The sequence below is a fragment of the Pseudomonas sp. NFR02 genome (genome assembly GCF_900119375.1).
Classification (GTDB): Bacteria; Pseudomonadota; Gammaproteobacteria; order Pseudomonadales; family Pseudomonadaceae; genus Aquipseudomonas; species Aquipseudomonas paracarnis.
On record NZ_FPJJ01000004.1, the window covers coordinates 1 to 113,584 of the forward strand.

Annotated in this window: 106 protein-coding genes and 1 tRNA gene (1 of these 107 cut by a window edge); 59 read left to right on the forward strand and 48 right to left on the reverse strand. The window is 60.6% G+C overall.

Annotated elements, in window-relative coordinates; translation table 11 throughout:
* Window positions 1-341 precede the first annotated feature (341 nt).
* The 6 genes from BT199_RS13435 to BT199_RS13460 all read left to right on the forward strand — a co-directional run bounded on the left by BT199_RS13435 (window position 342) and on the right by BT199_RS13460 (window position 5,214).
* On the forward strand, window positions 342-1,022 hold the full coding sequence (locus BT199_RS13435; RefSeq protein WP_005783620.1) for a CsgG/HfaB family protein: 681 nt from the start codon (window positions 342-344) through the stop codon (window positions 1,020-1,022).
* 29 nt (window positions 1,023-1,051) lie between these two features.
* Window positions 1,052-1,414, forward strand: a complete 363-nt coding sequence (locus tag BT199_RS13440) for a DUF4810 domain-containing protein (RefSeq protein WP_005783622.1) — start codon at window positions 1,052-1,054, stop codon at window positions 1,412-1,414.
* Window positions 1,411-2,061: a DUF799 domain-containing protein gene (locus BT199_RS13445; RefSeq protein WP_005783625.1), complete on the forward strand. Its 651-nt coding sequence runs from the start codon at window positions 1,411-1,413 to the stop codon at window positions 2,059-2,061. The genes BT199_RS13440 and BT199_RS13445 overlap by 4 nt, the downstream gene beginning before the upstream one ends.
* Before the next feature lie 201 nt (window positions 2,062-2,262).
* A complete protein-coding gene (locus BT199_RS13450; RefSeq protein ID WP_072434679.1) occupies window positions 2,263-3,909 on the forward strand; it encodes a vWA domain-containing protein in 1,647 nt (548 codons plus the stop codon).
* A 148-nt stretch (window positions 3,910-4,057) separates the two neighbouring features.
* Window positions 4,058-4,630 (forward strand): RNA polymerase sigma factor, encoded by a 573-nt coding sequence (locus BT199_RS13455; RefSeq protein WP_072434680.1) that lies wholly within the window; start codon window positions 4,058-4,060, stop codon window positions 4,628-4,630.
* Complete coding sequence (locus BT199_RS13460; RefSeq protein WP_014716404.1) at window positions 4,627-5,214, forward strand: hypothetical protein; 588 nt, start codon at window positions 4,627-4,629, stop codon at window positions 5,212-5,214. Before BT199_RS13455 ends, BT199_RS13460 begins: the two co-directional genes overlap by 4 nt.
* A 49-nt stretch (window positions 5,215-5,263) precedes the next feature.
* On the opposite strand, the gene BT199_RS13465 is transcribed toward BT199_RS13460, so the two are convergent.
* Window positions 5,264-6,295, reverse strand: coding sequence for an SDR family oxidoreductase (locus tag BT199_RS13465; RefSeq protein WP_072434681.1), 1,032 nt, complete (start codon window positions 6,293-6,295; stop codon window positions 5,264-5,266).
* Window positions 6,296-6,411: 116 nt separating this feature from the next.
* Here BT199_RS13465 and BT199_RS13470 point away from each other — a divergent pair, with 116 nt between their 5' ends.
* Window positions 6,412-7,311, forward strand: a complete 900-nt coding sequence (locus BT199_RS13470; protein WP_072434682.1) for a LysR family transcriptional regulator — start codon at window positions 6,412-6,414, stop codon at window positions 7,309-7,311.
* A gap of 252 nt (window positions 7,312-7,563) precedes the next feature.
* Here the strand turns inward: BT199_RS13470 and BT199_RS13475 are convergent, their stop codons facing one another.
* Both BT199_RS13475 and BT199_RS13480 read right to left on the reverse strand, forming a co-directional pair.
* Window positions 7,564-8,784, reverse strand: a complete 1,221-nt coding sequence (locus tag BT199_RS13475) for an alginate lyase family protein (protein ID WP_072434683.1) — start codon at window positions 8,782-8,784, stop codon at window positions 7,564-7,566.
* Window positions 8,785-8,897: 113 nt separating this feature from the next.
* Window positions 8,898-9,710, reverse strand: a complete 813-nt coding sequence (locus BT199_RS13480; protein ID WP_072434684.1) for a MipA/OmpV family protein — start codon at window positions 9,708-9,710, stop codon at window positions 8,898-8,900.
* 218 nt (window positions 9,711-9,928) lie between these two features.
* Between BT199_RS13480 and BT199_RS13485 the strand changes: the two genes are divergently transcribed.
* Both BT199_RS13485 and BT199_RS13490 read left to right on the forward strand, forming a co-directional pair.
* Window positions 9,929-10,618: a response regulator gene (locus BT199_RS13485; RefSeq protein ID WP_003187519.1), complete on the forward strand. Its 690-nt coding sequence runs from the start codon at window positions 9,929-9,931 to the stop codon at window positions 10,616-10,618.
* A 5-nt stretch (window positions 10,619-10,623) separates the two neighbouring features.
* Window positions 10,624-11,799, forward strand: a complete 1,176-nt coding sequence (locus BT199_RS13490) for a sensor histidine kinase (RefSeq protein ID WP_072434685.1) — start codon at window positions 10,624-10,626, stop codon at window positions 11,797-11,799.
* Window positions 11,800-12,008: 209 nt separating this feature from the next.
* Here the strand turns inward: BT199_RS13490 and BT199_RS13495 are convergent.
* A tRNA-Arg gene (locus BT199_RS13495) sits at window positions 12,009-12,085 on the reverse strand.
* A gap of 216 nt (window positions 12,086-12,301) precedes the next feature.
* Here BT199_RS13495 and BT199_RS13500 point away from each other — a divergent pair.
* From BT199_RS13500 to BT199_RS13550, 11 genes are all read left to right on the forward strand, one after another.
* Window positions 12,302-12,997, forward strand: coding sequence for a Crp/Fnr family transcriptional regulator (locus BT199_RS13500; protein WP_020302202.1), 696 nt, complete (start codon window positions 12,302-12,304; stop codon window positions 12,995-12,997).
* Window positions 12,998-13,084: 87 nt separating this feature from the next.
* Entirely contained in the window at window positions 13,085-13,627 is a 543-nt protein-coding gene (locus tag BT199_RS13505; RefSeq protein ID WP_175556212.1) for an RNA polymerase sigma factor, read from the forward strand.
* A gap of 103 nt (window positions 13,628-13,730) precedes the next feature.
* Window positions 13,731-13,958 carry a RebB family R body protein gene (locus BT199_RS13510; RefSeq protein ID WP_003187543.1) on the forward strand — a complete coding sequence of 76 codons (228 nt, stop codon included), beginning with the start codon at window positions 13,731-13,733 and terminating at the stop codon, window positions 13,956-13,958.
* An 18-nt stretch (window positions 13,959-13,976) separates the two neighbouring features.
* On the forward strand, window positions 13,977-14,549 hold the full coding sequence (locus BT199_RS13515) for a hypothetical protein (protein ID WP_072434687.1): 573 nt from the start codon (window positions 13,977-13,979) through the stop codon (window positions 14,547-14,549).
* Window positions 14,550-14,631: 82 nt separating this feature from the next.
* Window positions 14,632-15,258, forward strand: coding sequence for a hypothetical protein (locus tag BT199_RS13520; protein ID WP_072434688.1), 627 nt, complete (start codon window positions 14,632-14,634; stop codon window positions 15,256-15,258).
* 40 nt (window positions 15,259-15,298) lie between these two features.
* Complete coding sequence (locus BT199_RS13525; protein ID WP_072434689.1) at window positions 15,299-15,610, forward strand: hypothetical protein; 312 nt, start codon at window positions 15,299-15,301, stop codon at window positions 15,608-15,610.
* Window positions 15,611-15,690: 80 nt separating this feature from the next.
* Entirely contained in the window at window positions 15,691-16,005 is a 315-nt protein-coding gene (locus BT199_RS13530; RefSeq protein WP_003187550.1) for a RebB family R body protein, read from the forward strand.
* A 50-nt stretch (window positions 16,006-16,055) separates the two neighbouring features.
* The gene (locus tag BT199_RS13535) at window positions 16,056-16,370 is read left to right on the forward strand and encodes a RebB family R body protein (RefSeq protein WP_003187551.1); all 315 of its coding nucleotides are present in this window, start codon (window positions 16,056-16,058) and stop codon (window positions 16,368-16,370) included.
* Between the two features lie 296 nt (window positions 16,371-16,666).
* Complete coding sequence (gene gabD, locus BT199_RS13540; protein WP_003187552.1) at window positions 16,667-18,109, forward strand: NADP-dependent succinate-semialdehyde dehydrogenase; 1,443 nt, start codon at window positions 16,667-16,669, stop codon at window positions 18,107-18,109.
* 177 nt (window positions 18,110-18,286) lie between these two features.
* Complete coding sequence (gene gabT / locus BT199_RS13545; RefSeq protein WP_014716416.1) at window positions 18,287-19,564, forward strand: 4-aminobutyrate--2-oxoglutarate transaminase; 1,278 nt, start codon at window positions 18,287-18,289, stop codon at window positions 19,562-19,564.
* A gap of 117 nt (window positions 19,565-19,681) precedes the next feature.
* Complete coding sequence (locus BT199_RS13550; protein WP_072434690.1) at window positions 19,682-20,884, forward strand: HDOD domain-containing protein; 1,203 nt, start codon at window positions 19,682-19,684, stop codon at window positions 20,882-20,884.
* A gap of 99 nt (window positions 20,885-20,983) precedes the next feature.
* On the opposite strand, the gene BT199_RS13555 is transcribed toward BT199_RS13550, so the two are convergent.
* A complete protein-coding gene (locus tag BT199_RS13555) occupies window positions 20,984-21,985 on the reverse strand; it encodes a GGDEF domain-containing protein (RefSeq protein ID WP_032894198.1) in 1,002 nt (333 codons plus the stop codon).
* A 187-nt stretch (window positions 21,986-22,172) separates the two neighbouring features.
* A complete protein-coding gene (gene desA, locus BT199_RS13560) occupies window positions 22,173-23,357 on the reverse strand; it encodes a delta-9 fatty acid desaturase DesA (protein WP_003187559.1) in 1,185 nt (394 codons plus the stop codon).
* Between the two features lie 166 nt (window positions 23,358-23,523).
* Between desA and dibA the strand changes: the two genes are divergently transcribed.
* The 6 genes from dibA to BT199_RS13595 all read left to right on the forward strand — a co-directional run bounded on the left by dibA (window position 23,524) and on the right by BT199_RS13595 (window position 29,870).
* On the forward strand, window positions 23,524-25,440 hold the full coding sequence (dibA, locus tag BT199_RS13565) for a phosphodiesterase DibA (RefSeq protein WP_072434691.1): 1,917 nt from the start codon (window positions 23,524-23,526) through the stop codon (window positions 25,438-25,440).
* A 296-nt stretch (window positions 25,441-25,736) separates the two neighbouring features.
* Complete coding sequence (oscA, locus tag BT199_RS13570) at window positions 25,737-25,919, forward strand: sulfur starvation response protein OscA (protein ID WP_003170956.1); 183 nt, start codon at window positions 25,737-25,739, stop codon at window positions 25,917-25,919.
* A gap of 64 nt (window positions 25,920-25,983) precedes the next feature.
* Window positions 25,984-26,994 carry a sulfate ABC transporter substrate-binding protein gene (locus BT199_RS13575; RefSeq protein WP_014716420.1) on the forward strand — a complete coding sequence of 337 codons (1,011 nt, stop codon included), beginning with the start codon at window positions 25,984-25,986 and terminating at the stop codon, window positions 26,992-26,994.
* Window positions 26,995-27,193: 199 nt separating this feature from the next.
* Window positions 27,194-28,012: a sulfate ABC transporter permease subunit CysT gene (gene cysT / locus BT199_RS13585; RefSeq protein ID WP_003187564.1), complete on the forward strand. Its 819-nt coding sequence runs from the start codon at window positions 27,194-27,196 to the stop codon at window positions 28,010-28,012.
* Window positions 28,013-28,025: 13 nt separating this feature from the next.
* Complete coding sequence (gene cysW, locus BT199_RS13590; protein WP_014716421.1) at window positions 28,026-28,898, forward strand: sulfate ABC transporter permease subunit CysW; 873 nt, start codon at window positions 28,026-28,028, stop codon at window positions 28,896-28,898.
* 3 nt (window positions 28,899-28,901) lie between these two features.
* Window positions 28,902-29,870, forward strand: a complete 969-nt coding sequence (locus BT199_RS13595; RefSeq protein ID WP_072434693.1) for a sulfate/molybdate ABC transporter ATP-binding protein — start codon at window positions 28,902-28,904, stop codon at window positions 29,868-29,870.
* A gap of 107 nt (window positions 29,871-29,977) precedes the next feature.
* On the opposite strand, the gene BT199_RS13600 is transcribed toward BT199_RS13595, so the two are convergent.
* Window positions 29,978-30,505 carry an Mpo1 family 2-hydroxy fatty acid dioxygenase gene (locus tag BT199_RS13600; RefSeq protein ID WP_072434694.1) on the reverse strand — a complete coding sequence of 176 codons (528 nt, stop codon included), beginning with the start codon at window positions 30,503-30,505 and terminating at the stop codon, window positions 29,978-29,980.
* Window positions 30,506-30,588: 83 nt separating this feature from the next.
* Here BT199_RS13600 and BT199_RS13605 point away from each other — a divergent pair, with 83 nt between their 5' ends.
* Window positions 30,589-31,275, forward strand: a complete 687-nt coding sequence (locus tag BT199_RS13605; RefSeq protein ID WP_072434695.1) for a Crp/Fnr family transcriptional regulator — start codon at window positions 30,589-30,591, stop codon at window positions 31,273-31,275.
* Here BT199_RS13605 and uraH read toward each other — a convergent pair.
* The 3 genes from uraH to BT199_RS13620 all read right to left on the reverse strand — a co-directional run bounded on the left by uraH (window position 31,270) and on the right by BT199_RS13620 (window position 33,411).
* Window positions 31,270-31,680 (reverse strand): hydroxyisourate hydrolase, encoded by a 411-nt coding sequence (gene uraH / locus BT199_RS13610; RefSeq protein WP_014716425.1) that lies wholly within the window; start codon window positions 31,678-31,680, stop codon window positions 31,270-31,272. The two genes, BT199_RS13605 and uraH, sit on opposite strands and share 6 nt — an antisense overlap.
* A 27-nt stretch (window positions 31,681-31,707) precedes the next feature.
* Window positions 31,708-32,181, reverse strand: a complete 474-nt coding sequence (locus BT199_RS13615) for a GlcG/HbpS family heme-binding protein (RefSeq protein ID WP_072434696.1) — start codon at window positions 32,179-32,181, stop codon at window positions 31,708-31,710.
* 225 nt (window positions 32,182-32,406) lie between these two features.
* On the reverse strand, window positions 32,407-33,411 hold the full coding sequence (locus BT199_RS13620; protein WP_072434697.1) for an AraC family transcriptional regulator: 1,005 nt from the start codon (window positions 33,409-33,411) through the stop codon (window positions 32,407-32,409).
* A gap of 101 nt (window positions 33,412-33,512) precedes the next feature.
* On the opposite strand from BT199_RS13620, the gene BT199_RS13625 reads away from it, so the two are divergent.
* Window positions 33,513-34,586: a fatty acid desaturase gene (locus BT199_RS13625; RefSeq protein ID WP_072434698.1), complete on the forward strand. Its 1,074-nt coding sequence runs from the start codon at window positions 33,513-33,515 to the stop codon at window positions 34,584-34,586.
* On the opposite strand, the gene BT199_RS13630 is transcribed toward BT199_RS13625, so the two are convergent.
* The gene (locus tag BT199_RS13630; protein ID WP_072434699.1) at window positions 34,573-35,388 is read right to left on the reverse strand and encodes an ABC transporter ATP-binding protein; all 816 of its coding nucleotides are present in this window, start codon (window positions 35,386-35,388) and stop codon (window positions 34,573-34,575) included. The two genes, BT199_RS13625 and BT199_RS13630, sit on opposite strands and share 14 nt — an antisense overlap.
* Window positions 35,385-36,983: an ABC transporter permease gene (locus BT199_RS13635; protein WP_072434700.1), complete on the reverse strand. Its 1,599-nt coding sequence runs from the start codon at window positions 36,981-36,983 to the stop codon at window positions 35,385-35,387. Before BT199_RS13635 ends, BT199_RS13630 begins: the two co-directional genes overlap by 4 nt.
* 279 nt (window positions 36,984-37,262) lie before the next feature.
* Here BT199_RS13635 and BT199_RS13640 point away from each other — a divergent pair, with 279 nt between their 5' ends.
* Entirely contained in the window at window positions 37,263-38,264 is a 1,002-nt protein-coding gene (locus tag BT199_RS13640; RefSeq protein ID WP_020302215.1) for an ABC transporter substrate-binding protein, read from the forward strand.
* A 100-nt stretch (window positions 38,265-38,364) separates the two neighbouring features.
* Here the strand turns inward: BT199_RS13640 and BT199_RS13645 are convergent, their stop codons facing one another.
* Window positions 38,365-39,285, reverse strand: coding sequence for a LysR family transcriptional regulator (locus BT199_RS13645; protein ID WP_054896683.1), 921 nt, complete (start codon window positions 39,283-39,285; stop codon window positions 38,365-38,367).
* A gap of 184 nt (window positions 39,286-39,469) precedes the next feature.
* Between BT199_RS13645 and BT199_RS13650 the strand changes: the two genes are divergently transcribed.
* Window positions 39,470-40,375 carry a TauD/TfdA dioxygenase family protein gene (locus tag BT199_RS13650; protein ID WP_072434701.1) on the forward strand — a complete coding sequence of 302 codons (906 nt, stop codon included), beginning with the start codon at window positions 39,470-39,472 and terminating at the stop codon, window positions 40,373-40,375.
* Between the two features lie 59 nt (window positions 40,376-40,434).
* Here BT199_RS13650 and BT199_RS13655 read toward each other — a convergent pair whose 3' ends face one another.
* From BT199_RS13655 to BT199_RS13665, 3 genes are all read right to left on the reverse strand, one after another.
* Entirely contained in the window at window positions 40,435-42,042 is a 1,608-nt protein-coding gene (locus BT199_RS13655; protein ID WP_072434702.1) for an alkaline phosphatase family protein, read from the reverse strand.
* 242 nt (window positions 42,043-42,284) lie between these two features.
* A complete protein-coding gene (locus tag BT199_RS13660; protein WP_019819891.1) occupies window positions 42,285-42,746 on the reverse strand; it encodes an HIT family protein in 462 nt (153 codons plus the stop codon).
* Between the two features lie 105 nt (window positions 42,747-42,851).
* Window positions 42,852-43,796, reverse strand: a complete 945-nt coding sequence (locus BT199_RS13665; RefSeq protein WP_032901761.1) for a LysR family transcriptional regulator — start codon at window positions 43,794-43,796, stop codon at window positions 42,852-42,854.
* A 155-nt stretch (window positions 43,797-43,951) separates the two neighbouring features.
* On the opposite strand from BT199_RS13665, the gene BT199_RS13670 reads away from it, so the two are divergent.
* Window positions 43,952-46,267 carry a TonB-dependent receptor gene (locus BT199_RS13670; RefSeq protein ID WP_020302219.1) on the forward strand — a complete coding sequence of 772 codons (2,316 nt, stop codon included), beginning with the start codon at window positions 43,952-43,954 and terminating at the stop codon, window positions 46,265-46,267.
* On the opposite strand, the gene BT199_RS13675 is transcribed toward BT199_RS13670, so the two are convergent.
* Together BT199_RS13675 and BT199_RS13680 are read right to left on the reverse strand one after the other, a co-directional pair.
* Window positions 46,238-47,425 carry a CynX/NimT family MFS transporter gene (locus BT199_RS13675; RefSeq protein ID WP_014716436.1) on the reverse strand — a complete coding sequence of 396 codons (1,188 nt, stop codon included), beginning with the start codon at window positions 47,423-47,425 and terminating at the stop codon, window positions 46,238-46,240. The genes BT199_RS13670 and BT199_RS13675 overlap by 30 nt on opposite strands.
* The gene (locus BT199_RS13680) at window positions 47,412-47,873 is read right to left on the reverse strand and encodes a nucleoside deaminase (RefSeq protein WP_072434703.1); all 462 of its coding nucleotides are present in this window, start codon (window positions 47,871-47,873) and stop codon (window positions 47,412-47,414) included. The genes BT199_RS13675 and BT199_RS13680 overlap by 14 nt, the downstream gene beginning before the upstream one ends.
* A gap of 107 nt (window positions 47,874-47,980) precedes the next feature.
* Between BT199_RS13680 and BT199_RS13685 the strand changes: the two genes are divergently transcribed.
* The 12 genes from BT199_RS13685 (at window position 47,981) to BT199_RS13740 (ending at window position 60,075) form a co-directional block, all read left to right on the forward strand.
* On the forward strand, window positions 47,981-48,832 hold the full coding sequence (locus BT199_RS13685) for a LysR family transcriptional regulator (RefSeq protein WP_005783745.1): 852 nt from the start codon (window positions 47,981-47,983) through the stop codon (window positions 48,830-48,832).
* Window positions 48,833-49,065: 233 nt separating this feature from the next.
* Complete coding sequence (locus tag BT199_RS13690) at window positions 49,066-49,878, forward strand: energy transducer TonB (protein ID WP_014716438.1); 813 nt, start codon at window positions 49,066-49,068, stop codon at window positions 49,876-49,878.
* 25 nt (window positions 49,879-49,903) lie between these two features.
* Complete coding sequence (locus BT199_RS13695; RefSeq protein ID WP_139271613.1) at window positions 49,904-50,626, forward strand: MotA/TolQ/ExbB proton channel family protein; 723 nt, start codon at window positions 49,904-49,906, stop codon at window positions 50,624-50,626.
* Window positions 50,627-51,028, forward strand: a complete 402-nt coding sequence (locus BT199_RS13700) for an ExbD/TolR family protein (protein ID WP_014716440.1) — start codon at window positions 50,627-50,629, stop codon at window positions 51,026-51,028.
* Between the two features lie 191 nt (window positions 51,029-51,219).
* Window positions 51,220-54,117 carry a glycosyltransferase family 32 protein gene (locus BT199_RS13705; protein ID WP_139271614.1) on the forward strand — a complete coding sequence of 966 codons (2,898 nt, stop codon included), beginning with the start codon at window positions 51,220-51,222 and terminating at the stop codon, window positions 54,115-54,117.
* A gap of 219 nt (window positions 54,118-54,336) precedes the next feature.
* Window positions 54,337-54,918 carry an alpha/beta hydrolase gene (locus tag BT199_RS13710; RefSeq protein WP_014716442.1) on the forward strand — a complete coding sequence of 194 codons (582 nt, stop codon included), beginning with the start codon at window positions 54,337-54,339 and terminating at the stop codon, window positions 54,916-54,918.
* 48 nt (window positions 54,919-54,966) lie between these two features.
* Window positions 54,967-55,893: a sigma 54-interacting transcriptional regulator gene (locus tag BT199_RS13715; RefSeq protein WP_014716443.1), complete on the forward strand. Its 927-nt coding sequence runs from the start codon at window positions 54,967-54,969 to the stop codon at window positions 55,891-55,893.
* Window positions 55,894-55,999: 106 nt separating this feature from the next.
* Entirely contained in the window at window positions 56,000-56,782 is a 783-nt protein-coding gene (locus BT199_RS13720) for a MetQ/NlpA family ABC transporter substrate-binding protein (protein WP_003187613.1), read from the forward strand.
* 369 nt (window positions 56,783-57,151) lie between these two features.
* A complete protein-coding gene (locus tag BT199_RS13725) occupies window positions 57,152-57,817 on the forward strand; it encodes an amino acid ABC transporter permease (protein WP_014716444.1) in 666 nt (221 codons plus the stop codon).
* Window positions 57,798-58,457: an amino acid ABC transporter permease gene (locus tag BT199_RS13730; protein ID WP_072434706.1), complete on the forward strand. Its 660-nt coding sequence runs from the start codon at window positions 57,798-57,800 to the stop codon at window positions 58,455-58,457. Before BT199_RS13725 ends, BT199_RS13730 begins: the two co-directional genes overlap by 20 nt.
* Window positions 58,454-59,230: an amino acid ABC transporter ATP-binding protein gene (locus BT199_RS13735; RefSeq protein WP_034125472.1), complete on the forward strand. Its 777-nt coding sequence runs from the start codon at window positions 58,454-58,456 to the stop codon at window positions 59,228-59,230. Before BT199_RS13730 ends, BT199_RS13735 begins: the two co-directional genes overlap by 4 nt.
* Window positions 59,227-60,075, forward strand: coding sequence for a transporter substrate-binding domain-containing protein (locus BT199_RS13740; protein ID WP_014716447.1), 849 nt, complete (start codon window positions 59,227-59,229; stop codon window positions 60,073-60,075). The genes BT199_RS13735 and BT199_RS13740 overlap by 4 nt, the downstream gene beginning before the upstream one ends.
* Before the next feature lie 99 nt (window positions 60,076-60,174).
* On the opposite strand, the gene BT199_RS13745 is transcribed toward BT199_RS13740, so the two are convergent.
* Complete coding sequence (locus BT199_RS13745; RefSeq protein ID WP_020302226.1) at window positions 60,175-61,335, reverse strand: AAA family ATPase; 1,161 nt, start codon at window positions 61,333-61,335, stop codon at window positions 60,175-60,177.
* 121 nt (window positions 61,336-61,456) lie between these two features.
* Between BT199_RS13745 and BT199_RS13750 the strand changes: the two genes are divergently transcribed.
* The 4 genes from BT199_RS13750 to BT199_RS13765 all read left to right on the forward strand — a co-directional run bounded on the left by BT199_RS13750 (window position 61,457) and on the right by BT199_RS13765 (window position 69,102).
* Complete coding sequence (locus BT199_RS13750; protein ID WP_020302227.1) at window positions 61,457-62,539, forward strand: efflux RND transporter periplasmic adaptor subunit; 1,083 nt, start codon at window positions 61,457-61,459, stop codon at window positions 62,537-62,539.
* Window positions 62,536-63,606, forward strand: coding sequence for an efflux RND transporter periplasmic adaptor subunit (locus tag BT199_RS13755; RefSeq protein ID WP_072434707.1), 1,071 nt, complete (start codon window positions 62,536-62,538; stop codon window positions 63,604-63,606). Before BT199_RS13750 ends, BT199_RS13755 begins: the two co-directional genes overlap by 4 nt.
* Window positions 63,603-66,668 carry an efflux RND transporter permease subunit gene (locus BT199_RS13760; protein ID WP_019819880.1) on the forward strand — a complete coding sequence of 1,022 codons (3,066 nt, stop codon included), beginning with the start codon at window positions 63,603-63,605 and terminating at the stop codon, window positions 66,666-66,668. The genes BT199_RS13755 and BT199_RS13760 overlap by 4 nt, the downstream gene beginning before the upstream one ends.
* Before the next feature lie 244 nt (window positions 66,669-66,912).
* Entirely contained in the window at window positions 66,913-69,102 is a 2,190-nt protein-coding gene (locus tag BT199_RS13765) for a glycoside hydrolase (protein ID WP_072434708.1), read from the forward strand.
* Between the two features lie 106 nt (window positions 69,103-69,208).
* Here the strand turns inward: BT199_RS13765 and BT199_RS13770 are convergent, their stop codons facing one another.
* The gene (locus BT199_RS13770) at window positions 69,209-69,835 is read right to left on the reverse strand and encodes a class I SAM-dependent methyltransferase (protein WP_072434709.1); all 627 of its coding nucleotides are present in this window, start codon (window positions 69,833-69,835) and stop codon (window positions 69,209-69,211) included.
* A 398-nt stretch (window positions 69,836-70,233) separates the two neighbouring features.
* The gene (locus BT199_RS13775; protein ID WP_072434710.1) at window positions 70,234-71,505 is read right to left on the reverse strand and encodes a hypothetical protein; all 1,272 of its coding nucleotides are present in this window, start codon (window positions 71,503-71,505) and stop codon (window positions 70,234-70,236) included.
* A gap of 263 nt (window positions 71,506-71,768) precedes the next feature.
* On the opposite strand from BT199_RS13775, the gene BT199_RS13780 reads away from it, so the two are divergent.
* Window positions 71,769-72,872 carry a hypothetical protein gene (locus tag BT199_RS13780; RefSeq protein ID WP_072434711.1) on the forward strand — a complete coding sequence of 368 codons (1,104 nt, stop codon included), beginning with the start codon at window positions 71,769-71,771 and terminating at the stop codon, window positions 72,870-72,872.
* A gap of 2 nt (window positions 72,873-72,874) precedes the next feature.
* Here BT199_RS13780 and BT199_RS13785 read toward each other — a convergent pair whose 3' ends face one another.
* The 11 genes from BT199_RS13785 to BT199_RS13835 all read right to left on the reverse strand — a co-directional run bounded on the left by BT199_RS13785 (window position 72,875) and on the right by BT199_RS13835 (window position 84,230).
* Window positions 72,875-73,519, reverse strand: coding sequence for a methionine ABC transporter permease (locus BT199_RS13785; protein WP_003187635.1), 645 nt, complete (start codon window positions 73,517-73,519; stop codon window positions 72,875-72,877).
* Window positions 73,509-74,624 (reverse strand): methionine ABC transporter ATP-binding protein, encoded by a 1,116-nt coding sequence (locus BT199_RS13790; RefSeq protein WP_072434712.1) that lies wholly within the window; start codon window positions 74,622-74,624, stop codon window positions 73,509-73,511. Before BT199_RS13790 ends, BT199_RS13785 begins: the two co-directional genes overlap by 11 nt.
* Window positions 74,621-75,436: a MetQ/NlpA family ABC transporter substrate-binding protein gene (locus BT199_RS13795; RefSeq protein WP_019819873.1), complete on the reverse strand. Its 816-nt coding sequence runs from the start codon at window positions 75,434-75,436 to the stop codon at window positions 74,621-74,623. Before BT199_RS13795 ends, BT199_RS13790 begins: the two co-directional genes overlap by 4 nt.
* 138 nt (window positions 75,437-75,574) lie before the next feature.
* On the reverse strand, window positions 75,575-76,933 hold the full coding sequence (locus BT199_RS13800) for an LLM class flavin-dependent oxidoreductase (RefSeq protein ID WP_072434713.1): 1,359 nt from the start codon (window positions 76,931-76,933) through the stop codon (window positions 75,575-75,577).
* Window positions 76,933-78,126, reverse strand: a complete 1,194-nt coding sequence (locus BT199_RS13805; protein WP_072434714.1) for an SfnB family sulfur acquisition oxidoreductase — start codon at window positions 78,124-78,126, stop codon at window positions 76,933-76,935. Before BT199_RS13805 ends, BT199_RS13800 begins: the two co-directional genes overlap by 1 nt.
* Window positions 78,127-78,166: 40 nt before the next feature.
* Window positions 78,167-79,408, reverse strand: coding sequence for an SfnB family sulfur acquisition oxidoreductase (locus tag BT199_RS13810; protein WP_019819871.1), 1,242 nt, complete (start codon window positions 79,406-79,408; stop codon window positions 78,167-78,169).
* A gap of 184 nt (window positions 79,409-79,592) precedes the next feature.
* Entirely contained in the window at window positions 79,593-80,381 is a 789-nt protein-coding gene (locus BT199_RS13815; protein WP_060767880.1) for a hypothetical protein, read from the reverse strand.
* Between the two features lie 371 nt (window positions 80,382-80,752).
* Window positions 80,753-81,499, reverse strand: coding sequence for an L-cystine ABC transporter ATP-binding protein TcyN (gene tcyN / locus BT199_RS13820; protein WP_072434715.1), 747 nt, complete (start codon window positions 81,497-81,499; stop codon window positions 80,753-80,755).
* A gap of 3 nt (window positions 81,500-81,502) precedes the next feature.
* On the reverse strand, window positions 81,503-82,168 hold the full coding sequence (tcyL, locus tag BT199_RS13825; protein WP_003187646.1) for a cystine ABC transporter permease: 666 nt from the start codon (window positions 82,166-82,168) through the stop codon (window positions 81,503-81,505).
* Window positions 82,168-82,962, reverse strand: coding sequence for a cystine ABC transporter substrate-binding protein (gene tcyJ / locus BT199_RS13830; RefSeq protein WP_014716462.1), 795 nt, complete (start codon window positions 82,960-82,962; stop codon window positions 82,168-82,170). Before tcyJ ends, tcyL begins: the two co-directional genes overlap by 1 nt.
* A 272-nt stretch (window positions 82,963-83,234) precedes the next feature.
* Window positions 83,235-84,230, reverse strand: a complete 996-nt coding sequence (locus BT199_RS13835; protein ID WP_014716463.1) for a D-cysteine desulfhydrase — start codon at window positions 84,228-84,230, stop codon at window positions 83,235-83,237.
* 166 nt (window positions 84,231-84,396) lie between these two features.
* On the opposite strand from BT199_RS13835, the gene epsC reads away from it, so the two are divergent.
* The 3 genes from epsC (at window position 84,397) to mgrA (ending at window position 88,849) form a co-directional block, all read left to right on the forward strand.
* Window positions 84,397-85,323: a serine O-acetyltransferase EpsC gene (epsC, locus tag BT199_RS13840; RefSeq protein ID WP_014716464.1), complete on the forward strand. Its 927-nt coding sequence runs from the start codon at window positions 84,397-84,399 to the stop codon at window positions 85,321-85,323.
* A gap of 399 nt (window positions 85,324-85,722) precedes the next feature.
* Entirely contained in the window at window positions 85,723-87,684 is a 1,962-nt protein-coding gene (gene betT, locus BT199_RS13845; RefSeq protein WP_169856569.1) for a choline transporter BetT, read from the forward strand.
* 127 nt (window positions 87,685-87,811) lie between these two features.
* Window positions 87,812-88,849 carry an L-glyceraldehyde 3-phosphate reductase gene (mgrA, locus tag BT199_RS13850; protein ID WP_072434716.1) on the forward strand — a complete coding sequence of 346 codons (1,038 nt, stop codon included), beginning with the start codon at window positions 87,812-87,814 and terminating at the stop codon, window positions 88,847-88,849.
* A gap of 140 nt (window positions 88,850-88,989) precedes the next feature.
* On the opposite strand, the gene tauD is transcribed toward mgrA, so the two are convergent.
* The 7 genes from tauD to BT199_RS13885 form a co-directional block, all read right to left on the reverse strand.
* Entirely contained in the window at window positions 88,990-89,826 is an 837-nt protein-coding gene (gene tauD / locus BT199_RS13855) for a taurine dioxygenase (protein ID WP_072434717.1), read from the reverse strand.
* 14 nt (window positions 89,827-89,840) lie between these two features.
* The gene (gene tauC / locus BT199_RS13860; protein ID WP_014716467.1) at window positions 89,841-90,677 is read right to left on the reverse strand and encodes a taurine ABC transporter permease TauC; all 837 of its coding nucleotides are present in this window, start codon (window positions 90,675-90,677) and stop codon (window positions 89,841-89,843) included.
* The gene (gene tauB, locus BT199_RS13865; protein ID WP_014716468.1) at window positions 90,674-91,453 is read right to left on the reverse strand and encodes a taurine ABC transporter ATP-binding subunit; all 780 of its coding nucleotides are present in this window, start codon (window positions 91,451-91,453) and stop codon (window positions 90,674-90,676) included. The genes tauC and tauB overlap by 4 nt, the downstream gene beginning before the upstream one ends.
* 17 nt (window positions 91,454-91,470) lie before the next feature.
* Entirely contained in the window at window positions 91,471-92,448 is a 978-nt protein-coding gene (gene tauA, locus BT199_RS13870; RefSeq protein ID WP_072434718.1) for a taurine ABC transporter substrate-binding protein, read from the reverse strand.
* A gap of 244 nt (window positions 92,449-92,692) precedes the next feature.
* Window positions 92,693-94,276: a glutamate--cysteine ligase gene (gene gshA, locus BT199_RS13875; protein ID WP_072434719.1), complete on the reverse strand. Its 1,584-nt coding sequence runs from the start codon at window positions 94,274-94,276 to the stop codon at window positions 92,693-92,695.
* Window positions 94,277-94,490: 214 nt separating this feature from the next.
* Window positions 94,491-94,874, reverse strand: a complete 384-nt coding sequence (locus tag BT199_RS13880) for a PaaI family thioesterase (RefSeq protein WP_014716471.1) — start codon at window positions 94,872-94,874, stop codon at window positions 94,491-94,493.
* Window positions 94,874-97,198, reverse strand: coding sequence for a Tex family protein (locus tag BT199_RS13885; protein WP_014716472.1), 2,325 nt, complete (start codon window positions 97,196-97,198; stop codon window positions 94,874-94,876). The genes BT199_RS13880 and BT199_RS13885 overlap by 1 nt, the downstream gene beginning before the upstream one ends.
* A 357-nt stretch (window positions 97,199-97,555) precedes the next feature.
* Here BT199_RS13885 and ompR point away from each other — a divergent pair, with 357 nt between their 5' ends.
* Complete coding sequence (gene ompR, locus BT199_RS13890; RefSeq protein ID WP_003187669.1) at window positions 97,556-98,296, forward strand: osmolarity response regulator transcription factor OmpR; 741 nt, start codon at window positions 97,556-97,558, stop codon at window positions 98,294-98,296.
* A gap of 117 nt (window positions 98,297-98,413) precedes the next feature.
* The gene (locus BT199_RS13895; RefSeq protein WP_014716473.1) at window positions 98,414-99,727 is read left to right on the forward strand and encodes an ATP-binding protein; all 1,314 of its coding nucleotides are present in this window, start codon (window positions 98,414-98,416) and stop codon (window positions 99,725-99,727) included.
* 140 nt (window positions 99,728-99,867) lie between these two features.
* On the opposite strand, the gene rimK is transcribed toward BT199_RS13895, so the two are convergent.
* The 3 genes from rimK to BT199_RS13910 are packed head-to-tail and all read right to left on the reverse strand — an operon-like array spanning window position 99,868 to window position 102,045.
* Window positions 99,868-100,773 carry a 30S ribosomal protein S6--L-glutamate ligase gene (gene rimK / locus BT199_RS13900; RefSeq protein ID WP_003187674.1) on the reverse strand — a complete coding sequence of 302 codons (906 nt, stop codon included), beginning with the start codon at window positions 100,771-100,773 and terminating at the stop codon, window positions 99,868-99,870.
* Window positions 100,770-101,219, reverse strand: a complete 450-nt coding sequence (locus tag BT199_RS13905; protein ID WP_169856571.1) for a retropepsin-like aspartic endopeptidase RimB — start codon at window positions 101,217-101,219, stop codon at window positions 100,770-100,772. Before BT199_RS13905 ends, rimK begins: the two co-directional genes overlap by 4 nt.
* Before the next feature lie 46 nt (window positions 101,220-101,265).
* Entirely contained in the window at window positions 101,266-102,045 is a 780-nt protein-coding gene (locus BT199_RS13910; protein ID WP_014716474.1) for a S6 modification regulatory phosphodiesterase RimA, read from the reverse strand.
* A 116-nt stretch (window positions 102,046-102,161) separates the two neighbouring features.
* Between BT199_RS13910 and BT199_RS13915 the strand changes: the two genes are divergently transcribed.
* On the forward strand, window positions 102,162-102,569 hold the full coding sequence (locus BT199_RS13915) for an RNA-binding S4 domain-containing protein (RefSeq protein WP_003236026.1): 408 nt from the start codon (window positions 102,162-102,164) through the stop codon (window positions 102,567-102,569).
* A 136-nt stretch (window positions 102,570-102,705) separates the two neighbouring features.
* Here BT199_RS13915 and BT199_RS13920 read toward each other — a convergent pair whose 3' ends face one another.
* On the reverse strand, window positions 102,706-103,509 hold the full coding sequence (locus BT199_RS13920; protein WP_020302422.1) for a phosphatase PAP2 family protein: 804 nt from the start codon (window positions 103,507-103,509) through the stop codon (window positions 102,706-102,708).
* A gap of 124 nt (window positions 103,510-103,633) precedes the next feature.
* Here BT199_RS13920 and hslO point away from each other — a divergent pair, with 124 nt between their 5' ends.
* Both hslO and BT199_RS13930 read left to right on the forward strand, forming a co-directional pair.
* Window positions 103,634-104,536: an Hsp33 family molecular chaperone HslO gene (gene hslO, locus BT199_RS13925; RefSeq protein WP_020302421.1), complete on the forward strand. Its 903-nt coding sequence runs from the start codon at window positions 103,634-103,636 to the stop codon at window positions 104,534-104,536.
* A 179-nt stretch (window positions 104,537-104,715) separates the two neighbouring features.
* Window positions 104,716-106,257, forward strand: a complete 1,542-nt coding sequence (locus BT199_RS13930) for a phosphoenolpyruvate carboxykinase (protein ID WP_005783824.1) — start codon at window positions 104,716-104,718, stop codon at window positions 106,255-106,257.
* A gap of 59 nt (window positions 106,258-106,316) precedes the next feature.
* Here BT199_RS13930 and BT199_RS13935 read toward each other — a convergent pair whose 3' ends face one another.
* From BT199_RS13935 to BT199_RS26560, 4 genes are all read right to left on the reverse strand, one after another.
* A complete protein-coding gene (locus BT199_RS13935; protein ID WP_014716477.1) occupies window positions 106,317-107,180 on the reverse strand; it encodes an EamA family transporter in 864 nt (287 codons plus the stop codon).
* 160 nt (window positions 107,181-107,340) lie between these two features.
* On the reverse strand, window positions 107,341-107,697 hold the full coding sequence (locus tag BT199_RS27690) for a DUF1493 family protein (RefSeq protein ID WP_014716478.1): 357 nt from the start codon (window positions 107,695-107,697) through the stop codon (window positions 107,341-107,343).
* 795 nt (window positions 107,698-108,492) lie between these two features.
* On the reverse strand, window positions 108,493-109,092 hold the full coding sequence (locus BT199_RS13945; protein ID WP_072434720.1) for a putative adenosine monophosphate-protein transferase Fic: 600 nt from the start codon (window positions 109,090-109,092) through the stop codon (window positions 108,493-108,495).
* A complete protein-coding gene (locus tag BT199_RS26560) occupies window positions 109,092-109,262 on the reverse strand; it encodes a YhfG family protein (RefSeq protein WP_003187692.1) in 171 nt (56 codons plus the stop codon). The genes BT199_RS13945 and BT199_RS26560 overlap by 1 nt, the downstream gene beginning before the upstream one ends.
* A 175-nt stretch (window positions 109,263-109,437) precedes the next feature.
* Between BT199_RS26560 and BT199_RS13950 the strand changes: the two genes are divergently transcribed.
* The 3 genes from BT199_RS13950 (at window position 109,438) to BT199_RS13960 (ending at window position 113,219) form a co-directional block, all read left to right on the forward strand.
* Window positions 109,438-110,613: a tetratricopeptide repeat protein gene (locus tag BT199_RS13950; RefSeq protein WP_020302416.1), complete on the forward strand. Its 1,176-nt coding sequence runs from the start codon at window positions 109,438-109,440 to the stop codon at window positions 110,611-110,613.
* Between the two features lie 224 nt (window positions 110,614-110,837).
* Window positions 110,838-112,775 (forward strand): RecQ family ATP-dependent DNA helicase, encoded by a 1,938-nt coding sequence (locus tag BT199_RS13955; protein ID WP_072434721.1) that lies wholly within the window; start codon window positions 110,838-110,840, stop codon window positions 112,773-112,775.
* 12 nt (window positions 112,776-112,787) lie between these two features.
* Entirely contained in the window at window positions 112,788-113,219 is a 432-nt protein-coding gene (locus BT199_RS13960) for an acyl-CoA thioesterase (protein WP_003187697.1), read from the forward strand.
* Window positions 113,220-113,366: 147 nt separating this feature from the next.
* Here BT199_RS13960 and BT199_RS13965 read toward each other — a convergent pair whose 3' ends face one another.
* A protein-coding gene (locus BT199_RS13965) for a glycine zipper domain-containing protein (RefSeq protein ID WP_014716482.1) crosses the window boundary here: on the reverse strand, window positions 113,367-113,584 show its 3' portion. Its footprint extends 265 nt past the window's final position; only the last 218 of its 483 coding nucleotides appear in the window; the start codon falls outside the window, past its right edge — the gene reads right to left on this strand; the stop codon is at window positions 113,367-113,369.

The following is a 113,584-nucleotide window of genomic DNA, read 5'->3' on the forward strand; positions in this document are numbered from 1 at the left end:
TTGGATCTTCGTTGCTTTGGGCATTGCGTTCGTTTAATTGATCGGCATTGGGCTTGCCCGCGAAGGCGGTGGGTCAGTCGCTGCATCTGTTGCTGCACTGCCGCTTTCGCAGGCAAGCCAGCTCCCACATTTGATCTTCGTTGCTTTGAGTATTGCGGTCGGCAGTAGGGTAAGCCACCCACCTATGGCCGAAACAACTTGAGAACCGCTCTCAACCCCGTAAAATGCCGCAGCCGTTGCATCACCGTCTTTCAGGGAAGAATTCAGGCCAGCACGTTTTCAGGCTGCCTTTCTCCTTGGAAAACCCAGCAACGCTGATTTCCTCACCCAAGGAGCACCCTGTGAAGACACTGTCCAAAATCCTGCTGTCGGGCCTCACCGCCGCGGCGCTGTTGACCGTGGCCGGTTGTGCCACCGAGAGCAACCGCGCGATGCCGGTGGAGCAAGTCGCCAGCGCCCACGTTGCCTATTCCGGCGTGCGTGTGCCGATTGCCGTGGGTAAGTTCGATAACCGCTCCAGCTACATGCGCGGCATCTTCTCCGATGGCGTTGACCGTCTCGGCGGCCAGGCCAAGACCATCCTCATCACCCACTTGCAGCAGACCAACCGCTTCAGCGTGCTGGACCGTGACAACATGGGTGAAATCTCCCAGGAAGCCAAAATCAAAGGCACCGTGCAGAAGCTCAAGGGCGCTGACTACGTAGTGACTGGCGATGTAACCGAGTTCGGCCGCAAAGAAACCGGCGACCGCCAGTTGTTCGGCATTCTCGGCCGTGGCAAGACCCAAGTGGCCTACGCCAAAGTCGCGTTGAATATCGTCAACATCAACACCTCCGAAGTGGTGTATTCCACCCAGGGCGCTGGTGAGTACGCGCTGTCCAACCGTGAAGTGATCGGCTTCGGCGGCACCGCCAGCTATGACTCCACCCTCAATGGCAAGGTGCTGGACCTGGCCATGCGCGAAGCGATCAACCGCCTGGTCGACGGCATCAACGCCGGCGCCTGGAACCCGCGTAACTGATCAGCCACACCACAAGGAGCAGTACACGGATGAGCAAGGCAGTGAAGTTAGCGCTGACGCTGGCAGCAATCGCGACGGTAGCCGGGTGCCAAACGGCGCCCCAGCCCCTGTATCAATGGGAAAGCTACCAGCCGCAGGTTTACGAGTACTTCAAGGGCGAGCCCAAGGAAGCGCAGGTGGAAGCACTGGAGCGCGATCTGCAGAAGATCAACGCCAGTGGCCGCAAGGCACCGCCGGGTTACCACGCGCACTTGGGCATGCTGTACATGAACATGGGCAAGGATGACCAGATGGTGCAGGAGTTTCGCACCGAGAAGGCGTTGTTCCCTGAGTCTGCTGCGTACATGGACTTTCTGTTGAAAAACGCCAAAGCCGGAGTCGCCACCAAATGAGCCTGTTAAAACTCACCGGCGCCTTGCTGGCCCTGGCGTTGCTCGGCGGTTGCGCCGCACCCAAGACGGTTGATTATTCGGCGTACAAACAGGCGCGGCCCAAGTCGATCCTGGTACTGCCGCCGATCAATGAATCGCCGGAAGTGCAGGCGTCCTACAGCCTGGTGTCGCAAGTCACCTACCCGCTGGCCGAAGCCGGCTACTACGTGTTGCCGATTGCCCTGGTGGACGAAACCTTCCGTCAGAACGGCCTGACCACCGCCAACGATATCCAGGCCGTACAACCGGCCAAGCTGCATGACATCTTTGGTGCGGACGCGGCGCTGTACATCACCATCAGCGAGTACGGCACTCAGTACATGCTGATCTCCAGCGACACCTCGGTGACGGCCTCGGCCAAACTGGTGGACCTGCGCACCGGCACCACCCTGTGGACCGGTTCGGCGCGGGCGTCGAGCGAGGAGGGCAACAACAACGGCGGCGGCCTGGTGGGCATGCTGATCACGGCGGCGGTCAAGCAAGTGATCAACAGCTCTACCGATGCGGCGCACCCGATTGCCGGTATCACCAGTGCGCGGTTGCTGTCGGCAGGGCAGCGCACCGGCATCTTGTATGGCCCGCGTAACCCGAAATACGGCACGGACTAAGAGAACACCGCCATTCAACTGTGGGAGCTGGCTTGCCTGCGATAGCGGTGGGCCAGTGCTGGAAAGGCTGCCTGACACACCGCTATCGCAGGCAAGCCAGCTCCCACATTGATCGGGGTGAATTTCAAGGGTTTAACCCGAACCCAACCTATGTCGCGTCTGACCTTGTGAACGGCTCATTCATTCACGAGGTTCAGCCCCATGTCCCGCCCTCTGCTTTACCTGCGTCCCGCTGCCCAAGGCTTCACCGTTACCCTGCTGGTGGCGCTGGTTGGGTGTGGGCTGTCATCGTCCCCCGAAGTCTCCAAACCGGTTGAACCGGCGCCTCTCGCCGAGCTGCACAGCGCGCCGATCCAGAATGCAGTGGTCAAGCGGATGGCCATGTCGGCACCCATGAGGGTGCGGGAAATGGCGACGATGGACTACCGCAGCGAACCCCGCGAGCAATACGCCAACCTGCCTGACAACCCCGTGCACCGCGTCACCGAAACCCCGGTCTCCACCTTCAGCGTGGATGTCGACACGGGCAGCTACGCCAACGTACGGCGCTTCCTCAACCAAGGCCGCCTGCCCCCCGAAGGCGCGGTGCGATTGGAGGAATTGGTCAACTACTTTCCCTACAATTACGCCCTGCCCACCGACGGCTCACCCTTTGGCGTCACCACCGAAGTGGCCGCCACACCGTGGAACCCGCGCACAAAACTGCTGCGCATCGGCATCAAGGCCTCCGATAAACCCGTGGCCGAACTGGCGCCCGCCAACCTGGTGTTCCTGGTGGACGTGTCCGGCTCCATGGACCGCCGCGAAGGCTTGCCGCTGGTCAAGAGCACGCTGAAGTTACTGGTCGATCAACTGCGTGATCAGGACCGCGTGTCACTGGTGGTCTACGCCGGTGAATCCCGCGTGGTGCTCAAGCCCACCTCGGGCAGTGAAAAAGCCAAGATCCGCAACGCCATCGACCAACTCACCGCCGGCGGCTCCACCGCAGGCGCGTCGGGCATTGAACTGGCCTACCAGATGGCCCGCGAAGGGTTTATCGACCATGGCATCAACCGCATCCTGCTGGCCACCGACGGCGACTTCAACGTGGGCATCAGCGACTTCGACAGCCTCAAGCAAATGGCCGTGGCCCAGCGCAAAAGCGGCGTATCGATGACCACCCTCGGCTTTGGTGTGGACAACTACAACGAACACCTGATGGAACAACTGGCCGACGCGGGCGACGGCAACTACGCCTACATCGACAACCTGCGCGAAGCGCGCAAAGTGCTGGTGGAGCAACTCAGTTCGACCCTGGCCGTGGTGGCGCGGGATGTGAAATTGCAGGTGGAATTCAACCCGGCCCAGGTCAGCGAATACCGCCTGCTGGGTTATGAAAACCGCGCCCTGAAACGTGAGGATTTCAACAACGACAAGGTCGATGCCGGCGAGATTGGCGCAGGGCACACGGTGACGGCGCTGTATGAAATCGTGCCCAAGGGCGAGAAGGGCTGGTTGGAACCTCTGCGTTACGCCGCCGCACCTGCGACCGAAGGCCAATCCGATGAGCTGGCGATGCTGCGGGTGCGCTACAAGCCCGCTGCGGGCGGTAGCAGCCAGTTGATCGAACGCCCCATCGCCAACCAGGCTGCCCCGGCCAGCGACGACCTGCGCTTCGCGTCTGCCGTGGCTGCCTTCGCCCAACAGCTCAAGGGCGATGGCCGCTACACTGGCACCATGAGTTTGCAAGACACCGCCAAATTGGCACGCTCGGCCCGCGGCGATGACCCCTTCGGGCTGCGCAACGAGTTCGTGCAACTGGTGGAGTTGGCCCAAAGCCTCAAACCCGAATCTCGAACACAACAATGAACCAATGTGGGAGCTGGCTTGCCTGCGATGCAGACAACTCGGTTCACCAGGCACACCGAGTGGATGCCATCGCAGCGTTGCGACGATTCGACAAGCCAGCTCCCACACTAACCCTGCTTCGGCTGACCAAAAGGAGTTCGCCCACTACATGGCCGTTCCAGACGACTCACCCAGCGACGAATCGCTGCTGGCCCGCTACCGAACCGGTGACGCGGGCGCCTTCGAAACCTTGTACACGCGCCATCGCCAGGGCCTGTACCGCTTCCTCGTGTCCCTGTGCAACAAAGCCGAACTGGCCGAAGAAATCTACCAGGACACCTGGCTCAGCCTCATCCGCAGCACCACCCAGCCACAAGGCCGGGCGAGTTTTCGCACCTGGTTGTTCCAGATCGCCCGCAACCGCCTGATCGACCATTGGCGCAAGCACGGCATCCACAACCCCCTGCATGACAGCTACGATGAACAGCTGCACGCCCAGGCCGACGACAGCGACGGCCCCGAGCAGCAACTGACCCTCAGCCGCGACCAGGCGCGCCTCGACGCGGCCCTGCAAGCGTTGCCCGAAGACCAGCGCGAAGTGTTTCTGCTGCGCCTGCACGGCGACCTCGAAGTACCGCAAATCGCCACCCTCACCGGCGCCCCGCTGGAAACCGTAAAAAGCCGCCTGCGCTACGCCCTGCAAAAATTGCGGCGCCTGCTGGCCGAGGAGGTACCCGTATGACTGACTCCCGACACACCCCAGACGACGCGCTGCTCCAGCACTACCGTCAACACAGCACGGGCGAACCGCCCGCGTCCCTCGACGCCTTCATCCTCAACGCCGCCCGCCGCGAAGCCCCGCAGCCGCAACCCAGCCTGTGGCAACGCTGGCTACAAGCCTGCCAACGCCCGCGCTGGCAAATGGCATTTGCCACCGTCGCCGGGTTGGCACTGATGATCGGCGTGGTCATGCGCTCCCCCGTGCCGCAACCTGAAATCTCCACCGCGACATTCTCCGCGCCGCGCCACGAAGAAGCGGCTCACCCGGCGCCGCAAGCGTTTTCCGCACCCGCGCCAATGGCCCGCATGGCCGTAGCGCCTAGGGTTGAAAGCGCTCCTGCTCAAGCCGAAAGCGCATTGGCGGATCAGCCAGCGGCAAAACTCAGCAAACGGACACTGCCTACGTTGGAAGAAGGCCTGCAGGAGATTGTGAACCTGCGTCGAGCGGGGGAAACCAAGGCGGCGGACGAGAAACTGCTGGCGCTGTACCAACGCTTCCCGCAGGAGGATTTGCCGGCACGGTTAGAAGCACTGCAAACGCGTTAAATCTGCCGCCACGAAAAAAGCCCCAGGCCTGTCGACCTGGGGCTTTTTATTACAACCCGCCGTAGGCTCGGTACCAGCCCACCGTGTCCGCTAGGGTCTGCTCCAACCCGCGAAAGCTCAGCCCCAGTTCCTCTTCACTTTTACGGTGGTCAAAGCGGGTACGGTGCTCCTCGCGTATCAACAGCCGCAACGTCGCCATGCTCAGCAAGATGGGCTTGCCGGTCAGGTACGCGTAGGCCTCTTGCACCGCTGCCAACAGGTACAGCGCGGGCAGCGGCAGCTGGCGGGAGGGCACCTTGACCTCGGCAATACGCCCCAGCACAGGCATCAGCTGGCGCATGGTAAAGTTGCGACCGGCCGCGAGATAACGCTCGCCCCGTCGCCCGTTTTGGGCGGCGGCAATGTGCGCCCAGGCCACATCGCGGGCATCGACCAGCGAAAAGGTGCCCGGAATCAGCCCCGGCAGCTTGCCGTTGATAACGTCCCTGACCAACTGCCCCGAAGACGTCGGCCCACGGTCGCCCGGCCCCCACATCCAACCGGGCAAGACCATGCAGGCGTACATCTGCGGGTGGCTTTCAAGAAACCTCAACACCTCCCGCTCAGCCAGGATCTTGCTGCGGTAGTAGTCGTCCGCATCGGCTTCGGCCCGCAGGCACGTCTCGTCGATCGGCGTACCGGGGGCACCGTCAAGCACGGCAATCGACGAGGTATGCACAAACCGTCGCACACCGGCGTCATACGCCCGTTGCAGCAGGGCACGCGTACCGACGACATTGATCTTCTCCAGTTCCTCCCAATGGCTGCCGCCCTTGTAGTTATCGCGAAAAAACGCCGCGCAGTGAAACACCGTATCGCAGCCTTGCAACGCCGCCGCGAAGGCATCCACATCCGCCATGTCCCCCACCACCATCTCCACGCCCGGCACATCGCCGAACTGCTGCGCGCCCTTGGCCGCCGAGCGCACCAGCGCCTTCACCGCATAACCCCGTGCGACCAGCTCCCGTACCAGGTTATTGCCCAGCAAGCCGGTGGCGCCGGTCACAAAGGTGCTGTGCAAGCGATTGGGGTTCGTGTTCATACAGGCCATTCCATTTGTTGAGAAGGCCAGTAGATATACCCGCGAGCCCGCGCCGTAAAAACAGCGCCTACGGCATAATGGCTTTGCACATCTGCACACCAGGGAAGCGCGGAGATATGGCATTGCAGGCAAATTGGGACGATCTTCGACTGCTGCTGGCAGTCTCACGGCGCGGCAGCTTTTTACAGGCAGGCCAATTACTGGGTATCGCGGCCTCTACCGTCTCCCGCCGCCTCACCCAACTGGAAACCGCCCTGGGCGAACCACTGGTAGAACGCGGCGTGGAAGGCTGCCGGCTCACCTCCCGAGGCCAAGCCCTGGTAGACGTCGCCCTGGCAGCCGAATCCGGCCTGCGACGCCAGGCCCCCGTCGACGGCGCGCCAGCAATTCTCAGCGGCACCGTACTGGTGAGCGCAGGCGAAGGCTTTTCTGCCAGCGTGCTCGAAGCCGCCAGCCGCTTCACAGCGCAGCACCCAGGCTGCTCCGTAGAACTCCAGGTCACCACCGACTTCCACAAAATCGTACGAGGCGTGGCCGATATAGCCATACGCACCGCACACCTGGGCGAACCTTCCCTGATCTACCGAGGGCTGGGCAAACTTGCCTACGGCGTGTTCGCAACCGCCGACTACCTGCAACGTTTTCCTGCGCTAACCCCAGCCACTGCCGCAAGTATCGCCTTGCTGCCACCGTTGGACCTGCTACCGCAAATGCGCGCTGCGAAGGCTGCGGGGTTGGACCATGCGCCGATTAGGGTGAGTTCGTTTGCGGTGCAGCTTGAGGCGGTGAGGCGGGGGATGGGGGTGGCGGTGTTGCCGCGTATTTTGGCGACGGGGTTGAGTGAGGTTTTTCAGGAGATAGAACTGCCGGCGATGGAGGTTTATTTGGTGACGCGGCCACAGGCGTTGAAGCAGGGGCATATTCAGAGGTTTTTTGGGGTGTTGGAGGGGGTGTTGCGCGGTGAAATTTCAAGCCTGGAAAAGCAGCATTCCGGGAATTCATCAAGGCCTTCGTAATATTCAACCCATCGGGATGTAGGCGCTTAGCCACTCGTAGCAACATCAAGTTGCGCGTGCAAGTGGCTCACAAAAAAGCCCCGGGTCTTAAGACCTCGGGTGTTTCATTCATATCTGGCTCCACACTTCTGCGGCGATGGTGCTGGCGTCCTTTGACATTTCCAACACACCAATGCGTTCTTGCCATTCCTCGAATTTGACAGGTAGAAAGGACGCATTTGTAATGCGCAGCGCAGCTTCGGTGATATACCTCTAAGGCATTAACTGCATCTGCGACAAACCGTATTCCCCCAACGAATACAGCAACGTCCCATACCCCAGCTGGACGTAGCCAACCCTGTCAGCACCATAATCCCCGCCACCACCTTCCACTTGGACGTTATTTGCCATGGCCTGCACATTCGGTGCGCTGAGGCCCTTTCGCACTGCGTAGTGGTTGTAGAGCAGTTCCCATATCGGACGGGTTTCGCCGCGATGATCGGCCGAGATGACGGTCTGTTTGAAGCTGCTGTTGGGGATGGGGGTAAACGGCACCTCCTGGCCAAGGTTGTACTTGGCCACATACTCGGCGCCCTGCAGCACGCGGTTGTTCTGGTAGCCGAACAGGTCGTTGCCCTGGCTCCAGGCCATTTGGCAGAAACTGCCGAGCAGGGCTATGTCGAGCATGGCGTGTGACTGATCACGTCCGCTTTCCTGGACTTGACCAAGGCCATCGCCGTAGAGCTTCCACACCGCGTGGGCGAGGGCGCCGTTACCGGTGCCGTGCTTGAAGTAGTCGACGGCCTCGTTGTAGAGATCGCGGCGGTCGGTCAGTACGCCGATGGCCAGCATCGAGTTCATGTTGGCTAGGTCCCAGTTGGCCCCATGATGATCAGGCCGGGCGCCGTCGTGGTTCACCAGGAAGTCATGATTGATGGGGTAGAACACAGTGAGCATCATGCCTTGAAAACGCTGGAAATCTTCCGCCCGCCACTTTGGGTAGCTGCGCAGCAGTTCGGCCGCGTTGGCCAGTTGGTAGCCGTACAAGCCTGCCACCAAAGCTCTGCCGGGCTTGTCTTTGATCGCGGTGAGGGTCGAGGCCCACTGGTTCAAAATACTCACGGCCTTGTCGGCATACGCCGGGTTGTTGGAGATCTGCCAGCGCAGGGCCAGTGCATACGCGGCGGCTGCGTCGTTGAACAGAACACTGTCGTTATTCGGGCCGCCTGAAGTGGGGTACACCACCGGCATCGGGTTGGGCTGCCAGGCTAATGAGGCATGGGGGTTGGCGATCAGCTTCTGCCAGCCGGCCAGCCACGGCTGGTTATAGTTGGCCAGCTTCTCGCGTATCCGCGTGAAGTCCTCCCGGGTCTGGAGCAGGCCAGGATGCACGAACGCTTCGGTATGCAGGGTGGGGGAGGCTTGACTGCCGATACTCATCAATAGCGCATAGAGCAGCACGGCTCTTTTGGACAGGTACTTCAAACGGATCATCGTGTGTACGCCCTGATGGGGAGAACCTTGCGCGGTCTGAAAAGCCATTCGCACAGGACTGGAATCTGCCCCAGGGATAGTTCAGATGAAGCCTGCATACCCGGGGCTTGTTGTCAAAACGTGTAGTTGATTGCAAACAGGCCCAAGCCTGCGGTTTCGCGCCTTACCAGCGGGCTGTCGCTGGCCTGGTCGGCGTATTGAGTCAGCGTCAGGCTGGCCAGCGTTGACCAGTGCGCGTCGAAGGTGTGCTGCCAGTTCAAGGCAGCGGAGTAGGCATAGATCCCGGCGTCGGCGGTGTACTTGCTGTAGATCGAGCGTTGGCTCTGAGCCTGGGTGACGCCGAAGAACGTCTGGTTGTAGCGGCTATCGCCGGCATGGGCGTCGATGGCCAGGCTCAGGGTGTCGCGGTCTGTGTGCAACAAGATGCCTTCCAGGCCAAAGCGGTAACGGTTGCCTCGGTGCTCGCCGGCCATGCGCAGTTCGGCTTCGCCGTTGACCGACAGCCAGTCAAGCAGTTGTTGGCTGAGGGTAAAGTCGGCGACGGTTGCGCCGTTGATATCGCCCATACCTCTGAGCTCGTCGCCGCCCGGGCTGGTGGTGCTGTCCTTCTCTTTGCGGCCCAGGTCGTAATTGATCGCTGCGCTGGCGCTAAAACCACTGTCGGATTGAAATTGCAGGCCCACGCCGCGAGTGGTGTCGGCGAACAACGCTCCGTGCTGGATGCTGAGCATCGGCAGTACGAGCGGACGGTAGCGGTCAGCACCCATGTAGCGAGGCGTGACACCCATGCCAAGGCCCAGGGTAACGGTGGTTTCTTCGGCTGTCGGGCTGGCGTCGGTCGCCTGAGCCTGGGGCGCGAGCGCGCAGCACAGCAGCGTGACGGCGCCCAACAGAACGTTGTGGGTAGGGGAGGTGGTGAAGTTCATGGTCAAGCCCTATGTGCAAAAGAAGACAGCAGTGCGCCCGCCGACGCGCGACACAACGCCTCCCTCTGATCGAGCTGTTCAGGCCCGTTGATAGGCTTGGACAGCGATGCAGTGGTCGGCATAGGATCGGCTCGCGAAAGCGGGCGTAGGGCAATACTGGCAGCGCACTTTCAATAAACCGTTCGTAAATTATCAAGGTTTCATCAAGAGGCTTCTTTGTGTCAGGAAAACGTATCCTCATCGTCGAAGACGACGCCGACAGCGCCAACATTCTCGAAGCCTACTTGCTCCGGGATGGCTATGAGGTGGCCCTGGCCGAAGACGGCCAGCGCGGTCTGGACCTGTACAAAAGCTGGCAGCCCGACCTGATCCTGCTCGACGTGATGCTGCCGCGCTTGAGCGGCACCGAAGTGTTATCCGCCGTTCGCCGTAGCAGTGACACGCCGGTCATCATGGTCACGGCCATGGGCGACGAACCGGAAAAGCTCGGTGCCTTGCGTTATGGCGCGGACGACTATGTGGTCAAGCCTTACAGCCCGCGCGAAGTGGTGGCGCGGGTGCACGCGGTGTTGCGGCGCACCACCGGCAACCAACCGGTGGAACACCTGCTGCGCCATGAAAACCTGCGGGTGGATCTTGTTGCGTTTACCGCAGCCATTGAGCAGGGCGAAGCACCACCGCAATGGCTGGACCTGACCCCAACGGAATTCAAGCTGCTGGTGACGTTGCTCAAGACGCCGTCCAAGGCCTTCACCCGTGATGAGTTGCTGGAAATCTGCCTGCCGGAAAGCGAAGCCCTGGCCCGCGTCGTCGACACCCACGTGCACAACCTGCGCCGCAAGCTGGAAAACCACGGTATCACCGGCGTTCTGGTCACGGTGCGCTCCATTGGCTATCGATTCAGGTAACGCACATGCTTGAGCAACCGCGGGTCAACGACAAACCCATGTGGCGCTGGATCGGCCTGCGCATGAGCTTGCTGGCGATCGGCGCGGTGGTGGTGATCTCGGTGTGCATGTGGATCAACGTCACACTGTCGGACTGGTATTTTGTGCAGCATCTGCCGCCGGGGCCGCGTGAGGAGCTGCTGGCGTTGCGCGCCGAGCCAGAGCTCAATGAGGCACGCTTGCGTCAAGTGGTTGCCCAGTACTATCCGCTGGACTATTTCCAGCCGGCTATCGCCAATCGCGACTGGCTGATACTGATCGGCCTGGTGCTGGCCGCGATCCCTATCATCATTGGCTTCGGCCTGTGGTTTTCGCGGCCCTTGTCCAGCCAGTTCTCGGCAATTGCCCAGGGCGCCCGGCGAGTCGCCGGCGGTGATTTCCTGACGCGCCTGCCGGTGCACCGCGACGCGCCCGACGAGCTGCAACGGCTGGTCAGCGACTTCAACAGCATGACCACGCAACTGGAGCGCTATGAGCGCGATGTGCGTGAATCCAGCGCGGTCATTGCCCACGAACTGCGCACACCCTTGAACGCCGCCATGGGGCGCGTGCAGGGGATGCTCGATGAGGTATTCCCCAGTGATGCCATGCAGTTGGGCATGGTCAAGCGTCAGCTCGATCAACTCAGAAAGCTGGTGGATGACTTGCACCTGTTGTCGATGGCTCGTGCTGGCCGGCTGGTGCTGGAGCGCAGCGAGTTTTCTCTGGCAGCTCTGGTGGCGGAGCGGTTGGCGTGGTTCCAGCCGCAGTTGGATGAGGCTTGCGTGCTGACGCAGGTCAGTATTGCTGATGGGCTTCGTATGCATGCCGATCGTGATCGCCTGGGCCAGGTGATCAACATTCTGGTCGATAACTTGCTGCGTTATGCGGCCGGGGGAGGCGAGTTGAATGTAACGGCGCGCCGGGTTCACGGTTCGGTGGTGATTGAAGTCGGTGACCGAGGGCCAGGTATCGAAGCCCAGCATCTGGACAGCGTGTTCGACCGCTTCTGGCGTGCAGAGCGCTCCAGGGCACGTTACTCGGGGGGGAGCGGGCTAGGCTTGTCCATCGCCCGTGCGATCTGCCACGCCCATGGCGGTACCATTACTGCCCGCAATCTGGCCGAAGGCGGTACGCTGATCAGGGCGGAGGTTCCTGTGTAGGCGTTTCTTCTTTGCCTTGAGACCGGCGCTCAAGGCGGTGAAATCGTAATGATCGTAGAGCTGGAAAACTGCTTGGGAAAAAGGGAGGGGAAAGGGGATTTATTTTCACCTCTACTATCCCGACGCGACTCAACACTCTCTCACCACCCACCAAACCAAAAACAAAAAAGCCCCAGATCTCCCGACCTGAGGCTTTTTCATTTCATATCTGGTGCACCCGGCGGGATTCGAACCCACGACCCCTGCCTTCGGAGGGCAGTACTCTATCCAGCTGAGCTACGGATGCTTGTGCGGGCGACATCATACCCATGTCGACCTGATGCGTCCATTCCGGCATTTGCCCCGCCCCCTGTCGTCCATTTCCGACAAAAAATGGCTAATCGCCACCCTCATTCACAACTCCCCGGGCCGCACGTCCCTTTGTTTGCTTTGCTCTTGTGGCTTTAACCCGCTTCCACGCCGCAATTCCTCAGGTGAACGCATGCATTCCAAAGGAACCGTGATGCTCGATCTCCCGCTCAGACAAACCCTGCTGGCTCGCTCCGATTTGTTTCGAGGTATGCCGGAGCATCTCTTGCGCTACGTCGCCACCCATATGGTGGAGCGCACGCTGGATGATCGTGAGCTGTTGTATTTCAAGGATGACACCCTCGAATTCATTGCGTTGGTGGTGGAGGGGCGGATTTATTCGGTGGTGCATGGGCCGGATGGGCGCGAGCAGATTATCGGCAGCACTGGGGTCGGGCAGGTGGTGGGGGAGACGGCGTTGATCAAGGATCATGGGCGCGAGTCTTCTACCTTTGCCAGCGGGCCCACGCGGTTGTTGCAGTTGGGTAGTCGGCATTTTGCTGTGTTGTTTGAGGAGCCGGTGTTTCTGCGGCGTTTGTTGATGCTGATGATGCTGCGCTTGCTGCACGCCATCGAGTTGTTGGAGTTGGTGTGCCTGCATCGGCTGGAGTCGCGGTTGGCGCGGTTTTTGTTGGCCAACCTGGGTGAGATCGACCTGGCGTTGGCTTTGCCCAGTGTGTCGTTGCCCGCAAGCCAGGGGGTGTTGGCGTCGATGCTGAACACCAGTCGGCCCAAGCTGAATGTGCAGCTGCAAGTGTGGCGGCGCAGTGGGGTGATCAGCGGCGGTCTGGAGCGCATGGTGATCAACGATGTCGAGCAGTTGCGGCGCAAGGCTTTTGCGCTGAATTAGTTGTGGCGGTGTTCCCCAGGTAACAGCGTACCCCCGTCGAGCCCTCGCAGACTGGCCCTTCATCAAGGATGCACAGGAGTGCTGGCGATGGGGATGACTGTTCAGTTCAAGGATCAATGGGCCGCCGATGACCGTTTGTTCGAAGCGAGTTGGCGTGCTGTGCACGGCGAGCTCAGGCGCCGGGCGTTGCGGCGGGCCAAGGGCAATCTGGATCAGGGCCAGGAGTGGTTGGCGGCGACGGCGATCAAGGCCCTGTTGTTTTTTCGGCGTTCGCCCGAGCGTATTCGTGACCCTCAGGGGTTTCTGTTTCTGGTGCTCGATCATGTGTTTCTCGACAGCGTGCGGCGCAGCAAGCGCGAGGGGCGGCTGTTCGATGATTCGGTGGACCTTGAACACGATCACCTGGCCGCGCTCGCCGCGCCCTGCGCTTCGGTGCTGGAGCGGGTGGAATGTTATGAGCGCCTGGAGCAGATCGAGGCGCACGTCGCACGGTTACCGCTGTTGCAGCAGCGCTTGTTCGAGATGCGTTTTGTCGACGACCTGCCTTACCCGCAAATTGCCGCGGAGCTGCACGTGAAGCTGCCGCTGGTGCGCAAGCGTGTGCAACTGCTGCGCGATGCGTTGCGCTGAAGGTAATTCACACATGCTGGCGTGGGGCGTTCTAGTGGTATGAGCGCAGCACGCCGCCGCTATCCACACCCAAACCTGGGTGAATGCCATCAAGGAGAGATGTATGACAGAGGTCAACAGCCAGATCACCGACGCGGTCACTCAAACCAACGTCAAGGTGGTAGCCGAGGCGCCGGCCCAGGCCATCGCGTCGCTGTACCAGGTGGCCAGCAGCGCGGCGGGCCTGTCGTTGCAGAACGCGGTCAACAGCCAGCAGGCGATGAACCAGATTTCCAATGCGGTGATCTCCAAGGCCGTGGCGCTGATCATGCAGATTGGCGAGAAGGGCTGAGCCCTCGGGAGTTGGATTATGTCGTGGTTCAGCAAAAAGAAACCCGCCGCCGCCCAAGCAACGCCCGCCGCCGATCCACCTCCGCCGGCGCCCGCTGCACCGGCCTCGCGCTCGATCATGGCGCGCATGAACGAGCACTTGCTCAATCAGGTGAGCGCGCCGTCATCCGACAGCACGGCAGCGCTCAATAGCCAGATCGTGCAGGCGGTGCAGTTCACCAATTCGCAGAACTTTGCCTACGCCCCGGCGCAGTTCGCGGTGCCGGCCGACATGATGATCAGCCAGGCAGCCGGGCTGGTGGCGCAAGCGGCGGCGGGGTACTTCGACGGGGTCAGCAAGATCGCCCTGGCGGCCCAGGCCGTGCTGCTCCAGCAAATGACCGAGAACATCGTCAAGGACAACCTGCCGGCCGCTGCCGAAGACGCCTTGGGCGCCCTGGCCACCGACCTGCTGGTGGGCGCCGCTGCCGCTGTGGCTGCTGCTGCCGGTGCGATGGAGGCCGAAGCCGCCAGCGTGGCCATCGACAAGATCGACCAGAGCATCGCCAAGTACGCCGACACCCTGGCCAACCGGGCCGCGCCAGCGGCCTGAACCGAGCACAGCGCTCCAGCGTTCTGCTGGGGCGGTGCAACAGCAACTTGAAAGCAACTTTTCTTGAGTGAGGAGCGACATCATGCAGCCTGGAGATATTATTTTTTCTGTCAAACAAGATGACGACAGCGCAACGCGGGCGTTTATCAAAGCCGGTCAATTGGTCAAGGCCAAGGTGTTCTCGCAGGACACGACCTACCTGAATGTGGTTCACCCGGCGATTGCGGTGAGCGACACCCTGGTGATCGAAAGTGTCGGCAGTGGCCTAGCCCTGACCGACCTGAGCCTGGAAAAACCGCCACGCTCGGCGATGGTGTTTTCCTGCGTGGATACCGAACTGGGCGAGGCAGCGACGGTGGCTGCCAAGCAGTTCTACTTCGACAAGATCGGTGGTGATATCCGGGGCCGCTACAGCGTGTGGAACGCGATGATTTCAGCCTTTCGGCGCTGGACTTCCGATACCAGCCTGGTGACGCGGATCAACGAGTCCATCGACATCGGCAGCGGGTCCTTTTGTTCGCAGTTCGCGGCCAACTGCTACGAGGTCGGCAACCTCTACAACGAGGCCAATCTGCTGCCGCCTCCGCCGGCCATTTTTCCCAACCAGCCCAGCGCCATAACGCCTGCGGAGTTGGCGACCTTCTGTGATTCGTCGCCGCATTTTTACTTTGGCGGTTTCTGGCAGGACAACGTTGAGGTGCGGCTTTAGCGGGCGTGTCGCCGCCAAGGCAGCCCCTAAGGAGCTCGATATGCAACCCTCGGTCCTGTCCACCGACGACCGCCAGCGGCTCGAAGCGATGCTGCGCAACCCGCAGATTTTCGCCGGAACGCCCCAGGCCATCGTCGACGAAACCCTCAAGCGCGCCACCCAGGTGCTTGAGCAATCGAAGGCCAACGAACAAGCGCTCAAGACGGCTGCCCAGCAGCGCGAGGCGGCGCTACGCCAAATGCTGAACGGCGCGGCCTCGGACCAGGACGCGCAACGCAAGGAAGTGCAGGCACTGATCCAGGGGTTGATCGCCCAGATTGAAGCGGCGCTGGGCCCCACTGCAAAACCTTGACCCTGCGTTTCACAGCGCCTGTTTCGCAACGTTCATTGATGAACACGGAATGCACCGTGTACTAAATAAGGAAATTGATCATGCCATTAGTCAACGAGCAAATTACCGACGCGGTCACCCAGACCAACGTCAAAGTGGTGGCCGAATCGCCTGCGATGGCGATGAGCACTATCTATCAATCCATGGCGCAGGCCACGGCGATTCTGTTCCAGAACGCGGTGTCGGCCCAGCAGCAGCAAAACACCCTGGCCCAGGCGGCCACCAACCAGGGCGTGATGCAGATCTACAGCGTCGATACCACCGCAGGTGCGGCGGCCACCGAGAAAGTCGCCCAGGGCGGCGTGTCGGATAACCTCACCAGCCTGTTGACCGTGCTCAAGTCGTTCCAGCCTTAAGCACCGAGCAATAACGGATGTTGTTCTTTCTCAACCCAGGAGTTTCAACCATGAGTACAGTCAGCCCGCAAATCACCGATGCCGTCACCCAGACCAACGTCAAGGTGGTTGCCGAATCACCCGCGATGGCCATGAGCACTATTTACCAATCCATGGGCCAGGCCACGGCGATTCTGTTCCAGAACTCGGTCTCGGCCCAACAGCAACAAAACACCCTGGCTCAGGCGGCTACCAACCAGGGCGTGATGCAGATCTACAGTGTCGACACCACCGCTGGCGCCGCCGCCACCGAAAAAGTCGCCCAGGGCGGCGTGGCCGACAACTTGACCAGCCTGCTGGCCGTGCTCAAGTCGTTCCAACCTTAAGCTGCAAGGCCCCCAACAGCCCCGGCGCCCACAAGGCTCCGGGGCTGTTGTCGTGTGGGCACTTGATCCGAAAGATGAGCCGGATGCGCCATATTCGTTCTTTTTTTCGAACATCCTATTGCCCTGTACCCCCATTGATCCTAGGATTCGTTTGAGATTTCAAACGCTCTGTCTCCCGTGCGCTCTTTCATTTCTTCTGCGCGCTGGGGCTGATTTCCCTGACGGCAGCCCACAAGGCGCCTTTCAACAACTCTAATTCGCTCCGCGTGCGCGCGGTGCTGTTAAGGAAAGCCGACATGCAGCTTAAAGACACCCAGTTGTTCCGCCAGCAAGCCTTTATCGATGGCGCTTGGGTCGATGCGGACAATGGTCAAACCATCAAGGTCAACAACCCGGCCACGGGCGAGATTCTCGGCACCGTGCCGAAGATGGGCGCCGCGGAAACCCGCCGCGCCATCGAAGCCGCCGACAAGGCCCTGCCAGCCTGGCGTGCACTCACCGCCAAGGAGCGCGCCAACAAGCTGCGCCGCTGGTTCGAACTGCTGATCGAAAACCAGGACGACCTCGGCCGCCTGATGACCCTCGAACAAGGCAAGCCGCTGGCCGAAGCCAAGGGCGAAATCGTCTACGCTGCCTCCTTTATCGAGTGGTTCGCCGAAGAAGCCAAGCGCATCTACGGTGACGTGATCCCCGGCCATCAGCCCGACAAGCGCCTGATCGTGATCAAGCAGCCCATCGGCGTGACCGCAGCCATCACCCCGTGGAACTTCCCAGCGGCGATGATCACCCGCAAAGCCGGCCCGGCCCTGGCCGCCGGTTGCACCATGGTGATCAAGCCCGCCTCGCAAACCCCGTTCTCGGCCCTGGCCCTGGTTGAGCTGGCGCACCGCGCCGGTATCCCCAAAGGCGTGCTCAGCGTAGTCACCGGCAGCGCCGGCGACATCGGCGGCGAGCTGACCAGCAACCCCATCGTGCGTAAATTGTCCTTCACCGGCTCGACCGAAATCGGTCGCCAGCTGATGGCCGAATGCGCCAAGGACATCAAGAAAGTTTCCCTGGAGCTGGGCGGTAACGCACCGTTCATCGTGTTCGACGACGCCGACCTGGATAAGGCCGTCGAAGGCGCGATCATCTCCAAGTACCGCAACAACGGCCAGACCTGCGTCTGCGCCAACCGCCTGTACATCCAGGATTCGGTGTACGACGCCTTCGCTGAAAAGCTCAAGGTGGCGGTGACCAAACTGAAGATCGGTAACGGCCTGGAAGACGGCACCACCACCGGCCCGCTGATCGACGAAAAAGCCGTGGCCAAGGTGCAGGAGCATATCGCTGATGCCCTGAGCAAAGGCGCCAAGCTGTTGGCCGGTGGCAAGGTGATGGAAGGCAACTTCTTCGAACCGACCATCCTGGTCGACGTGCCGAAAAACGCCGCCGTGGCCAAGGAAGAAACCTTCGGCCCGCTGGCGCCACTGTTCCGCTTCAAAGACGAAGCCGAAGTGATCGCCATGTCCAACGACACCGAGTTCGGCCTGGCCTCCTACTTCTACGCCCGCGACCTGGGCCGGGTGTTCCGTGTGGCCGAGGCCCTGGAATACGGTATGGTCGGCGTCAACACCGGGTTGATCTCCAACGAAGTGGCGCCGTTCGGCGGCATCAAGGCCTCGGGCCTGGGCCGTGAAGGCTCCAAGTACGGGATCGAGGACTACCTGGAAATCAAATACCTCTGCCTGGGCATCTAAGGCACGGGATTGCAGCAAACGCAGAGGGCACGAGAGCGCTGCCCCTTTGCGTGTTTCACATGGTTATTCGCAGTGGCCGGGAAAGCTGTGGCAGTCGATCATCGCATGCTGCCGTAGTTGCCTCCCCGCCACCTATCCTTGAGCCACGCCGCCCGATGAGCGGCGAATGAGGACTTTATGAGCAAGACCAACGCTTCCCTGATGAAACGCCGCGAAGCCGCTGTACCGCGCGGTGTTGGCCAGATTCACCCGATCTTCGCTGACTCCGCGAAGAACGCCACCGTGACCGACGTTGAAGGTCGCGAGTTCATCGACTTCGCCGGCGGTATCGCCGTGCTGAACACCGGCCACGTGCACCCGAAAATCATCGCGGCCGTGACCGAGCAGCTCAACAAGCTGACCCACACCTGCTTCCAGGTATTGGCCTACGAGCCCTACGTAGAAGTGTGCGAAAAAGTCGCCGCCAAGGTGCCAGGTGATTTCGCCAAGAAAACCCTGCTGGTCACCACCGGTTCCGAAGCGGTGGAGAACGCCGTGAAAATCGCCCGCGCCGCCACCGGCCGTGCCGGTGTGATCGCCTTCACCGGCGCTTACCACGGCCGCACCATGATGACCCTGGGCCTTACCGGTAAGGTCGTGCCTTACTCGGCCGGCATGGGCCTGATGCCGGGCGGCGTGTTCCGTGCGCTGTACCCCAACGAACTGCACGGTGTGAGCGTCGACGACTCCATCGCCAGCATCGAGCGCATCTTCAAGAACGATGCCGAGCCGCGTGATATCGCTGCAATCATCATCGAGCCGGTACAGGGCGAAGGCGGTTTCTACGTCGCGCCAAAAGCCTTCATGAAGCGCCTGCGCGAACTGTGCGACAAGCACGGCATCCTGCTGATCGCCGACGAAGTGCAAACCGGTGCCGGGCGTACCGGCACCTTCTTCGCCATGGAACAGATGGGCGTTGCCGCCGACCTGACCACCTTCGCCAAATCCATCGCGGGCGGCTTCCCGCTGGCTGGTGTGTGCGGCAAGGCTGAGTACATGGACGCCATCGCCCCAGGCGGCTTGGGCGGCACCTATGCCGGTAGCCCGATTGCCTGCGCCGCGGCCCTGGCCGTGATGGAAGTGTTCGAAGAAGAGCACCTGCTGGACCGCTGCAAGGCCGTGGGCGAGCGCCTGGTGACTGGCCTCAAGGCCATTCAGGCCAAGTACCCGGTGATCGGCGAAGTGCGTGCCTTGGGCGCGATGATCGCGGTCGAGCTGTTCGAAGACGGCGACACCCACAAGCCAAACGCTGCCGCCGTTGCCTCCGTGGTGGCCAAGGCACGTGACAAGGGCCTGATCCTGCTGTCCTGCGGTACCTACGGCAACGTATTGCGCGTACTGGTGCCCCTGACCTCGCCGGACGAGCAGTTGGACAAGGGCCTGGCGATCATCGAAGAGTGCTTCTCCGAACTCTGACACGCCCGTTCCTACGAAAAACAAAAAAACCGCTTCGGCGGTTTTTTTGTGCCTGCTTCATTGTACGCACGCGCCTGCATTGTCTAAGGTGCAAGCATTGCCGATGGAGCGTGCTGGATGACTGCTGTTGATTTACCCGCTGTACCCCGAGTGTTAATCGCCGAAGCAGACCCTTGGTCGCGGGACCTGCTCAAGCAAGTGCTGTTGAATGTGCGCTGTGACGCACGGCTGGATGTGTGCGCCGATGGGCAACACGCCGCCACGCTGTTGGGCGAAAAAACCTATGACCTGATCTTGGCCGATTGGGAGCTGCCGGGCGTGGATGGCCTGAGCCTGCTGCGCAGCGTGCGCCAGAAACGCCGTTCGCTGCCGTTTATCTTGCTGAGCAGTCGCAACGACAGTGCCAGCGTGCGCGAAGCCTTGCCCCTGGCGCCCACCGCCTACCTGACCCGCCCGCTGAACATGGAAAGCCTGACCCAGCGCCTGCAAGACCTGCTGCTCAATGAAGGCGAAAGCGTGTACTGCGAAATCCCACCGTTGGCGCCGGGCATGACCTTGCCAGCCTTCCTTGAGCGGCGCCGCGAGGTCTGCGATGGCGCGCCGCTGCGCGTGGATGTGAAAGCTGCCGTGCAACGCAGCCTCGGCCCCGAAGGCCTGGACCTCAAGCAGTTGGAAGGCCAGGTGCACAGCGACCCGCAAATCACCGCCGTACTGATCGCCGCCGCCAACAGCGCCGGCTACCACGGCACGCCGGTGCAGACCCTGTCAGAGGCCCTGCATAAGTTGGTGCCCGGCCAGAGCATGAATCTCATCCTGGGCCTGGCGCTCAAGCACAACGTGGTGTTGGGTGACCCTGGGCTGGTGGCCTACGCCGAGCGGTACTGGCAACTGTCCCAGGGCAGCGCCGACTACGCCCGGCGCCTGGCGCGCATGCTAGAGCTCGATCACGAGCGTTGCTACAGCGCCTGCATCCTGCATCGCTTGGGCGACTTGGCTTTGTTGCGCTGCCTGGAAGACTGGCGCCAGGGCGGTGGCGCCCTGGATGACCAAACCATCGGCGAATCCCTTGAGGCCTTTGGCGGCGCCTACGGTTCGGCATTGCGCACACGTTGGCGCTTGCCGCTGGAGTTGCGGCAGTTGATCGCGGGGATCTATTCACTTGAAGGCGGGGTGTATTCGCGCGAAGCCCTGGTGGTGAACCTGGCGGTGCAAATGGCGCGGCTGACCGAGCACGAAGGGCTCGAAGAACTGGCAGGCAGCAAGACCGCACGGCTGCTCAAGGTCGGCTTGCCAGAACTGTCCCGAGTGCGCAAAACCTGAAACACACACCGGTCAATTGTGGGAGCTGGCTTGCCTGCGATAGCGGTGGGTCAGTCAAGACGCCATCGCAGGCAAGCCAGCTCCCACAGTGGGTCGGTGTTAACCGGCGATAACGCGGTTCTTGCCCTGGCGCTTGGCCTCGTACATCGCCGCATCCGCTCGCGCAAACAGGCTGTCGAGGGTGGAGTCATCTTCGCGCAGGCCGGCTAGGCCTTGGCTGACGGTCACATTGAATTCATGCCCTTCGTAGCTGAACACCAATGCCTGGATTTCCTTGCCCAACCGCTCGGCAACCTGCAGGGCCATCTCCGGTGGGCAACCCGGCAGCACAGCAGCAAATTCTTCGCCACCAACGCGCCCGAACAGGTCGCCACGGCGCAATACCCCGCGACCACTCTCAGCGATGCGCCGCAGCACCTGGTCGCCCTCCAGGTGGCCGTAGGTGTCGTTGATGTCTTTGAAATCATCGATGTCCAGCAACAGGAACGCCAGCGGCGTGCCCTGCGCGCAGGCATTGTCGAACGCCTGGTTGGCGAGTTCGAAGAAGTGTCGCCGGTTGCTGCTTTGGGTCAGTACGTCGGTGGTGGCGAGGCGATGCAGTTCCAGCTCAAGTTGCTTCTTTTCGGTGATGTCTTCGGCGATGCCCACCACGATCAGCGCTTCACCGGGCACCACCTGCTGGTTGATGTAGCACTTGTCGCTCAACCAGCGGATCTGCCCGTCAGCGGTGATGATGCGGTACTCGCGGTCCTCCACGGCGCCCTGTTCCAGCACACGGGCCAGGCTGTGTTCGGCGTAGTCGAGGTCTTCGGGGTGGACGCTGTTGCGCCATTCGCGGTGGTCGGCCAGCAGCAGGCCGGCAGAGCGGCCAAACAGGCGCTCGTACGCCGGGCTCACATACAGCACGCGGCGTGTTTCCCAGTCGATGGCCCAGAGCACGGCGTTCACGCTGACCAGCAGGGAACTGAGCAGTTGCTCACGCTCACTCAGCCGCTCGACTTCACCTTGAGCATGCATGAGCGCCAACAGGGTCGCCGCCGCGGCCGGGCGCGGCGGCTCTGCGGTGGGCACATCGGGCAGGCTGGGCTTTTCGTGAACCATCGGTACAACTCTCTCTGGGCGCGCCGCAGGTGCAAAAGCGGTCACTACAAGGGGTCACCATGATGGCGAAGTGTTCTTTGAGAGAGGGGAATTGCGGTGAAGTTCCGTGAACGGCGTGGATTGACGGTGCCCGGAAAATGACGCCAAAAAGCCAGTGCGTGGGAGGGCGAACCCTCCCACGGCGCCCTCACGCTGCTGTAGGACGCAACGAGTAAGTCTTCAACTGGTGGGCAAAATCGCGCAGGGATTGGATGCCACTGGCCTCGGCTTCATGCACCCATTCCTTGATCGCGGCCAGCATGTCGTGGCCGTTGGAACTGGTCTTGAGCCAGATCTGCTGCAGCGCCAGGCGCTTTTCGTAGATCACCGTGAGGGCATGGCTGTGTTCCAGCATGCTCTGGATGCGCAGGTGATGGCGGTCTTCCAGCAAGCTGGTTTCCCGCGACAGCAGGCGCTTGGCGCGGTGGAACTGGTGGCGTACCGAATGATCGACCTTCTCCAGCTCCTGCTTGACCAGCGGGCCAATCACCAACTTGCGGTATTGGGCCATGATCTGGAAGCGGTTGTTGAGGATCGCCATGGCGGTGTCCATGTCCAGGCTGCCCTTGCCTTCGACGCGGTGGGCGATGGGCGCTACACGCTGCACCTTGGCCAGGCGCAGGAAGCTGAACACCTTGATCCAGGCCCAGCCCAGGTCGAACTCCCACTTCTTCACCGACAGCTTGGCCGAGTTAGGGTAGGTGTGGTGGTTGTTGTGCAGCTCTTCGCCGCCGACGATGATGCCCCACGGCACCAGGTTGGTGGCGGCGTCACGGCATTCGAAGTTGCGATAGCCCACGGCATGCCCCAGGCCGTTGATCACGCCGGCGGCCCAGAACGGGATCCACATCATCTGGATCGCCCAGATAGTGATACCGATGGTGCCGAACAGCAGCAGGTCGATCACGCCCATGAGCGCCACGCCCAACAGCGGGTAGCGCGTGTAGAGATTGCGTTCGATCCAGTCGTCCGGGCAGTTTTTGCCGTAGATACGCAGGGTCTCGGGGTTTTCCGCCTCGGCGCGGTACAGCTCGGCACCTTTGCGCAGCACGGTGGACAAGCCCTTGATCACCGGGCTGTGCGGGTCATCGACGGTTTCGCATTTGGCGTGGTGCTTGCGGTGGATGGCGGTCCACTCGCGAGTGTTCTGCGCCGTGGTCAGCCACAGCCAGAAGCGGAAGAAGTGTTTAAGGCCGGCATTGAGCTCGAGCGAGCGATGGGCCGAATAACGGTGCAGATAGACAGTGACCCCAATAATGGTCACGTGGGTCATCAACAGCGTGACTGCCACCAGTTGCCAGGCGGACAGATCAAGAAAACCGTTGTACCACATAGGCTGTATGGCCCTCAGATAAAGAAAAAAACAGCACCCGCATTATCACTTCCTTTGCAGATAAAACCAGTCACCGTTTCAGATAAGACTTACAAAGTGTTTCCTCCTCTATAATCCTGATCCTTTGTAGGGCGATTCTGGTTATTTAGTAAGGATTACTAAGCATATGCTGTTTTCATACCGAGGTGCCCTACGTGCGGGGTTGGTGTACCTGCTGGTTTCCATCCTTTGGCTCCAGCTCAGCCATTACCTATTAATCAACTTTATCGATGAACCCTTGGAGCTGGGACGCTGGCTGCAAGCGCGCGGTTATGTGTGGGTCAGCCTCAGCGCCTTGCTCATTTACTGGATAGGCTGGCGTTTTGCCCGTGCCCATGCGTTGCAACAACCCCTGAAAGAGAACCGCGAGCGCCTGCGTCAGGCCGCTGCGGTGTTCGATTGCACCCGCGAAGGGGTGCTGGTCACCGATACCCAGGGGCTGATCGTGCACGTCAACCGCGCGTTTATGGAGATCACCGGCTACCAGCGCGACGACGTGATGGGCCAACGGCCAAGCCTGTTCAAGTCCGGGCGCCACTCGGCGCATTTCTACCAGCAAATGTTCCATGCCCTGCAAAGCACCGGCGAGTGGAGCGGCGAAATCTGGAATCGACGTAAAAGCGGCGAGGTGTACCCCCAGTGGCAAACCATCCGCGTGATTCACGATGACCAGGGCCAGGTCAGCCACTACGTGGCGGTGTTTTCGGACATCAGCGCCATGAAGAACTCCGAGCACGAATTGGCGCATCTGGCACACCACGACCCGCTCACCGATCTGCCCAACCGCCTGCTGTTTACCGATCGCGCCGAGCAGGCCCTGGCCTCTGCGCAGGTGCATAAGCGTGGCTGCGCCCTGCTGTTGATGGACCTGGACCACTTCAAGATCATCAACGACAGCCTCGGCCATAACGTTGGCGATCAGTTGCTCAAGTTGGTGGCCGAACGCCTCAGCGGCCTGTTTGGGCCGGGGGTTACCCTGGCGCGCCTGGGAGGCGACGAGTTTGCCGTGCTGGCCGAAAGCTGCCCGCAGGTGGTGCAAGCGGCGGCCTTGGCGCAGCGCATGCTCAACGCCATGAAGGATCCGTTCATTTTTGACGGCAACCAGCTGTTTATCAGCGCCAGTATCGGCATCAGCCTGTTCCCCAGTGACGCCCTGAGCGCCGAGCAATTGCTGCGCAACGCCGATTCCGCGTTGTTCAAGGCCAAGAGCGCCGGGCGCGAAGGCTACGCGTTGTATACCGAAGAGCTGACCGCCCACGCCCAACACCGGGTGGAAATCGCCGGCGAGCTGCGTCGCGCCCTCGACCAACATGAGCTGCGCGTGTATTACCAGCCGGTGCACGACCTGCACGACAGCCGTTTGGTCGGCGTTGAAGCATTGGTGCGCTGGCAGCACCCGGAACGCGGCCTGGTACCGCCGGGCGAGTTCATTCCTATCGCCGAGCGCACCGGGCTGATTGCCGACATCGATGCGTGGGTGATGGACCAGGCGTGCCGCCAGATGTGCCAATGGCTGGCCGACGGCGCGCCGCTGAGCTTTATCGCAATCAATGTCTCCAGCCGCCTGTTTGCCCGGCGCGAGCTGTATGAGCAAGTGGCCCAAGTGCTGCACACCACTGGGCTGGATCCGGCCTTCCTGGAGCTGGAAGTCACCGAGAGCGCAGTGATGGACGACCCGGAAGTCGCGTTGGAGCAACTGCACCGCCTGCGCGAACTGGGCCTGCGCCTGGCGATCGACGACTTTGGCACCGGCTATTCCTCGTTGCTGCGCCTCAAGCGTCTGCCGGTGCAGAAGCTCAAGATCGACCAGGGCTTTGTGGCGGGCTTACCGTGGGACGAAGACGACGCGGCGATTGTGCGCGTGGTGATCGCCCTGGCTAAAAGCATGGGCATGCAGGTGCACGCCGAAGGAATTGAGCAGGTGGAACAGGCGCGGTTCCTACTGGATCAGGAATGCGACATGGGCCAGGGGTACTGGTTTGGACGGCCGATGCCGGCTGATGAAATCGACTGGACCCGAGCACCTCTGATCCGCCAGGACTGACGCGGTCAATGTGGGAGCCGGGCTTGCCCGCGAAGGCGGTGTGTCAGTCGCTGCATGTGTTACTGCACCACCGCTTTCGCAGGCAAGCCAGCTCCCACAGGGTTCTGCGGCGACTGTGCATGAGCGTTTTTTCTGTGGAAACCCTTGCAACCCCATGCCCTATCAGAAAATTCTTTCTGGTTATATAAACATTCTTAAATAGTATTTTTAAGAATATCCGCGCTTATCTACTATCGCCCTCACGCCGCAAGCAGTGCCGCCACTGCCAGGCACTACTCATTTTCAGGAGCGAGACCATGAGCGCATCTCTACGTAGCGTTGACGGCCAGGACGAAGCAGCCATTTTGCGTGAAATCCAGAGCGCCCTGCGCGACCTGCGGTTTGGCGCGGTGGAAATCACCGTACACAACGCCCAAGTGGTACAGATCGAACGCAAGGAAAAATTCCGTCTGCAGAACCCCGGTAACAAACCGAGCTGAGCAAGAACGGCGATAGACCCGCAATTACAAGAAAAGCCAACACTCAAGAATTTCAGGAGCTTCTATGTCGTCGATTCGCCGTTATGCCTTGGCCGCATTGGCCAGTGCCGTGTTTGCCGGTTCCGCCGTTGCCAAGGACTACGAGTTGCTCAACGTCTCGTACGACCCCACCCGTGAGCTGTACCAGGATTACAACGCTGAGTTCACCAGCTTCTGGAAACAGTCCCACCCCGGCGACAACGTCAAGATCCAGCAGTCCCACGGTGGCTCGGGCAAGCAAGCACGCGCAGTGATTGACGGCCTGCGCGCCGACGTAGTGACCCTGGCCCTGGCCGGTGACATTGATGAAGTCGCCAAGCTGGGCAAGACCCTGCCGGAGAACTGGCAGACCCGCCTGCCGGACGCCAGCACCCCATACACCTCCACCATCGTGTTCCTGGTGCGCAAGGGCAACCCCAAAGGCATCAAGGACTGGGGCGACCTGATCAAGAAAGACGTGTCGGTGATCACGCCCAACCCGAAAACCTCCGGCGGTGCACGCTGGAACTTCCTCGCCGCCTGGGCCTACGGCCTCAAGGCCGGCGGCAGCGAAGCCAAGGCCCAGGAATACGTCAAAGAGCTGTTCAAGCACGTGCCGATACTGGACACCGGCGCGCGCGGTTCTACCATTACCTTCGTCAACAACGGCCAGGGTGACGTGCTGCTGGCGTGGGAAAACGAGGCGTTCCTGGCCTTGAAGGAAGACGGCGGCGCCGACAAGTTCGACATCGTCGTGCCTTCCCTGTCGATCCTGGCGGAACCGCCTGTGGCCGTTGTGGACAAGAACGCCGAGAAAAAGGGCAACACCGAGATCGCCACCGCGTACCTCAACCACCTGTACAGCCCGGCGGGCCAGGAGATTGCGGCGAAGAACTTCTACCGTCCACGGGATGAAAAAGTCGCCGCCAAATACGCCCAGCAGTTCCCGAAACTGGACCTGGTGACTATCGACAAAGACTTCGGCGGCTGGAAAACTGCCCAACCGAAATTCTTCAATGACGGTGGCGTGTTCGACCAGATCTACACGGCGCAATAAGCCAAAGTACCTGTAGGGGCCTGACTTTCTGTAGGGACTGGGCGGGTGTGGGAGCTGGCTTGCCTGCGATAGCATCACCATGGTGTGGCTGATACACCGAGGTGCCTGCATCGCGGGCAAGCCCGGCTCCCACAGAAAAGCCAGCTGCCACAGAACGCACGCTCCTACAGTGGTTTCTACCCTTTAACCAAGGACTCTTATGTCGCGTCGTATCTCCCCCGTCATACCCGGCTTCGGGCTGACGCTGGGCTACACCGTGGTGTACCTCAGCCTGATCGTACTCATCCCCCTGGCGGCGATGTTTGTACACGCCGCTCAACTCACCTGGGATCAGTTCTGGAACATCATCTCCGCGCCTCGCGTGCTGGCGGCCTTGAAGCTGAGCTTCAGTACCGCGCTGTACGCCGCACTCATCAACGGTGTGATTGGCACTTTGTTGGCCTGGGTGCTGGTGCGCTACACCTTCCCCGGGCGCAAGGTCATCGACGCGATGATCGACCTGCCGTTCGCCCTGCCCACCGCCGTCGCCGGTATCGCGCTGACGGCGCTGTACGCGCCCAACGGCCTGGTCGGCCAGTTTGCCGCCGACCTGGGTTTCAAGATCGCCTACACCCCCCTGGGTATCACCCTGGCGCTGACCTTCGTCACGTTGCCCTTCGTGGTGCGCACGGTGCAGCCGGTGCTGGCCGATATCCCCCGGGAAATCGAAGAGGCCGCCGCCTGCCTCGGCGCCAAGCCGTTGCAGGTGTTCCGCTACATCCTCGTGCCGGCATTGTTGCCCGCCTGGCTGACCGGCTTCGCCCTGGCGTTTGCCCGAGGCGTGGGTGAGTACGGGTCGGTGATCTTCATCGCTGGCAACATGCCGATGAAAACCGAAATCCTGCCATTGCTGATCATGGTCAAGCTCGACCAATACGACTACCGCGGCGCCACCTCCATTGGTGTGCTGATGCTGGTGGTGTCCTTTGTCTTGCTGCTGCTGATCAACCTGTTGCAGCGGCGCATCGAACGTCCATAAGGAGGCGCGGAACATGTCCCAATCGTCTATTTCCGCCGCGTCCTCGGCCAACGCCGCCCGGCGTGGCAGTGCGACCTCGCGACGTATCCTGATCGGCCTTGGCTGGCTGGTATTCGTCCTGTTTCTGCTGCTGCCATTGCTGGTGGTGGTGTCCCAGGGCTTGAAGAACGGCCTCGGCACGTTCTTCACGGCAATCCTTGAACCCGACGCGCTGTCGGCGCTGAAACTCACGGTGATCGCCGTGCTGATTTCGGTGCCGCTCAACCTGGTGTTCGGCGTCAGCGCCGCCTGGTGCGTGAGCAAGTACTCGTTCCGTGGCAAGAGCATCCTGGTCACGCTGATCGACCTGCCGTTCTCGGTTTCGCCGGTGATCGCAGGCCTGGTATACGTGTTGATGTTCGGCGCCCAGGGCTTCTTCGGGCCGTGGCTGCAAGAGCATGACATCCAGATCGTGTTCGCCCTGCCGGGCATCGTGCTGGCGACCATCTTCGTCACCGTGCCGTTCGTGGCCCGTGAGTTGATCCCGCTGATGCAGGAGCAGGGCACCCAGGAAGAGGAAGCCGCACGCCTGCTGGGCGCCAATGGCTGGCAGATGTTCTGGCATGTCACCGTGCCGAACATCAAGTGGGGCCTGATCTACGGCGTGGTGCTGTGTACGGCGCGGGCCATGGGCGAGTTCGGCGCGGTGTCGGTGGTGTCCGGCCACATTCGCGGCGTCACCAACACGCTGCCGCTGCATGTCGAGATTCTCTACAACGAATACAACCACGTTGCCGCGTTTGCGGTGGCCAGCCTGTTGCTGATCCTGGCGCTCTTCATCCTGCTGCTCAAGCAGTGGAGCGAGAACCGAATCAACCGCCTGCGCAACAGCGCGGGTGAGGAATAAGTCATGTCGATCGAAGTCCGTAATGTCAGCAAGAACTTCAATGCCTTCAAGGCCCTGGACAGCATCAACCTGGATATCCAGAGTGGCGAGCTGGTGGCGTTGCTGGGCCCGTCCGGCTGTGGCAAGACTACGTTGCTGCGCATCATTGCCGGCCTGGAAACTCCGGATGCCGGCAGCATCGTGTTCCATGGCGAAGACGTTTCCGGCCACGATGTGCGTGATCGCAACGTGGGCTTTGTATTCCAGCACTACGCGTTGTTTCGCCACATGACCGTGTTCGATAACGTCGCTTTCGGCCTGCGCATGAAGCCGAAAAACCAACGCCCCACCGAAAGCCAGATCGCGAGCAAGGTTCACGAGCTGCTGAACATGGTGCAGCTCGATTGGTTGTCCGACCGCTACCCGGAACAACTTTCCGGTGGCCAGCGCCAGCGTATCGCCCTGGCCCGCGCCTTGGCGGTGGAGCCCAAGGTTCTGCTGCTCGACGAGCCGTTCGGCGCCCTTGATGCCAAGGTGCGTAAAGAACTGCGCCGCTGGCTGGCGCGGCTGCACGAGGACATCAACCTGACCTCGGTCTTCGTGACCCACGACCAGGAAGAGGCCATGGAAGTCGCCGACCGTATCGTGGTGATGAACAAGGGCGTGATCGAGCAGATCGGTTCACCGGGCGACGTCTACGAAAACCCGGCCAGCGACTTTGTCTATCACTTCCTGGGGGACTCCAACCGCCTGCATTTGGGCGAAGACAAGCACCTGCTGTTCCGTCCCCACGAAGTGTCGTTGTCACGCCATGAACTGGAAGATCACCATGCGGCGCAAGTGCGGGATATTCGGCCGTTGGGCGCGACTACTCGCGTGACCTTGAAGGTCGAAGGCCAAAGCGAGTTGATCGAGGCCGAAGTGGTGAAAGACCATGACAGCCTCACCGGGTTGGCGCGGGGCGAGACCCTGTTCTTCAAACCCAAAACCTGAGCCCAACACAAAACCCCTGTGGGAGCGGGCTTGCTCGCGAATGCGGAGTGTCAGTTGATACATGCATCACTGACCCACCGCATTCGCGAGCAAGCCCGCTCCCACATTTAGACCTCGCTTGGCTTAAGACCGCGGCGCGCCACCGGCCCCGAACGCTCTTCAATCTGGCGTTTGAGCTCATGCCGCAACCCCAGCAAAAACGCCAACTCCGCCACCACAAACAACGGCCCCACGATCAGCCCCGACACATCATCCACAAACGCAGGCTTCCTGCCTTCGTAGTAATGCCCGACGAACTGAATCACCCAGCCCACCACAAACATCCCCACGCCGCTGCTCAGCCACACCGCCGTGCTTTGCGTCGCCAGCACATGCCCGGCCCACACCGACAAGCCCATCAGCACCGTCATCAACACGCCCAAGGCCAGTTCCAGGCGCAGATAAAACCACGCCGAAAACAACGCCAGCAGTACCGCAGGTGATAGCCACAGCCCGCCCACTGACCATTCGGGGCGCGACAACAGCACGGCCACCGCCACCACAATCAACGGAATACCGATGAAGTGGCTGGCGATGTTGCGTGGGTCTCGGTGGTACGCGGCGTATTGACTGAGGTGGTCGACGAGGCTTTTCATTGTTGTTCCTCCTGTAGGATGTTTGATCATGCCCTGTCAGTCGGTGCCTAACTGTCAATTGGGCGACAATCTTCGGAGTTCGCATGGACACAGGGACATGGCACGCGCAATTGGCTCGCGGTCATTGGTTCAGCCATTTGCCGCCTGACTTGCAGCGTAGCCTGCTGGAGGCGGCGCGGTTGCGTGTGCTGACGGCGGGGCAGTACCTGTTCAAGCGCGGTGACCCGCCGTGCGGCGTGTATGCGGTGCTGGAAGGCACGGTGCGCATCAGTGCGGTCAGTGCCCAAGGCAAGGAAGCGGTGTTGAGCCTGGTGGAAACGCCCTACTGGTTCGGCGAGATTTGCCTGTTCGACAACCTGCCGCGCACCCACGATGCCTTGGCCACGGGTGCTTGCAGACTGCTGCAGGTGCCGCAGGCGGCGATGCTCGGCATTCTCGAACAGCATCCGCTGTTCTGGCGGGAGATGGCACTGTTGATGAGCCATAAACTGAGGCTGTCGTTGATCAATATCGAACACATGAGCCTGATGCCCGCTTCAAAGCGCCTGGCCCATCGGCTGCTGATGATCGCCCAAGGCTACGGCGAAGTTGAGCAGGCGCGCCGCGTGCTGCAACTGCCCCAGGAGGATCTGGCGGCAATGCTGGGCCTGTCGCGCCAGACCATCAACAGTCTGCTCAAGGCGCTGGAGCAACAGGGCATTATCGGCTTGAGTTACGGCGCCATCGAGATACGCGACCTCAATGGGCTGCGGCTGGCCGCGGGCCTATGAACCGCGATAGGTGGAGAAGCCGTAAGGGCTGAGCAGCAGCGGGATGTGGTAGTGCTGGTCGGCCTGCTTGACCTGGAAAATCACCGGCACCTCGGGGAAGAACGTCTCGCGGTTCGCCTTCTTGTAGTAATCGCCGGTCTTGAACACCACGCGGTACTCGCCCGGCTGCATGCTGCGGTTGGCCGGGAACAGCTCGGCGATGCGGCCTTGCTGGTTGGTCACACCTTCAGACAGCGACTGCCATTTATCGCCCACGTGCTGTTCCAGGGTCACGTTGACACCGGCGCTTGGCAGGCCGTTTTCCAGGTTGAGTACGTGCACGCTCAGGGGGTTGCCGTCGGCCAGGGCCAGGTTGCACAGGCCGCTCAGGCTCAGTGCGGCAAGGGTCATGCTCAAGGTTTTCATCGCGAAGTCCTTTTGAGGGAAGTGGAATCAAGGGGTGATTTTCAAGCCCAGTTGCTCGGCGGCTTGTACGGCGCAGGCTTCATCCTGCGCGGCGCCACCGGCACCGGCGATGCCCAGCGCACCGACCAGTTCGGCATCGGCAAACAGCGGCACGCCGCCGCCGAGCAACAGCAGCTCGGGCACGCTGTTGAGGTTGGCGGCCTCGGGGTTATTACGCGCCCGTTCGGCAAACGGCCGGGTCGGGGTTTTTGTCGACAGCGCCGTGTACGCCTTGCGTTGGCTGGCGAGGCTGTTGTGCGGGCCGACACCGTCAGCGCGCAGGCCCAGCAACAGGTTGCCACCGCGGTCGAGTACGGTCAGCGCCGCGGTGCAGTGGGCCAGGCTGGCGTCGGCCAGTTGGCGGGCAGTGTGCAAATCCAGCTCGGCGTGGCGGGGCAGTTGTGGCGTCGCCTGGGCGACGGTGGCCACGGCGAGGCTCAGGAACAAGGCAGTGCGGTACATAGTGAGGGCTCCAGAAAGCAGGCCAACACGGTAACCAGCGGACGCGGACAAAAGCCGCACAATTGGATGACAGGTTTGTAATCAAACTCAGGAGTTTGTGGTGGTTGTACCGGCCTCATCGCAGCGATGCGGCGACCCGACAAGCCAGCTCCCACAGGAGAATGGGTCACATCATGTGGGAGCTGGCTTGCCTGCGATGAGGCCCTTACAGCAAACACCGTACAACTACTGCAACCCCTCGCGAAACTGCCCCGGCGTCATCCCCGTCCAGCGCTTGAACGCACGATTGAAACTGCTGGTATCGGCAAACCCCAGCAAATGGCTGATCTCGGCCAGTGAGCACTGCGGGTCACGCAGGTGCAATAACGCCAGGTTTTGCCGGCACTCATTGAGCAAGGCGTCGAATCGACAGCCTTCATCGGCCAGATGCCGCTGCAAGCTGCGCAGGCTCAAGTGCAGCGCTTGGGCAATACGTTCGGCGCTTGGCTCGCCGTCTGGCAATTGCGTCTCGATGGCGGCGCGCACCTTGCGTTCCCAGGTCAACGGTTGCAGTTGGGCGAGGGTGCGCTTGAGCACGGTTTCGTTGTGTTCGGCCAGCTCCGGGTTGGCGTCGTCCAGATGGCTGTCGAAATCGCTGGCGGCGAATTCCAGGCGGTCTTCGTCGGCGGCAAACCATACCGGCGCGCGAAATACCCTGTGCCACGGCTCGGGGTCGGCGGGTTCCGGGCGCCGCAGGTAAACGGCCAACGGCGCATAGTCGCGACCCAGGCGGTTGCGACAGGTGCGTACGTAGATCGCCGCAAAGGCATCAATCGCTTCCGGCGCGGGCGCGGGGCTGCCTGGAGGTTGGAGCAGGCGAAAACGGTAGATGTCGCCGTGGCGGCTCAGCTCCAGGTCCAGGGCATCACTGACCACCTGGTGATAGCGCACGATGCGCTCGAACACCTCGCGCAAGCTGCCGCTGGCCACCAATGCGTAACCCAGCGCATGAAAGGTGGTGGGGCTGACAAACCGCGACACCCGCAGCCCAATCGCCGGGTCGCCACTGGCCTGTACCGCCAGCGCCCATAGGCGCGTGGTGGCCGACAACCGGTAGCGGGCGTTGGGGTCGTCCATCTGCTGCGGGTCCAGCCCGGCTTCGGCGCACAGGGCGGCGCTGTCGAGGCCCAGGGCGTCGAGCTGCTTGCGCAGGGCACGGGTCCAGCTGGCGAGGGAAGTGGGTTCGGTCATGGCAATTGGCGCTTGTGGTCAACAGATTGGCGTGCGCGGCTAGCGTCCTGCGCTAGGGTTAGGTGCAGGATTCAGGCATCACTTCACAAGAGAATGGAAGCATGGACGGTACTTCTGCAAGCCCCCAGCCGTTGAACGCGCAACAGCGTTCGGCGCATATCCGCGAGGTCGTGATGGCCGAAGGCGTGCGCTTGCGCCAGCGGCACCCCTGGTTGTTGCATCAGGACGCGCTGGGCGCGGGCATCCTGGCCTTTGCCCTGCTGGGCATGCTCGGCTCGGCAGCGCTTTATATCAGCGGTCATATGGCCTGGTGGGTGTGTCTGCTGCTCAATGCCTTTTTCGCCTCGCTCACTCATGAGTTGGAACACGACCTGATCCACAGCATGTACTTTCGCAAGCAACGCGTGCCCCACAACCTGATGATGGGCCTGGTATGGCTGGCGCGGCCAAGCACCATCAACCCATGGATACGCCGGCACCTGCACCTCAACCATCACAAGGTCTCGGGCACCGAGGCCGACATGGAAGAGCGCGCGATCACCAATGGCGAACCCTGGGGCATCGCACGGTTGCTGATGGTGGGGGACAACATGATGTCAGCCTTGATCCGTCTGTTGCGCGCCAAGACCTGGCCGCACAGGTTCAGCATCCTCAAGCGCGTGCTGCTGGTGTACGCACCGCTGGCCTTGCTGCATTGGGGCGCGTGGTACGTCTTCCTGGGCTTTCATGCCGCCAATGGCATTGCCAGTTTGATGGGCGCGCCCATTCAGTGGTCAGCCGGTACCTTGCAGGTGATGCAGGTGATCGATATCGCTGCGGTGGTGATCATCGGCCCGAACGTGTTGCGCACCTTCTGCCTGCACTTTGTCAGCTCCAACATGCATTACTACGGCGATGTGGAACTGGGCAATGTGATTCAGCAAACCCAAGTGCTGAACCCTTGGTGGCTGTGGCCGTTGCAGGCGTTCTGCTTCAACTTCGGCAGCACCCACGGCATCCATCACTTTGTGGTCAAAGAGCCGTTCTACATCCGCCAGATGACCGCCAAGGTGGCGCACAAGGTCATGGCCGAGATGGGGGTGCGCTTCAATGATTTGGGCACCTTTGCCCGCGCCAACCGCTTCGAACGACGTGAGCAGGCACACAGCGATTTAGCTCACCTCAGCAGGCAATAAACGCCAGGGGCAAATCGCGAATCTGTTCGCGCACGGGTGGTTGGTAGTGGTCATCGCTGATCAGTTCGTGCAGCAGTTCTTCGCGCAGTTGGTGGAATTCAAAGCTGCTGCGCTGGCGTGGATGGGGCAGGGCGATGTCGACTATTTGCTTGATGCGCCCGGGCCTGGGCTCCATCACCACCACGCGGTCGGCGAGGAAAATCGCCTCTTCCACGTCATGGGTGACCAGCACCGTGGTGATTCTGGCGCGGGCGCGAATTGCCAGCAGTTCATCCTGCATCTGCTGGCGGGTCAGCGCGTCGAGGGCGCCGAAGGGTTCGTCCAGCAACAGGATGCGCGGGCTGGCCACCAGGCCGCGGGCAATCGCCACCCGTTGCGCCATGCCGCCGGAGAGTTGGTGGGGGTAGGCGCGGGTGAAGTCAGTCAGGCCCACCAGCTCGATAAAATCACCGATGCGCCGCGTGCGTTCGGCTTCGCTCAGCGGCTCGTTGACCAGGCCCAGGCCGATGTTTTGCGCCACGGTCAGCCACGGGAACAGGCGGTGCTCCTGGAACACAATACCGCGTTCGCCGCCGATCCCGCTGACGGCGTTACCATCCACCTGGATCTCGCCGCGATACTGCGTATCGAGCCCCACCAGCAGGCGCAGCAGGGTGGACTTGCCGCAACCGCTGGCGCCGACAATCGCGACGAATTCCCCTTCGGCCACCTCCAGGTTGAATTCACGGATGGCTTCCAGTTCGAAGCCATCGACGTCGAAGGACTTGCCCACGTGGTTGAAGCTGACAATTGGTGCGTTCATGCGTGTCTCCAGCGAGTGGCGCGGGTTTCGAGGCGTTGGCCGAACAGGTTGAGGGTGGCGCCGGTGAGGCCGACCAGCAGCATGCCGCTCATGATCAGGTCCATGCGCAGCAGCTGTTGGGCGCCGATCATCAGGCTGCCGATGCCGCCATTGGAGGGCATGAAGTATTCGGCGCCGAGGGTGCCCATCCACGCGTAGATCAGGCTCAGGCGCAGGCCGGCGAAAATCCCCGACGCGGCACCCGGCAGCACCAGGCGGCGCAGGCGTTGCCAGAGGTTCAGGCGCAGCACCTGCGCGGCTTCGCGCAGCTGGGGTGACAGGTTGAGCACGCTGCGCTGGGTGGCAATAAACAACGGGAAGAAGGCGGCGAGGGCGATAAACACCCACTTGGCCAACTCACCCAGGCCGAACCAGGCGGTCAACAGTGGCACCCAGGCGAAAATGGCAATCTGGCGCAACGCGGACAAGGTTGGGCCGAGCAGTCGTTCACTGCGCCGCGACAACCCCAGCCACAAGCCCACGGCAAAGCCCAGGCTGCCGCCGAGCAACAAGCCGCCCAGGGCCCGGCCCAGGCTTTTGCCCAGGGCGGTGGTCAGGCTGCCATCCAGCCCGCCGGCCAGGGTGGTTTGCAGCACGGCCCAGGGGCTGACCAGAATGTTCGGGTCTACCCAGCCCTGTTGCGACGCTGCCTGCCACAGCGCCAACAACAGCAAGGGTAACAACCAGGGCTGCAGACGTTGCCAGCCTTCATAGCGTGGCCCGCGGCGGATCTGCGCGGTGGCGGGGTGGGGCCAGTGCACCCACTTGCGATCCAGCCAGCCGATGCCGCGGTCCATCACCACACCCAGCACGCCAATGACCACGATGCACACGAAGACGATATCGAGCATGAACAACTGGCGCGCCCACACCATCAGGTAGCCGATGCCTTCGCTGGAGGCCAGCAGCTCCACGGCCAGCAGGGAGGTCCAGCCGGCGGCCAGGGCCAGGCGTACGCCGGCCATGAACGCAGGCAGTGCGGCGGGCAGGACCAGGCGGCGGATCAGCAAGTGGCCAGGCAGGCGCAGTACACGGGCGGCTTCGCGCAGGTTGGGCTGGGCGTCGCGCACGCCCACCAGGGTATGCAGGGTCACGGGCACCACGATGGCCTTGACCAGCACCACCAGCTTGAGGGTTTCGCCAATGCCGAAAAACACCATGAACAGCGGGATCCAGGCGAGGGTCGGCACTTGCGCCAACGCGCTGAACGTCGGGAACACCAAGCGCTCGGCGCGCGCACTGAAACCCAGGAACGCGCCCAGTATCGCGCCGGCACTGACACCGGCCAGCAGGCCCCAGAACAAGCGCTGCAAGCTGATCGCCAGATGGCTCCATAACTCGCCGCCGGCCAACTCCACCGCGCTGCTCCACACCAGGGCGGGAGTGGGCAGAATCTGCTCGCTCATCCAATGATTGCGGCTGGCCAGCCACCATAAGGCAAACAGCGTGAGCGGCAGCAGGCACGGCAATAAACGCTGGCCCAGCTGCGGCCAGCGCGGCGCGATGCCTTTGGGCGGGGCCGCCAGCGGCAGGCTCAGAAGTGAAATCCGGGCCATGGAAGACCTCCGAATGCGTTATGTGATTTCGATCTTACAAAAGCGCGATCAAGATGATTGTGAGATAAGAAAAGTCATTTAAAGCCTCACGCCGCCACGCATCCAATGCATTCGAAGAATATTTTCGATGCTGTTTATGCATATGCCTCTGGAGGCTGCGGCTTAGCCTGCATATTTCTAAAAGCTATTAAATTGTGAATTTATAGTATTTAAAGTTTTGTTCAGTCTGTGCCTACTTTTTGCTCCCCAGGCGACCGTCGCCCACCAGGAGCTGCGCTTATGAAACTGCCCTTTAAACGTCTGATCAGCCTGTTCGCCGGCACCGCCCTGGCCGGGTTGGTGCATGCCGCCGACCTCAAGGAAATCCGCATCGCAGTGCCCGACCTCAGTGCCGGCAGCCAGCACAGCGGCGGTGGCATCACCGACGTGTTGCGTGAACAGCAGATCTTTGAAAAAGCCTTTGCCGACCAAGGCATCAAGATCCAGTGGAATTACTTCAAGGGCGCCGGTCCGGTGATCAATGAAGCGTTCGCCAACGGCCAGGTGGACCTGGCCTATCTGGGCGACCTGGCAGCGATCATCGGCCGCTCCAATGGCCTGGATACGCGGCTGCTCAGCGCCTCTGCACGGGGAGTGAAACACTACCTCGGCGTGGTGCCGGGCTCCGGCATCAAGACCTTGCAAGACCTCAAGGGCAAGCGCGTGGCGGTGTTCCGAGGCACGGCCAGCCAGTTGTCGTTCGACAGCGCATTGGCCAGCCAGGGCTTGAGCGAGAAGGACCTTAAGGTGATCAACCTGGACTTCAACGCGGCCGCTGCCGCCCTGGCCGCCAAGCAGATTGACGCCACCTGGGGCGGGTCCACCCTGACGGCGTTGCAGGCCAAAGGTTTGGCAGAAATACCGCTGACCACCAAGGACCTGGGCGATGCCGGCAGCATCCAGGCCGTGCTGGTGGGCAGCTCCAAATTCGTCGATGAACACCCAGACGCCGTGGCCACGTTGCTCAAGGCCCAGCAGCAAGCGGTGCAGTGGTTGACCGATGACAACAACAAACAGGCGTACATCGCACTGGTGTCAGGGCTGGCCAGTTACCCGCCGGTGATCCTCACCAATGATTTGAAAGACCAGAAACTCAGCGAAGTTTTCCCCTCCACGCTGGACCCGGTGTTCCTTGGCAAATTGCAGGATGCGGTGGACTTGGCGTCCAGGGAGAAGTTGATTCGCAAGTCGTTTCAGGTGAGTGATTGGGTGGCGCCGGGGTTGGTGGCGGCTGGGCTCTGATTTTGTTGTTGCCTGTACTGCCGTCTTCGCGAGCAAGCCCGCTCCCACATTTGGAATGCATTCCAACCTGTGGGAGCGGGCTTGCTCGCGAAGGGGCCCGTCAAACCGCCACACTCACCTGCTGACTATCCACCTCCACCAACATCTCGATCATCGCCTTCGCCGCCGGCGACAACCGCGACCCCGTGCGGCTGACGATCCCGCAGCGTGCGCTCAGGGTATCCATGTGCTGCGGCAAGTTGCGCCAGTGCAGCAGCACCAGCGCCCCCCTGGCAATGTCCTCGGCAAAGGCTTCTTCAGTGCCGACGCCGATGGCATTGGTTTGCAGCACGATGCTCACCAGTGCCGGGAAGTGCTCGGTCTGGATACTCGGGGAAAAATCCATGCGCCCACTCAGGTTCGCCAGCAGTTTGCGAATGCCTTGGGAGATCAGCGGCGCCGCCAGCGGGTAATCGAACATATCGTTGGTGGACAGGCTGTCCTTGGCCAGCAAGGGGTGGCCGGGGCGGCAGAAAAACACCCCGCGTTTGGGGGTGAGTGCGCGGGTCTGGAAATTCGGGTCGGCTTCGAACTGGCGGATGTCGGCGATAAAGAATTCTATCTCTTCACGGCTCAGGCGGCGGCTGAGGGTTTCCCAGTTATCCACCTGAAACGTGGTGCGGATTTTCGGGTGGGCGTTGATAAACCGCGCCACCGCATCCGGCACCAGTTTCACGGCTGGCGCCGGGCCGCAGCCGAAGCGCAGGTCGCCGGCGTCGAGCTTGGTCATGCGCGTCACTTCACTGCTCAGCAGCGCTGCGCCATGCACCAGGCTCAGGGCGTGCTGCAACACCACCTGGCCTTCCGGCGTGGGACGCAAGTCCTTGTGGCCACGGTCTACCAGCACGCAACCAAACTCCTGTTCCAGCCCCTGGATACTGCGGCTGAACGCTGGTTGGGTGATGCCCATGGCGTCCGCGGCGCGCACGAAACTGCGGTGTTCGTTGAGGGCGATGAAGTAGCGCAGTTGGCGAAGATCCATATGCTTTCCCGGCATTTTAAAAATAGGTCGAAGGCATTTGCGACCGAGCAAGCTGAGGTTTTAAATGCAAGCTCTTATTCCGTCAACGAAGCATTCATTCATTTGCTAGACCTAAATTGCATATGGATAGAGCGTTGCTGGAAGCGTCCCCCCACCGTTTCGCAGGCACATGAGGGTCATCACAATGAGCAACGCCGCATTAGCCGTTCAACCCATCGCCCAACCACTTGATATTCACCCGGTAGCCGGGCGGATCGGCGCCGAAATCCGTGGCATCAAACTGTCCGGTGAGCTGGATGCCGCCACCGTCGAGGCCATCCAGCAGGCGCTGGTGCAGTACAAGGTGATTTTCTTTCGCGAGCAGACCCACCTCGATGACCAGAGCCAGGAAGCCTTTGCTCACCTGCTCGGCGAGCCGATCGCCCACCCGACGGTGCCGGTGCGGGACGGCACGCGGTTCCTGATGGAGTTGGATGGCACCCGTGGCCAGCGCGCCAATTCCTGGCACACCGACGTGACCTTTGTGGATGCCTACCCTAAGGCCTCGATCCTGCGTTCGGTGCTGGCGCCTGCTTCCGGCGGCGATACCGTATGGGCCAACACAGCCGCTGCCTACAACGACCTCAGCGTGGAGCTGCGCGCATTGGCTGACCACCTCTGGGCGGTGCACAGCAACGAATACGACTACGCCGCACGCAAGCCGGATGTGGCGGTGGAGAAGCTGGAGGAATACCGCAAGGTCTTCACCTCCACAGTGTATGAAACCGAACACCCGGTGGTGCGCGTGCACCCGGTCAGCGGTGAGAAAACGCTGCTGTTGGGGCACTTCGTCAAACGCCTGAAAGGCTACTCCCAGGCAGAGTCGGCGCAGTTGTTCAACCTGCTGCAAGGCCACGTCACCCGCCTGGAAAACACCGTGCGCTGGCGCTGGAACACCGGTGACGTGGCGATCTGGGATAACCGCGCCACCCAGCATTACGCGGTGGACGACTACGGCACCCAGGAGCGCATCGTGCGCCGGGTTACGCTCAAGGGGGATGTGCCGGTGGGGGTGCAGGGGCAATCAAGCAAAACCACTAAAGGTCTTTAAGCCGGGTGAGGATTAAAAAGGTGGGAGCGGGCTTGCTCCCACATTTGGATTTGTGGTGTTTACCAGACTCCGATCTTCACCACTTTCTCTGCCTCTGGCTCACCATAACGAAACCATTGCCCACGCAGTTCAACCTCCGTGTGGCTGATGGTGGTGCGCCGCTTCAAACCGCGCAGCCAGTCGAACAGATAACCCAGGTGCGTCTCGCGCACCTCGGCATAGGCAGGATCGCTGCCCAGGTCGTGCAGTTCTTGCGGGTCGTTTTCCAGGTCGAACAGTTGCGGGCGAAAGCCGTCGTACGCCAGGTACTTCCAGCGCTCGCTGCGCACCATGGTCATGCGGCAACGGTCGATGGGTTGCTCCAGGCGCTCGCGAGCCGGGGCCTGGAAGGCGTAGTCGTATTCGGCAATGGCGTAGCGGCGCCAGCTGGGTTGCTCGCCCTGCAGCAATGGAATCAATGAGCGGCCTTCCAGGCGATGGTCGGCGGCGGGCAAGCCCAAGGCGTCGAGGAAGGTGGGCAGGGCGTCGATGGTTTCCACCAGGCGCTCGTCTACGGTGCCGCGGCTGATATCGGCGCTGGCACGCGGGTCGCGCACGATCAGCGGTACACCCACCGTAGGCTCCAGCAAGAATTCTTTTTCACCGAGGAAATGATCGCCGAGGAAGTCGCCGTGGTCGCTGGTGAACACGATCAGCGTGTCGTCCCAGCGGCCAGTGCTTTGCAGAAAATCGAACAGCCGCCCGAGTTGATCGTCGATCTGTTTGATCAGGCCCATGTAGGTCGGAATCACCGTGAGGCGCACCTCGTCACGGGAAAAATTCTGGCTCTCCTGGTGTTGGCGAAATGCCTGGTACACCGGGTGATCGCTGGTGTGCTCAGGTTGAATCGGCGCCTGCACATGCTCGGTACCGTACAGCGCGTGATACGGCGCCGGCGCGATGTAGGGCCAGTGCGGCTTGATATACGACAGGTGCAGGCACCAGGGCTGTTCACCTTGTTCGTCGATAAAGTCGATGGCGCGGTCGGTGGTGTAGACGGTCTCCGAATGTTCTTCGGCCACCCGTGCGGGTTTGCCGGCGTTGCGCATATGCCAGCCGCTGAGCACTTCGCCGTTCTCACCTTCGGCGGCGTTGGCCCATTCATGCCAGGGGTTGCGGCCGCTGTAGCCGTGATCGCGCAAGTATTGGGTGTAGGGCGCGGACTCGCGCTTATCCTCGAACAGCGGGCTGTCGGGGTAGATGCCGTCGTGACGCAGATACGCATCGAAACCGACCTCATTGAGTGGCTCGGCCTGGGCACTGTCGGGGTCGATCTGCAGGCGCTGCAAGGCCTCAAGGTTCGGCGTGGCGTGGGTCTTGCCCACCAGTGCGGTGCGGATGCCATGGGGGCGCAGGTAGTCGCCGATCGTTAGCTCTTCGAGCGGCAGCGGCACTGCGTTCCACGCCACCTGATGGCTACTGACATAGCGCCCGGTGTAGGCCGACATGCGCGACGGGCCGCAGATGGTGCCTTGTGTATAGGCCCGACTGAAACGCACGCCAGCGTCGGCCAGGCGGTCGATATTCGGGGTGTGCAGATGGGCATGGCCGTAGCAGGACAGGTAGTCGCGGCGCAGTTGGTCGCACATGATGTAGAGCACGTTGCGCACGGGTTTTGGTTCAGACATAGGAATTTACCGAACGGAGGACAGGTGGGTTTTTTCGCCGTTCGAGGGGCGCTCTGGCAAGTGCATTTGGGGACTGGGTTCTATGCATTGAGTGCATGGGTGTGGCTGCTGGCGTCATCGCAGGCAAGCCAGCTCCCACAGTTGAAATGCATTCCCCTGTGGGAGCTGGCTTGCCTGCGATGACGGCCTGACAGCAGACCCATATCTACCTGGCACCCCGCGATCAAATGGTGGGAGCAGGCTTACCCGGCGAAGGACCTGATGTGAGCGGCCAGTCCTGCCAGCGCTTTATCATCTGCCCTGGCCGCGTCATGGGAGGAGACATAGCCTTCATAACGCTCAAAATATTTGTCCTGGGTCGAACTGATTTTTTTGAAGGCGCTATCTTCCCCGGTCCCGTGCATCGGGAATAATTTGGCGTGCAGATGATCGACGCCATAACCCTCCAGAATCATGCCCGTTCTAGCCACGCCTTTTAGTGCTTTGTCCAAAAGCTTCGCCGTCTTTTTGGCTGCGATGACCAAGTCACACAGCACGGCGTCCGGTTCGGCAAACGCATAGCTGCCGTGATGGGTTTTGGGGATAACGACACTGAACCCCGGGGTGTTGGGAAATATGGAGAGAAAGGCCATGTGGGTCTGGTCTTCCCATAGGAGGTGGCAGGGTGCAGTACGGCGGGCAATACTGCAAAAAATACAGTCCATCAAACGCGCTTCCTCGTGCGAGTCAAAAGGTAGACCCTCTTGTATGTGATCTTTGTTATCTAACGATGACTTCACTGACGTTGCGGGCCGCTGTTCACCGCTTAGTCAGACCGCAATATTTTCCAACGCATAAACATCCTCGTCCCTCTCGTCAATCTCCTTGATCTGCTCAATCATCGCCTGCGCCAGCGGCGACAACCGATACCCTGCGCGGCTGACGATTCCGTAGCGGGTGTAGCGCTCCTCCAGGTTTTCGTCCAATCCCTCAATCTGCAAACACACCAACTCGCCCCGCGCCATGTGCAGCACATCGCTGTTGGCGCTGACGATGCCGATGGCGTCCGAGCGCAGCACCACGCCCATGAGGCTGTAGCCGTTTTCGCATTCCACATTGGGCTGGTAATCCGGCCGGCCGCTGAGGTCGACGATGACTTTGCGCAGGTTCGGCGGGCGGATGGTCACTGCCAGCGGGTAGCTCATCAGCTCGGCGGCGCTGACGCTGTTGCGTGCGGCCAGGGGATGCCCGGCGCGGCAGCAGAAGTGCCAACGGCGCGGGCGCAGGCGGTGGGTGTGGTAGTCGGGGTTGGCTTCGAAGTGGCGGGTGTCGGCGACGAAGAATTCGAACTCTTCGCTGAGCAGCCGCTTGCCCAGGCTTTGCCAGTCATCCACTTGGAACTGCACGCGGGCCTTGGGGTAGCGCCCGATAAAACTGCCGATGGCACGTGGGACTAACCCAGCTGCCGGCGCGGGGCCGCAACCGAAACGCAGTTCACCGGCTTCCAGGCCGTTGAACTGGCTGATTTCATTGGCCAGTTGTTGTGCGCCGCTGACCAGGCGCCGTGCATGCTCGAGCAGCACCTGGCCTTGCTTGGTGGGCGCCAGGTCTTTGCGGCCACGGTCGACCAGTTGGCAGCCGGCACTGTGTTCCAGGGCCTGGATGCTGCGGCTGAACGCCGACTGCGACAGGTTCACCGCCGTTGCTGCCGCGACGAAACTGCGCTGTTCGGCGAGCGCGATGAAGTGGCGAAGCTGGCGCAGGTCGATATGCATTTTTCACATCAAAAATATCCGGGAAATGCATTGGCTATGCATTAGGTCGACTCCTTATAAAGGCTATCTCTTATGCAGTAAATGTTCGTAAAAACATAAATAAATAACCTTTAGGAATATGAGGCGACGAGTATTCCGGGGTTTTGGAGCCGCTTATGAGTCTGTTCAAGTCCTTGCCCCTGGCTGTTCTAGTGGCCGGTAGCAGCAGTTGGTCGCCGGCCCAGGCCGCTGAAACACCCGCGCCTGCCGGCAAGGGCGAAAGCGCCAGTGGCCAACTGGAAACTGTCACGGTCACTGCCCGGCGGCGTACCGAAAGTGCCCAGGCCGTGCCGACGCCCATGAGCGTGCTCGGCGGCCAGGCCCTGGAAACCCAGCGGGTGTACCGCATCCAGGATTTGCAGCAACTGGTGCCCAGCGTCAACGTCGCCTATATGCATGCGCGCCAGTCCAGCGTGTCGATCCGCGGCCTGGGCAACAACCCGGCCAGCGATGGCCTGGAAGGCAGCGTGGGGCTGTATATCGACAACGTCTACCTCGGGCGCCCGGGCATGGCGGTGTTCGACCTGATGGACATTGAGCAGCTTGAGGTTTTGCGCGGCCCCCAGGGCACGTTGTTCGGCAAGAACACCACCGCTGGCGTGATCAATATCAGTACGCGCGCGCCGAGTTTTACTCCCGAGCGCAGCATCGAAACTTCCCTGGGCGAGGACGGTTATTTCCAGACCAAGGGCACGATTTCCGGCCCGCTCACCGAGGACTTGGCAGGGCGTTTCTCGGCCTATCGCACGCGCAGCGACGGCGATATCAAGAACGAGTACGACGGCCATGATCTTAACGGCGGTTCGCGCCAAGGCTTTCGCGGGCAACTGCTGTACAAGCCCAACGAAGCGTTCAACCTGCGCTGGATCGGTGACTACAACGAAGAGGATTCCAGCGCCGGCACCCGCGTGCTGTACAGCACCGGCCCGACCATCAATGGCACCAACCTGTATCAATCCCGGGCCAACGCGGCGGGCGCAACTTTGGTGGACGGCACCCATCGCAAGGTCAACCTCGACAACGACCAGCACGTCACGGTGTTCCAGGGCGGTACGTCGCTGGAAGCCAATTGGACGCTGCCCAGCGACTTCACCCTGACCTCGGTGAGTGCTTATCGCTGGTGGAATTTCACCCCGCGCAACGATGATGGCCTCAACGTACCGGCGTCGTATAACGCCGGGGTTTCGGTGGAAGATAAGCAGTGGTCTCAGGAATTTCGCCTGGCGTCGCCCAGCGGTGGTTTCTTCGATTACGTGCTCGGCGCTTACTACTTCGGCTCCGACCTGGATAACAAATCCTTTGCCTACTACGGGCCCAAGGCCGATATCTGGAACGGCACACCTGCCGGTGCGTTGAGCAACGTGAGCAGTGTGGGCAACGGGCATATCCGCACCGACAGCTTCGCGCTGTTCGCCCAAGGCACCTGGCACCTGACCGAACGCCTGGATTTCACCGCCGGCCTGCGTGGCACCTACGAAGAGAAAAGCGCCTGGGTCACGCGCAATGCGCCAGTCGGTGGCGCGGCGGTCAGCGGGGCTGCCGCCACGGCGCGGCGTGGGCGCACCGGGGCCTATGACTCGGGCGACCTGTCGCAATACAGCGCCACGCCGTCGGGGCTGCTCAACCTCAGTTATCACTTCAATGAAAACCTGCTGGGCTACGCGACGCTGTCCCATGGCGAGAAGTCCGGCGGTGTGAACCTGGCGGTGGGGTCTGCGCCGACGGCCGGAGCCGACTCGTTGCTGATCGGCACCGAGCGCGCCAACAACGCCGAGCTAGGCTTCAAGAGCACGTTGTGGGACCGCCGCCTGCAGCTCAATGCCAACCTGTTCTGGACCCAGGTCAACGGCTACCAGACCAACGCCTACGACCAGGACAACCGCGTGCAGTACCTGACCAACGCCGGCTCGGTACGCTCGCGAGGCGTGGAGGTGGAAAGCACCTTGGTGCCGATCAAGGGCCTGACCCTGAACATCAACGGCTCCTTCAATGACGTGACGTACCTGTCTTACAAGGACGCGCCGTGCCCGCCGGAAACCAGCCTGCGTCCCGGTGCGCCGGCGTCCTGCGACCTGAGCGGTCATCAGGTAGTGGGCGCCTCCAAGTGGATCGCCAACGCCAACGGCGAGTACAAGTGGAACCTGGCGAACGGCTTCGAACCCTATGTCACCGCCAGTTACGCGTTCCGTTCCAAGGCGGTGGGCACGGTGGAAGATTCCGACTACGGGCAGATCCCGGCGTATGCGGTGGTCAACCTGTCTACCGGTTTGCGCGGCGACTATGACCAAGGGCAGTGGGATGTGTCGCTGTGGCTGAAAAACGCCTTCGACAAAACCTACTACACCACCCTGTGGACCGGTGGTAACGGCGGTTACGAGGGCCTGTTGGGCACGCCGCGCACCCTAGGCGTGACTGGGCGCTACGACTTCTAGGTCGGTGCGATAGGTGGCCGGGCTGAACACCCGCGTCACCAGCAGCATCGCCACCACCGTCACCGTCAGCACCACCCAGGCACTGACAAAGTTGCCGGTAAGCTCGCGCAGCCAGCCGGTCAGCCACGGCGAAATCGCATTGATCAAAAAGCCTACGCCTTGCACGAACGCAGCCAGTTGCCCCGCTTGGCGTGGGTCGCGATGGTGGTCGAGGGTCAGCAGCAGGCTCAGGGCAAAGCACGCCCCTAACCCGAAGCCGCACAAGGCCACCCACAGGTGGGGATATTCCTGCGGCGCAATGATCAGGCCCAGGTAGCCGATGGTTTGCGCCAGCAGGCTGATGCTGAGCAATGGGCGGCGGTCGATACCGCGTTGCGCCAGCACTGGCATCAACAGAGCGGCCGTCACCTGAAAAATCGTCATGAACGCCAGCAATGACCCGCTGGGCAGCACGCCCCAACCGAGTTGCTGATAGTAGGCGGGCAGCCACGCGACCATGCTCATGTAGCCGCAGTTGACCAGGCCGAAATACAGCGCCAGCAGCCAGGCGCGGCGGTTACGCAACCCTTTGAACGCAGGCGCCTGTTGTGGGTTTCGCGCCGCGCCCAGCGGCAGCCAGGCCCACAGCAACAACGCCCCCAGCGCCGGCAAGAGCCACACACCCAGGCCTGCTTGCCATTGCTGGAAATGCGTGGCCACCACCGGACTGAGCAGCGCCGCCAGGCCGCCACCGGCCATCAGCGAGGCCGAATACACGCCCATCGCCACCGGCACGCGGTGACGGAATTCGCGCTTGATCATCGCCGGCACCAGCGCCTGGATCAGCGCCACGCCCGCACCGCCGAGCAGCGCGGTAACCAGCAGTGCCGAAGCCTGGCCCATCAGCCAGCGCGCCAGGCACGCCAGCAAAATCATCAACAAGCCCAGGGCGATGCCGCGACGCTCGCCCAAGCGCGCCTCCACGCGCACGCCCACCAGTGCCACCAACCCCATGCAGATCACCGGCAGGCTGGTGAGCAGGGCGCTGCTCTGAAAGCTCAGGCCGGTGGCCTGGCGAATCTCGCCGAGCAGCGGGCTGATGGAACTGAGGATGGGGCGCAGGTTCAGGCCGAGCACCACCAGCAGGCCCCAGCCGGCGAGGGATTTATTCAGGGTCATGCAGGGTTTTCCACTGGTGATACAGCGCAGTCATTGCGGCATCGGGCAGGTGCTGAATGGGCAGGCGTTGCGCGTCGATGGGCAAGCCAACCTGCTGGCTGATGGCTGCCGTCGACAGGCCGAATGGCTCGGCTGTTTCGTTGCTGGCGGCAAACACTACGCGTTCTACACCGCACAGGTACAGGGCGCTCAAGCACATTGGGCAAGGCTGTCCGCTGGCATAGATCACGCACCCCTCCAGGCGCGCACCCAGTTGTCGGCTCGCTGCGCGGATCGCCAGCAGCTCAGCGTGGGCGGTGGGGTCCTGGGTCAGGTGGATCTCATTCACGGCTTCCACCAGCACCTCATTGTTGCGCGTCAGCACCGCGCCGAAGGGGCGGCCGCCTTGGGTGACGTTGGCACGGGCCAAGGCAATAGCGCGTTGCAGGTGTGCTTGATCGTTGGTCATACATGGCCCCCGGATGCGATGAAAGGTGTGAAGTATGGGCAGTCAGCAAGGTATTCTGAAATTAAATATAAACATGCCAATCAGTGGCAAACACAATGGTGATGACGTTGTTCGATCCCGTGTTGTTGCGCAGCTTTGTCGCCGTGGTGGACTGCGGCAATTTCACCCGCGCCGCCGAGCGACTGCACTTGACCCAGTCCACCGTCAGCCAACAAATCCGCCGCCTGGAAGACGCAGTGGCGTGTCAGTTACTCGACCGCGACCAGCGCCGGGTGGTGGCCACCGCCGAGGGTGAGCGCCTGCTCGCGTATGCGCGCCGCATCCTCGCGCTGCACGAAGAAGCCGCCGATGTGCTGATCAACCAGCAAAGCGACGGCGTGTTGCGCCTCGGCGTGCCGGAGGACTTTGCCGCCGAGCGCCTGATGCCGCTGCTTTCGGCATTTGTCGTGGCTTATCCACGGGTGCGACTGGAAGTCACCAGCGGGCTGGGCCCTGAATTGCAGCGCCAGTACCGGGGCGGTGAGTTCGATGTGTTGCTGGTCAAGCAGATGGGCGACAGCGACGACTGTGTGGCGTCGTGGCCGGAGCCCTTGTACTGGGTCGACAGCCTGAGCACTCCGGCCCTGGGCCGCGACCCGCTGCCGCTGGTGGCTTTCCCCGTAGGCGGCCTGTATCGCAACGACATGCTGCACCATCTGGAACGGGCCGGCTGGCGTTGGCGCATCGGCTATTCCAGCGCCAGCCTGGCCAGCGTTTGTTCGGCGGTGGCGGCAGGCTTGGGCATCAGTTTATTGCCCGAACGGGTATTGCAACCGGGCCATCGCATACTCGGCCCAGAGAGTGGCTTGCCGCCTGTTCATGGCGTGCGATTGGCCCTGTATGGCCGCAGTGGTCTGGGCGCAGCGGGCCAGAGTTTGCTGGGTGAATTGCTGGCCTTGTGCAGTGGAAACCCGCACTGAGCCCATACCTTTGCCGAATATTTTGTATGCCTTTAAGGCATTGAAAGACAACGGCTTGAAGCCAGGCCACGGGCCACGTGGCTTTGGCGTGATCGGCTGTTTTGTTTATGTGTTTTTGTTCTATGTATAACTTTAAAGATTACTTTAAGAGATAAGTGTCTGGCCCCGATGATTCAGCCCACGACGGGCCTTCGCTGGCCCGTCGGTTTTTCAAAACCGTAGGGAGTGAATCAATGGGCAATGTCCAGACCGCCGCCAGTGCACCCGAGGCGCAGTGGCGCCCGGCACCGAGTGGTGAGTTGGTCGACCTTGGCCGGCCGCATCACGCGCCGTTGGGGCAATTGCGCCTGCAGAAGACCCCGAAGCGTTTTTCCAGCCGCCGCGAGGGGGTTTTGCTCGGGTTGCTGGTGTTGGCGCTGCACGGTGCAGTGATCTATTGGGTGAGCCAGAAACCCACGCCGGTGCTGCCGATTGTGCCGCCGGAAATTCCACCGATGACCATCGAATTTTCCCAGCCGGCGCCGCCGGTGGTTGAACCGCCACCGCCTGTACCGCCACCACCGCCTCCGCCTGTGGTCGAACCACCGCCGCCGGTGGTGGATGAGTTGGCGGCCAAGCCGGCGCCGCCCAAACCCATTGCGAAACCCAAACCCAAGCCCGTGCCTAAACCTGAGCCTAAGCCGGCCCCCAAGGCCGTCGAGCAGCCACCTGCACCACCGACGCCAGCGCCACCTGCACCGCCCGCACCCGCGGCGCCAGCGCCGGTGACGCCTGCTTCGGCCAACGCCGCGTACCTGAAGAACCCGGCGCCGGAATACCCGTCACTGGCTCAGCGTCGCGGTTGGGAAGGTACGGTGTTGCTGCGGGTGCAGGTGCTGGCCAGTGGTAAACCGGGTGAGATCCAGGTGCAAAAAAGCAGTGGTCGCCAGCAGTTGGATGACGCGGCATTGGCGGCGGTGAAGCGCTGGAGTTTCGTGCCTGCCAAGCAGGGCGATGTGGCCCAGAACGGCTGGGTGAGCGTGCCCATCGATTTCAAGATTCATTAATTATTCAGCGGCGCAGAGGGAAAACATCATGGCATTGGCATCTCCACTTGAATCCATCGAAAGCGCGGTGATCTGGCTGCTGGTGGCCTTTTCGATCGCCACTTGGGGCCTAGCCTTGCTCAAGGGCGTGCAGTTCGGTCGCCTCAAGGCCCAGGATCGCAAGTTTCACAAACAGTTCTGGGCGGCATCGAGCCTCGACTCGGCCGCCGAGCTCGCCGAAACCCAGCCTGGCGCCGCCGCCCGTGTAGCCCAGGCCGGCTATGCCGCGATCCAGGTGGGCGATACCACCCACGCTGCGGATTTGAGCCAGGCGATCAATCACCAGGACCGCCTCGAACGCGCCCTGCGCCAGCAAATCGTGCGTGAGCGTCGCTCCCTGGAAACCGGCCTGGCTGTGGTCGCCAGTATCGGCAGCACCTCGCCGTTTATCGGCCTGTTTGGCACCGTGTGGGGGATCATGGAAGCGCTCAAGGGGATCAGTGCTGCCGGGTCCGCCAGCCTGGAAACCGTGGCGGGGCCCATCGGCGCGGCATTGGTGGCGACCGGCGTGGGGATCGCCGTCGCGGTGCCTGCGGTGCTGGTTTACAACTACTTCCTGCGTCGCCTGAAGCTGACGGCGGCAGACCTGGATGACTTTGCCCACGACTTCTACAGCCTGGCGCAGAAAAACGCGTTCCGCGTGCTGCTGCACCCGACGTTGGCCAAGGCCAACGCCGGCAGCCCGCAGAAAGTGAAGGAGGCATCCTGAATGGCCTTCTCCACGCAAGACAGCGATGAGGTGCTGAGCGAGATCAATGTCACGCCGCTGGTGGATGTGATGCTGGTGCTGCTGGTGGTGTTTATCGTCACCGCGCCGCTATTGACCAACTCCATCCCGATCAACCTGCCCAAAACCCAGGCCGTAGCGCCGGTTGAGCAGAAAGACCCGTTGGTGGTGAGCATCGACGGCGCGGGCAAACTGTTTATCAACAAGGACGCAATCCAGCCGGACCTGTTGGAATTCAACCTGCAGGCGGCCAAGGCCAAGGACCCCGACGTGCGGGTGCAATTGCAGGCCGACGATGGGGTGAACTACGGCGAAGTGGCACGAGCCATGGCGTCGATCGAGCGCGCAGGCATTACCAAATTGTCGGTGATTACTGCACGTTAGTTTTAAAGAGCCGCGACACGTTTTTGGGCCGTTTCCTTGGCAGGGTGCGGCCCTTTTTTTATTGGAAGGGTATAGCGTTAGTAAAGGAAAAGAATTCACACGTTTTTAAATGTTTCTGAGCGTGCAATTCATGACCGTATGATTATTCTGGCTGGCGCATGGAAAGTTTCGATAAATGGAGAATTTATAGAATGGTACGTTTTCCGATTCGTTTGGTAGATACATTCGTCAGCCCGCAACAACCGGTTTCTCAGCCCGATGAAAAAAAACCTGTCGCTTTTTCTGGGCCGTCCGATAGGCCTGGCCCACGGCATCCGTTAGGGCAAAGTTTATCTTTGAATCGCGCCGGTTATCAGCACATTAACGCACCCAATGCCGAGCCCAAGGTATTGAAGCCAAATCCTGTAATAGATGCTTATATCAGTGCGCATGCGTCTGATTTTATGTCTCCCGAAAAAGAGATTGCCACTATTTTGTCCGCGAAGATAAAAAAACAGTGGGGCATTGAAGTTGATCCTGATAAAACGTATCTGGTGACGTTTAAGGATAATGGCGATGACGAAAAGGATGTTGTGGAAAAAATAACGCTGACCCAGGCGGCTTTGAAAAACAGGCAAGATGTTACGATTGAAGATAATGAGGGCTGGTTTCGAAAAATCGCCAAGTATTTTTCGCCGGCAGTGTATGTTTACAACAAAATTGACGGCTGGGTGCAGGAAGCAGGCAGTCGCCAAGCTATTTACCGGGAACCGAGTTCTCCGGGCTCTGCGCTCTACAGTGCGGCCACTGAGGTGCCCATTCCGGTTGAAGATTTCAAAGCCTTGGTCTGGGATACAGACCGCACCCAACTTTACAAGAATACGCTTGATGGATTCTGGGACAAACACAGCGCCTCGTATGCATCGTTGAGTAAAATATCCTTTGTTAAAGCGATCAATCTACAGCGTCTGGAAGGAACACTTGGACCGGTTGAGGCGGCACTCGCTCAGCGTGCGTTGGGGGCGGTTGCGCAAAAGGATTGGTCCGAGCTGACGGTTCAGGATTTTACCAAGCCTGCCGTCAAGGATCCGAATCTGGAGATCGGCTTGCTGAGCATCAACGGCTTGCAGTCGACCGACTTGATGTGTGTGACCGATCGGAAAACCCAGCTGACGTTGCTATACATCCCTGGCAATTCCTCACCTATTCATCGGTTCGATAATCCGCAGCAAATGAAAACATGGCTGGCGGGGCAGGCGTCAGACCCCGTTAAGCGCGAATCGCTGCTGACGCACTTTTCTCTCAAGGATCAAGCTGACAAGTCGTTTTCAGACGGTGTACGTCAGTCTCTGGAAGGGATGGGAAATTGGTCGGACGCGCAGGCGTCGGGTAATGCTTTCCTTAAAGGGCTCAACGGCTGGGTGCCGGATCGGTTTATCACAGTGGATCAGCTGCAGGGCGACCCTTTCGAAGCAGTCAAGGTTCGACAAAAGGCCCGATCTTATTCGGACGCGGATAATGCGATCGTCAGTGATGGGGACTACACCAAGAACAAAGTGCTGCAAGGGGTGGAAGAGGCCACCAAAGTCGCCATGTTCATGACGCCCCTGGCCCTGGTCATGCCGGAAGTCGCAATAGGCCTGGATGTTTTCTTCCTGGCAGCCGGGGGCGCCGAGGCCGGTATTGGTATTGATGATGCCATCAAAGGAAAATCGACCGGTGCGGACCGAATTGTTTTTGGGGTATTGAACGCTGCTCCGCCGTTAGCCACTCATGCGGGGGCGCCGCTGGCGAAAGTGATAACAGAAAGGTTTGCCAGCGGGGGCGTCGCAGCCGGAGCGGATGCTGCAGCCCAGGCCTCTACTCAAGTGACTGAACAAGGGCGCCCATTCTTCAATCCGCCACGGCGAATCAATGGGCAGATTGGTTATCCGATGAGCCCTGTTTCGCCCCCGAAACTCCATGAGGCGTTCACAGTCCCCATGGACGATGTCCATCAAATGGTCTCGAAAGACTACATAATTTTCGTCGATCAATACGGCACTAAAGTGACGTATGACGTAGAGGCCCGCCTATGGCGTGGGGTCAGCGAAAACGGTCGAGTGAATGACGTGTTTTATTGGCGTAAAGGCCAAGAAAACTGGATGAGTGGTACAAAAGCTGAAGCGATCGAAGGGAATAAAAATGCACCGGCTTCAATGATAAATAAGACATTGAAGTTACCGAGACTGCCATCGTTACCCTCCGGCGCCACTGAGGTGCCCAAGGTTATCCACTATTTTTGGGCTGGCAATGAGATGCCAGAGAACTTGCTCAACAATATTGTTGAGAACTCCAGGAAAAGTCCGGGCTATAAGTCGATCGTTCATGTAGATGCCAATAATGCGAGTGTTTTTCAAAAGATAAAGTCTGCATTGGATCACAAAGTAGGCGGTCTGGAAGTGCATGATTTGCAGGCAGATGAGGCTTTCAGGGAGCTGAAGGCTGGCAAGTATGGGGAAATGTATCAGTACTTTCGTGCCGGCCAAGGGCAAAATCTAGCGGCCTCATCGGATGTGATGCGCGTTGCATTGCTTAAGAAGTACGGTGGAATATATCTGGATGCGGACGATACACTGACTTTCAATGTGGGAAACGTCACGTTGAAAGCCACACCGAACGATATCCTGATGAATTCGCCAGTGACTTATGAACCAGCAGACTTCAGTGGTTTCAATACCAGTAATTTCGCCAGTCATGCCGATAATCCTTTGCTGGATGAGATCCTGGAAGAGGCCTATGAGCGCTATAAGGCCAATGAGGAGTGGTTGAAAAGTAATCGTGCTTTCCTGAGTGACAGTTCGACAGCCGCCGAACAGCACGCTTATAAAGAATACGAGAAGAAAATTTTTGAAATCACCGGGCCGAAAATGTTTGGGGATGTATTGGCACAAAAGGAGTATGGGTTTTTCGCGGTAGTTGAAGAGGTGACAGAACTGTTGAACGCTTGTCTTTTACTTCCCAAGGACTATGGTGCCAACTATATGAGCGCGCGAGATTATTACATGCCGATGAATCATAAGTTCGGGGTCTCCATTGGCTCAGAGCAGTCTATGCATCATTCTCGCTGATTGGTAAAACAAACCTGGTGTCGATTGCAGTCGCTGAGGAGCGGGTTTATCCGCCTCAGCGACTGGCTTCAGTGACGGCGATCGCCTCGGATGAGGATAACGTGACCTGATGTCGAAAATGCAATTTGGTTATTAATAAATTCCTTTTTATTCCTTATTTGATTGTTGGGTCGCCCCTATACTGGTCAGCAACGTTAAACGCTGCAGGAGGGCACACCCATGCACAGCGAGTCGATTCGTTATCTGATCGTGCCGGGCTGGCAAGGATCGCCAGAAGATCATTGGCAAACCCATTGGCAGAACAGCCTGCCCAACAGCGCCCGCGTGGAACAGGCCGATTGGCTGACACCGCGTCGCGAGGATTGGGTCGCCGCACTGGCCGAGGCCATCGCTGCCGACAGCACGCCGGTCATCCTGATCGCTCATAGCTTGGGTTGCATCACCGTGGCCCACTGGGCCGCCACTGCCCCCGTGCACTTCTTGCGGCAGGTACGCGGCGCGTTGCTGGTGGCACCGGCGGATGTCGAGCGCCCTGCGTGTGCCCCTGCACTGCGCAATTTCGCACCTATTCCAACTGACCTGCTGCCATTTCCCAGCCAGGTGGTCAGCTCCGACAACGACAGTGCCGTGAGCGCCCCCAGGGCTCTGGAACTGGCGCGTCAGTGGGGCGCCGAAGCCGGCATCTTGGCGGGCGCCGGGCATATCAATGTGAAGTCCGGCCACCGCCGCTGGGAGCAAGGGTTTGCTTACCTCTATCGCCTGCAACATCGCCTCGAGCACCATGCTCGGCGCAGCGCCTAATATTTTTTCAACGCCCCGTCCCTGTGTGGATTGGGGCGGGAGCCTGCCATGAGTCTGCATGAAACCTTCGGCCAGCCGCTGCTGACCTTTCCAGATGCTGAAAAAAGCCCGTTGAGCATCCGCGCCAAGGCGCTGGTGTTCGTCGACCCACGCTCACGCCAACTGCGTGAAGAGTTGGAAAGCCTTGCGCCGCGCGCCTTACCCGTATTGATTCGAGGAGAAACCGGCAGCGGTAAAGAGTTGCTGGCGCGGCACATCCACCGTGGCAGTGACCGTACAGGCCTGTTTGTCTCGGTCAACTGTGGCGCCATCAGCCCCACCTATGCGGATGCCGAGTTGTTTGGCTATGCCGCCGGCAGTCACAGTGGCGCGGCGAGCAGCCGCGCGGGCTGGTTTGGCTCGGCCAATGGCGGCACCTTGTACCTGGATGAAATTGGTGACTTGCCGCTGCCGATCCAGGTGAAATTGCTCGCGGCCCTGGAAAACCACGAAGTCACCCGCGTCGGTGCCCACCAGCCCAGCCCGGTGGATGTGCGCCTGGTGGCCGCGACCAGCATCGACCTGGCCCAGGCCGTGGCCGTGGGCAAGTTTCATGAGCGTCTGTTCCATTATTTGAGTGAGGGCCGGTTGGACCTGCCGGCGTTGCGCGAGCGGGTGGGGGATATCTTGTCTCTGGCCGAATATTTCCTCGGCATCTACAGCCAGCGCCTGGACCTTCCGGTGCCACTGATCAGCGACGCCGCCCAGCAGGTGCTGGAACACCACACGTGGCCGGGCAATACGCGAGAATTGGAAAACGTCATTCACTTTGCCTTGCTGGTGAGCAGCGGCGATGAAATCTTGCCCGAGCATTTGAACCTACCGACGGCAGGCTCACCGCTGGAGCAAGTACGACGAATTTTGGCCAGCGCCAGCCCGGCCGAGACGGAATCGGTGCGTAAATTCCTGTATGAACAAAATGGAATATCAACGTGAATAAAAGATATTGTTCGGGAATAAAAAATCTAGGTATTGTCCCTTCCACGCCGCGATAGCACTTCGCTGGCACCTCACATAAAAACGGTCGTTAGAAGGACATTGCATGAAAAAGGTTCTGTTGTTTACCGCTCTGGCGGCTGCCCTGACTGCTGGCTTTGCCCAGGCCAACGAGAAACTGGTGGTGGCCGCTACGCCGATCCCGCACGCCGAAATCCTCGAGCTGATCAAGCCGACCCTGGCCAAGGAAGGTGTGGACCTGCAGATCAAAGTCTTTACCGACTACGTACAGCCGAACGTGCAGGTCGCTGAGAAACGCCTGGACGCCAACTATTTCCAGACCCTGCCGTACCTGGAAAACTTCAACAAGGGCAAGGGCACCAACCTGATTACCGTGGTGGGCGTGCACGTTGAACCCTTCGGCGGCTACTCGAAAAAGATCAAGAAAATCGAAGATCTGAAAGACGGGGCCACCGTGGCTATCCCGAACGAAGGCTCCAACAGCGGCCGCGCTTTGTTGTTGCTGCAAAAGGCTGGTGTGATCACCCTCAAAGACCCGACAAACGCCCTGGCCACGCCGAAAGACATCGCCAGCAACCCGAAGAACCTGAAGTTCAAAGAGCTGGAATCGGCCCTGCTGCCACGGGTGCTGGACCAGGTTGACCTCGACCTGATCAACACCAACTACGCCCTGGAAGCTGGCCTGAACCCGGCCAAGGACGCGCTGATCATCGAAGACGCCAAGTCGCCGTACGTGAATTTCCTGGTGGCGCGCCCGGACAACAAGGACAGCGATGCTATCCAGAAGTTGGCCAAGGCCCTGACCAGCCCGGAAGTCAAAGCTTTCATCGAGAAGAAGTACAACGGCGCGGTGGTGCCAGCGTTCTGATGTAAGCCAAAACCCCCTTCAAGGTTTCAACGCCGACGGCTCCTACAGCGTCGGCGTTTTTTTATCTGAAATACAGTCAAAACTGTGGGAGCTGGCTTGCTCGTTCCCACGCTCCGCGTGGGAACGTCTCCTGTGACGCTCTGCGTCACGACTTTAGAGCGGACGCAGAGCGTCCTGGGCTGCATTCCCACGCAGAGCGTGGGAACGATCGACAGCTCCCACAGAGGTTAGGTTTTTGGGTGATATCAATATGCTATTTCGGTATTTAAACTTTGATTTTTATACCTTTAAAGTTCGCGCTAGCTGACGTTATCCACGTCGGCACGGACTGCGCTCGCGGCATTACCCATGCGGCGATATGGACTGCACATGACCTTCGATTTCGCTTTTATCCTCAGCACCCTGCCGGCGTTTCTCAAGGCCGTGGGTGTGACGCTGCAAGTCGGCCTGATCGCCATTGCCACGTCCTTGCTGGTGGCGCTGATCAACGCTGCGCTGCTGGTGTTTCGTACGCCTTACCTGTCGCGCCTGGTGGCGCTCTATGTGGAGCTGGCGCGTAACACGCCGCTGTTGATCCAACTGTTCTTCGTCTACTTCGCGCTGCCGGCCCTGGGTTTCAATATTTCCGGGTTCTGGGCGGCGATCATCACCATGACCTTTCTGGGCGGCGCCTACCTCACCGAGGTGCTGCGCGCCGGCGTGGAAGCGGTGCCGCAAGCGCAAATCGAGTCGGGCAAGTCCATTGGCCTGTCCGACTGGCAACTGTTGCGCCATGTGATCCTGCCCCAGGCCGGCATCCTCAGCCTGCCGGCGCTGTTCGCCAACTTCATTTTTCTACTCAAGGAAACCACCGTGGTGTCGGCGGTGGCGGTGCCGGAGATTCTCTATACCACCAAGAGCTATATCGCCCTCTACTATAAAACCTACGAAATGCTCGCCGTGCTGACGCTGATTTGCGTGCTGTTGTTCTTGCCGTTGTCGCTGTTGCTCAGCCGCCTGGAAAGGAGGCTCCAGCATGGCCAGTTCGGGTCTTGAGTTGCTCTGGATGTCGTTGCCGCAACTGGGCAAGGGCGCTGCGCAAACCCTGTCAATTTCGTTTTTGAGCATCGGCTTCAGTACGGTTGGCGGCGTGCTCTACGGCGTGCTGCGCACTTTGAATAACAAGGCGATCAACGGCGTGTTGCGGGTCTACCTGGAACTGTTCCGCGCCATTCCGGTGCTGGTGTGGTTGTACCTGCTGTTTTTTGGCGTGCCGATCTTCTTCGGCCTGAGCATCCCGAGTTTCTGGTGCGCGGTGCTGGTGCTGTCGTTGTGGGGCGCCAGCGAGGTGGGCGAAGTGGTGCGTGGCGCGCTGCATTCGCTGCCCCGTGGCCAACGCGAAGCAGGCTTGTCGATTGGCCTGTCCGACCCACAGTTGTACGGCTACGTACTGCTGCCCCAGGCCCTCAAGCGCATGACGCCGCCGACCATCAACGTGTACACGCGCATCATCAAGACCAGCTCCCTGGCGGTGCTGATCGGCGTGGTGGATGTGATCAAGGTCGGCCAGCAAATCATCGAGCGCACCTATGAGTCGGTATTGATCTACGGCGCGCTGTTCCTGTTTTTCTTCTTTATCTGCTACCCGTTGTCGGCCGCCTCCAAGGTGCTGGAACGGCGCTGGGCCCAAGCATGAGCGCATTGATCGAGTTTCAGGGTTTCAACAAATTCTTCGGCGAGGCGCAGGTGCTCAAGGGCATCGACCTGAGCGTGCAGCGCGGCGAAGTGGTGGTGATCTTAGGCCCCAGCGGCTGTGGCAAAAGCACCTTGTTGCGCTGCCTCAATGGGCTGGAAGTCGCGCACAGCGGCAGCCTGCGCTTTGCCGGCAAAGAGCTGCTGGATAAAACCACCGACTGGCGCCAGGTACGCCAGGACATTGGCATGGTGTTCCAGAGCTACCACCTGTTCCCGCACATGAGCGTGCTCGACAACATCCTGCTCGGCCCGCTGAAAGTGCAAAAGCGCGACCCGCGTGAAGCCCGTGAGCAGGCGGAAAAATTGCTGGAGCGCGTGGGCCTTGCCGACAAGCGCGACGCCTTCCCACGCCAGCTTTCCGGTGGCCAGCAACAACGCATCGCCATCGTCCGCTCGTTGTGCATGAACCCTCAGGTCATGCTGTTTGACGAAGTCACCGCGGCCCTCGACCCGGAGATGGTCAAGGAAGTGCTGGAAGTGATCCAGGACTTGGCCCGCGATGGCATGACCCTGCTGATCGTCACCCACGAAATGGCCTTCGCCCGCGCGGTCGCCGACCGCGTGGTGTTCATGGAGGCCGGTCGCATCCTCGAACACAACACCCCCGAGGCATTCTTTACGAACCCGCAGACCGCACGCGCGCAGCAGTTCCTGGAGAAGTTCTCCTTTGTTTCAACACTGCCCAAAAAGATCAAGGAACTGGAGCTGATATGAAAAAGTTACTGCTGCCACTGTTTGCCGTCGCCTTGCTGGCCGGCTGCGATAAAAAGGCCGAAGAGCCGGTAAAACCCGCGGCTGTGAGCTACATCGACAAAATCAAAGCGCGGGACAAGCTGATTGTCGGCGTGTTTACCGATAAACCGCCATTCGGCTTTGTGGACGAAGCGGGTCGTTATGTCGGCTTCGATACCGACATCGGCCGGCAATTCGCCAAGGACCTGCTGGGCGATGAAAACAAGGTGGAGTTTGTCGCCGTGGAACCGGCCAGCCGCATTCCCTTCCTGCAAAGCGACAAGGTCGACCTGATTCTCGCCAACATGACCGTGACGCCTGAACGCAAGGACGCGGTGGACTTCACCAACCCCAACCTGAAGGTGGCGGTGCAGGCTCTGGTGCCGAATGACAGCGCCGTCAAAAGCCTGGATGACCTGGCAACCCGCACGACCATCGTCACCACCGGCACCACGGCGGATATCTGGCTGACCAAGAACCACCCGGACTGGAAGCTGCTCAAATTCGAGAAGAACTCCGAGTCGCTGCAGGCGCTGTCGGCTGGCCGTGGGGATGCCTATGCGCAAGACAACCTGGTGCTGTTCAGTTGGGCCAAGCAGAACCCTGGCTACCGCGTACTGGAAGAGAAACTGGGGGATGAAGCACCCATTGCCCCGGCGGTGAAGAAGGGCAATATCGAGCTGCGTGACTGGGTGAACGCTGAGCTGGCGAAGTTGGGGGAGGAGAAATTCCTGCTCAAGCTTTATGACCAATATGTGCGTAAAGAGCTGAGCGATGACACCAAGCCTGAGAGTGTGATTGTTGAGGGCGGTAAGTGGCAGGGCTGAAATAGCTATCGCAGGCAAGCCAGCTCCCACCTTTGAATGTATTCACACATCAAAATGTGGGAGGGGGCTTGCCCCCGATGAGGCCAGTGCAGTCACCGCCTACTCCGGCCAGTGCCAGGCCGGCGCATCCAGCATCCCTTGCCCCACAATCCGTGTTTCCCCCAACACCTTCTCCAACACAATCGAGTTACACCCCTCATCCTGCTGCAACGCCGCAATCAAGCGGCTGGCATGGCTCACCACCCATACCTGGCACTGCTTCGACGCCTGGATAATCAAGCGGGCCAGTGCCGGCAACAGGTCCGGATGCAAGCTGGTCTCCGGCTCGTTCAGCACCATCATGGTCGGTGGCCGAGGGGTCAGCAGCGCGGCGATCAGCAGCAGGTAGCGCAGGGTGCCGTCCGACAGCTCCGCCGCCGACAACGGTCGCAGCAAGCCTTCCTGATAGAACTCGATGGCAAAGCGTCCGCCCTGCAACGGTTCAATGTGCAGACGCGCGCCCGGGAATGCATCGCTCACGGCGCGTTGCAGCGCCTCGGGATCGCCAATCTCGCGGATGGTCTGCAACGCGGCCGCCAGATCGCGGCCGTCGTGGTGCAACACCGGCGTGCGCGTGCCCAACTGTGGCTGGCGCACTGGCGCGTCCACGTCGCTGCGAAAGTGATCGTAAAAGCGCCAGCCACGAATGCTTTCACGCAACAGCAGCACTTCCGGCGAGCCACGCAGGCTGCCGACCTGATCGAACAGGCTGTGGTAGTTCGGTGTGTGATGCGCCAGCACATCCCACGCACGGCCTTCGCGGGCACGCACCATCGGCCCTGAGCGCTGCACCAGCAGGCTGGCCGGACGGTAGACGTGGCCGGCCCAGATGCACTCCTTTTTTACTTCGGGGTCCAGTTTGAAGGCCGAGAGGGTTTTTTCGGGTAAGCCCAAAGAGATCGCGTAGCTGAAATCCTCTGCGGCAAACCCCAGGCGCAGGCGTTTGACGCCCTGGCGCACAGTAGATTCGACCGGTACTTCGCCATTGCGCATGCGCCGGCTGATGGTTTCCGGCCCGGCCCAGAAGGTCGAATCCAGCCCGCCTTCGCGGGCCAGCGCATTGATCACCCCGCCCTGGGCGGTTTCGGCCAATAGGCGCAGGGCGCGATACAGGTTGGATTTGCCGCTGCCATTGGGCCCGGTCACCAGGTTCAGCCGGTCCAGGGGCACCACCAATTTGTTGATCGAGCGGTAATTGGCCACCGCGAGGGTTTTAAGCATGTGTAATTAGTCAGCATGGGAACCATTGGAGTATGGGATCCTCCATGCAGATAAGGAACCCTGATCTAAGCTCACAGTCGCATACACACTTGAACGTCGGCATCACGCAAAAGGAGCCTGCATGGGCGGTCGCACCTCGACATTTATTTTCAGCCTTGGCCTCCTGGCGCTGCTCAGCGGCTGTGGCCAGGACAAAGCCGAGCCCAAGCAGCATTCGCGGGTGTTCGTGCAAACCGTGCAGTCAGCGGATTTTGCCGCGGCGGTCACGCTGACCGGCGATATCCAGGCGCGCGTGCAAACCGATCTGTCCTTTCGCGTAGGTGGCAAGATCATCCAGCGCATGGTCGACGTAGGCGACCGCGTCACGGCCAGGCAAGTCTTGGCCAAGCTCGACCCCAAGGACCTGCAAACCAACGTCGATTCGGCCCAGGCCCAGGTTGTGGCCGAGCAGGCGCGGGTCAAGCAGACCGCCGCCGCCTTCGTGCGCCAGGAAAAACTCTTGCCCAAAGGCTATACCAGCCGCAGCGAATACGACGCCGCCCAGGCCGCGCTGCGCAGCAGCCAAAGTGCCCTGGCCGCTGCCCAGGCGCAGTTGGCCAATGCACGCGAACAGTTGGGCTACACCGCGTTGATCGCCGATGCCCCTGGGATCATCACGGCGCGCCAGGCCGAAGTCGGCCAAGTGGTACAAGCCACCGTGCCGATCTTCAGCCTCGCCCGCGATGGCGAGCGTGACGCCGTGTTCAACGTGTATGAGTCCCTGCTGGTGGAGCCGCCCCCCGACGCGCCGATTACGGTGAGCCTGCTGGACAACCCGAGCATCAAGGCCGTGGGCAAAGTCCGCGAAGTCACGCCCGCCGTGGCCGCCAATACCGGCACCGTGCAAGTGAAGATCGCCCTGCAAAGCCTGCCCAAGGGCATGGAACTGGGGTCGGTGGTCAGCGCCACCGCCAATGGCCCGGCCAAGGCGAGCATCGAGCTGCCTTGGTCAGCGCTGACCAAAGACCTCAACGAGCCAGCCGTGTGGCTGGTGGACGGCGAAGGCAAGGCGCAGTTGCACAAGGTCACCGTGGCGCGCTACCTCACCGGCAAAGTGATCATCGGCGAGGGTCTCAAAGGCGGTGAAAAAGTCGTGATAGCCGGTGGGCAATTGCTGCACCCCGGCATGGTCGTCGAGATCGCCCAACCCGGAGCGCAGCCATGAAGCAATTGACGCTCATTGTCGCCGCCAGCCTGTTGCTGATGGCCTGCTCCAAGGAAGAGGCACCGCCCGAACCCATACGCCCGGTGCTGTCCATGGAAGTGAGGGCCGAAGACCAGGAAAACCTCGGTCGTTTCGCCGGCACCATCCAGGCCAGATATGAAAGCAACCTGGGTTTCCGTGTGCCCGGCCGCATCGCCCGTCGCGCCGTGGATGTCGGCGCCGAGGTGGAGAAGGGCGCCTTGCTCGCCGTGCTTGACCCCACCGACCAGCAGAACCAATTACGCGCTGCCCAGGGCGACCTGGCGCGCGTACAGGCGCAGTTCATCAACGCCCAGGCCAACGCTCGGCGGCAACAGGAACTGTTCAACCGTGGCGTCGGCGCCCAGGCTCAGCTGGATGTGGCCCAGACCGACCTGAAAACCACCCAGGCGACCCTTGACCAGGCCCGTGCCTCGGTCAACCAGGCCAAGGACCAACTCAACTACGCCGAACTGCGCACCGACCATGCCGGCATCGTCACTGCCTGGAACGCTGAGGCCGGCCAAGTGGTCAGCGCCGGCCAGCAGGTGGTGACCCTGGCCCGTCCGGACATCAAGGAAGCGGTGATCGACCTGCCCGCCGGCCTGGCTGAACGCTTGCCTGCCGATGTGGTGTTCCTGGTCGCCGGGCAACTGGACCCCAGCGTGCACACCACCGCCGTGGTGCGTGAGATCGAGCCTCAGGCCCAAAGCGCCACGCGCACCCGTCGCGCACGCCTGAGCCTGGCCGAAACCCCGCCCGCGTTCCGCCTGGGCACGGCAATCAGCGTGACGTTGAGCACCGCCATCGCCCCGCGTATCGAACTGCCCCTGAGCGCCTTGCAGGAAGTGGACGGCAAGACCCGTATCTGGCTGCTCGACACCCAGAGCCAGACCGTGCAACCCCGCGAGGTCACGGTTATCAGCCGTGATGCCCGCAGCGCCTTGCTCAATGGCAGCGTCAAACCCGGCGAGCGCATTGTCACCGCCGGCGTGAACAGCCTGAAACCTGGGCAAAAAGTCAAAATCGACGAGGACAGCCCGCGATGAAAGGGAGCTTCAACTTATCCGACTGGGCCCTCAAGCATCAGTCCTTCGTCTGGTACCTGATGTTCGTCGCACTGCTGATGGGCGTGTTCTCGTACATGAACCTGGGCCGTGAAGAAGACCCGTCGTTCACCATCAAGACCATGGTGATCCAGACCCGCTGGCCGGGCGCGACCCAGGAAGAAACCCTCAAGCAGGTCACCGACCGTATCGAGAAAAAACTCGAGGAACTCGACTCTCTCGACTATGTGAAAAGCTACACCCGGCCCGGCGAGTCCACGGTGTTCGTGTTCCTCAAGGACACCACCAGTGCCAAGGCCATCCCGGAGATCTGGTACCAGGTCCGCAAAAAGATCGATGACATTCGTGGGACCTTCCCCCAGGGCTTGCAGGGGCCATCGTTCAACGATGAGTTCGGTGACGTGTTCGGCTCGGTGTATGCCTTTACCGGCGATGGCCTGTCGATGCGCCAGTTGCGTGACTACGTGGAACAGGTGCGCGCCGAAATCCGCTCGGTGCCAGGGCTGGGCAAGGTCGAGATGATCGGCCAGCAGGACGAAGTGATTTACCTGAATTTCTCCACGCGCAAACTCGCGGCCCTGGGGATTGATCAGCGCCAGGTCGTGCAAAGCCTGCAATCGCAAAACGCCGTGACCCCCGCCGGGGTGATCGAGGCCGGGCCGGAACGCATCTCCGTGCGCACCTCCGGGCAGTTCGCCTCGGAGAAAGACCTGGCCAACGTCAACCTGCGCCTCAATGACCGTTTCTACCGGCTGGCGGATATTGCCGACATCAGCCGTGGTTATGTGGACCCGGCGCGGCCGATGTTTCGCTTCAACGGCAAACCGGCGATTGGCTTGGCCATCGCCATGCAGAAGGGCGGCAATATCCAGTCGTTCGGTAAGGCCCTGCACGGGCGCATGGACGAGCTGACCGCCGACCTGCCGGTGGGCGTCGGCGTGCACAAGGTGTCCGACCAGGCCGAAGTGGTGGAAGAGGCGGTCGGCGGCTTCACCAGCGCATTGTTCGAGGCGGTGATCATCGTGCTGGTGGTGAGCTTTATCAGCCTCGGCATGCGCGCCGGGTTGGTGGTGGCATGCTCGATTCCGTTGGTGCTGGCGCTGGTATTCGTGTTCATGGAATACAGCGGCATCACCATGCAGCGCGTGTCGCTGGGCGCGTTGATCATCGCCCTCGGCCTGCTGGTGGATGACGCGATGATCACGGTGGAGATGATGATCACGCGCCTGGAAAAAGGCGAAACCAAGGAACAGGCGGCGACTTACGCCTATACCTCCACGGCGTTCCCGATGCTCACCGGCACGCTGGTGACCGTGGCCGGTTTCGTACCGATTGGCCTCAACGCCAGTTCGGCAGGCGAGTACACCTTTACCCTGTTCGCGGTGATTGCCGTGGCGATGCTGGTGTCGTGGGTGGTGGCGGTGCTGTTTGCGCCGGTGATCGGCGTGCATATCCTCAGCGCCAATGTGAAACCGCACAACGCCGAGCCAGGGCGCATTGGCCGTGCCTTCAATGGCGGCATGCTGTGGGCCATGCGCAACCGCTGGTGGGCGATTGGCATCACCGTGGCGCTGTTCGTGGCCTCGGTATTTTCCATGCAATTTGTGCAGAACCAGTTCTTCCCGTCGTCGGACCGTCCGGAAATTCTCGTCGACCTGAACCTGCCGCAAAACGCCTCGATCAACGAGACGCGCAAGGCGGTAGACCGCCTCGAAGCGATCATCAAGGACGACCCGGATATCGCCCGTTGGAGCACCTACATCGGCCAGGGCGCGATTCGTTTCTACCTGCCGCTGGACCAGCAGTTGGAAAACCCCTACTACGCGCAGCTGGTGATTGTGAGCAAGGGCCTGGAAGAGCGTGGCGCTCTGATCGCTCGATTGCAGAAACGCTTGCGCGATGATTTTGTCGGTATCGGCAGCTACGTGCAGCCGCTGGAAATGGGCCCGCCGGTCGGGCGGCCGATCCAGTACCGCGTCTCTGGTAAAGACACCGATCAGGTGCGCAAGCACGCCATTGAACTGGCGACCTTGCTGGATCAGAACACCCACCTGGGCGAGATCATCTACGACTGGAACGAGCCGGGCAAAGTGCTGCGCGTCGACATCGCCCAGGACAAGGCGCGGCAACTGGGGCTTTCGTCGGAAGACGTGGCGCAGTTGATGAACAGTGTGGTCAGCGGCGCGGCGGTGACCCAGGTGCACGACGATATCTACCTGATCAACGTGGTCGGCCGCGCCGAGGACGCCGAGCGCGGTACGCCGGAAACCTTGCAGAACCTGCAGATCGTTACGCCCAATGGCACCTCGATTCCATTGCTGGCCTTTGCCACGGTGCGTTACGAACTGGAGCAGCCGCTGGTGTGGCGTCGTGACCGCAAGCCGACGATTACCATCAAGGCCGCGGTGCGCGATGAGATGCAGCCGACCGACCTGGTCAAGCAGTTGGCGCCGACCATCGAGAAATTCAGCGAAGGCTTGCCGGTGGGCTACAAAGTCGCCACCGGCGGTACCGTGGAAGAAAGTGGCAAGGCCCAAGGCCCGATTGCCAGCGTGGTGCCGTTGATGTTGTTCCTGATGGCCACGTTCCTGATGATTCAGTTGCACAGCGTGCAGAAGATGTTCCTGGTGGCCAGCGTTGCGCCACTGGGGCTGATCGGCGTGGTGCTGGCGTTGATCCCCACGGGCACGCCCATGGGCTTTGTGGCGATCCTGGGGATCCTGGCGCTGATCGGCATCATCATCCGCAACTCGGTGATTCTGGTCACACAGATCCACGAGTACGAAGAGGCCGGCTACACGCCGTGGGACGCGGTGGTGGAAGCGACCGAACACCGGCGTCGGCCGATTCTGCTGACGGCCGCCGCCGCGAGCCTGGGCATGATCCCGATTGCGCGGGAAGTGTTCTGGGGGCCCATGGCCTACGCGATGATTGGCGGGATCATCATTGCGACATTGCTGACGTTGCTGTTTCTGCCGGCGCTGTATGTGGCCTGGTACAAGATCCGCGAGCCGAAACACGAACATCAGCCACAACAGGATTAACACTGAGAGAGGGGGCTGCCAGTTAAGCGCAGACCCCCTGTGGGAGCGGGCTTGCCCGCGAAGGCGGTGTATCAGTCGCTGCATCTGTGACTCAACTGTCGCTTTCGCAGGCAAGCCAGCTCCCACATTTGGATCTTCATTCTGGTTGAGACTGTGTGAAGTTTCTGAAAAATCCCCATGTCGTCCTGGCTCGCTACTGCATGTTGTACCCTCTGGTCCTCATTCCAAACCCAGGTCGATCCTCATGCAGTGCCTGCGTTTCACCTTGCTGTTTTGCACGTTGCTCGTTGCACCGTCTGCCTTCGCCGCCACCGTACTGGAAAATGCCTTGTGGCGCGTCGAACTCGACCCCGCCACCCTGGCGCTGCGCGTGACACCCGCAGGCCAGGCTTCGGTGCAGGCATCCAGCGGTGTGGCCGCGCATGCCGTCAGCCAATTGCAGAACACGCCTGATCAAGCCACTTGGCAATGGGACAACGGCGCCTATCGCCTGACCGCCCGCCTGCAACAGCGCGACCTGGCCTTGACCATCAACGCCCGCGAGCCCGGTGAGCTGGCCCTGCTGCGTCAGCCTGCCGAGGCCATGGGGCGAGGGTTGATCTGGCCCTTGGCCGAGGGGCATTACGTGCCTGCCGGCAATGCCATCTGGAAGACGTTTCTGCTGGAGCGGGGCGAGTTCAATACCACCCAGGACCTGAGCCTGCCGCTGTGGGGCGTGGATCACGGTGGCTTCACCTTGAGCTGGCTGTTGACCAACCCCTACAACAACCGCCTGCAATGGCAAGCCGACGGCAACGGCCTGGCCCTCTGCGCGGCCCATGAATTCACCTCGCTGGCGCCTGATGCGCCAATGACGCTGCGGCTGTACCTAGGCGATGCCGACCCATTGGCTGGTGCCAAGCGCTACCGCCAGTGGCTGGTGGAGCAGGGCCGCTATGAGCCGTTGGCAGACAAGCTGCGGCAAACACCCGAAGCCCAGAAACTGCTGGGCGCCAGCCATGTGTACCTCTGGGACAACGGCCTGCTGGCTTTGGGCGATGTGCGTGATTGGCCAAGACTGATCCAACGGCTGCGCAGCCATGAACTCAAGAGCCTGATGGACAAAGAGAGCGCACAGCTGCTGGCGCAGTCCGCTGCACTGAATCGCTATGAACAAACCGTGCTCCTGCGCGGCCTCAACGCGGCGATCAACACCAAGGCCCGGCAGGCCTGGCAAGTGCAAGAGCCAGACATGACCCGCCTTGCCGCCCGTTATGGTGAGCTGCGCAGTGAACTGGCCGTGGACTTTGCGGGAGCCTTGAGTGACAGCCCGCAGACCTGGGGCAGTAGCACCATTCAAACCCTGCGCGACGCCGGGCTGCAGCGTCTGCTGCTGACCTTGGGCGAAGGTTGGGAGGGTGGCCTCTGGCATCCCGAAGCGATTCGCGCGGGGGTGGAAGCCGGTTTTCTGATGGCGCCTTACGACTCCTACGAAACGGCCCTGTCCGCCACGGAAAACCCCGATTGGACCACTGCCCACCTGGGCGCCAAGGCCTACCGCGACTGCGCGATCGTGTTGAAAGACGGCAAGCTGAAAACCGGTTTCCAGAAGTCCGGCCACTACACGGATCCACGTTGTGTGCGGCCGCTGCTGGAGGCACGGGTGAAGGCAGTACACGCCAAGGCTGGCTTCAATGCCTGGTTTCTCGATGCCTACGCCACCAGCATGTTGTTCGACAGCTATCGCAGCAACGCCAGCATGACTCAGGCACAAAACGCCGAAGGCAATATCGATGCTTCCCGCTGGATCAACACCGTGTCGAAGCTGGTCACAGGCTCCGAAGACGGCAACGCGATCACTGCCCAAGGCATCCTGTTTGCCCACGGCATGCAGACCCCGGTGATCGGCTGGGGTGACCGCGAGATGACCCAGGACCCGCAGTCGCCGTACTTCGTAGGCAACTGGTACCCCACGGAGCAACCGGCGGTGTTCTTCAAATCGGTGCCGTTGAAGGAGCCGTTTCGCACGCTGTATTTCGAACCGACGATGCGCGTGCCGTTGTATCAGGCGGTGTTCCACGGCTCGGTGATCACCACCCATCATTGGCTGTTCGACAGCCTCAAACTGAGCAATGTGCAGGGCGACAATGAGCTGACCCAACTGCTCTACAACGTGCCGCCGCTGTACCACCTCAGTGCGGCGACGCTCAAGGCGCGGCTGCCGATTATTCAGCGCCAGGACCGCTTTTTCCGGCCGTTGCACCAGCGCCTGGCAACCCAGGAAATGACGGATTTCCGCTGGCTGACGGTGGACAAGCAGCTGCAGCAAACCACCTTCGCAGACGGGACGCGGCTGGTGGCGAATTTCTCGGCGGTGGATAAACAAGGGTATGCCGGGCGCAGTGTGACGGTGCTTGTGGAGGGGGAGGAGCCGGTGGTGTATCAGGTGAATTAGTGGCGTCTGTGAGGTCTTCGCGAGCAAGCCCGCTCCCACAGGGGAATGCATTCCAAAATGTGGGAGCGGGCTTGCTCGCGAAGGCGTCAGCCCGAACAACACAGCACTAAACTTTACGCCACACACTCGCCAACCAAGGCTGCTGTTCCCGCGGCAACCCGGCCGGCCGGTAGTAGTGCTCCAACTCTTCAAACCCGGCTGCGGTCAGCAAGGCCCGCCAGGCCTGCAGATCGTGATAAGAGCCATACCGCGGCCCATTCCAGCCCTCCTGGTTCTCGCCCCGAGGGTTCGAGCTGAACAGCACGCCCCCAGGCTTCAACGCGCCGTGCAGCTCTTTGAGCACTCGGGGCAACTCCTGCTTGGGAATATGAAACAGCACCGCATTGGCAAACACGCCATCGAAGCGGTCGGCGGGCAGGTCCAGCTTGAGAAAGTCCTGCTGCAGCACCTCACAGCCGCTGTCTTCGCGGGCCATCTGCGCAAAACGTTCGGAGCCATCCAGGCCCACGGCGATATGCCCCATGCGCGTAAACGTCTGCAAATCCCGCCCGGGCCCGCAGCCGAAATCCAGCACGGTAAACGGCGGCGTGCCCTGGATATGCCGCAGCAGCGCGTCGATGTTCTGGCTCACATCGTGATCGCGGGTGCCTTCACGGAAGTCTTCGGCCACCTTGTTGTAATGGCCCAGGGTGGTGGAGGTGATCTGGTTGAGGTCGTCGGGTTCGAGTTTCATAGGGCTATTTCAGTGAGAACACAGCAACTATATCCGATGCCTGGGCCGCTACCACAATCTAGGCTTAACTAATCTTCGTAAATATTGTGCCAATTAGGACCGCCCTTATCACAAGGAAATAGGTAGCAAAATTGTCCTACCACCTTCCGCGTTTCAGGTGGTGGCAAAGGCCAAGGTTCAATTGGAAAAGAGATGGCGGTGGCGTTGTCTAGGACGAGTTCAGAAATTACCTCCCCTGTTATCGATGGGGTGCCTGCAGCGGTACCGCTTATAGCAACACTAAATAACAATGTGACAGACGCAAGGCTGTTCGACGTCATGAGTTTTGACATGATTTTTCCCTGAAGTTATAGGTCGTTGGCATGAAGTGGCGTTTGCTGCCTCAAGTATTAATGCACTCAGGGCAGCTCCACTGCTACCGCATCCATATCCTGGGTGCTGTTGAGGTTTACACCCCCGGCGTAGCTTCCGCTTTGAGAGAAGGTGCTCAGCCAGTTTTTTTTGCCTCCACCAATCGAAGCCAGACAATGGGTGGCCGCAGCGTTTCCACCGGTTGCAGGTGACCAGATACAGCCGGTGAGGTACTGATCAACGTCGCTGTTAAGCGCAACAGTATTGTTATCGGCAATACCGAACGCTTGTGTCGACACGGCTCCCGTCGGGGGCTGAATCAGCTGAATGCCCGCCAACCCTGCTAGGGGAATCCACGTTAAGTCGCCCACTCTACCGGTATCGTCCTGCCGTGATGCCAGCACAACCCCCGTGTTGTTGATCGCGCGTCCGGCATTTTTGGACTTGATAGAAAGGGTCAAGGTCAGAGGCGCTGTCGTCGGTGTCATCCAGGCTGCGGTCCGGACCGGGTTGGTGGCGGTATCGGGATACTCGCAGTAACCTACCGATTGCAGTGTGTTATTGATCCCTTTGACATAGCAACGATTGGCTCCAGTCGCTATGGGTAAAGAGCTTATGGTATAGGTCGTAACGTTAGCCTTAGCTACTTGGGGAATTGTGATGCCGTTGGTTCTGGGACAGTTCATGGCAATGCTGGGGTAGCCATTCGAAAGGCTGTCACTGACGCCCACTGGAACGCATTTATCGTTGTACCCAAGCAGTCCAAGCAGCGAAGAAAATACCCGCTTAGGCGTGTCATCCCCCGCGAGCCATATGACGGTAGATAGCTCCTGATTGCTGCTGATGCTCCATCCAACCATATCCCCGCGTTGATTGGACGCCATGATGATTGTCTTTACGTCCGCGGCACGCAACGGCAGCACTACCCCAGGAAGCGGCTTGAGAGGTGTCGGAGTGTTATTTGGAGTGGTGGCGTTCCAGACCACGGCGGTGTTGACATTGTTTGCGTTCTTGCAGATACCGCCGATCCAGCCGGCGTTCGAGATATTGAGGGCGCGGCAAGGCTGTTCAGCAACCAATGGCTTGAGCGCTACTTGTGAGTTCTCTGTGTTCGTATCTGCTAACCAAGGGACATTGTTGGCGCTGGCACTGGCCGGAGTGCAATTGCCCACAGCGATACCACTGTCGTTGATGCCGGAGGTTTCGCATTGTGCTCCCGCTTCATGCCCTAAGTTGGTGTAGGCGGCAGCGTTGACGGTCAAGCTGACCGCGCTCAGTAACAGGCAACCTGCAAACCCTAAAGAGTGCATTTTCATCATCAGTCCATCCTTGGTGAGAGATTCTGTTTGATTAGATACACGCAGAAAACAATCAACAACTGTCAGAGTTAACAGGTATAGGCGAGTAGTTTCAGCTTTTGCTCCGCACTCGTGACAGGGAACCTCAGGCTCCGTCTGATTCAGTTTAAAGACGTGTATTCGATGTAGTGCACTTCACTGGGTTCGTACTGTGGTATTCCGACATACCGCCCCGCGGGATTGTGGGTAAGATTCGGCCCTAATTCAAAGAGGGTTATCCATCTATGGAAGAGGAAAAACGTTCACCCGTTGGCAACGACACCGCACCGAACAAGGTAGACCAATACGCCACGAGATTGAGCAATGGGCTGTTCTGGCTCAATGAGCGGGCCTGGCCGCTGACGGTGGGGATTCTCTCGGTGGCAGGCTTGTACCTGTACCAGTACATCCAGGTCGAACAGGTACCGCTGAGTATTTTGTCGGCGTCGGCGTTCACTGCCTTGCCGGCGATGTTCGCCATGTTGGTATTTGTGATCGGCATGATGGGCGCGTCGATCCTGATCCCTACCTTCATCTTGTTCACGCGCCTGAACGGCACCGGTGTGCGCCTGAGTGATCAACTCAATCTCAGCCCGCAGTCGCCGCAAGAGACGGCCCAGCACAGGAGGTTACTGGGGCATTGGGCGGCCAGCCTGTTGGTGATGTTTGTGTTCTGGATGTCCGCCGTGTACCTGTCCGTGAACGCCGAAAGTGGGCTTTTGCTGACGCTCAGTTGGATCGTGGCGATCATGGCGGCGGTAGTGGCCTATGTCGGCATCATTATTCGTGCGCGCCCCGCCCATGTTGCTCTGCGTGAGTTGTCCGGCGAGTTCTGGCTGGCCAGTGCTGGCGCCGGGGCCATTCAAATGGTGGTCATTCTAATGGTGACGGTGCCGGTCTCCCGCGCCTTCAGCGAGTACTCCGACAGCGCCGTGTTCTTTGCGCCGTTCATGGCCGCTGAAATGGCTGTGCTGTTCCTGATCCAGGGGAGCGCCGCCTGCCTGGTGGTGCGTATGCGCGTCCAGAAAAACCCGGTGGCGTTCGCCTCGTTGGTGGCCTTTGCGCTCATCGTTTTACTCGGGCTGATCCCGGCGAGTGGGGCCAAGTTGGGCGGCCTGCCGCTGCAAGGATCCGCCTCGGGAGGGCGCGTTTGTACGCTGATGACCTGGACGGCGCAGGCCCAGGTTCCCGGCGCGCTGGTAGACGCCGACAACCCCAAGCGCAGCGTAAAACTGCGAGTGATGGCCGACTCGGATGGCAGCTATATCGTGCGGCCCTGGCAGGCCAAGGAAAAAACCATCACCTTCGTGCCCCGTGCCAGTGTTGCCCAACTGGATGAGTGCCCGTGACGTCAGCGCTTGTTCAACACCCGCGCCAACCTATCCCCACTCAGTTGGATCACCGCCACCAGCACCACAAGCAACACAATCACGGTGAGCATGATCTGCGTATCGAAGCGCTGGTAGCCATAGCGGTAGGCAATATCGCCCAGGCCACCGGCGCCGATTGCTCCGGCCATGGCCGATGAATTGATCATGGTCACCAGGGTGATCGTGAAGCCGCCGACGATGCCGGGCAACGCCTCTGGCAACAGCACATGCCAGATGATGTGCCAGCGGCGGCAACCCATGGCCTGCGCGGCTTCGATCAGGCCATGGTCGACCTCGCGCAGGCTCACTTCAGCGATGCGTGCAAAGAACGGCGTGGCGGCGATGGTCAGCGGTACCACTGCCGCCCAGACGCCATAGGTGGTGCCGACGATCAGGCGCGTGAACGGGATGAGCGCCACCATCAGGATCAGAAACGGAATGGAGCGGAACAGATTCACGAACGCTCCCAGCACGCGGTTTAGCGCCGGTGCCTGGTAGATGCCGCCCTTGTCACTGGTGACCAGGAATACCGCCAGCGGAATGCCCACCAGCAGCGCGATCAGCGATGACACCCCCACCATCAACAAGGTGTCGATGGCGCCCTGCACTAAACGATCAAACCACATAGCCCAGCACCTCCACCTGTTGTGCCCAGTTGGCCGCGCGTTTGCGCAGTTCTTCGGCGTTGTGCGGCGATCCATTCACCGCCAGCAGCAGTTGCCCCAAGGCATGCCCCTGGATGCGTTCCACGCCCCCTTGTAGTAAACGCACACGGCCGCCGAGGGCACTGAACAGTGCCGCGAGGTCTGGCTCCAGGGTGTCGCTGCCGGTGAACTGCAGGCGCAGCACCAGTGCGGCGTCGGCCGAGGCGGGCGTGGGTTGCAGGCGGCGTTGCAACTCTGGCGGCAAGCCGTGTTGCAGCGGTGCGAGCAGGGTCTTGCTGACCTCATGTTGCGGATCGCCAAACACCTGCCACACCGGGCCTTGCTCGACGATACGCCCGTGCTCCAGCACCACTACGCGGTGGCAGATGTCGCGGATCACCGCCATCTCATGGGTGATCAGCACGATGGTCAGGCCCAGGCGCTGGTTGATCTCGCGCAGCAGGCCGAGGATCGACTGGGTGGTTTCCGGGTCGAGGGCCGAGGTGGCTTCGTCGCACAGCAGAATCTCGGGGTCGTGCACCAGCGCGCGGGCGATGCCGACGCGCTGCTTTTGCCCGCCGGACAGCTGCGCCGGGTACGCCTTGTGTTTGTCTTGCAGGCCTACCAGCTCCAGCAGTTCATGCACCTTTCGCGCGCGTTGTGCCTGGGGCACACCGGCGACCTTGAGCGGCAACTCGACGTTCTGCCACACGGTCTTGGCCGACATCAGGTTGAAGTGCTGGAAGATCATGCCGATGCGTCGCCGCAGCGCCACCAGATGGTCTTCATCGAAGCTGCCGATGTCCACCTGGTCGATCAGCACCCGTCCGCTGCTGGGTTGTTCCAGGCGATTGATGGTGCGGATCAGCGATGACTTGCCGGCGCCGCTGCGGCCGATGATGCCGAACACTTCGCCCCGCTGGATCGCCAGGTCAATGCCTTGCAGCGCATGCACCGTGCCGTCATAGGTTTTGCCCAGGTTGATGAACCGCACATGGGCGCGGTTCAAGTCCGGGTGCAGTTCAGTCTGTTCCGCGTGGCTGGGCGCAGGGTCCAGGTCGCGCAATCGGGCGTTGGTAGCACTCATGGTTTAGCTTCCCAACCGACCTGATAGAGCTTGCCGAGGGACTTGTCCAAAGCTGCACGCACCACCGGCGAGTGCTGGTAGATATCGACGAACTTGATCACCCGTGGGTCGGTTTTGCTCTTGGGCTGGATGACGAACTGAATCACGTATTCCGGATGATCGAGGCCGTCGAACAGCAGTGCCGACTCGGCATCGAAGGTCTTGGACAGGCGGATGTACGCCGGGTAGCCCTGCACCAGATCGGCGTCGTCATAGGCGCGCACCAGTTGCACCGCTTCCACTTGCAGGATCTTGATGTTTTTCGGGTTGGCGATGATGTCTTCTTCTGTGGCCTTGTAGCCCACGCCCGGTTTGAGGGTGATCAGCCCGGCCTTGGCCAGCAGTTGCAGGCCGCGACCGCTGTTGATCGGGTCGTTGGCAATCGCCACGCTGGCGCCTGCGGGCAGCTCGTTGAAGCTTTTGTATTTTTTCGAATACAGCCCGACGTTGTTGATGATGCCCGGCGCGTACGGCACCAGGTCAAACCCGGCGGCGGCCTTGGCGTTCTCCAGGAAGGGAATGTGCTGAAAGTAGTTCACGTCGATATCGCCGGCGGCGAGGCTGACGTTGGGCGCGATCCAGTCGGTGAACTCCACCAGTTCGACCTTCAGGCCCTGCTTGCCGGCCTCTTCTACGGCGGCTTCCAGCGGAATGGCGAAGGCGGCGGTGGTGCCGATTTTCAGCGGGGCGTCGGCGGCGAATACCGCCGAGCTGAATAAGCCGAAGGCCAGGGCCAGTGCTTTGACTGGGTTGTTTAAGAATGTCTTTTTCATAGTGGTTTTCCAGTCATAAGGTCTTAGGTAGCGAGATCGTTCCCACGCTCCGCGTGGTAATGCAGCCAGGGACGCTCCGCGTCCCCAAAGCGAACGCAGAGCGTCCAAGAGGCATTCCCACGCGGAGCGTGGGAACGATCAAACAACGTGGCGGTAGGTAGAGCCGGTGTGTTGTTTGGGTAAGCGAGCCGTGTCGTGGAAGACTTTTTCCCGCAGCGTTCCCTGCGCATATTCCGTCTTGTACGAGCCCCGTCGTTGTAGCTCCGGTATCACCAGCTCAATGAAATCCACATAGCTCTCCGGCGTCACAATGCGCGTCAGGTTGAAACCATCCAGCCCGGTTTCGCTGATCCAGGATTCCAGCTCATCGGCCACCTGTTCAGGCGAGCCCACCAGGGTGATATAGCGCCCGCCCAAGGCGTGCTGGTCGAGCAATTTGCGCCGGGTCCAGTCGTTGTTCTGCAGGTTCTGGGTGGCCGACTGGATCGCGTTGCTTTTGACATACTGGATCGGTTCGTCCAACGCGTACTGGGCAAAATCAATCCCGGTCGAGGCCGAGAAGTGCGCCACGCCGGCTTCCGCGCTGGCGTAGCTGAGGTACTCGGCGTGCTTGTTCCAGGCCAACGCTTCAGTGGCGCCCACAATGACGTTCAGGCCCATGAACACCTTGATGTCGTCCGGGTTGCGCCCAGCCTCCACTGCGCTGGCGCGCACCTTGTCCACCTGGCGCTTGGTCGCGGCCTTGTTCTGCCCGCTGATAAACACGCACTCGGCATGCCGCCCGGCGAACAGCAAGCCGCGCTCGGAACTGCCGGCCTGGAACAGCACCGGCGTGCGCTGGGGCGAGGGCTCGCACAGGTGGTAACCCTCCACCTGATAGAACTCGCCGTGGTGCTCTACCTTGTGCACCTTGCCCGGTTGCGCATACACCCGCGCTTGGCGATCGTTGTGCACCGCGTCGTCTTCCCAGCTGCCTTCCCAGAGCTTGTACAACACCTGCAGGTATTCATCGGCCTGGTCGTAGCGCCGGTCATGCTCGACCTGTTCGGTAAGGCCCATGGCCTTGGCGGCGCTGTCGAGGTAGCCGGTGACAATGTTCCAACCCACCCGGCCACGGCTCAGGTGATCCAGCGTCGACATGCGCCGGGCGAACAGGTACGGCGGCTCATAGGTGAGGTTGGCGGTAAGGCCGAAGCCAAGGTGCTGGGTGACGGCGGCCATGGCCGACACCAGCAGCAACGGGTCGTTGACCGGTAACTGGATCGACTCCTGGAGCGGCACGTCGATGGAGTCCTGATACACGTCATACACGCCGACGATATCAGCGATGAACAAACCGTCGAACAACCCGCGCTCCAGGATCTTCGCCAGTTCAGTCCAGTATTCGAGGGTCTTGTACTCGGTCGAGTTGTCCCGTGGATGAGTCCACAAACCGTGATTGATGTGCCCGATGCAGTTCATGTTGAAAGCATTGAGCAGGATCTTTTTTTTGCTCATCAGATGGTCCCCCGCAGCGGCGGGTTTTCATCGTTGAGGTAGTAGTTGCCAACCGCATGGTATTTCCAGCGCACCGGGTCGTGCAGGGTGTGCACCCGGGCGTTGCGCCAGTGGCGGTCCAGGCCGTGTTCGGCCAGGGTCGCCTGGCTGCCGGCCAGTTCGAACAGGGTGCTGCCGGCCGCCAGGGAGATCTCGGTGCTCAGGGCGCGCACTTCGGCGACGGCGATGGAGGCTGCGGCGACGGTCTGGGCATTGCTGTCGGCCTGGGCGCGGTCGAGGAATTCACCCGAGCGTTCCAGCAAGGCTTCGGCGGCGTGCAGGCGGCTGCTCAGGTGGCCGAAGCTCTTGAGTGTCAGCGGGTCTTCGGTGGCCTTGTCGTTGCCGGCGTCGATCCACGGGCGGGTCTTGGTGCGCACAAAATGCAAGGCATCCTCAAAGGCTGCGCGGGCGATGCCGGTGTCGATGGCTGCGTGAAGGATCTGCGCCAGCGGGCCGACAGTAGTCGGGCGTTCGAAGGCGCTCTGGAACGGCACCACGTCTTGCGCCGCGACCCACACGTTGTCGAACACTACCGAGCCGCTGCCGGTGGTGCGCTGGCCGAAGCCGCTCCAGTCATCGATCACCGTCAGCCCCTCGCTGTCACGCGGTATGAAGGCCAGTTGCTGCACGCCGTTTTCATCCACCACCGAGGTGGGGATGCGCTGGGCGTAGATCGCGCCGGTGGCGTAGAACTTGCGCCCGTTGATGCGAAAACCATCGCCGTCGCGGGTGAGGCTGGTAATGCGGTCGTGTGCGGTCTTGGTGCCCAGCTCCGCCAAGGCGTTGCCAAAGCGTTGGCCAGCCAATACCTCGGCGTACAGGCGTTGCTGCTGTTCGAGGCTGCCGTTCACCCGCAGTACTTCGAGGGCATAGAAATGGTTTTGCGGAATCTGGCCCAACGAGCCATCGGCCTGGGCGATCAGTGCGATGACCTTGGCCAGGGTGACGTTGGACACGCCCGCGCCACCGTAGGCCTTGGGCACGCTGATGCCCCACAGGCCAGAGCGGGAAAACCCGTCCAGCTCGGGCAGCGGCAGGCGGCGTTCGCGGTCGCGTTGGGCGCTGTCGCGGCGCAAGTCTTCAGCAAGATCGCTGGCGACAATAAGCGCTTGTTCGTCGCTGGTGATGACCGCGACGGGGTGAGAAAGGGTCATGAGTTTCTCCAGAAGCTCGTGGAAAAAGTGTTCTGGTTGGTTAAATCCACGAATGACGAGCCGGCAAGGTGCCGTTGAGCCGATAGGCGCCGATGGCGTGGTACTTCCAGCGCACCGGATCGTGCAGGGTGTGAACCCGGGCGTTGCGCCAGTGACGGTCAAGGTTGAATTCGGCCAGGGTGGCGCGGCTGCCCGCCAGTTCGAAGAGCTTCTCGGTGACTTGTAACGCCACTTCGGTGGTCAGCACCTTGGCTTCGGCCACGGCAATCGAGGCGTGGGCGGCGGATTGCGCGGTGATCGGCGCGGCGCTGACCTGGTCAAGCACCTGGCCTGCCTTGCGCAGCAGGGCTTCGGCGGCGTGCAGTTCGATCTTCAGCTTGCCGATATCGGCGATCACATACAGGTCGTCGCTGGCTCGCTCGACCTTGGCGTCGATCCACGGGCGCGAACGCTCACGCACGAAGGCGATGGCATCGTCGAGGGCGCCCCGGGCGATGCCGGCGTCGATGGCGGCCTGGATCAGTTGCGACACGGCCCCTTGGATATTCGGGCTTTCGCCCAGGCGCCAGTTGTCGATGACCAGGTCCGGGTCCACCGCTACGCGATCAAGCAGCACGGTGCCGCTGGCGGTGGTACGTTGGCCAAAGCCGGACCAGTCATCAACGATGCGCAGCCCTTCGCTGCCGCGACGTACAAAAGCCATGACCTGCTTGCCGTCATCGTTCAGGGCCTTGATTGCCACCCAGTGAGCGAACAGGGCGCCTGTGGAGTAGAACTTCTGGCCGCTGAGCACGTAACCGTCGCCTTCGGCCGTGAGGCGCGCCTTGAGCTCCAGAGTATTTTTGGTGCCGCGTTCCGGGCCGCCGTTGCCGATGCGCCAGCCGTCGAGCACGCTCTGGAACAGCTGCTTTTTCTGACGCTCGGTGGCGGTGCCCTGCAATACGTGCAAGATGCCGAAATGGTTCTGCGGGATCTGCCCGAGTGCCGGGTCGGCCGCGCTGATGATCGCGAAGACTTCGGCCAGGGTCACAAACGACACCTGGGGGCCGCCGTATTCGCGGGGAATGGAAATACTGCCCAAGCCGCTGCGGGTGAACTGTTCGAGCTGCGCCCAGGGCAGTTTGCGTTGCTGGTCGCGCTGGGCGGCCTGCGCACGCGCAGCCTGGGCCAGCTCGTGGGCGGCGCTCAGCGCCTGGGCGTCGTTGCGCAGCACCGTGGCGGGCAACAGCAGGGGAGCTACGTCCACATCACTCTGGGGGGATGTTAGAGCCAAGTTAGACATCAGCGCCGCTCCTTGGCTGCACGCAATGCCCTGGCGTTGCGCACCGGGGTAATTCTGACCATACCGACCTCGCATTCAATGAAATAACAGAAAAATCAGGAATGTCCGGTGGTCCGGTGCATATACCCTAAGCGTGTTAATTATTTAAATAAACTAACTTTTAGGAATATGCATAGAAGGGCTGTCACCCCGGTTCACAGGGTGAACCGAAGCGACGCGGTTGATAGCCTGGCGCGGGCGAGGCTGGGCGGGGCGGTGTGCAGGCGGCGATGCGCAGCGTGCGGGCGGGCGCCCAGCGGGAGTTGTTACCCACGCGATCGAGAATGCAGTAGGTGACCTCCAACCGGCAGTCGTCGCCGGCTTCGACAATCACGTGGGGCGGCACCCACACCTGCACCGCCAGGCCGACGCTTTGAGCCTGAATGCGGGGCAGGTCCAGGCGTACATCGCCCCAGCGCAAGGTGATGGCATCGCCCGTGCTCATGTTCAGGTAAGGCTCGATGGTCAGCGGAATACCGCGCCTTACCTGGCTGCTGTTGACGCCATGGCGGCGGATCGTCTCGGGCAGGTTCACGGGCGCCAGGTTCTGGTTTTCATCGCCGCCTTCAGGGTTCAGGCGCGGCGAAGGCTGACCGCCGGGGTAGTTGGTCTTGACCCGCACCAGGGTCACCGCCGAGCGCATCGGGCCATGGCCGATCTGCAAGACCTGGTAGTGGACGCGTGCCGGTCCGTCCTGCACAAAACTCTGCGGTACGCACAGGTGGGTGCACGTGCCGATCTTGCACGCCGTCACCTTGCGCGAGGCGGCGAAGCAGTTGTTCCAGAACAGTTCGATCAGGTCGCCTTCTTCCATGCTCGGGTAGGGTGAAATGTCGACTTGCAAGTGGGCGGAGGCCAGGGCGCTGATGCCGTTTCCAATAGCCTGGGGCAGCCTTGGGGCACGGAGCGTGGCCGAGGTTTGAGCGTGTGTCATAAGTAATCTCCTTGGTGCAGCCAGCAGCAATCGTTCCGAAACCTCGACGAACAGGCGCAAGGGGGGTCGAAAGGCACGATTCAGTCAGTAGCCGGGATAGGATCCAATCCTCAAGGCGCTAGATAAGAGGGTTGGCCAGGGAGCGTCAATGGAGGCAAAGGGCTAAACGGTGGGTTTGGCGAGATTCAGACGGGTCTGACGGGGAGGGGGATTTCAAGAGGCAGGCGGCGGGGTCTTTTACGGGGTGGAATGGCGACTCCCTGTAGGGCCTCGCTTATGTGGGAGCTGGCGTGCCTGCGATAGGATCACCCCGGTTGGACTGCTACACCGAGGCGCTTGCATCGCAGGCAAGCCAGCTCCCACACAGAACATCAGTGGGCGAGGAATTTGCTCAGGAACTGCTTGGTACGTTCTTCCCTGGGGTTGGCAAACAGCGCCTTGGCTTCGCCCTGTTCGACGATCACGCCCTTGTCGAAAAAGATCACCCGGTTGGCCACATCACGGGCAAAGCTCATCTCGTGCGTGACGATGACCATGGTGCGGTTTTCTTCGGCCAGGCTGCGAATGGTCGCTAATACTTCACCCACCAGTTCCGGGTCGAGGGCCGAGGTGGGTTCGTCGAACAGGATCACCTCCGGCTCCATGGCCAATGCGCGGGCAATCGCCACACGCTGTTGCTGGCCGCCGGACAGCCGCCGTGGGTAGGACGCTTCCTTGCCTGCCAGGCCGACCCTGGCCAACAGCTTGCGCCCCAGTTCGGCCGCCGCTTCCCGTGGCATCTTCTTGACCACGATGGGGCCTTCGATGACGTTTTCCAGTGCGGTGCGGTGGGGGAACAGGTTGAAGTTCTGGAACACAAAGCCCACATGCTGGCGCAGGCGTCGCACCAGGCCCTGTTGCTGGTTGAGCGGCCTGCTGCTGTCGATCTGGATGTCACCCACCTTGATACGGCCGCTGGTGGGTTCTTCGAGGAAGTTCAGGCAGCGCAGGAAGGTGGTCTTGCCGGAACCACTGGGGCCGATGATGGCGACCACTTCGCCTTCCTTGACCTCCAGGTCGATGCCGTTGAGCACCACCTGACCATTGAATTGTTTGGTCAGTTTTTCAACCACGATCATGCTTCAAGACTCCAGGTCATGCCGGTTGACCCGGTCTTCCAGACGATTTTGCAGATGCGCCAGGATGCTCGCCAGGATCCAGTAGATCAGGGCCGCGGACAGATACATGGTGAAAATTTCGAAGGTACGCGCCGACACCAGTTGGGCCTGGCGGAACAGCTCGGGCACCTGGATGGTGGCGGCCAGCGCCGTGTCCTTGACCAGTGAAATAAAGCTGTTGCCCAAAGGCGGCAACGCCGTGCGCATCGCCTGGGGCAGGATGGCCCGGCGCAACGTCTGCGCACGGGTCATGCCGATACTGGCAGCAGCTTCCCACTGGCCACGCTCGATGGATGCGATGGCGGCCCGCAGGATTTCACACGCATAGGCAGCCATGTTCAGCGAAAAGCCGATCATGGCAGCAGGGATAGGGTCCAGCTCGATGCCCACTTGCGGCAAGCCGTAGTAGATCAGGAACAGCTGCACCAGCAACGGCGTGCCACGAAAGAACGACACGTAGACCCGGGCCGTCCAACTCAGCAACTTGAAGCGCGAGAGGCGCATCAAGGCCAGGCCGAAGCCCAGCAACAGGCCGAAAAACATCCCGCCGAGGCTGAGGATTACCGTGTAGTACGCGCCCTTGAGCAGAAAGGGCGCGGAGTCCAGCGCGAGTTGGAAACCTGCTTCCATTATTGAGTGACGTCAGCGTTGAAGTACTTCTCGGACAGCGTCTTCAAGGTGCCGTCGGCGCGCAGTTTGTCCAGAGCCTTGTTGACTGCGTCGAGCAATTCAGGCTCGCCTTTGCGCAGGGCGATACCGGATTCCTGACGGGAGAAGGCGTCGCCGGCAGCGGCGGTGTCGGGGGCCTTCTTGGCGTATTCCAGCGCGGCCAGGCGGTCGATCAGGATGGCGTCGATGCGGCCGATGCGCAGGTCCTGGAACTTGGTCGGGTCGTCGTTGTAGGTCTTGATAATAGCTTTAGGCTGGTTGTCCTTGAGCCATTGTTCGTAGTTGGTGCCCAGGCCCACACCCACTTTCTTGCCGGCCAGGTCGTCGGCTTTCTTGATCGAGTCGACGTTCTTTTTCAGCACCAGCGCCTGGATGCCGGACACGGTGTAAGGCTTGGAGAAATCGTATTTTTTCTTACGCTCTTCGGAGATGGTCACCTGGTTGACCACGGCGTCCAGGCGCTTGGATTCCAGCGCGGCAAGGATGCCGTCCCATGGCGTGGCTTGCAGCTTGACCTTGACGCCCAGCTCCTTGGCCAGTGCCTCGGACAATTCCACTTCGAAACCGCTGAGCTTGCCGCTTTCATCGACAAAGCTGAACGGTGGGTAGGTGCCTTCCAGGCCGATCTTGATCTCGCCGGCCTTTTTGATGGTGTTCAACTGCTCGCCGGCAACCGCCTGGCCCAGCCAGCCAGCGCCAAGCGCCAGGCCCAAAGTGCCAACCAACAGCGTGCGACGAAATGCGGAAATAGTCATGGAGAGCCCCTGTGTTTTTATGGTGAGCGAAGCAGGTGACGCGGTAGTCGTATCCTGCCCTAAAGTGTGAAGCGCGTCTTCGCCTTCGGCGCGATGATAAAGCGGGTTTTTAAGTCTTGAAAATAATAAAAATACAATTTCATATTCTTTTTGGAAATATGCGCGGCTTGTGTGGGAGTTGGCTTGCCTGCGATTGCAGTGTGTCAGTGCCAAGTTTCTGGCTGACCCACCGCAATCGCAGGCAAGCCAGCTCCCACATCGACCGTATTCAATCAGTTGAAAACTGAGTCATAAGCAAACAATGCCGGCGCGCCACCGGTATGCAGGAAAATGATCGGCCCCTCTTCAAAGCGCTGGCGCCCGATGCCGTCCAGCAAACCGGCCATGGCCTTGCCGGTATACACCGGGTCCAGCAACAGACCTTCCTGGCTGGCCAAAAGTTTGATCGCCGAGAGGGTGCCAGCGTTTGGCTCGCCATAACGCGGCCCGAAATACTCGTCCCACAGGGTGACCTTGAAGGCTTGCGGAATAGCCACGCCGAGCAACTCGGCAGTGCGCTCGGCCAAGCCCTGCACCTTGGGCAATTGCGCTTGCTCGGTACGCGACACCGTGATGCCGATCACCGGCAATTGCGGCAGTGCTTCGCTCAAGGCCAGGGCCAGGCCGCTGTGGGTGCCGGCACTGCCAGAGGCAAGCACCACGGCGGCGAATTCAATGCCGCTGTCTTCAATCTGCGCGGCCAACTCCAGCCCGGCGCGCACGTAGCCCAGCGCGCCGAGTGCATTGGAACCGCCGATAGGCACCAGGTACGGCTTCTTGCCGTTACTGCGCAGGCGGTCGGCGAGGGCGTTGAGTTGGTCGTCGGCGTTGTCCAGGTTTTCCACCAACTCCACTTTGGCGTCGAACAACTCCAGCAGCAGGCGATTGCCGTTGCCCAGGTAGTTGGGGTCGTCGGTGCCGGTAGGATTCTCCAGCAGGGCAACACAGCCGAGGCCGAGCTTGGCAGCCAGCGCGGCGGTCTGGCGCACATGGTTGGACTGGATCGCGCCGGCGGTGACCAAGGTATCGGCGCCCTGGGCGATGGCGTCGGCGGCCAGGTATTCGAGTTTGCGCAGCTTGTTGCCGCCCATGGCCAGCGGCGTGGTGTCATCGCGTTTGACGTAGATGTCCCTGCCCAGCCAAGCCGACAGCCGCTCGAGTTTTTCCAGGGCCGTGGCACTGCCCAGTAGTTCCAGACGGTTAAAACGGTCGAGCTGTTGTTTGATCATGGGTACGCACGGTGGCTGAGTGATGGGGGGACTATAGGCAGGCACTTTTCATCGGGCAACCGTCAATCGCTTATGACGAAAGGTTCTTATGTTCACACCATTGGTTCTTAAGAGCTGCCTGGGTGCATACCGTAAAGTGATGGCCATTTCGTCAGGAGTGAATACCGTGAGTGAGCGTTCCAGTCATTGGCAATTGCAGACCATCGTCAGCCAGCTGCGCGGCGCCCGCGACCAGTGGCGAACGCGCAATGGGCGCTTGAGTGGCGAGCATGGTGGCCGCGAGTTGCCGTCCCGCGAGGCGGTGGCACAGATTCTTGAGGCCTTGTGCGGCGCCCTGTTTCCGATGCGCCTGGGCCCGGCGGACCTGCGCGAAGAAAGCGAAGACTTCTACGTGGGTCATACCCTCGACGTCGCGCTCAACGCCTTGCTCGCCCAGGCGCGCCTGGAGTTACGCTATGCCGCGCGCCAGAGCGGTGAGGACGACAGCGAAGTCAACGCCCACGCCATTCGCCTGATCCAGGATTTCGCCCTGGCCTTGCCATCCTTGCGCAGCCTGCTGGACACCGACGTACTGGCCGCCTACCACGGCGACCCGGCCGCACGCAGTGTGGATGAGGTGCTGTTGTGCTACCCGGGCATCCTGGCGGTGATCCACCATCGCCTGGCCCATCACCTGTACCGTGCCGGCCTGCCGCTGTTGGCGCGGATCAGTGCAGAAATCGCCCACTCGGCCACCGGCATTGATATCCACCCCGGCGCACAGATCGGCCCGAGTTTCTTTATCGATCACGGCACAGGCGTGGTGATTGGCGAGACGGCGATCATCGGCGAGCGCGTGCGCATCTACCAGGCCGTGACACTGGGCGCCAAACGCTTTCCGGCGGATGAAGATGGGCAATTGCAGAAAGGCCACCCGCGTCACCCTATTGTTGAAGATGATGTGGTGATTTACGCCGGGGCGACGATCCTGGGGCGGATCACCATTGGCCAGGGTTCGACCATTGGCGGCAATGTGTGGCTGACCCGCAGCGTGCCGGCCGGGGCGAATATCACCCAGGCGAATTTGCAGCATGATGATGGGGCGCAGAAGTAATACCTGAGCCAAACGCCGGTCAGTGTGGGAGCTGGCTTGCCTGCGATAGCGGTGTATCAGTCAACAGATGGGTGGCTGACCCAGCGCTATCGCAGGCAAGCCAGCTCCCACATTTCGTATGTATTTCACCGTCGGGTTGCTGAACGATTCGTCTCCTCCACGCGTCATACCAATCCCTGAGCTAGTGTAGGAAACACCTACCACTCAGCCCCGAGATTAGTCCCAGACCGCCTATTCATGTTTAACTTGAACGTTCGTTCAAGTTAAACCGGTGGTTCGCTGCCCGCTCACAACAGGAGGCTTACCTTTGCTGAGTCCGTTTTTTACAGCCATATCCCGCAACCTTGAGGTGCATCGTTCATGAGTGCATCGTCCACCCCTTCCAGCGGCATGGTGCGCATGAATGCGCCCGTTTTCTATTTTGCCGCCACCGTCATCCTGCTGTTTGGCATCACGGTCATCGCTATCCCGCAACAGGCCGGTGCCTGGCTGCTGGCGGCGCAAAACTGGGCGGCCAACACGGTCGGCTGGTACTACATGCTGGCGATGACCCTGTATCTGGTCTTCGTGGTGGTCACCGCGCTATCGGGCTACGGCAAGATAAAACTCGGTGCCGACCACGACGAGCCCGAATTCAGTTACCTGTCCTGGGCCGGCATGTTGTTCGCCGCCGGGATCAGCATCACGCTGTTTTTCTTCTGTGTCTCGGAGCCGCTGACGCACCTGGTGCAGCCGCCCCAGGGCGAAGCAATGAACGCCGATGCGGCGCGCCAGGCCATGCAGGTGTTGTTCCTGCACTGGGGCCTGCATGGCTGGGGCGTGTTCGCGTTTGTCGGCATGGCCCTGGCCTATTTCGCCTACCGGCATAACCTGCCGCTGGCATTGCGCTCGGCGCTGTACCCGCTGATCGGCAAGCGCATCAATGGCCCTATCGGTTATGCGGTGGATGGCTTTGGCATCATTGCCACGGTGTTCGGCCTGGGCGCCGACATGGGCTTTGGCGTACTGCACCTCAACTCTGGCCTGGACTACCTGTTTGGCATTGCCCATACCCAGTGGATCCAGGTGGGCCTGATCACCCTGATGATGGGCGCGGCGATCATCGTGGCTGTGGCCGGCGTCGACAAAGGCGTGCGGGTGATGTCCGACATCAACATGCTGCTGGCCTGTGCGCTGCTGCTGTTCGTGTTGTTCGCCGGGCCTACCCAGCACCTGCTCAACACCTTGATCCAGAACATCGGTGACTATCTGGGCGCGTTGCCCACCAAGAGTTTTGATGTGTACGCCTACAACGAGCCGAGCGACTGGCTGGGCGGCTGGACGGTGTTCTACTGGGCCTGGTGGATCGCATGGTCGCCGTTCGTGGGCCTGTTTATCGCGCGCATTTCCCGTGGCCGTACCATCCGCGAATTCGTGTTTGGCGTGCTGCTGATTCCGCTGGGCTTCACCCTGGCGTGGATGTCGATCTTCGGTAACAGCGCCATCGACCAGGTGCTCAACCATGGCATGGCTGCACTGGGCCAGTCGGCTATCGATGACCCATCGATGAGCCTCTACCTGCTGCTGGAAACCTACCCGTGGAGCAAGACCGTGATCGCGGTCACGGTGTTCATCAGCTTTGTATTCTTCGTGACCTCGGCTGACTCCGGCACTGTGGTGCTCTCCACCCTCTCGTCCAAAGGCGGCAACGCGGATGAAGACGGGCCGAAGTGGCTGCGTGTGTTCTGGGGCGCGATGACCGCCCTAGTCACCAGTGCGTTGCTGTTCGCTGGCAGTATCGACTCGCTCAAGTCTGCGGTGGTACTGACCTCGCTGCCGTTCTCGCTGATCCTGCTGCTGATGATGTGGGGGCTGCACAAGGCGTTCTACCTGGAGTCGCAAAAGCAGATCGCGCAGTTGCATTCCCTGGCACCGATCTCCGCTTCGCGCAAAGGCCGAGGCGGCTGGCGCCAGCGCTTGAGCCAGGCCGTGCATTTTCCGTCGCGTGACGAGGTGTACCGTTTCCTCGACACCACGGTGCGCCCCGCGATTGAAGAAGTGACCGCCGTGTTTGTCGAGAAGGGCCTTACGGTGGTGACCCAGCCCGACCCGTCCAACGACAGTGTCAGCCTCGAAATCGGCCATGGCGAAGAACGTCCGTTCATCTACCAGGTGCAGATGCGTGGCTACTTCACGCCGTCGTTCGCCTTGGGCGGCATCGGTAAGAAAGAGATCAACAACCGCCGCTACTATCGGGCCGAAGTGCACTTGAGTGAGGGCAGCCAGGACTATGACCTGGTGGGCTACACCAAGGAGCAGATCATCAATGACATCCTCGACCAGTACGAGCGCCATCTGCAGTTCTTGCACATGGTGCGCTGATAGCGTTCCTCTCAAGTAGGTCTTTGCTGTAAAAGGAAGAGGCAGACTTAAGCGATTCAGCTGCTTAAAAGGCCCGGGAATATGCTTATTCCCGGGCCTTATTTGCCCTAGATCAAGAGAGGATTCGATGACGTACATTGCTGCCGAAAACCGCTATGAATCTATTCCCTATCGCCGCGTAGGCCGCAGTGGATTGGTGCTACCAGCCCTGTCCCTGGGGTTGTGGCACAACTTTGGCGACAGCACCCCGATCGACACCCAGCGCGCGTTGCTGCGCACGGCGTTCGACCTGGGCATCAACCACTTCGACCTGGCTAACAACTACGGCCCGCCCTATGGCAGCGCCGAGATCAACTTCGGCCGTTTGCTGCGCGAAGACTTCAAGCATTACCGCGACGAATTAATCATTTCCAGCAAAGCCGGTTGGGACATGTGGCCCGGTCCTTACGGCCAGGGTGGTGGTTCGCGCAAATACGTGTTGGCCAGCCTGGACCAGAGCCTGCAACGCCTGGGCGTCGATTATGTGGATATCTTCTATTCGCACCGTTTCGACCCCGATACGCCGCTGGAAGAGACCGCCAGCGCCCTTGCCACCGCCGTGCAGCAAGGCAAGGCGTTGTACATCGGTATCTCGTCTTACTCCGGGGTAAAAACCCGCGAAATGGCGGCGCTGCTCAAAGAGTGGAAAGTGCCGCTGTTGATCCACCAGCCGGCCTATAACCTGCTCAACCGTTGGGTGGAAAAAGACCTGCTGGAGACCACTGAAGAACTCGGCGCCGGGGTGATCGCTTTTACGCCGCTGGCCCAGGGTTTGTTGACCGATAAATACCTCAACGGCGTACCGGCCGATGCGCGGGTGAACCGTCCGGGTGGTGGCTCGTTGCAGGCCCAGCACCTGTCCGAAGCCAACATCGCCCATGTACGCGGCCTGAATGAAATCGCCAAGCGCCGTGGCCAGAGCCTGGCCCAGTTGGCGTTGGCGTGGACATTACGTGATCCACGGGTAACCAGTGCGCTGATCGGCGCAAGCCGGCCGGAACAGATTATCGAGAACGTCGGGGCGTTGAAGAACTTGAGGTTCAGTGCGCAAGAACTGGCGGAGATTGATCGGTTTGCGCAGGAAGGTGGGATCAACCTGTGGGAAAAACCGTCCACTGCTGAATAACCTTACACCACTGGTTGATCGTTCCCACGCTCTGCGTGGGAATGCAGCCCCGGACGCTCGGCGTCCGCTTTAAAGTCGTGACGCAGAGCGTCACAGGAGGCGTTCCCACGCAGAGCGTGGGAACGATCTGTCGCCAAGCGTTAGAACGGCACATCCCCAAGAATCGTCGCCCGGTGCATCACCCGCCGCTGCGGCCGGTAGTCATCCACGGCGTAATGCTGGGTGACGCGGTTATCCCAGAACGCCACGTCATTCTCCTGCCAGCGCCAGCGAATGGTGAATTCCGGGCGGGTGGCGTGGGCGAACAGCAGCTTGAGAATGGCCTCGCTTTCGGCCGGTTCCAGTTCATTGATTCGGGTGGTGAATCCGTCGCTGACGAACAGCGATTTACGCCCACTCACCGGATGCGTGCGCACGACTGGGTGCGATAGCGGCGGGTTTTTCTTGCGGGTCGCTTCCCAGCGCGCAAGGTCTTCGGCGGTGTTGCCAAAGCGCTCCAGCGGGAACGACTTGGTGAAATCGTGTGTGGCGGTGAGGCCATCGAGCATGCGCTTTAACGGCTCGGACAATGCCTCATACGCCGCAATCCCACTGGCCCACAAGGTATCGCCGCCGAAGGCTGGCAGCAGCTTGGCGCTGAGCACAGCGCCCAGGGCCGGCGTGGGCAGGAAGGTCACGTCGGTATGCCACACTGCGTTATCACGCACATCCGTGACGGCGGTGTCGAGGATCAGCACTTCGGGCTGTTCCGGCACGTTGGGGTAGATCGGATGGATGTGCAGGTCGCCAAAGTTTGCCGCGAACCGTGCCTGTTGCGCAGGGATGATCGGCTGGTCACGGAAGAACAGCACCGAATAGTCGAGCAACGCCTGTTCAATGGCGTCGCGCTGTTCAGCGTTCAGCGGCTGAGCGATGTCGACGCCACTGATCTGGGCGCCCAGGGCGGTGCTTAATGGGGTAACGGTCAGGCTGCTCATTGTGGATTCTTCACTCAGTGTGCCTGGCCATGCCAGGGCACTAATTTACGCTGCAGGGCGCGCAGGCCCATTTCCATGGCGAAGGCGATCAGGGCGATGACCAGGATGCCCAGAACCACCACATCGGTGACCAGAAACTGCGCCGCCGACTGCACCATGAAGCCCAGGCCGCTGGTGGCGGCAATCAGCTCGGCGGCGACCAGGGTCGACCAGCCCACACCCAGGCCGATACGCACACCGGTGAGGATGTCGGGCAGGGCGCTGGGCAGGATCACATGGCGAATCAGTTGTGCGCGGGTTGCGCCCAGCGACTGCGCGGCCCTCAGCTTGGCAGGGTCGACGGTGCGCACCCCGGTTGCGGTCGCGATGGCAATCGGGGCGAAAATCGCCAGGTAAATCAGCAGCACCTTGGACAGCTCGCCAATGCCGCACCAGATTACGATCAGCGGCAGGTAGGCCAGCGGCGGAATTGGCCGGTAGAACTCGATCAACGGATCGAAAATGCCTCGGGCAATGCGGTTGGCTCCGATGGCAATCCCCACCGGCACGGCGGTCAGCACCGCAAAGCCCAGGCCCAGGCCGATGCGGCTCAAGCTCGCGCCCAGGTGCTGCCACAAGGTGGAATCCATGTAGCCGGTGGTCGCCAGCAGCCAGCCTTTTTGCAACACTGCCGATGGTGGCGGCAGGAACAGAGGTTCGATCAAACCGGTGGCGGTGACGGCCCACCAGAGGGCGAGCAAGGCCACCAGGGTCAGCACGCTGATCCAGCGCGTGCTCAGGCTGCGGCGTACCGGAATAACGACAGGTGCCACCGCCTTGCTGGCCGTGGCGGGAAGTTCGTAGCTGCTCATGCGTACACCTGCCGTTGGGAGAAGACTTTGCCCAGCACATGTTCACGGGTTTCGATAAAGCGCGGGTCGGACTTGATTGCGCGGGCTGATTCACCGGCGGCGTAACGTTGGCCGAAATCCAGCTGCAGGCGTTCGACGATCTGGCCGGGGTTAGGCGCCAGCAGGATCAGGTCCGTGGCCAGAAACACCGCCTCTTCAATGTCATGGGTAATCAGGAATACCGGCTTGGCCGTGCGCCGCCACACTTGCAGCAGCAACTCCTGCATTTGTTCGCGGGTAAAGGCATCCAGCGCGCCGAAGGGTTCGTCCATCAGCAGTACACGCGGGTCGGCCGCCAGCGCACGCGCCAGGCCGACGCGCTGTTTCTGGCCGCCCGAGAGCTGCCAGATGCGCCGGCTGTCGAAACCGGCCAGGTCCACCAGCGCGAGCATTTCGCGGGCGCGCACTTCGCGCTGCGCCTTGGGCACGCCGGCCAGTTCCAGGCCGAAGGCGACGTTGGCCAGCACGTCCTGCCAGGGCAGCAGGGCGTCGTCCTGGAACACCACGCCGCGCTCGGCGCTGGGGCCCTTGACCGGCACGCCATCGAGGGTGATACGCCCGGCAGACGGCTCGACAAAGCCGGCAATCAGGTTCAACAACGACGTCTTGCCACTGCCGGACGGGCCCAGGGCAACCAGCAGTTGCTGGGGCCCAAGCTCCAGTGAAATATCGGACAGTACCGGTTCCGGGGCGCCTGGGTACTGTGCGCTGATGCGCTCCAGTTGTAGCAAGGCCATCGCAGTGAACTCCTGGGTCAGTTGGTAATGAACTTGGCGCTGACGTAAGGGGCGTAGTCGGGCAGCACGGCCTCGACCTTGCCTTGTTCCTTGAGGAACGCAGCGGTGTCGGTGACGGCCTTGGTGGTTGGCGCTCCCAACAGGGTTACCTGGTCGGCGGCCAACGGGTAGACGTTGCCTTGCAGCAGCAACGGGATATCGCTGGCCTTGGCGCCGGAGAGTTTCACCAGTTTGTCGACGTTGCCGGTATCGGCAAGCCAGGCTTGTGGGTCTTTGCGGTAGGCGGCGTAGGCATCCAGAGTGACCTTGGCAAAGGCGGTGACGATCTCTGGGTGCTTCTCGGCAAAATCCTTGCGCACGATCCAGGCATCGAACGTCGGCGCGCCGAACTTGGCCAGTTCGCCGGAGGTGATCAGCACCTTGCCGGTTTCTTTGGCCACGCCCAGGGCCGGGTCCCACACGTAGGTGGCGTCGATATCACCGCGCTTCCAGGCGGCGATGATGGCGGGCGGGGCGAGGTTGAGGATGGTGACTTTGGCCGGGTCGATGTTCCAGTGTTTCAGGGCAGCGAGCAGGCTGTAGTGGCCGGTGGAAACGAAGGGCACAGCGATTTTTTTGCCGACCAGGTCCTGCGGGCTGTTGATCCCCGAGCCGTTACGCGCCACCAGGGCTTCGGCGCCGCCGATCTGGGTGGCGACGAGGAAGGTTTGCACCGGGACTTTGCGGGTTATTGCGGCGGTCAGCGGGCTGGAACCGAGGTAGCCGATCTGCACGTCGCCCGAGGCGATGGCGGCGATGATGTCGGCGCCATTGTCGAATTTGCGCCAGTCGATCTTGGCGTTGGTGGCTTTTTCATAGGCGCCGTCGGCTTGGGCGACTTTGGCCGGGTCCACGGTGGTCTGGTACGCAATGGTCACATCCGCCGCCTGGGCACACAGGCTGGCACCGGCCAGGGACAATGCGGCCAACAGGCGCAGAGGGGTCAACAGTTTCAAGGGGAAGCTCCTCAATCAGGCGGCCGAGGGTCGGCGTGAGAGGAGACTAAATGATCTAAGAATTCGAAAATAAATAACTTTTTCGAATTAGCTTATGAGAGGAAATGGCGAAGCCTGTTTTCAGGCTGGCAAAAATAATGTGGGCGCTGGCTTGCCTGCGATAGCGGTGTATCTGTCAACAGGTGGGTTGCTGACCCACCGATATTGCAGGCAAGCCAGCTGCCACAGGGGAGCGAGCCTGAGGTTAGTTGCTGATGGCCAGGATGCTTGCCTGGTACGAGCCGACAAACACATCGAAATCGCCCACTTCGTTCTGTTCCAGCTCCGCCTGCTGCGCCAGCGAGGCACGGGCCAGTTCTTCAAAGTGCGCTTGTTCCTCAGGCGCCAAAGGCTCCTTGCGGAAGTACTCGGCATGCACTTCGCTTTGATGCAGAGAGAACTGCGCAAAGCTTTCCTTGCGCTCAGCCATGGCTGCCAACACCTGAGCCGACGGTGTCAGGGACGGGTCCTTGACCTTGGCCAACTGGGCGTCCAGTGCCTCGCTGTGTTCGGTGATGCCGTGGCTCTGATCGAGCAGGGCGGCCAGCGGGCCTATCTTCTCCAGCAACTCGGCCGCCCACTCCTTCATGTCCACCGGCTGGCCGTCACGCTGCAATTGCAGGCCAGGACGGCGACCTTCCTTGACCACGCTGAGGAAGTTGGAGGTGGCGTTGCCGCACTCGTTGTTGGCGAACAGTGGGCTGTCGTTCAGTGCGCAGTACAGCAGGAATGCGTCGAGGAACCGTGATTCCGGCAGATCGATACCCATCGGCAAGAACGGGTTGATGTCCAGGCAGCGTACTTCGATGTACTGGATGCCGCGGGCCATCAACGCCTGGATCGGCCGCTCGCCGGTGTAGGTCACGCGCTTGGGACGGATGTTGGAGTAGTACTCGTTTTCGATCTGCAGGATGTTGGTATTGAGCTGCACCCACTCGCCATCCTTGTGCGTGCCGACTTCAACGTACGGCGCGTAGGGTGTTGCCACCGCTTCGCGCAGGCTGTCGGTGTAGCTGGCCAAGTCGTTGTAGCACGGCGTCAGACCGGCCTGGGCGTTGCTCTGGTAACCCAGGTCGCTCATGCGCAGGCTGGTGGCGTAGGGCAGGTACAGGGTGTCGGCATCCAGGACTTCAAGCTGATGCGAGCGCCCCCGCAGGAAGCCGGCATCCAGGGCGGGCGAGGCACCGAACAGGTACATCAACAGCCAGCTGTAACGACGGAAATTACGGATCAGCGCGATGTAGGCCGTGGATTGATAGTCACGGTCGGTGCCGACAAACCCCTCTGTTTCCTTGAGCAACGGCCACAACGCTTCCGGCAGGGAAAAGTTGTAGTGGATGCCGGCGATGCACTGCATGGTCTTGCCGTAACGCAGGGCCAGGCCCTTGCGGTACACGTACTTGAGCTGGCCGATGTTGGAGGTGCCGTAGTAGGCAATCGGAATATCTTCCTCGGCCGGCAACGGGCACGGCATCGAGGGGCTCCACAGGTATTCGCTGCCCAGCTTGGTGTAGGCAAAGCGATGGATCTTGTCCAGGCTGCTCAGGGTATCGGCCGGGTTCGGCAGGGCTGGGGTGATGAACTCCAGCAGCGATTCCGAGTAGTCGGTGGTGATCTGTTCGTTGGTCAACGCGGCGCCCAATGCTTCGGGGTGTGGCGTTTGCGCCAGGCGACCCTCACTGGTGACGCGCAGGCATTCGCGCTCGATGCCGTGCAAGCATTGCTCTAGCAGGGAGAGGTGTTCGCGCTTGCCGAGCAGGGCCAGGCGGCGGTTGAGAAGTTCGCTCAAGTTGGATTCCTTCACGCGTCAGTCGCCCCAATATGGGGGTGGGCAGGACGGTCTACAAGGGTGAAGTGGAAACTGGCGTGATCGCCTGGTTTTGAGTCGATTTGACCCGCTCTGAATTTGCCGACTTCACTCCATGAATTGGGCTACAGCGCAGCGAGAAAATTCCGACGCTGTTATCGCAGCGCCGAAATTAACTCAAATCGGGGGTGGGGAGCTATAGGACAGCGAACGTGCCCTGTGCTTTTGCGACAAGTCTTTCGCCTTGGTACACGTCGGCCTCGACCACCAGGGTGCGGCGACCGGTGTGGATCACCCGGCTGGTGCACAGGACATCACCGTCTTCCACGGCGCGAATATAGTTGATCTTGCATTCGATGGTGGCGCTCTGCTGGTCGAAACCGTGGGCGCTGGAACACGCCAGGCCCATGGTTATATCCACCAGGCTGAAAATCGCCCCGCCATGGAGCTTGCCCGCGCGGTTGCGCAGGTGCGGCTCCAGGGTCAGGGCCACCTCGGCAACGCCTTCTTCCAGGCGTTGCAGGCGGCAGCCGATCAGTTCGCTGAATGCGCTCTGGGTCAAACCGGCCGGAATCTCCATCAACGCTTCTTCAGCTGTTTAGCGTTGGCAAACAGCGACGCCATGGCGTTGTTGCTGGGCGCGGCAGTCGCGGTTTCCTTGCGCGGCGCGTTGTTCTGCGACTGGCGCGGCGCCGAACCGGGGCGAGCACCACGTGCGCCGTCGATTTTCTCCCCGGGGGTGTCGCTCATGCGCATCGACAGGCCGACGCGTTTGCGCGGGATGTCGACTTCCATGACCTTGACCTTGACCACGTCACCAGCTTTGACTGCCTCACGTGGGTCCTTGATGAACTTCTCCGAAAGCGCGGAGATGTGCACCAAGCCGTCCTGATGCACGCCGATGTCCACGAATGCGCCGAAGTTGGTCACGTTAGTCACCACGCCTTCGAGGATCATGCCCGGTTGCAGGTCCTTGAGGTCTTCGACGCCGTCCTGGAACTCGGCGGTCTTGAACTCCGGGCGCGGGTCGCGACCCGGTTTCTCCAGTTCTTGCAGGATATCGGTGATAGTCGGCACACCGAAGGTCTCGTCGGTGTACTTCTTGGGGTCCAGGCGCTTGAGGAACGCGGCATCACCGATCAACGAACGGATATCGCGGTCGGTCTCGGCGGCAATGCGTTGCACCAATGGGTAAGCTTCCGGGTGAACCGCAGAGGCGTCCAGCGGGTTGTCACCGTTCATTACGCGTAAGAAACCAGCAGCCTGTTCAAAAGTTTTTTCACCCAGGCGTGCGACTTTTTTCAGTGCAGCACGGGTTTTGAACGCGCCATTTTCGTCGCGATGGCTGACGATGTTCTGCGCCAGGGTGGCGTTGAGGCCGGAGATTCGCGCCAGCAGGGCCACGGACGCGGTGTTCACATCCACGCCCACGGCGTTTACGCAGTCTTCCACCACCGCATCCAGGCCGCGTGCCAGTTTCAGCTGCGACACGTCGTGCTGGTACTGGCCGACGCCGATGGATTTAGGGTCGATCTTCACCAGTTCGGCCAGCGGGTCTTGCAGGCGACGGGCGATGGACACCGCGCCACGGATCGACACATCGAGGTCCGGGAATTCCTTGGAGGCCAGCTCCGACGCCGAGTACACCGAAGCGCCTGCTTCGGAGACCATGACCTTGGTCATCTTCATGGCTGGGTATTTTTTGATCAGCTCGGCGGCCAGCTTGTCGGTTTCGCGGCTGGCGGTGCCGTTGCCGATGGCGATCAGGTCCACCGCATGCTTGGCGCACAGGGCGGCCAGGATCGCGAGGGTCTGGTCCCACTTGTTGTGCGGTACGTGTGGGTACACGGTGGCGTGGTCCAGCAGCTTGCCGGTGGCGTCGACCACCGCGACCTTGCAACCAGTGCGCAGGCCCGGGTCGAGGCCCAGGGTGGCACGCGGGCCGGCCGGTGCGGCCAACAGCAGATCGTGCAGGTTGTGGGCGAACACGTTGATCGCCTCGGTTTCGGCGCCGTCGCGCAGCTCGCCCAGCAGGTCGGTTTCCAGATGGGTGTAAAGCTTGACCTTCCAGGTCCAGCGCACCACTTCGCCGAGCCACTTGTCCGCCGGGCGGTTCTGGTTCTGGATGCCGAATTGTTGACCAATCATGCCTTCGCACGGGTGCATGGTGCCCGGCAACTCGTCACCGACTTTCAACGCGGAGCTGAGAATGCCTTCGTTGCGGCCGCGGAAAATCGCCAGGGCGCGGTGGGACGGCATGCTTTTGAGCGGCTCGTCATGTTCGAAATAGTCGCGGAACTTGGCGCCTTCTTCCTCTTTGCCGGCGATAACGCGGGCGCTGAGGATGGCTTCTTGCTTGAGGTAGGTACGCAGTTTTTCCAGGAGGCTGGCGTTTTCGGCAAAGCGCTCCATCAGGATGTACTTGGCGCCCTCGAGGGCGGCCTTGACGTCGGCGACGCCTTTTTCCGCGTCGATGAAGCGCGCGGCTTCGGTTTCCGGGGTCAGCGATGGGTCGTTGAACAGGCCGTCGGCCAAATCACCCAGGCCGGCTTCCAGGGCGATCTGGCCCTTTGTACGACGTTTCTGTTTGTATGGCAGGTAAAGGTCTTCGAGGCGGGTCTTGGTATCCGCGAGTTTGATGTCGCGTTCCAGTTGAGGAGTCAACTTGCCCTGTTCCTCGATGCTGGCGAGGATGCTGATACGCCGTTCGTCGAGTTCTCGCAGGTAGCGCAGGCGCTCTTCCAGGTGACGCAGTTGGGTGTCGTCGAGGCTGCCGGTTACTTCTTTTCGGTAACGGGCGATGAAGGGCACGGTGGAGCCTTCATCCAGTAGAGCGACGGCCGCTTCGACCTGTTGTGGGCGTACACCGAGTTCCTCGGCGATGCGGCTGTTGATGCTGTCCATAAAACCACCTGAAATTCTTAAAATCAGCGCGCCGGCCCGTAAAAACAAGGCTCGGCGAGGCTGGTTGAGCGGCCCGACTGGCGCCGCTGCCTGGGTCAAGAGGCTGGCTATTGACCCTCGAAATCGAAAAAGTCACGACAAGCGGGTAAAAAAAGCCCGGCAGCAAACGGTAACGATCTGACGTTGCCCTGCACGGAGGCGCCGCATTATAACCAGCGTTCCGCCCTTGGGGGCTACTGCGCCGCAGCTTGTAGGGCGCGGGTTCGCTGGCAGTAGATGAAAAATCTGCTAACAATGCACACGGTGCGTATAACGGCAGCTACGCCATAATGCGCGCCGAGATAAGAGGAGCATCCAATGAGCAGCACCGCACAAACTGCTGAAGGCGAAAAAATTCTCATCGTTGATGACGATCCGGGGCTGAGCAGCCTGCTGGAGCGTTTTTTCAACTCCAAGGGCTATCGTGCCCGGGCGGTGCCGAACACCGAGCAGATGGATCGTCTGTTAGGGCGTGAAGTCTTCAACCTGGTCGTACTCGACCTGATGCTGCCCGGCGAAGACGGCCTTACTGCCTGTAAACGCCTGCGCGGTGCTAACAACCAGATCCCGATCATCATGCTCACCGCCAAGGGCGATGAACTGAGCCGTATCAAGGGCCTGGAACTGGGGGCTGATGACTACCTGGCCAAGCCTTTCAACCCCGATGAGCTGATGGCGCGGGTCAAGGCCGTATTGCGTCGCCAGGCACCGGCGGTACCGGGCGCACCGGGCAGCGAAGACGAAAGCGTCACCTTTGGCGACTACGAACTGTCGCTGGCCACCCGTGAGCTCAAGCGCGGTGAAGAAGTGCACATGCTCACCACGGGTGAATTCGCAGTGCTCAAGGCCTTGGTCATGAACGCTCGCCAGCCGCTGACCCGTGACAAACTGATGAACCTGGCCCGTGGCCGGGAATGGGACGCACTGGAGCGCTCCATCGACGTGCAGATTTCCCGACTGCGCCGGATGATCGAGCCAGACCCGTCCAAGCCGCGGTATATCCAGACGGTGTGGGGTGTGGGTTATGTGTTTGTGCCGGATGGCACCGCAACCAAGTGACCGATGATTTGCAGGGGCGGGTATCCTGGCGTTTGACCCCATGAGGGTCGACGGGATGCCCGGCGTCTGCAATTCTGCGAGCACCGCTCGTTCCTGCAAGGTGTGCAGCTTTCATCTATGAAAACCCCGCTGTGGTTCCCGCAAAGTTTCTTCTCCCGCACCCTCTGGCTGGTGCTTATTGTCGTTCTGTTTTCCAAGGCACTCACGTTGGTTTATCTGCTGATGAACGAAGACGTGCTGGTGGATCGGCAGTACAGCCATGGCGTCGCCCTGACATTGCGTGGTTATTGGGCGGTAGACCCTGAGAACCGCGAAAAGGTAGCCAAGGCATCGACCCTCACTCGAGTTGACGGCGCCGGTGTGCCTGAAGGCGAGCAACATTGGCCCTACAGCGAGATTTACCAGCGCCAGATGCAGGCCGAATTGGGCGCCGATACCGAGGTGCGGCTTCGTATGCATGTTTCGCCTGCGTTGTGGGTGCGAGCGCCAAGCCTGGGGGATGCGTGGATCAAGGTTCCGCTTTATCCGCACCCGCTGCGTGGGCAAAAAATCTGGAACGTGTTGGGTTGGTTCCTGGCCATTGGCTTGCTCTCAACGGCGTCGGCGTGGATCTTCGTCCGCCAGCTCAACCAACCCCTCAAGCGCCTGGTGTTTGCCGCTCGCCAACTGGGCCAGGGGCGTAGTGTGCGTCTGCCGGTCAGCGACACGCCCAGTGAGATGACCGAGGTGTACGGCGCATTCAACCAGATGGCAGAAGACGTCGAACAGGCCGGGCGCGAACGCGAGTTGATGCTGGCGGGGGTGTCCCATGACTTGCGCACGCCGCTGACGCGATTGCGTTTGTCCCTGGAATTGATGGGTGACCATACCGACCTCACCGATGACATGGTGCGCGACATCGAAGACATGGACGCCATCCTGGACCAGTTCCTGGCGTTCATCCGCGACGGGCGGGATGAGGTGGTCGAGGAGGTCGACCTCACGGAGCTCGTGCGTGAGGTGGTTGCGCCCTATAACCAGAACGGTGAGCAGGTGCGCACGCGCCTGGAGCCGATCCAGCCGTTCGCATTACGCCGGGTGTCGATGAAGCGCCTGCTGAACAACTTGATTGGCAACGCCTTGCACCATGCTGGTTCCGATGTGGAAGTGGCGGCGTACGTTTCTGGCGACAGTGCCGCACCTTACGTGGTGCTGAGCGTGATGGACCGTGGCACAGGAATCGACCCGGCGGAACTGGAAGGTATCTTCAACCCCTTCACCCGTGGCGACCGAGCCCGAGGAGGCAAGGGCACCGGGTTGGGGTTGGCGATTGTGCGGCGGATTGCGTCGATGCATGGCGGCAATGTTGAGTTGCGCAACCGGGAAGGCGGCGGGTTGGAGGCGCGGGTGCGGCTGCCGTTGGGGTTGATGCTGCCTAGAGACGCCGTCTAACAAGCAATATGAATGCAAATGTGGGAGCTGGCTTGCCTGCGATAGCGGTAGTTCATTCAACGACGATGTTGAATGTACCGGCGTCATCGCAGGCAAGCCAGCTCCCACAGTGGTTTGCGGCGTGTGGCAGATGTGGGTATTCAGCCCTTTCCCTTGGTCCGAGTCATATTCGGCCCGCCATTCTTTTCCAGATGCTGAATGATGATCCCTGCCACATCCTTACCGGTGGTGGTCTCGATTCCTTCCAGGCCCGGCGATGAGTTTACTTCCATCACCAAGGGGCCATGGTTGGAGCGCAGGATGTCCACACCCGCCACGCTCAGCCCCATCACCTTGGCTGCCCGTAGCGCGGTCATGCGTTCTTCCGGGGTGATCTTGATCAGGCTGGCGCTGCCACCACGGTGAAGGTTGGAGCGGAACTCACCGGGCTTCGCCTGGCGCTTCATCGCCGCAATCACCTTGTCGCCTACCACGAAGCAGCGAATGTCCGCGCCGCCAGCTTCCTTGATGTATTCCTGCACCATGATGTTCTGCTTGAGGCCCATGAACGCCTCAATCACCGACTCCGCTGCCGTTGCTGTTTCACACAGCACCACGCCGATGCCCTGGGTGCCTTCCAGCACCTTGATCACCAGCGGTGCGCCATTGACCATCTCGATCAGGTCGGGAATGTCATCCGGGGAGTGGGCAAAACCGGTGACCGGCAGGCCGATGCCCCGGCGCGACAGCAGTTGCAGGGAGCGCAGCTTGTCCCGCGAGCGTGCAATGGCCACGGATTCATTCAGCGGAAACACCCCCATCATTTCAAACTGGCGCAATACCGCGCAGCCATAGAACGTCACAGAAGCGCCGATACGCGGGATCACCGCATCAAAGCCTTCCAGGGGCTTGCCCCGGTAGTGGATCTGCGGCTTGTGGCTGGCAATGTTCATGTAGGCACGCAACGTGTCGATCACCACCATTTCATGGCCACGTTCAGTGCCGGCCTCGACCAGGCGGCGGGTAGAATACAGACGCGGGTTTCGCGACAGCACAGCAATCTTCATGCAGCACCTGGGGCAGAAATAGTGGAGACCGGGAACACCGGCTTGTCTTGAACGTACTTGAGGCCCGGATTGACCACCAGCTGGCCGTCAATCAGCGCCTTGGAGCCCAGCAGCAGGCGGTAACGCATGGCTTTGCGACAGGCGAGGGTGAACTCCACCCGCCATACCCGATCACCCAGGGCCAGGGTGGTGCTGATCACGTAGCGCACCTGCGCATGGCCGTTGGAGCTCTTGATGGTTTTCATCGTCACCAGGGGCGCTTCACAGCGCCGGTGACGCAGTTGCACCACGCTGCCCAGGTGCGCGGTAAAACGCACCCACTTTTCACCGTCGCGCTCAAAGGGCTCGATATCGGTGGCGTGCAGGCTTGAGGTACTGGCACCGGTGTCGATCTTCGCGCGCAGGCCTGCGACTCCCAAGTCGGGAAGTGCCACCCACTCACGCAGACCCACAACGGTCAAATGGTCAAATGTCTTCAATATGGTTAACCGGTCAATTCGCCCAGGCTTGAGGAGATACCTCAGCCAACGCTTTGAATGCAGGCTTGGCGAACCAGAAGCCCTGCATCAGAAATATTCCGCAGTCGGACAGGAAGTCGCGCTCGCCGGCACTTTCGATGCCTTCGGCGATGACAGTAACCCCCAACTGCTCACAGATTGTGACAATCCCTCGGACGATGACCTGGCGGACACGATCCTGGTCGACATCGCGAATCAGCGCCATGTCGAGCTTGATCAAGTCAGGTTGGAAATCGGCCAGCAGGTTCAGCCCCGAATAGCCCGCGCCGAAATCGTCGATGGCGGTCTTGAAGCCGAATTCGCGGTATTCACGCAGAATATTCGTCAAATGGCGATAGTTATCTACGTGCTCGCTTTCCAGAGTCTCGAAAATCAGCCGGTCCAGCGGGAAATTGTGCGCTCGGGCGGCCTCTAGAGTGCTGCGGATACACAGTTCCGGGCGATATACCGCATTGGGCATGAAGTTGATGGAAAGGTGAGTCTGCATGCCCAGGGCCGCGGCACCGGCGATGGCCTTGGTCCGGCAACGCTGGTCGAAGCGGTAGCGATTGGTTTCGTTGACCTGAGCCAGCACCGACAGCGCGCCTTCTCCCAGGGGACCGCGCACCAAGGCTTCGTTGGCGAAGATCGAATGGTCACGCAGGTCTACGATAGGCTGGTAGGCGAACGCAAAATCGAACCCCAGAGGCTCGCTTTGCTGGCAACCCACGCACCGCTGGTTGGGCGAGGTGAGTGAAAGGGGAAAGTCGGTCACGGCGTATCCTCGCGAAAACAGGGTGCTACCTGGCGTATCTTAGGTGAGCCTTGGGGTTTATGCGTCGAAGGGTTTCAACGGTAAAGTTGCGACATTTTTCAGAGCGAGGAATTCAAGTGGCTCAAAAGCAGGAAGAGGAAGAGAAGGTCCGGCTGGACAAGTGGTTGTGGGCAGCGCGGTTCTATAAGACCCGCGCTCTGGCCAAGGCCGCTATCGAGAGCGGCAAGGTGCATCATCGCGGCGAGCGCTGCAAACCGGGCAAGGAGCCGCGCGTCGGCGACGAGTTTCAGATTCGTACAGGGTTTGATGAAAAAACCATCGTGGTGCAGGCACTTTCCATCGTACGCCGCGGCGCGCCTGAAGCGCAGGCACTGTATGCCGAGACCGAAGCCAGCATCGCCAAGCGCGAAAACGCTGCAGCCATGCGCAAAGCAGGTGCTTCAGGCCTGACCACTGACGGCAAGCCGAGCAAGAAGCAGCGCCGCGATCTATTCAAATTTCGCGGCAGCGGCAATGACGATTGATTGCACGAGTCGCCCATGCACACTCGATCAAATGTGGGAGCGGGCTTGCCCGCGAATACGGTGGGTCAGGCACAGATGCATTGATTGACACCCCCCATTCGCGAGCAAGCCCGCTCCCACTTTTAGCCCTGGGGGGTTACGGAGTTGTGCGCATGACACTCAACCGCCCAATAACGGGCAACTTGCTCAGTAGCCCGAAAAGCGGCGCCGTCATCCGCAACAAAGCGCCCGACACCTTCGCCGCGAACGGCGTGTAATACCCCCAGCCCAACGCCAACAGCGCCAGCAGTACGCCACCGATGTAGTCGTCCTGTCCCCAGTGCGCGCCCGCGACCAGCCGCGGCATCATGAACAGCAGCGCCAGGCCCCAGATCACCAGCACCTGGCCGATGCGCCGGGCGAACACGCTCATGAACATCGCCCAGATCAATAGCACCGAAGCATGGTCGCCGGGGAAGCTCTGGCTCGAGCGGTCCTTCAATTCCCAGGTTTTCTCCAGCCCTGGGAAAAAGTCGCTCATTTGAATCGCGCCGCTGATGACCATCGACGGGCTACTGTGCTGCCAGCCCATGTGCGCCGCGAGTTTGGAGAACAGCATGCGGACAAACAGCAACAGCAGCAGAATGCCGAGGAAGCCAAAAAACGCCTGGCGCACCTGCACGGCCTTGAACACCCAGTCGCCGCGAATCAGCAGTGCCAGCAAAATCACGCCGACCACTGCATCAAACGGCCGCAGGCTGGCCACGGCCCATATATGCAACCAGGTCGAGTTCGTGGCCAATGGGCCATTGAGCAGATGAAACAGCCACTCGTCGAAAATCACACAGAGCATCTGGCCCGTGGGCCACAGCCAAAAACACAGCAGCCCGATAGCGAGTAGATTGCAAAGAGCCCATCGCCGGAGGTTCCAGTTGGCTTGGAACAAACCCGGATTGTTCATAAACTGTCCCTCATCGCTCTATTCAGCTCCTTGAATTCAGGAGAAGTCGCACCAAGATGGTGCTAAAGCGTTTAATTTTATAAACCTTGTAATCATTTTGTCATCACTTCAGATACCCAGACCTATGACTGATCTACCGGATACCGACTTCACCCAACGCTTCATCTTCGATGAGAGCGATGCCCGCGGCGAGATGGTTTCGTTGGAGCTCAGCTATGCCGAAGTCCTTGCCAAACACGCCTATCCGGAGCCGGTCGCGCAATTGCTCGGCGAGTTGATGGCAGCCGCGGCGCTGCTGGTGGGCACCATGAAGTTCGACGGTTTGCTGATCTTGCAGGCTCGTTCCGAAGGGCCAGTGCCCATGTTGATGATCGAGTGCTCGAGCGAGCGCGAGATCCGTGGTCTGGCCCGTTACGAGCCTGACCAGATTGCCGCAGATGCCACCTTGGCCGACCTGATGCCCAATGGCGTCCTGGCACTGACTGTCGACCCGACCGAGGGCCAGCGGTACCAGGGTATTGTCGACCTCGACGGTCAGACCCTGTCGGAATGCTTCACCAACTACTTCGTTATGTCCCAGCAAGTGGGCACCAAGTTCTGGCTTAACGCCGACGGCAAGCGCGCCCGTGGTTTGCTGGTGCAACAACTGCCGGCCGATCGCATCAAGGATGAGGATGATCGTGCCGAAAGCTGGCGGCATATCATCGCCTTGGCCGACACCTTGAAGGCCGAAGAACTGCTGGGCCTGGACAACGAAACCATCCTGCACCGCCTCTACCACGAAGAGGCCGTGCGCCTGTTCGACGCACAGGGCCTGCATTTTCGCTGCAGTTGCTCGCGCGAGCGTTCCGGTAACGCGCTGGTCAGCCTGGGTCTGGAAGATGCGCAAAACCTGGTGGTGGAACATGGCGGCCATATCGAGATCGACTGCCAGTTCTGCAACCAGCGCTACCTGTTCGATGCGGCTGATGTAGCGCAATTGTTCGCTGGAGCAGGCATCGACACCCCTTCCGACACCCGCCACTAAAACGTTTAAGCACAGGTAAATCACCTGACAAACGCCGGATTAGAGGTGTTCTGACGGGAGGGCCCTACTCTTTTTGGGCTTTTCTGGCATAATCCGGCCCACTTTTTTCGCGGTAGTAGTGCGCAACTTTCTACTACAAAACGTTTGGAGCACTCGGCCATAGGCCGACGGGGAACCTCATGACGCAAGCCAATAACGCCGTATACACCGATCTGAGTGTTGACGATCTGGTCAAAGAAGCCCTGCAGCGCGGTGAAGGCGTGCTTGCCGATACTGGCGCGCTGGTCGTAGAAACCGGTCACCGCACCGGTCGTTCGCCGGTTGACCGTTTCATCGTTGAAGAGCCGTCCACCCAGGACGCCATCGCCTGGGGCCCGATCAACCGCAAGTTCCCGGCCGACAAGTTCGATGCCTTGTGGGCTCGCGTCGAGGCCTTCAACAACGCGCAAGAGCATTTCGTTTCCCATGTTCACGTAGGGGCTGCAGAAGACCACTACCTGGCCGTGAAAATGACCACCCAGACTGCCTGGCAGAACCTGTTCGGTCGTTGCCTGTTCATCAACCCGGCCCAGTACAACCCGGCCGGTCGTGAAGAGTGGCAAGTGCTCAACGTGGCCAACTTCGAGTGCGTGCCAGAGCGTGACGGCACTAACTCCGACGGTTGCGTGATCCTCAACTTCGCCCAGAAAAAAGTACTGATTGCCGGCATGCGTTACGCCGGTGAAATGAAAAAAGCCATGTTCTCGGTGCAGAACTTCCTGCTGCCGGCTGCCGACGTGCTGCCGATGCACTGCGCCGCCAACATTGGCGAAGCAGGCGATGTGACCCTGTTCTTCGGCCTGTCCGGCACTGGCAAGACCACCCTGTCTGCCGACGAAAGCCGTTACCTGATCGGTGACGACGAGCACGGCTGGGGCGAAGGCGTGGTGTTCAACATCGAAGGCGGTTGCTATGCCAAGTGCATCGACTTGTCCGAGAAGAACGAGCCGGTTATCTGGAAAGCCATCAAGCATGGCGCGGTGCTGGAAAACGTCGTGATCGACGAGGCCAAGCACGCCGACTACGCCGATGTCAGCCTGACCCAGAACAGCCGTGCCGCCTACCCGCTGGAGCACGTTGCCAAGCGTTCCGAGAAGAACCTGGGCGGCGAGCCAAACGCGGTGATCTTCCTGACTTGCGACCTGACTGGCGTACTGCCGCCTGTGTCGATCCTCAGCGAAGAACAGGCGGCCTACCACTTCCTGTCCGGCTACACCGCTTTGGTGGGTTCGACCGAAATGGGTTCGGGCAGCGGCATCAAGTCGACCTTCTCCACCTGCTTCGGCGCGCCGTTCTTCCCACGTCCGGCTGGCGAATACGCAGAGCTTCTGATCAAGCGCATCCGTGGTTTCGGCTCCAAGGTCTACCTGGTCAACACCGGCTGGACCGGCGGCGGCTACGGCGTTGGTAAACGCTTCAACATCCCGACCACTCGCGGCGTGATTGCAGCGATCCAGAGCGGCGCGTTGATCGGTGCGCAAACCGAACACCTGGACACCATCAACCTCGACGTGCCATTGGCCGTACCGGGCGTTGAAACCGGCCTGTTGAACCCGCGCAACACCTGGGCTGACAAGGCTGCCTACGACGAAGCCGCGAAAGCGCTGGCTGGCCTGTTCATCGAAAACTTCAAGAAGTTTGAAGTCAGCGATGCGATCAAGGCGGCGGGTCCTAAGTTGTAAGACTCGCCGGTTGTAAAAAAGCCGCCTCTTAAGTAGGCGGCTTTTTTATGTGCGAACGATTAGTCGGCCATGTGCAGTACCACTGCACCGACCAGCACCAGGACGACACCTGCCACCTGCACCGCTGACAACCGCTCCTTGAAAAATACAAACCCCAGGATCGCCGCGATCCCTCCAGAGAGCGTACTGATCACCGTCACCACCGACACCGAGCCGGCCATTGCGCCCCACGAAAACGCCGAGAAACCGCCGAGGTTCATCAAGCTCGCTCCGGTCAACGTCGCGCAGTTTTTCAGTGGCGGGATCTTCAGGCCATCCTTGATCTTCAGCACCATTACCACCAGCACGCACAGGCCTACCAGGTAACCCAGCCACAACATGGTGATTGGCCCCAGCGCTGGCAGTGTGTAGCGGCCTTGCAGCCAGAAACTGGTGCCGTACAAGGTTGCGGCGAACATGGCGTAGGCAATGGACAGGCGCGGGTTGTTGTGAGGCGTACCGTTGTCCTTGTGAACGCTGGACAGCACAACGCCGATCACGCACAGGGCGATGCAGCCCAGTTGTATCAGGCTGATGTGTTCACCGCTGGCCCAGGAGAGCAGGGTGGTCACCACTCCATAGGACGTCACCAGCGGCGCGACGATGGCTGCTTTGCCCAAGGCAAAGGCTTTGGACAGCGCAAGGGCGCCGGACACCGTCAGCAGAGCGGCGGCGACGCCCAGGAGCCAAACGCTTAACGGTGCATCAAGGGATTTGAAAAGGAAGGCCGGGAAAATGACCAGCAGGAAGGTCATGATCAAAAAACCGAGAGCTTGGCCGAAATACACCGCGCGTTTAACGCCAACGGCGCGGGCGTTGAGGCCCACCAGAAAGTCCGTGCCGCCCCAGAGCAGAGCGGCCAGCAGGCCCATTGTTACGTCCATGTAAGGTCCTTGTTATTTATACGGCTCGTCAGATGAGCGCAGATCCACTGTGGGAGCGGGCTTGCCCGCGAATGCAATGTATCAGTAACGCAAATATTGGCTGACACGCCGTATTCGCGAGCAAGCCCGCTCCCCCATTTTGTGCTCAGTGTTGCTCAGGTCAGCTCAGGTTTTCCAGCGTCTGCGTGTCCCAGCGGTGGGTCTTGATCGCCAGGTAGAGCATGCCGATGGTCAACGGGATCTTGTCACCACGGCCTTTGGCGCGACGCTTCAGGAACACGTCGAACACCGGCGGCTGGAAGTAACGATAAGCGTCGTAGTCGCCCAGGTCGACACCAAAATCCTGCTCCAGCGCCTCCATGAATTGCTTGGCCTCAGCACCATCGCACCCGAGGTCGAAGTTCAGTGAGGTGTGCAAGCCAATGGTCTTGTGTTTTGGCAAGCCGATTTCTTCATGCAGCAATTGCAGGAGCTGCTGCATGACGGGACCTTCGGGGAAGTTGGGAGACAGGTTCATGGTGGGACCAATCATCAAAGGGTGAGTGTTGTTTACCCTGCAATAGATATTCGGGGTGCTCAGCAACCCGATGCCTGTCACAAAGGCGACTATCGGCAGACTTTCAAGCTGTGCCCCTATGATCCAAGACGTGGCATACAACAGAAGTATTGGACCGGTTATCAATAGGCAGAGCCCGAGCCATTTTCTGAGTAGGGGCAACCTTATTGTTCTATCAATTACAGCGGCCAGTATTAAGAAGAGCAGCAAATTGATCCACTGAATGTACTCGTTCATCGCACCAGGCAATCCCGGTTTGCCAGTACCAAGGCGAATCATCGTGAAGGTGATGCCATAGTGGCTGATGTGTTGAGTCCTTTCGATGGTCACAAAATTATGCCGAGCGCGTTGGGAGAGGGGGCTAGTGTCGTCCAGGCAAAGGGCTTTTCTGTAGAGGGGCAAGACACTGTTTGAAGCAGTTTGGGAAACGGACGACGCGCCGTTTTTTGGTTTTCTTACAATGCCTTCCTGCATTTATGACGTGATACCGATTTTGCTGGCTGAACCGAGCAAATGTGGGCGCCGGGTTTGCCCTAAGGCTTTTTGTAGGAGCGAGCTTGCTCGCGAAAAATTCACAGGCACCGCGTTTATCCAGGAAGCACGCGTTACCGTTGACATTTTTCGCGAGCAAGCTTGCTCCTACAGGTTTAGCTGCGGGGTGGCTGTTCGGTCGCTGAATTGGCAGCGACGAGCCGAACCTTAAAAGTGAGTTTGTTTTCGAGCCATAAACAGATGGTTTAGGCGTTCGAAGTTCGATCAGGCACTGAGAGGCCTACCGATACACCGCTCAAAAATCGCCTCCAGTCCCCGATAGTCACACGCCACCGCATCAATATTCGCGGGTATCCAGGCCGCGTGTTTCACCAGCCACCAATTCACCGAAAACCCCGCATTCACGATGATCTGTTCAAACAGGATCCGCTGCGCCCGTCCATTTCCCTCGCGGAAGGGATGAATGACATTCAGGTCGCCATAAGCTTCAGCTATTTGACGCACAAGGTCAGCTTGACTCGCACCGACATACCAATTGGCGTCTTGCATATGCCGGACGATTTTTGCCGCTTCTGGTGGAATACGCTCCGGGGTGCAAAACAGCGTGTCGCCTTTCTGGATGTTGACGCTGCGCAGTTCGCCGGCCCAGTCATAAATGTCACCGAACAGGACGCGGTGAATGTGTTGCAGGCGATCAAGGTCGTAGGGCGGCGGAAAGAGTGGCAGGTTGCCTACGGCGATTTCGGATAATTCCCGCTCGGCCTGGTGCAGGCGTGCTTCATCGAGCAAATCGAGGCGGTTGCGCAGGATGCTGCTACCGGGATAGCAGTACGGGTCCTGGCCCACCCCGTATTTGTCGAGCATCAGCGTGAGGTGTTGCGGTACTTGGCAAGGACGGCTTCGCGTGTCGGCAGGGGTTTGTCGACGTCGGTCGGTTGGGTATCGAACCCTTCCAGGCGCAGGCTGGCCAAGTAATTGGAACGGCGGATCTTGTGATAGTGATCCTGTTTTTGCTCAAACGTCAGTTCGCTCATCGCCGCGTCCTCTTGGAAAGCAAGGCTTGATTGTAGCGCAATGCGTAGCTCGGTAGGCGGGATAAAATCCCTGTCACAATCTGTATAAAAAATCTGCCAGCGAGCTCAATTCAGCGTATGTTTCACCGCAAAATCTTGTAGGGCGATTCCGCCCACTACTTAAAGGGAGTTAAGCATGGGTTTGCTTCGTGTCGCCTCGGCGATGTCTTTGTGTGCGGTGGCGTTTTCCGTCCAAGCCGAGCAATTGCCAATTGAGGTGCTCAGCGCGGTGGTCAAGGACCAGAAAATCGCCGATGCCGAAGTGTTGCTGCAACGTAATGGCGCGCAGAACGTGGTGGGCCGTACCAACGCACAAGGCCAGGTAACGCTGACCAGCGAGGCGGCTGATGATGCCAGCAACCTGCTGATCATCAAGAAGCCTGGCTATTCCAACCTGGTGGTGAAGTGCCCGTGCAAAGGCATGACCTATGCCGTCAGCCCGGTGATGGAAAATCTCGACGGCCTGCGTGTGGTGTTGACCTGGGGCAAGGCTCCACGTGACCTCGACTCCCATATGATCTTCCCCGGCAATAACATCTTCTTCAACAATAAAAAGGGCACCGACGCCGAACTGGACGTGGATGACACCGACAGCTATGGCCCGGAAACCATCACCCTGCAGAAAAAGCATTACGGCGAAAGCTACGTCTACGCCGTGCATGACTATTCCAACAGCGGCTCTCCCACCTCCAGCGAGTTGTCCAACAGTGAGGCCAAGGTGTTCGTGTACATGGGGCAATCCCTGGTGCGCACTTACTATGTGCCGCAGAACCGCACGGGCAACCTGTGGACAGTGTTCCGCATGACCGGCAGTGGCGACTTCCAGGACATCAACACCTTCACCGGCGTGAGAGTTGGCGCCGAAGATGTACTCAACGAGGTCAAGCCTTTGCTGGACGACAGCGTGGCCGTCACCGCCGTGACAGTGAGCTCGTCGGTACAGGCCGATGCGAAGAAGCTGAACCTCAAGGGCGAAGCGGCCTACCAGGCCGGTAACCTGGACCAGGCCATCGACTTCTTCCGTCAAGCCATCGAGCTGGATAACAGCTTCGGCAAGGCTTACGGCAACCTTGGCCTGGCGTATCAGAAAGCCGGCAATACTGCGGAGTCGATCTGGGCCAACCGCAAGGCTATCGCCCTGGCGACCGGTACCAATGCCGCGACCGTGCGTGCCGGTGCCTACTACAACATTGCACGCATCTACGAAGCGGCTGGGCAGTTCCCGGATGCGTTGCGTCATTACCAGTTGGCCAAGGAGCAAAAGGCCAACCCGGTGTATGACACGGCGATCGAGCGGGTGCAGAACCGCTGATTCAGCTGTAGCTCGGTTGTGAAATGTGGGAGAGGGCTTGCCAGCTCCCACATTTGTATCTGCTGCTTCCTGTTACGTTCTCAGAAAAGTCCCACTTCGGCCCTGAGCCCTCCCTCCCTCTGTGTATCATCCTGTCTCTTTTTTCCTTGCGACCTTTCTCGATTCGCTGGGATTCCCGGGCTATGTTTTTGAGCCAACTCAGCGGTCAATGGAGTGACAGCCTTATGCACGACACCCTCCAGCAGGTCTTTGGTTACCCACACTTTCGCTTGGGCCAGGAAGAGACGGTCAGCGCCGTGCTGGCTGGGCGATCTGCCGCCGCCATTTTCCCTACGGGCTCGGGCAAATCCTTGTGTTACCAGTTGTCGGCCGTGTTGCTGCCGCACCTGACGTTGGTGGTGTCGCCTTTGCTGGCGTTGATGCAGGACCAATTGGGTTTCCTGCAGCGCCATGGCATTTCGGCGGGCAGTATCGACTCGGCCCAGAGCCGTGATGAGGCCAATGATGTAATGGCCCGTGCGCGGTCGGGCGAGCTCAAGATTCTGATGATTTCCGTGGAGCGTTTGAAGAACGAGCGTTTCCGTAATTTCCTGAACAGCGTGCAGATCTCGTTGCTGGTGGTAGACGAGGCGCACTGTATCTCCGAATGGGGCCACAACTTCCGCCCGGATTATTTGAAGCTGCCGGACTACCAGCGCCAGTTCAACATCCCTCAGGCGCTGTTGCTGACGGCCACGGCCAAGCCCAAGGTGATCGCCGACATGCAGGCCAAGTTCGCCATTGCTGCTGAGGATGTAGTGACCACGGGCTTCTATCGGCCCAACCTCAACCTGCTGGTGGAACCCGTCAGCGGCCATGACAAACGCCGCAGGCTGGTGGAGTGGATGAAAGCGCGGGCCAACCAGCCGAGTATCGTCTACGTCACCTTGCAGAAAACCGCCGAGCAGATTGCCGAGCATCTGAACCGCCACGGTATTCAGGCCGAGGCTTATCACGCGGGGCTGCCCCATGAAAAACGCGAAGGTATCCAGCAGCGTTTCATGGGCGGGCGTTCCAATTGCATTGTCGCAACTATCGCGTTTGGCATGGGCATCGACAAGAGTGACATCCGCAATGTCGTGCACTTCGACCTGCCCAAGTCCATCGAGAACTACAGCCAGGAAATCGGCCGCGCAGGGCGTGACGGGCAGCCGTCCGATTGCCTGGTGTTGGCCAACCGCGACAGCCTCAATGTGCTGGAAAACTTCGTGTACGGTGATACGCCGGAGCAGGACGGCATTTTTCGCGTATTGGAGGAGTTGCAGTCCGCGCGTAGTGAAGGGCAGTGGGAGTTCCTGCTCAGGTCGCTGTCGGACCACAGCAATATTCGCGAGCTGCCGCTCAAGACGCTCTTGGTGCAGTTGGAGCTCAAGGGCGTGATCGCGCCGCGCTATGCGTTTTATGCGGAATACCGTTTCAAATACCTGATCGAACCCGAAGCCTTGCTGGCGCGTTTTTCCGGCGAGCGGCAGCAGTTTGTCGCGGCGATCATCCAGGTGTGCAAGCGCGCTAAAACCTGGGCGACGGTCGATTTCGATGCACTTTATCAACAGCACAATGCCGAGCGTAGCCGGGTGGTGAAGGCACTGGATTATTTTCAGGAGCAGGGCCTGATCGAGCTCGAAAGCAAGCAGATGACTGAGGTCTACAGTTTGCTCGACACTCATTTCGACCCGCACGCGTTAAGCGCCGAGTTATACACAGGCTTCAAGCAGCATGAGGTGACGGAGGTCGCGCGGATTCACGCCATGCTCGACCTGTTCGCCACCGACCACTGCCTGGGGCAGCGTCTGGCGCACTACTTTGGTGATGATAATGCACCCCAGCGTTGCGGGCATTGTTCGGTATGCCACGGCCAGGTCGCCCATCTGCCGGCGCCGCCGAGCCTGCCGCCGCTTGTGGATAAAAACTTCATGGGGCTGTGCGGTGATTTTATCCACAGGCATCATGAGCACACGGGGCACTTGCCGAATGCGGAGCGTTTGACGCGTTTCCTTGGCGGTATCAGCGTACCGTTGTTTACCAAGTTGAAGGCGCGGGGCATTCCCGGTTTTGCGGCGCTGGAAGACTACCCCTACGCCGAGGTGCGCGACTGGGCCCATGCTCAATTGGATCAACTTTGATGAGACTTGCCGATGCCTGACTCAACGCCTGTGCGCGACGACTACCGCCACTTCCAACCGATCACCACGCGTTGGCACGACAACGATGCCTACGGCCATGTGAATAACGTTACTTACTACAGCTTCTTCGACACAGCTGTTAATACCTACCTGATCGAACAGGGCGGGCTGGATATTCATGACGGTGAGGTGGTGGGGTTTGTGGTGAGTTCGGCCTGCGATTACTTCGCCTCGATTGCTTTTCCCGAGCGCATTGAAATCGGCCTGCGGGTAGGCAAGCTGGGCAATAGTTCGGTGCAGTATGAGCTGGCAGTATTCAAGGCGGGCGAGCAGGAGGCGTGTGCGGCGGGGCGCTTTGTCCATGTGTTTGTGGACCGAGCCTCGAACCAGCCAGTACCGATTCCGGGAATGTTGCGCGAAGCGATGCAGCGGCTGCTGGTTTGACGCACCTATAAGCAAAGCATCCCAAATGTAGGAGCCGGGCTTGCCCGCGATGGCGCAGTATCAGGCAGTACGTCTAAAACCTGATTCACTGCTATCGCGGGCAAGCCCGGCTCCCACATCGGATGTGTTCGTCAGAGCGCGGGTTTATCAGTCGCGATAACGGTGCTTGTTCTTGCGATGCCCATAGGCATGGCCGCGACCTGGGTGGCCATCGCGGTAGTAGCGACGATCGTCACGGTCGCGATCGCGGTAATGGCGGTTGTCGCGATCACTTTCGTTACCCATGTAGTTGCCTAGCGCGCCGCCCGCGCCACCGCCGGCCGCGGAGCCGATCAGTGCGCCGGTGCTGCCGCCGACGCTGCGGC

Bases quoted from the DNA above. Each gene is read 5' to 3' on its own strand.
- BT199_RS13440 (WP_005783622.1), top strand. From the start codon at position 1,052: ATGAGCAAGGCAGTGAAGTTAGCGCTGACGCTGGCAGCAATCGCGACG.
- BT199_RS13445 (WP_005783625.1), top strand. From the start codon at position 1,411: ATGAGCCTGTTAAAACTCACCGGCGCCTTGCTGGCCCTGGCGTTGCTC.
- BT199_RS13450 (WP_072434679.1), top strand. From the start codon at position 2,263: ATGTCCCGCCCTCTGCTTTACCTGCGTCCCGCTGCCCAAGGCTTCACC.
- BT199_RS13455 (WP_072434680.1), top strand. From the start codon at position 4,058: ATGGCCGTTCCAGACGACTCACCCAGCGACGAATCGCTGCTGGCCCGC.
- BT199_RS13460 (WP_014716404.1), top strand. From the start codon at position 4,627: ATGACTGACTCCCGACACACCCCAGACGACGCGCTGCTCCAGCACTAC.
- BT199_RS13465 (WP_072434681.1), bottom strand. From the start codon at position 6,295: ATGAACACGAACCCCAATCGCTTGCACAGCACCTTTGTGACCGGCGCC.
- BT199_RS13470 (WP_072434682.1), top strand. From the start codon at position 6,412: ATGGCATTGCAGGCAAATTGGGACGATCTTCGACTGCTGCTGGCAGTC.
- BT199_RS13475 (WP_072434683.1), bottom strand. From the start codon at position 8,784: ATGATCCGTTTGAAGTACCTGTCCAAAAGAGCCGTGCTGCTCTATGCG.
- BT199_RS13480 (WP_072434684.1), bottom strand. From the start codon at position 9,710: ATGAACTTCACCACCTCCCCTACCCACAACGTTCTGTTGGGCGCCGTC.
- BT199_RS13490 (WP_072434685.1), top strand. From the start codon at position 10,624: ATGCTTGAGCAACCGCGGGTCAACGACAAACCCATGTGGCGCTGGATC.
- BT199_RS13500 (WP_020302202.1), top strand. From the start codon at position 12,302: ATGCTCGATCTCCCGCTCAGACAAACCCTGCTGGCTCGCTCCGATTTG.
- BT199_RS13505 (WP_175556212.1), top strand. From the start codon at position 13,085: ATGGGGATGACTGTTCAGTTCAAGGATCAATGGGCCGCCGATGACCGT.
- BT199_RS13510 (WP_003187543.1), top strand. From the start codon at position 13,731: ATGACAGAGGTCAACAGCCAGATCACCGACGCGGTCACTCAAACCAAC.
- BT199_RS13515 (WP_072434687.1), top strand. From the start codon at position 13,977: ATGTCGTGGTTCAGCAAAAAGAAACCCGCCGCCGCCCAAGCAACGCCC.
- BT199_RS13520 (WP_072434688.1), top strand. From the start codon at position 14,632: ATGCAGCCTGGAGATATTATTTTTTCTGTCAAACAAGATGACGACAGC.
- BT199_RS13525 (WP_072434689.1), top strand. From the start codon at position 15,299: ATGCAACCCTCGGTCCTGTCCACCGACGACCGCCAGCGGCTCGAAGCG.
- BT199_RS13530 (WP_003187550.1), top strand. From the start codon at position 15,691: ATGCCATTAGTCAACGAGCAAATTACCGACGCGGTCACCCAGACCAAC.
- BT199_RS13535 (WP_003187551.1), top strand. From the start codon at position 16,056: ATGAGTACAGTCAGCCCGCAAATCACCGATGCCGTCACCCAGACCAAC.
- gabD (WP_003187552.1), top strand. From the start codon at position 16,667: ATGCAGCTTAAAGACACCCAGTTGTTCCGCCAGCAAGCCTTTATCGAT.
- gabT (WP_014716416.1), top strand. From the start codon at position 18,287: ATGAGCAAGACCAACGCTTCCCTGATGAAACGCCGCGAAGCCGCTGTA.
- BT199_RS13550 (WP_072434690.1), top strand. From the start codon at position 19,682: ATGACTGCTGTTGATTTACCCGCTGTACCCCGAGTGTTAATCGCCGAA.
- BT199_RS13555 (WP_032894198.1), bottom strand. From the start codon at position 21,985: ATGGTTCACGAAAAGCCCAGCCTGCCCGATGTGCCCACCGCAGAGCCG.
- desA (WP_003187559.1), bottom strand. From the start codon at position 23,357: ATGTGGTACAACGGTTTTCTTGATCTGTCCGCCTGGCAACTGGTGGCA.
- dibA (WP_072434691.1), top strand. From the start codon at position 23,524: ATGCTGTTTTCATACCGAGGTGCCCTACGTGCGGGGTTGGTGTACCTG.
- oscA (WP_003170956.1), top strand. From the start codon at position 25,737: ATGAGCGCATCTCTACGTAGCGTTGACGGCCAGGACGAAGCAGCCATT.
- BT199_RS13575 (WP_014716420.1), top strand. From the start codon at position 25,984: ATGTCGTCGATTCGCCGTTATGCCTTGGCCGCATTGGCCAGTGCCGTG.
- cysT (WP_003187564.1), top strand. From the start codon at position 27,194: ATGTCGCGTCGTATCTCCCCCGTCATACCCGGCTTCGGGCTGACGCTG.
- cysW (WP_014716421.1), top strand. From the start codon at position 28,026: ATGTCCCAATCGTCTATTTCCGCCGCGTCCTCGGCCAACGCCGCCCGG.
- BT199_RS13595 (WP_072434693.1), top strand. From the start codon at position 28,902: ATGTCGATCGAAGTCCGTAATGTCAGCAAGAACTTCAATGCCTTCAAG.
- BT199_RS13600 (WP_072434694.1), bottom strand. From the start codon at position 30,505: ATGAAAAGCCTCGTCGACCACCTCAGTCAATACGCCGCGTACCACCGA.
- BT199_RS13605 (WP_072434695.1), top strand. From the start codon at position 30,589: ATGGACACAGGGACATGGCACGCGCAATTGGCTCGCGGTCATTGGTTC.
- uraH (WP_014716425.1), bottom strand. From the start codon at position 31,680: ATGAAAACCTTGAGCATGACCCTTGCCGCACTGAGCCTGAGCGGCCTG.
- BT199_RS13615 (WP_072434696.1), bottom strand. From the start codon at position 32,181: ATGTACCGCACTGCCTTGTTCCTGAGCCTCGCCGTGGCCACCGTCGCC.
- BT199_RS13620 (WP_072434697.1), bottom strand. From the start codon at position 33,411: ATGACCGAACCCACTTCCCTCGCCAGCTGGACCCGTGCCCTGCGCAAG.
- BT199_RS13625 (WP_072434698.1), top strand. From the start codon at position 33,513: ATGGACGGTACTTCTGCAAGCCCCCAGCCGTTGAACGCGCAACAGCGT.
- BT199_RS13630 (WP_072434699.1), bottom strand. From the start codon at position 35,388: ATGAACGCACCAATTGTCAGCTTCAACCACGTGGGCAAGTCCTTCGAC.
- BT199_RS13635 (WP_072434700.1), bottom strand. From the start codon at position 36,983: ATGGCCCGGATTTCACTTCTGAGCCTGCCGCTGGCGGCCCCGCCCAAA.
- BT199_RS13640 (WP_020302215.1), top strand. From the start codon at position 37,263: ATGAAACTGCCCTTTAAACGTCTGATCAGCCTGTTCGCCGGCACCGCC.
- BT199_RS13645 (WP_054896683.1), bottom strand. From the start codon at position 39,285: ATGGATCTTCGCCAACTGCGCTACTTCATCGCCCTCAACGAACACCGC.
- BT199_RS13650 (WP_072434701.1), top strand. From the start codon at position 39,470: ATGAGCAACGCCGCATTAGCCGTTCAACCCATCGCCCAACCACTTGAT.
- BT199_RS13655 (WP_072434702.1), bottom strand. From the start codon at position 42,042: ATGTCTGAACCAAAACCCGTGCGCAACGTGCTCTACATCATGTGCGAC.
- BT199_RS13660 (WP_019819891.1), bottom strand. From the start codon at position 42,746: ATGGACTGTATTTTTTGCAGTATTGCCCGCCGTACTGCACCCTGCCAC.
- BT199_RS13665 (WP_032901761.1), bottom strand. From the start codon at position 43,796: ATGCATATCGACCTGCGCCAGCTTCGCCACTTCATCGCGCTCGCCGAA.
- BT199_RS13670 (WP_020302219.1), top strand. From the start codon at position 43,952: ATGAGTCTGTTCAAGTCCTTGCCCCTGGCTGTTCTAGTGGCCGGTAGC.
- BT199_RS13675 (WP_014716436.1), bottom strand. From the start codon at position 47,425: ATGACCCTGAATAAATCCCTCGCCGGCTGGGGCCTGCTGGTGGTGCTC.
- BT199_RS13680 (WP_072434703.1), bottom strand. From the start codon at position 47,873: ATGACCAACGATCAAGCACACCTGCAACGCGCTATTGCCTTGGCCCGT.
- BT199_RS13690 (WP_014716438.1), top strand. From the start codon at position 49,066: ATGGGCAATGTCCAGACCGCCGCCAGTGCACCCGAGGCGCAGTGGCGC.
- BT199_RS13700 (WP_014716440.1), top strand. From the start codon at position 50,627: ATGGCCTTCTCCACGCAAGACAGCGATGAGGTGCTGAGCGAGATCAAT.
- BT199_RS13705 (WP_139271614.1), top strand. From the start codon at position 51,220: ATGGTACGTTTTCCGATTCGTTTGGTAGATACATTCGTCAGCCCGCAA.
- BT199_RS13710 (WP_014716442.1), top strand. From the start codon at position 54,337: ATGCACAGCGAGTCGATTCGTTATCTGATCGTGCCGGGCTGGCAAGGA.
- BT199_RS13715 (WP_014716443.1), top strand. From the start codon at position 54,967: ATGAGTCTGCATGAAACCTTCGGCCAGCCGCTGCTGACCTTTCCAGAT.
- BT199_RS13720 (WP_003187613.1), top strand. From the start codon at position 56,000: ATGAAAAAGGTTCTGTTGTTTACCGCTCTGGCGGCTGCCCTGACTGCT.
- BT199_RS13725 (WP_014716444.1), top strand. From the start codon at position 57,152: ATGACCTTCGATTTCGCTTTTATCCTCAGCACCCTGCCGGCGTTTCTC.
- BT199_RS13730 (WP_072434706.1), top strand. From the start codon at position 57,798: ATGGCCAGTTCGGGTCTTGAGTTGCTCTGGATGTCGTTGCCGCAACTG.
- BT199_RS13735 (WP_034125472.1), top strand. From the start codon at position 58,454: ATGAGCGCATTGATCGAGTTTCAGGGTTTCAACAAATTCTTCGGCGAG.
- BT199_RS13740 (WP_014716447.1), top strand. From the start codon at position 59,227: ATGAAAAAGTTACTGCTGCCACTGTTTGCCGTCGCCTTGCTGGCCGGC.
- BT199_RS13745 (WP_020302226.1), bottom strand. From the start codon at position 61,335: ATGCTTAAAACCCTCGCGGTGGCCAATTACCGCTCGATCAACAAATTG.
- BT199_RS13750 (WP_020302227.1), top strand. From the start codon at position 61,457: ATGGGCGGTCGCACCTCGACATTTATTTTCAGCCTTGGCCTCCTGGCG.
- BT199_RS13755 (WP_072434707.1), top strand. From the start codon at position 62,536: ATGAAGCAATTGACGCTCATTGTCGCCGCCAGCCTGTTGCTGATGGCC.
- BT199_RS13760 (WP_019819880.1), top strand. From the start codon at position 63,603: ATGAAAGGGAGCTTCAACTTATCCGACTGGGCCCTCAAGCATCAGTCC.
- BT199_RS13765 (WP_072434708.1), top strand. From the start codon at position 66,913: ATGCAGTGCCTGCGTTTCACCTTGCTGTTTTGCACGTTGCTCGTTGCA.
- BT199_RS13770 (WP_072434709.1), bottom strand. From the start codon at position 69,835: ATGAAACTCGAACCCGACGACCTCAACCAGATCACCTCCACCACCCTG.
- BT199_RS13775 (WP_072434710.1), bottom strand. From the start codon at position 71,505: ATGATGAAAATGCACTCTTTAGGGTTTGCAGGTTGCCTGTTACTGAGC.
- BT199_RS13780 (WP_072434711.1), top strand. From the start codon at position 71,769: ATGGAAGAGGAAAAACGTTCACCCGTTGGCAACGACACCGCACCGAAC.
- BT199_RS13785 (WP_003187635.1), bottom strand. From the start codon at position 73,519: ATGTGGTTTGATCGTTTAGTGCAGGGCGCCATCGACACCTTGTTGATG.
- BT199_RS13790 (WP_072434712.1), bottom strand. From the start codon at position 74,624: ATGAGTGCTACCAACGCCCGATTGCGCGACCTGGACCCTGCGCCCAGC.
- BT199_RS13795 (WP_019819873.1), bottom strand. From the start codon at position 75,436: ATGAAAAAGACATTCTTAAACAACCCAGTCAAAGCACTGGCCCTGGCC.
- BT199_RS13800 (WP_072434713.1), bottom strand. From the start codon at position 76,933: ATGAGCAAAAAAAAGATCCTGCTCAATGCTTTCAACATGAACTGCATC.
- BT199_RS13805 (WP_072434714.1), bottom strand. From the start codon at position 78,126: ATGACCCTTTCTCACCCCGTCGCGGTCATCACCAGCGACGAACAAGCG.
- BT199_RS13810 (WP_019819871.1), bottom strand. From the start codon at position 79,408: ATGTCTAACTTGGCTCTAACATCCCCCCAGAGTGATGTGGACGTAGCT.
- BT199_RS13815 (WP_060767880.1), bottom strand. From the start codon at position 80,381: ATGACACACGCTCAAACCTCGGCCACGCTCCGTGCCCCAAGGCTGCCC.
- tcyN (WP_072434715.1), bottom strand. From the start codon at position 81,499: ATGATCGTGGTTGAAAAACTGACCAAACAATTCAATGGTCAGGTGGTG.
- tcyL (WP_003187646.1), bottom strand. From the start codon at position 82,168: ATGGAAGCAGGTTTCCAACTCGCGCTGGACTCCGCGCCCTTTCTGCTC.
- tcyJ (WP_014716462.1), bottom strand. From the start codon at position 82,962: ATGACTATTTCCGCATTTCGTCGCACGCTGTTGGTTGGCACTTTGGGC.
- BT199_RS13835 (WP_014716463.1), bottom strand. From the start codon at position 84,230: ATGATCAAACAACAGCTCGACCGTTTTAACCGTCTGGAACTACTGGGC.
- betT (WP_169856569.1), top strand. From the start codon at position 85,723: ATGAATGCGCCCGTTTTCTATTTTGCCGCCACCGTCATCCTGCTGTTT.
- mgrA (WP_072434716.1), top strand. From the start codon at position 87,812: ATGACGTACATTGCTGCCGAAAACCGCTATGAATCTATTCCCTATCGC.
- tauD (WP_072434717.1), bottom strand. From the start codon at position 89,826: ATGAGCAGCCTGACCGTTACCCCATTAAGCACCGCCCTGGGCGCCCAG.
- tauC (WP_014716467.1), bottom strand. From the start codon at position 90,677: ATGAGCAGCTACGAACTTCCCGCCACGGCCAGCAAGGCGGTGGCACCT.
- tauB (WP_014716468.1), bottom strand. From the start codon at position 91,453: ATGGCCTTGCTACAACTGGAGCGCATCAGCGCACAGTACCCAGGCGCC.
- BT199_RS13880 (WP_014716471.1), bottom strand. From the start codon at position 94,874: ATGGAGATTCCGGCCGGTTTGACCCAGAGCGCATTCAGCGAACTGATC.
- BT199_RS13885 (WP_014716472.1), bottom strand. From the start codon at position 97,198: ATGGACAGCATCAACAGCCGCATCGCCGAGGAACTCGGTGTACGCCCA.
- ompR (WP_003187669.1), top strand. From the start codon at position 97,556: ATGAGCAGCACCGCACAAACTGCTGAAGGCGAAAAAATTCTCATCGTT.
- BT199_RS13895 (WP_014716473.1), top strand. From the start codon at position 98,414: ATGAAAACCCCGCTGTGGTTCCCGCAAAGTTTCTTCTCCCGCACCCTC.
- rimK (WP_003187674.1), bottom strand. From the start codon at position 100,773: ATGAAGATTGCTGTGCTGTCGCGAAACCCGCGTCTGTATTCTACCCGC.
- BT199_RS13920 (WP_020302422.1), bottom strand. From the start codon at position 103,509: ATGAACAATCCGGGTTTGTTCCAAGCCAACTGGAACCTCCGGCGATGG.
- hslO (WP_020302421.1), top strand. From the start codon at position 103,634: ATGACTGATCTACCGGATACCGACTTCACCCAACGCTTCATCTTCGAT.
- BT199_RS13930 (WP_005783824.1), top strand. From the start codon at position 104,716: ATGACGCAAGCCAATAACGCCGTATACACCGATCTGAGTGTTGACGAT.
- BT199_RS13935 (WP_014716477.1), bottom strand. From the start codon at position 107,180: ATGGACGTAACAATGGGCCTGCTGGCCGCTCTGCTCTGGGGCGGCACG.
- BT199_RS27690 (WP_014716478.1), bottom strand. From the start codon at position 107,697: ATGAACCTGTCTCCCAACTTCCCCGAAGGTCCCGTCATGCAGCAGCTC.
- BT199_RS13945 (WP_072434720.1), bottom strand. From the start codon at position 109,092: ATGCTCGACAAATACGGGGTGGGCCAGGACCCGTACTGCTATCCCGGT.
- BT199_RS26560 (WP_003187692.1), bottom strand. From the start codon at position 109,262: ATGAGCGAACTGACGTTTGAGCAAAAACAGGATCACTATCACAAGATC.
- BT199_RS13950 (WP_020302416.1), top strand. From the start codon at position 109,438: ATGGGTTTGCTTCGTGTCGCCTCGGCGATGTCTTTGTGTGCGGTGGCG.
- BT199_RS13955 (WP_072434721.1), top strand. From the start codon at position 110,838: ATGCACGACACCCTCCAGCAGGTCTTTGGTTACCCACACTTTCGCTTG.
- BT199_RS13960 (WP_003187697.1), top strand. From the start codon at position 112,788: ATGCCTGACTCAACGCCTGTGCGCGACGACTACCGCCACTTCCAACCG.